At 39.5% G+C, this 115,343-nt stretch carries 114 protein-coding genes, 1 tRNA gene, 1 pseudogene, 1 riboswitch and 1 other annotated feature (1 of these 118 running past the window's edge); of the genes and pseudogenes, 100 read left to right on the top strand and 16 right to left on the bottom strand.

Going from position 1 to position 115,343, the window contains the following annotated elements; translation table 11 throughout:
- From P7D84_RS07210 to P7D84_RS07155, 12 genes are all read left to right on the top strand, one after another.
- On the top strand, positions 1 to 1,564 hold the 3' portion of the coding sequence (locus P7D84_RS07210; protein ID WP_311805750.1) for a glycerophosphodiester phosphodiesterase. The gene continues 236 nt to the left of window position 1, outside the view; the window shows 1,564 of its 1,800 coding nt (coding positions 237–1,800); its start codon lies off the left edge, out of view; it ends in the stop codon at positions 1,562 to 1,564.
- Positions 1,565 to 1,673: 109 nt separating this feature from the next.
- Complete coding sequence (locus P7D84_RS07205) at positions 1,674 to 2,180, top strand: dCTP deaminase/dUTPase family protein (RefSeq protein WP_311805748.1); 507 nt, start codon at positions 1,674 to 1,676, stop codon at positions 2,178 to 2,180.
- A 30-nt stretch (positions 2,181 to 2,210) separates the two neighbouring features.
- Positions 2,211 to 3,581, top strand: a complete 1,371-nt coding sequence (gene radA, locus P7D84_RS07200) for a DNA repair protein RadA (RefSeq protein WP_311805746.1) — start codon at positions 2,211 to 2,213, stop codon at positions 3,579 to 3,581.
- An 88-nt stretch (positions 3,582 to 3,669) separates the two neighbouring features.
- The gene (locus P7D84_RS07195; RefSeq protein WP_311805744.1) at positions 3,670 to 4,824 is read left to right on the top strand and encodes a PIN/TRAM domain-containing protein; all 1,155 of its coding nucleotides are present in this window, start codon (positions 3,670 to 3,672) and stop codon (positions 4,822 to 4,824) included.
- A gap of 97 nt (positions 4,825 to 4,921) precedes the next feature.
- Positions 4,922 to 6,379, top strand: coding sequence for a glutamate--tRNA ligase (gltX, locus tag P7D84_RS07190; RefSeq protein ID WP_137603597.1), 1,458 nt, complete (start codon positions 4,922 to 4,924; stop codon positions 6,377 to 6,379).
- Positions 6,376 to 6,573, top strand: a binding site (T-box leader). It overlaps the preceding gene by 4 nt.
- 240 nt (positions 6,574 to 6,813) lie before the next feature.
- A complete protein-coding gene (gene epsC / locus P7D84_RS07185) occupies positions 6,814 to 7,347 on the top strand; it encodes a serine O-acetyltransferase EpsC (RefSeq protein WP_311805743.1) in 534 nt (177 codons plus the stop codon).
- Positions 7,340 to 8,749 carry a cysteine--tRNA ligase gene (gene cysS / locus P7D84_RS07180; RefSeq protein ID WP_311805741.1) on the top strand — a complete coding sequence of 470 codons (1,410 nt, stop codon included), beginning with the start codon at positions 7,340 to 7,342 and terminating at the stop codon, positions 8,747 to 8,749. Before epsC ends, cysS begins: the two co-directional genes overlap by 8 nt.
- A complete protein-coding gene (locus P7D84_RS07175) occupies positions 8,749 to 9,147 on the top strand; it encodes a Mini-ribonuclease 3 (protein WP_311805739.1) in 399 nt (132 codons plus the stop codon). Before cysS ends, P7D84_RS07175 begins: the two co-directional genes overlap by 1 nt.
- Positions 9,137 to 9,970, top strand: coding sequence for a 23S rRNA (guanosine(2251)-2'-O)-methyltransferase RlmB (gene rlmB / locus P7D84_RS07170; RefSeq protein WP_311805737.1), 834 nt, complete (start codon positions 9,137 to 9,139; stop codon positions 9,968 to 9,970). The genes P7D84_RS07175 and rlmB overlap by 11 nt, the downstream gene beginning before the upstream one ends.
- Positions 9,970 to 10,497, top strand: a complete 528-nt coding sequence (locus tag P7D84_RS07165) for an NYN domain-containing protein (protein ID WP_137603592.1) — start codon at positions 9,970 to 9,972, stop codon at positions 10,495 to 10,497. Before rlmB ends, P7D84_RS07165 begins: the two co-directional genes overlap by 1 nt.
- A gap of 70 nt (positions 10,498 to 10,567) precedes the next feature.
- Positions 10,568 to 11,125, top strand: a complete 558-nt coding sequence (locus P7D84_RS07160; protein WP_311805735.1) for a sigma-70 family RNA polymerase sigma factor — start codon at positions 10,568 to 10,570, stop codon at positions 11,123 to 11,125.
- A gap of 111 nt (positions 11,126 to 11,236) precedes the next feature.
- A complete protein-coding gene (locus P7D84_RS07155) occupies positions 11,237 to 11,482 on the top strand; it encodes a Veg family protein (RefSeq protein WP_010782106.1) in 246 nt (81 codons plus the stop codon).
- A 28-nt stretch (positions 11,483 to 11,510) separates the two neighbouring features.
- Here the strand turns inward: P7D84_RS07155 and mscL are convergent, their stop codons facing one another.
- Positions 11,511 to 11,942 carry a large conductance mechanosensitive channel protein MscL gene (gene mscL / locus P7D84_RS07150; RefSeq protein ID WP_137603590.1) on the bottom strand — a complete coding sequence of 144 codons (432 nt, stop codon included), beginning with the start codon at positions 11,940 to 11,942 and terminating at the stop codon, positions 11,511 to 11,513.
- A gap of 196 nt (positions 11,943 to 12,138) precedes the next feature.
- On the opposite strand from mscL, the gene yfmF reads away from it, so the two are divergent.
- The 9 genes from yfmF (at position 12,139) to mprF (ending at position 24,279) form a co-directional block, all read left to right on the top strand.
- On the top strand, positions 12,139 to 13,392 hold the full coding sequence (gene yfmF / locus P7D84_RS07145) for an EF-P 5-aminopentanol modification-associated protein YfmF (RefSeq protein ID WP_311805733.1): 1,254 nt from the start codon (positions 12,139 to 12,141) through the stop codon (positions 13,390 to 13,392).
- Between the two features lies 1 nt (position 13,393).
- Entirely contained in the window at positions 13,394 to 14,704 is a 1,311-nt protein-coding gene (gene yfmH / locus P7D84_RS07140) for an EF-P 5-aminopentanol modification-associated protein YfmH (protein ID WP_311805731.1), read from the top strand.
- A gap of 58 nt (positions 14,705 to 14,762) precedes the next feature.
- Entirely contained in the window at positions 14,763 to 15,488 is a 726-nt protein-coding gene (gene ymfI / locus P7D84_RS07135; protein WP_137603700.1) for an elongation factor P 5-aminopentanone reductase, read from the top strand.
- 116 nt (positions 15,489 to 15,604) lie between these two features.
- Entirely contained in the window at positions 15,605 to 16,465 is an 861-nt protein-coding gene (locus P7D84_RS07130) for a RodZ domain-containing protein (protein WP_311805729.1), read from the top strand.
- Between the two features lie 98 nt (positions 16,466 to 16,563).
- Positions 16,564 to 17,145 (top strand): CDP-diacylglycerol--glycerol-3-phosphate 3-phosphatidyltransferase, encoded by a 582-nt coding sequence (pgsA, locus tag P7D84_RS07125; RefSeq protein WP_311805727.1) that lies wholly within the window; start codon positions 16,564 to 16,566, stop codon positions 17,143 to 17,145.
- A 96-nt stretch (positions 17,146 to 17,241) separates the two neighbouring features.
- A complete protein-coding gene (locus P7D84_RS07120) occupies positions 17,242 to 18,489 on the top strand; it encodes a competence/damage-inducible protein A (RefSeq protein ID WP_311805726.1) in 1,248 nt (415 codons plus the stop codon).
- A 226-nt stretch (positions 18,490 to 18,715) separates the two neighbouring features.
- Complete coding sequence (gene recA, locus P7D84_RS07115) at positions 18,716 to 19,765, top strand: recombinase RecA (RefSeq protein ID WP_137603584.1); 1,050 nt, start codon at positions 18,716 to 18,718, stop codon at positions 19,763 to 19,765.
- A gap of 244 nt (positions 19,766 to 20,009) precedes the next feature.
- A complete protein-coding gene (rny, locus tag P7D84_RS07110) occupies positions 20,010 to 21,566 on the top strand; it encodes a ribonuclease Y (RefSeq protein WP_311805724.1) in 1,557 nt (518 codons plus the stop codon).
- A 151-nt stretch (positions 21,567 to 21,717) separates the two neighbouring features.
- A complete protein-coding gene (gene mprF, locus P7D84_RS07105; RefSeq protein WP_311805722.1) occupies positions 21,718 to 24,279 on the top strand; it encodes a bifunctional lysylphosphatidylglycerol flippase/synthetase MprF in 2,562 nt (853 codons plus the stop codon).
- A gap of 30 nt (positions 24,280 to 24,309) precedes the next feature.
- Here the strand turns inward: mprF and P7D84_RS07100 are convergent, their stop codons facing one another.
- Positions 24,310 to 24,714 carry an Hsp20/alpha crystallin family protein gene (locus P7D84_RS07100; protein WP_311805720.1) on the bottom strand — a complete coding sequence of 135 codons (405 nt, stop codon included), beginning with the start codon at positions 24,712 to 24,714 and terminating at the stop codon, positions 24,310 to 24,312.
- Positions 24,715 to 24,929: 215 nt separating this feature from the next.
- Here P7D84_RS07100 and ispE point away from each other — a divergent pair, with 215 nt between their 5' ends.
- The 7 genes from ispE (at position 24,930) to P7D84_RS07065 (ending at position 32,266) form a co-directional block, all read left to right on the top strand.
- Complete coding sequence (gene ispE, locus P7D84_RS07095) at positions 24,930 to 25,781, top strand: 4-(cytidine 5'-diphospho)-2-C-methyl-D-erythritol kinase (RefSeq protein ID WP_170999771.1); 852 nt, start codon at positions 24,930 to 24,932, stop codon at positions 25,779 to 25,781.
- Positions 25,782 to 26,071: 290 nt separating this feature from the next.
- A complete protein-coding gene (locus P7D84_RS07090) occupies positions 26,072 to 27,025 on the top strand; it encodes a metal ABC transporter substrate-binding protein (RefSeq protein ID WP_311805719.1) in 954 nt (317 codons plus the stop codon).
- 21 nt (positions 27,026 to 27,046) lie between these two features.
- Complete coding sequence (locus tag P7D84_RS07085; protein WP_137603580.1) at positions 27,047 to 27,727, top strand: metal ABC transporter ATP-binding protein; 681 nt, start codon at positions 27,047 to 27,049, stop codon at positions 27,725 to 27,727.
- The gene (locus tag P7D84_RS07080; protein ID WP_137603579.1) at positions 27,700 to 28,530 is read left to right on the top strand and encodes a metal ABC transporter permease; all 831 of its coding nucleotides are present in this window, start codon (positions 27,700 to 27,702) and stop codon (positions 28,528 to 28,530) included. The genes P7D84_RS07085 and P7D84_RS07080 overlap by 28 nt, the downstream gene beginning before the upstream one ends.
- A 240-nt stretch (positions 28,531 to 28,770) precedes the next feature.
- On the top strand, positions 28,771 to 29,589 hold the full coding sequence (gene purR, locus P7D84_RS07075; RefSeq protein WP_137603578.1) for a pur operon repressor: 819 nt from the start codon (positions 28,771 to 28,773) through the stop codon (positions 29,587 to 29,589).
- A 240-nt stretch (positions 29,590 to 29,829) separates the two neighbouring features.
- A complete protein-coding gene (gene glmU, locus P7D84_RS07070; protein WP_137603577.1) occupies positions 29,830 to 31,197 on the top strand; it encodes a bifunctional UDP-N-acetylglucosamine diphosphorylase/glucosamine-1-phosphate N-acetyltransferase GlmU in 1,368 nt (455 codons plus the stop codon).
- A 97-nt stretch (positions 31,198 to 31,294) separates the two neighbouring features.
- Positions 31,295 to 32,266: a ribose-phosphate diphosphokinase gene (locus P7D84_RS07065; RefSeq protein ID WP_137603576.1), complete on the top strand. Its 972-nt coding sequence runs from the start codon at positions 31,295 to 31,297 to the stop codon at positions 32,264 to 32,266.
- Between the two features lie 708 nt (positions 32,267 to 32,974).
- Here the strand turns inward: P7D84_RS07065 and P7D84_RS07060 are convergent.
- The 3 genes from P7D84_RS07060 to P7D84_RS07050 form a co-directional block, all read right to left on the bottom strand.
- Positions 32,975 to 34,477: a helix-turn-helix domain-containing protein gene (locus tag P7D84_RS07060; RefSeq protein WP_311805718.1), complete on the bottom strand. Its 1,503-nt coding sequence runs from the start codon at positions 34,475 to 34,477 to the stop codon at positions 32,975 to 32,977.
- Between the two features lie 256 nt (positions 34,478 to 34,733).
- Positions 34,734 to 35,477: an amino acid ABC transporter ATP-binding protein gene (locus tag P7D84_RS07055; RefSeq protein ID WP_137603791.1), complete on the bottom strand. Its 744-nt coding sequence runs from the start codon at positions 35,475 to 35,477 to the stop codon at positions 34,734 to 34,736.
- 65 nt (positions 35,478 to 35,542) lie between these two features.
- Positions 35,543 to 37,138, bottom strand: a complete 1,596-nt coding sequence (locus P7D84_RS07050) for an ABC transporter permease subunit (RefSeq protein WP_311805716.1) — start codon at positions 37,136 to 37,138, stop codon at positions 35,543 to 35,545.
- A 122-nt stretch (positions 37,139 to 37,260) separates the two neighbouring features.
- Positions 37,261 to 37,434: riboswitch (Lysine riboswitch) on the bottom strand.
- Between the two features lie 338 nt (positions 37,435 to 37,772).
- On the opposite strand from P7D84_RS07050, the gene P7D84_RS07045 reads away from it, so the two are divergent.
- The 8 genes from P7D84_RS07045 (at position 37,773) to P7D84_RS07010 (ending at position 45,481) form a co-directional block, all read left to right on the top strand.
- Positions 37,773 to 39,806, top strand: coding sequence for a BglG family transcription antiterminator (locus P7D84_RS07045; protein ID WP_311805714.1), 2,034 nt, complete (start codon positions 37,773 to 37,775; stop codon positions 39,804 to 39,806).
- Positions 39,806 to 40,087: a PTS sugar transporter subunit IIB gene (locus P7D84_RS07040; protein WP_311805712.1), complete on the top strand. Its 282-nt coding sequence runs from the start codon at positions 39,806 to 39,808 to the stop codon at positions 40,085 to 40,087. Before P7D84_RS07045 ends, P7D84_RS07040 begins: the two co-directional genes overlap by 1 nt.
- 20 nt (positions 40,088 to 40,107) lie before the next feature.
- Entirely contained in the window at positions 40,108 to 41,472 is a 1,365-nt protein-coding gene (gene ulaA, locus P7D84_RS07035) for a PTS ascorbate transporter subunit IIC (RefSeq protein ID WP_311805710.1), read from the top strand.
- 14 nt (positions 41,473 to 41,486) lie between these two features.
- On the top strand, positions 41,487 to 42,332 hold the full coding sequence (locus P7D84_RS07030) for a transketolase (protein ID WP_311805709.1): 846 nt from the start codon (positions 41,487 to 41,489) through the stop codon (positions 42,330 to 42,332).
- Positions 42,332 to 43,282 (top strand): transketolase family protein, encoded by a 951-nt coding sequence (locus P7D84_RS07025; protein ID WP_311805707.1) that lies wholly within the window; start codon positions 42,332 to 42,334, stop codon positions 43,280 to 43,282. Before P7D84_RS07030 ends, P7D84_RS07025 begins: the two co-directional genes overlap by 1 nt.
- Positions 43,283 to 43,363: 81 nt before the next feature.
- On the top strand, positions 43,364 to 44,062 hold the full coding sequence (locus P7D84_RS07020) for an NAD-dependent protein deacylase (RefSeq protein ID WP_311805705.1): 699 nt from the start codon (positions 43,364 to 43,366) through the stop codon (positions 44,060 to 44,062).
- Positions 44,063 to 44,118: 56 nt separating this feature from the next.
- Positions 44,119 to 44,961, top strand: coding sequence for a chorismate mutase (locus tag P7D84_RS07015; RefSeq protein WP_137603788.1), 843 nt, complete (start codon positions 44,119 to 44,121; stop codon positions 44,959 to 44,961).
- On the top strand, positions 44,954 to 45,481 hold the full coding sequence (locus tag P7D84_RS07010) for a transcription repressor NadR (protein ID WP_311805703.1): 528 nt from the start codon (positions 44,954 to 44,956) through the stop codon (positions 45,479 to 45,481). The genes P7D84_RS07015 and P7D84_RS07010 overlap by 8 nt, the downstream gene beginning before the upstream one ends.
- 16 nt (positions 45,482 to 45,497) lie before the next feature.
- On the opposite strand, the gene def is transcribed toward P7D84_RS07010, so the two are convergent.
- Complete coding sequence (gene def / locus P7D84_RS07005; protein ID WP_137603786.1) at positions 45,498 to 46,061, bottom strand: peptide deformylase; 564 nt, start codon at positions 46,059 to 46,061, stop codon at positions 45,498 to 45,500.
- Positions 46,062 to 46,326: 265 nt separating this feature from the next.
- Between def and rpsO the strand changes: the two genes are divergently transcribed.
- The 3 genes from rpsO (at position 46,327) to P7D84_RS06990 (ending at position 51,403) form a co-directional block, all read left to right on the top strand.
- Positions 46,327 to 46,596: a 30S ribosomal protein S15 gene (gene rpsO, locus P7D84_RS07000; RefSeq protein ID WP_088934178.1), complete on the top strand. Its 270-nt coding sequence runs from the start codon at positions 46,327 to 46,329 to the stop codon at positions 46,594 to 46,596.
- A 362-nt stretch (positions 46,597 to 46,958) separates the two neighbouring features.
- Positions 46,959 to 49,088, top strand: coding sequence for a polyribonucleotide nucleotidyltransferase (gene pnp / locus P7D84_RS06995; protein WP_137603785.1), 2,130 nt, complete (start codon positions 46,959 to 46,961; stop codon positions 49,086 to 49,088).
- 320 nt (positions 49,089 to 49,408) lie between these two features.
- Positions 49,409 to 51,403, top strand: coding sequence for a KUP/HAK/KT family potassium transporter (locus P7D84_RS06990; RefSeq protein WP_311805701.1), 1,995 nt, complete (start codon positions 49,409 to 49,411; stop codon positions 51,401 to 51,403).
- 34 nt (positions 51,404 to 51,437) lie between these two features.
- Here P7D84_RS06990 and P7D84_RS06985 read toward each other — a convergent pair whose 3' ends face one another.
- From P7D84_RS06985 to P7D84_RS06975, 3 genes are all read right to left on the bottom strand, one after another.
- Positions 51,438 to 52,790 (bottom strand): MATE family efflux transporter, encoded by a 1,353-nt coding sequence (locus P7D84_RS06985; RefSeq protein ID WP_311805700.1) that lies wholly within the window; start codon positions 52,788 to 52,790, stop codon positions 51,438 to 51,440.
- Between the two features lie 110 nt (positions 52,791 to 52,900).
- Complete coding sequence (locus tag P7D84_RS06980) at positions 52,901 to 53,224, bottom strand: DUF960 domain-containing protein (protein WP_137603782.1); 324 nt, start codon at positions 53,222 to 53,224, stop codon at positions 52,901 to 52,903.
- 245 nt (positions 53,225 to 53,469) lie between these two features.
- The gene (locus tag P7D84_RS06975; RefSeq protein ID WP_137603781.1) at positions 53,470 to 54,084 is read right to left on the bottom strand and encodes a 50S ribosomal protein L25/general stress protein Ctc; all 615 of its coding nucleotides are present in this window, start codon (positions 54,082 to 54,084) and stop codon (positions 53,470 to 53,472) included.
- 410 nt (positions 54,085 to 54,494) lie between these two features.
- Here P7D84_RS06975 and P7D84_RS06970 point away from each other — a divergent pair, with 410 nt between their 5' ends.
- From P7D84_RS06970 to udk, 3 genes are all read left to right on the top strand, one after another.
- On the top strand, positions 54,495 to 55,211 hold the full coding sequence (locus P7D84_RS06970; protein ID WP_137603780.1) for a pseudouridine synthase: 717 nt from the start codon (positions 54,495 to 54,497) through the stop codon (positions 55,209 to 55,211).
- Between the two features lie 11 nt (positions 55,212 to 55,222).
- The gene (locus tag P7D84_RS06965) at positions 55,223 to 55,909 is read left to right on the top strand and encodes a YjjG family noncanonical pyrimidine nucleotidase (RefSeq protein ID WP_311805698.1); all 687 of its coding nucleotides are present in this window, start codon (positions 55,223 to 55,225) and stop codon (positions 55,907 to 55,909) included.
- A 70-nt stretch (positions 55,910 to 55,979) separates the two neighbouring features.
- Complete coding sequence (udk, locus tag P7D84_RS06960; RefSeq protein ID WP_137603778.1) at positions 55,980 to 56,606, top strand: uridine kinase; 627 nt, start codon at positions 55,980 to 55,982, stop codon at positions 56,604 to 56,606.
- A gap of 194 nt (positions 56,607 to 56,800) precedes the next feature.
- Here udk and P7D84_RS06955 read toward each other — a convergent pair.
- From P7D84_RS06955 to rpiA, 3 genes are all read right to left on the bottom strand, one after another.
- Positions 56,801 to 56,884 (bottom strand) — tRNA-Leu (locus P7D84_RS06955).
- A 97-nt stretch (positions 56,885 to 56,981) separates the two neighbouring features.
- Entirely contained in the window at positions 56,982 to 57,668 is a 687-nt protein-coding gene (gpmA, locus tag P7D84_RS06950; RefSeq protein ID WP_137603777.1) for a 2,3-diphosphoglycerate-dependent phosphoglycerate mutase, read from the bottom strand.
- A 129-nt stretch (positions 57,669 to 57,797) separates the two neighbouring features.
- On the bottom strand, positions 57,798 to 58,478 hold the full coding sequence (gene rpiA, locus P7D84_RS06945) for a ribose-5-phosphate isomerase RpiA (protein ID WP_137603776.1): 681 nt from the start codon (positions 58,476 to 58,478) through the stop codon (positions 57,798 to 57,800).
- Positions 58,479 to 58,887: 409 nt separating this feature from the next.
- Here rpiA and rpsL point away from each other — a divergent pair, with 409 nt between their 5' ends.
- From rpsL to truA, 37 genes are all read left to right on the top strand, one after another.
- On the top strand, positions 58,888 to 59,301 hold the full coding sequence (rpsL, locus tag P7D84_RS06940; protein WP_010742744.1) for a 30S ribosomal protein S12: 414 nt from the start codon (positions 58,888 to 58,890) through the stop codon (positions 59,299 to 59,301).
- A 44-nt stretch (positions 59,302 to 59,345) separates the two neighbouring features.
- A complete protein-coding gene (gene rpsG / locus P7D84_RS06935) occupies positions 59,346 to 59,816 on the top strand; it encodes a 30S ribosomal protein S7 (RefSeq protein ID WP_137603775.1) in 471 nt (156 codons plus the stop codon).
- Positions 59,817 to 59,896: 80 nt separating this feature from the next.
- Positions 59,897 to 61,981, top strand: a complete 2,085-nt coding sequence (fusA, locus tag P7D84_RS06930; RefSeq protein WP_137603774.1) for an elongation factor G — start codon at positions 59,897 to 59,899, stop codon at positions 61,979 to 61,981.
- A 161-nt stretch (positions 61,982 to 62,142) separates the two neighbouring features.
- A complete protein-coding gene (gene tuf, locus P7D84_RS06925) occupies positions 62,143 to 63,330 on the top strand; it encodes an elongation factor Tu (protein WP_137603773.1) in 1,188 nt (395 codons plus the stop codon).
- A gap of 463 nt (positions 63,331 to 63,793) precedes the next feature.
- Complete coding sequence (gene rpsJ / locus P7D84_RS06920; protein ID WP_010756438.1) at positions 63,794 to 64,102, top strand: 30S ribosomal protein S10; 309 nt, start codon at positions 63,794 to 63,796, stop codon at positions 64,100 to 64,102.
- A gap of 21 nt (positions 64,103 to 64,123) precedes the next feature.
- Positions 64,124 to 64,753 carry a 50S ribosomal protein L3 gene (gene rplC / locus P7D84_RS06915; RefSeq protein WP_137603772.1) on the top strand — a complete coding sequence of 210 codons (630 nt, stop codon included), beginning with the start codon at positions 64,124 to 64,126 and terminating at the stop codon, positions 64,751 to 64,753.
- Positions 64,754 to 64,781: 28 nt separating this feature from the next.
- The gene (rplD, locus tag P7D84_RS06910; protein WP_311805696.1) at positions 64,782 to 65,405 is read left to right on the top strand and encodes a 50S ribosomal protein L4; all 624 of its coding nucleotides are present in this window, start codon (positions 64,782 to 64,784) and stop codon (positions 65,403 to 65,405) included.
- On the top strand, positions 65,405 to 65,692 hold the full coding sequence (rplW, locus tag P7D84_RS06905) for a 50S ribosomal protein L23 (protein WP_311805693.1): 288 nt from the start codon (positions 65,405 to 65,407) through the stop codon (positions 65,690 to 65,692). The genes rplD and rplW overlap by 1 nt, the downstream gene beginning before the upstream one ends.
- A 39-nt stretch (positions 65,693 to 65,731) precedes the next feature.
- Positions 65,732 to 66,565, top strand: coding sequence for a 50S ribosomal protein L2 (gene rplB, locus P7D84_RS06900; protein ID WP_137603769.1), 834 nt, complete (start codon positions 65,732 to 65,734; stop codon positions 66,563 to 66,565).
- 42 nt (positions 66,566 to 66,607) lie between these two features.
- Positions 66,608 to 66,886 (top strand): 30S ribosomal protein S19, encoded by a 279-nt coding sequence (rpsS, locus tag P7D84_RS06895; RefSeq protein ID WP_071857885.1) that lies wholly within the window; start codon positions 66,608 to 66,610, stop codon positions 66,884 to 66,886.
- A 21-nt stretch (positions 66,887 to 66,907) separates the two neighbouring features.
- Positions 66,908 to 67,255 (top strand): 50S ribosomal protein L22, encoded by a 348-nt coding sequence (gene rplV, locus P7D84_RS06890; RefSeq protein ID WP_137603768.1) that lies wholly within the window; start codon positions 66,908 to 66,910, stop codon positions 67,253 to 67,255.
- 13 nt (positions 67,256 to 67,268) lie between these two features.
- Positions 67,269 to 67,925: a 30S ribosomal protein S3 gene (gene rpsC / locus P7D84_RS06885; protein ID WP_010747212.1), complete on the top strand. Its 657-nt coding sequence runs from the start codon at positions 67,269 to 67,271 to the stop codon at positions 67,923 to 67,925.
- A 2-nt stretch (positions 67,926 to 67,927) separates the two neighbouring features.
- Positions 67,928 to 68,362 (top strand): 50S ribosomal protein L16, encoded by a 435-nt coding sequence (gene rplP / locus P7D84_RS06880; RefSeq protein WP_137603767.1) that lies wholly within the window; start codon positions 67,928 to 67,930, stop codon positions 68,360 to 68,362.
- On the top strand, positions 68,352 to 68,543 hold the full coding sequence (gene rpmC / locus P7D84_RS06875; protein ID WP_010747210.1) for a 50S ribosomal protein L29: 192 nt from the start codon (positions 68,352 to 68,354) through the stop codon (positions 68,541 to 68,543). Before rplP ends, rpmC begins: the two co-directional genes overlap by 11 nt.
- Positions 68,544 to 68,564: 21 nt before the next feature.
- Positions 68,565 to 68,831 (top strand): 30S ribosomal protein S17, encoded by a 267-nt coding sequence (rpsQ, locus tag P7D84_RS06870; protein ID WP_010782055.1) that lies wholly within the window; start codon positions 68,565 to 68,567, stop codon positions 68,829 to 68,831.
- A gap of 55 nt (positions 68,832 to 68,886) precedes the next feature.
- Positions 68,887 to 69,255, top strand: a complete 369-nt coding sequence (gene rplN, locus P7D84_RS06865) for a 50S ribosomal protein L14 (RefSeq protein ID WP_137603766.1) — start codon at positions 68,887 to 68,889, stop codon at positions 69,253 to 69,255.
- A gap of 35 nt (positions 69,256 to 69,290) precedes the next feature.
- Entirely contained in the window at positions 69,291 to 69,602 is a 312-nt protein-coding gene (rplX, locus tag P7D84_RS06860) for a 50S ribosomal protein L24 (protein WP_067621751.1), read from the top strand.
- 26 nt (positions 69,603 to 69,628) lie between these two features.
- A complete protein-coding gene (gene rplE / locus P7D84_RS06855) occupies positions 69,629 to 70,168 on the top strand; it encodes a 50S ribosomal protein L5 (RefSeq protein ID WP_137603765.1) in 540 nt (179 codons plus the stop codon).
- A 17-nt stretch (positions 70,169 to 70,185) separates the two neighbouring features.
- On the top strand, positions 70,186 to 70,371 hold the full coding sequence (locus P7D84_RS06850) for a type Z 30S ribosomal protein S14 (protein ID WP_028020384.1): 186 nt from the start codon (positions 70,186 to 70,188) through the stop codon (positions 70,369 to 70,371).
- A 32-nt stretch (positions 70,372 to 70,403) separates the two neighbouring features.
- Positions 70,404 to 70,802, top strand: coding sequence for a 30S ribosomal protein S8 (rpsH, locus tag P7D84_RS06845; RefSeq protein WP_137603764.1), 399 nt, complete (start codon positions 70,404 to 70,406; stop codon positions 70,800 to 70,802).
- A gap of 31 nt (positions 70,803 to 70,833) precedes the next feature.
- Positions 70,834 to 71,370 carry a 50S ribosomal protein L6 gene (gene rplF / locus P7D84_RS06840; protein ID WP_010782051.1) on the top strand — a complete coding sequence of 179 codons (537 nt, stop codon included), beginning with the start codon at positions 70,834 to 70,836 and terminating at the stop codon, positions 71,368 to 71,370.
- 151 nt (positions 71,371 to 71,521) lie between these two features.
- Positions 71,522 to 71,878, top strand: a complete 357-nt coding sequence (gene rplR / locus P7D84_RS06835) for a 50S ribosomal protein L18 (RefSeq protein WP_137603763.1) — start codon at positions 71,522 to 71,524, stop codon at positions 71,876 to 71,878.
- Between the two features lie 20 nt (positions 71,879 to 71,898).
- On the top strand, positions 71,899 to 72,399 hold the full coding sequence (rpsE, locus tag P7D84_RS06830) for a 30S ribosomal protein S5 (protein ID WP_137608901.1): 501 nt from the start codon (positions 71,899 to 71,901) through the stop codon (positions 72,397 to 72,399).
- Positions 72,400 to 72,413: 14 nt separating this feature from the next.
- A complete protein-coding gene (gene rpmD, locus P7D84_RS06825; protein WP_137603761.1) occupies positions 72,414 to 72,593 on the top strand; it encodes a 50S ribosomal protein L30 in 180 nt (59 codons plus the stop codon).
- Positions 72,594 to 72,632: 39 nt separating this feature from the next.
- Positions 72,633 to 73,073, top strand: a complete 441-nt coding sequence (gene rplO, locus P7D84_RS06820) for a 50S ribosomal protein L15 (RefSeq protein ID WP_137603760.1) — start codon at positions 72,633 to 72,635, stop codon at positions 73,071 to 73,073.
- Entirely contained in the window at positions 73,073 to 74,374 is a 1,302-nt protein-coding gene (gene secY / locus P7D84_RS06815; RefSeq protein ID WP_137603759.1) for a preprotein translocase subunit SecY, read from the top strand. Before rplO ends, secY begins: the two co-directional genes overlap by 1 nt.
- A gap of 148 nt (positions 74,375 to 74,522) precedes the next feature.
- Positions 74,523 to 75,170 (top strand): adenylate kinase, encoded by a 648-nt coding sequence (locus P7D84_RS06810; protein WP_137603758.1) that lies wholly within the window; start codon positions 74,523 to 74,525, stop codon positions 75,168 to 75,170.
- Positions 75,171 to 75,343: 173 nt separating this feature from the next.
- Entirely contained in the window at positions 75,344 to 75,562 is a 219-nt protein-coding gene (gene infA, locus P7D84_RS06805) for a translation initiation factor IF-1 (protein WP_010742771.1), read from the top strand.
- Between the two features lie 33 nt (positions 75,563 to 75,595).
- Positions 75,596 to 75,712, top strand: a complete 117-nt coding sequence (gene rpmJ / locus P7D84_RS06800) for a 50S ribosomal protein L36 (RefSeq protein ID WP_010742772.1) — start codon at positions 75,596 to 75,598, stop codon at positions 75,710 to 75,712.
- A gap of 18 nt (positions 75,713 to 75,730) precedes the next feature.
- A complete protein-coding gene (gene rpsM, locus P7D84_RS06795) occupies positions 75,731 to 76,096 on the top strand; it encodes a 30S ribosomal protein S13 (RefSeq protein ID WP_010747198.1) in 366 nt (121 codons plus the stop codon).
- A gap of 24 nt (positions 76,097 to 76,120) precedes the next feature.
- Positions 76,121 to 76,510 (top strand): 30S ribosomal protein S11, encoded by a 390-nt coding sequence (gene rpsK / locus P7D84_RS06790; RefSeq protein WP_016179483.1) that lies wholly within the window; start codon positions 76,121 to 76,123, stop codon positions 76,508 to 76,510.
- 79 nt (positions 76,511 to 76,589) lie between these two features.
- Positions 76,590 to 77,528 carry a DNA-directed RNA polymerase subunit alpha gene (locus tag P7D84_RS06785; RefSeq protein ID WP_010742775.1) on the top strand — a complete coding sequence of 313 codons (939 nt, stop codon included), beginning with the start codon at positions 76,590 to 76,592 and terminating at the stop codon, positions 77,526 to 77,528.
- Between the two features lie 27 nt (positions 77,529 to 77,555).
- Complete coding sequence (gene rplQ, locus P7D84_RS06780) at positions 77,556 to 77,936, top strand: 50S ribosomal protein L17 (RefSeq protein ID WP_137603757.1); 381 nt, start codon at positions 77,556 to 77,558, stop codon at positions 77,934 to 77,936.
- Between the two features lie 253 nt (positions 77,937 to 78,189).
- Positions 78,190 to 79,026, top strand: coding sequence for an energy-coupling factor ABC transporter ATP-binding protein (locus P7D84_RS06775; protein WP_311805692.1), 837 nt, complete (start codon positions 78,190 to 78,192; stop codon positions 79,024 to 79,026).
- A complete protein-coding gene (locus P7D84_RS06770) occupies positions 79,002 to 79,871 on the top strand; it encodes an energy-coupling factor ABC transporter ATP-binding protein (RefSeq protein ID WP_311805690.1) in 870 nt (289 codons plus the stop codon). The genes P7D84_RS06775 and P7D84_RS06770 overlap by 25 nt, the downstream gene beginning before the upstream one ends.
- Positions 79,861 to 80,658, top strand: a complete 798-nt coding sequence (locus P7D84_RS06765) for an energy-coupling factor transporter transmembrane component T family protein (RefSeq protein ID WP_137603754.1) — start codon at positions 79,861 to 79,863, stop codon at positions 80,656 to 80,658. Before P7D84_RS06770 ends, P7D84_RS06765 begins: the two co-directional genes overlap by 11 nt.
- A gap of 178 nt (positions 80,659 to 80,836) precedes the next feature.
- On the top strand, positions 80,837 to 81,583 hold the full coding sequence (gene truA / locus P7D84_RS06760; protein ID WP_311805688.1) for a tRNA pseudouridine(38-40) synthase TruA: 747 nt from the start codon (positions 80,837 to 80,839) through the stop codon (positions 81,581 to 81,583).
- A gap of 94 nt (positions 81,584 to 81,677) precedes the next feature.
- On the opposite strand, the gene P7D84_RS06755 is transcribed toward truA, so the two are convergent.
- Both P7D84_RS06755 and rpmB read right to left on the bottom strand, forming a co-directional pair.
- Positions 81,678 to 84,272 (bottom strand): YfhO family protein, encoded by a 2,595-nt coding sequence (locus P7D84_RS06755; RefSeq protein ID WP_311805686.1) that lies wholly within the window; start codon positions 84,270 to 84,272, stop codon positions 81,678 to 81,680.
- 373 nt (positions 84,273 to 84,645) lie between these two features.
- On the bottom strand, positions 84,646 to 84,834 hold the full coding sequence (gene rpmB / locus P7D84_RS06750) for a 50S ribosomal protein L28 (RefSeq protein ID WP_010747188.1): 189 nt from the start codon (positions 84,832 to 84,834) through the stop codon (positions 84,646 to 84,648).
- A gap of 322 nt (positions 84,835 to 85,156) precedes the next feature.
- Between rpmB and P7D84_RS06745 the strand changes: the two genes are divergently transcribed.
- From P7D84_RS06745 to gshAB, 10 genes are all read left to right on the top strand, one after another.
- Complete coding sequence (locus P7D84_RS06745; protein WP_137603751.1) at positions 85,157 to 85,519, top strand: Asp23/Gls24 family envelope stress response protein; 363 nt, start codon at positions 85,157 to 85,159, stop codon at positions 85,517 to 85,519.
- 29 nt (positions 85,520 to 85,548) lie between these two features.
- Positions 85,549 to 87,231, top strand: coding sequence for a fatty acid kinase ATP-binding subunit FakA (locus tag P7D84_RS06740; RefSeq protein WP_311805684.1), 1,683 nt, complete (start codon positions 85,549 to 85,551; stop codon positions 87,229 to 87,231).
- 106 nt (positions 87,232 to 87,337) lie between these two features.
- A complete protein-coding gene (gene recG, locus P7D84_RS06735) occupies positions 87,338 to 89,371 on the top strand; it encodes an ATP-dependent DNA helicase RecG (protein ID WP_311805682.1) in 2,034 nt (677 codons plus the stop codon).
- 86 nt (positions 89,372 to 89,457) lie between these two features.
- On the top strand, positions 89,458 to 90,459 hold the full coding sequence (gene plsX, locus P7D84_RS06730) for a phosphate acyltransferase PlsX (RefSeq protein WP_311805681.1): 1,002 nt from the start codon (positions 89,458 to 89,460) through the stop codon (positions 90,457 to 90,459).
- Between the two features lie 117 nt (positions 90,460 to 90,576).
- Entirely contained in the window at positions 90,577 to 90,822 is a 246-nt protein-coding gene (gene acpP, locus P7D84_RS06725; protein ID WP_137603798.1) for an acyl carrier protein, read from the top strand.
- A 216-nt stretch (positions 90,823 to 91,038) separates the two neighbouring features.
- Complete coding sequence (gene rnc, locus P7D84_RS06720; RefSeq protein ID WP_137603747.1) at positions 91,039 to 91,734, top strand: ribonuclease III; 696 nt, start codon at positions 91,039 to 91,041, stop codon at positions 91,732 to 91,734.
- 144 nt (positions 91,735 to 91,878) lie between these two features.
- Positions 91,879 to 95,472 carry a chromosome segregation protein SMC gene (gene smc, locus P7D84_RS06715; RefSeq protein WP_311805680.1) on the top strand — a complete coding sequence of 1,198 codons (3,594 nt, stop codon included), beginning with the start codon at positions 91,879 to 91,881 and terminating at the stop codon, positions 95,470 to 95,472.
- A complete protein-coding gene (locus P7D84_RS06710; protein WP_311805679.1) occupies positions 95,469 to 96,305 on the top strand; it encodes a Cof-type HAD-IIB family hydrolase in 837 nt (278 codons plus the stop codon). Before smc ends, P7D84_RS06710 begins: the two co-directional genes overlap by 4 nt.
- The gene (gene ftsY / locus P7D84_RS06705; RefSeq protein ID WP_311805677.1) at positions 96,306 to 97,670 is read left to right on the top strand and encodes a signal recognition particle-docking protein FtsY; all 1,365 of its coding nucleotides are present in this window, start codon (positions 96,306 to 96,308) and stop codon (positions 97,668 to 97,670) included.
- A 215-nt stretch (positions 97,671 to 97,885) separates the two neighbouring features.
- Positions 97,886 to 100,147, top strand: coding sequence for a bifunctional glutamate--cysteine ligase GshA/glutathione synthetase GshB (gshAB, locus tag P7D84_RS06700; RefSeq protein ID WP_311805675.1), 2,262 nt, complete (start codon positions 97,886 to 97,888; stop codon positions 100,145 to 100,147).
- 104 nt (positions 100,148 to 100,251) lie between these two features.
- Here the strand turns inward: gshAB and P7D84_RS06695 are convergent, their stop codons facing one another.
- Both P7D84_RS06695 and P7D84_RS06690 read right to left on the bottom strand, forming a co-directional pair.
- Positions 100,252 to 100,803, bottom strand: a complete 552-nt coding sequence (locus P7D84_RS06695) for an LOG family protein (protein ID WP_311805673.1) — start codon at positions 100,801 to 100,803, stop codon at positions 100,252 to 100,254.
- Between the two features lie 75 nt (positions 100,804 to 100,878).
- On the bottom strand, positions 100,879 to 101,277 hold the full coding sequence (locus P7D84_RS06690) for a hypothetical protein (protein WP_137603741.1): 399 nt from the start codon (positions 101,275 to 101,277) through the stop codon (positions 100,879 to 100,881).
- A 126-nt stretch (positions 101,278 to 101,403) separates the two neighbouring features.
- Between P7D84_RS06690 and P7D84_RS06685 the strand changes: the two genes are divergently transcribed.
- From P7D84_RS06685 to P7D84_RS06630, 11 genes and pseudogenes are all read left to right on the top strand, one after another.
- Complete coding sequence (locus P7D84_RS06685; RefSeq protein WP_137603740.1) at positions 101,404 to 102,303, top strand: putative phosphoesterase; 900 nt, start codon at positions 101,404 to 101,406, stop codon at positions 102,301 to 102,303.
- 165 nt (positions 102,304 to 102,468) lie between these two features.
- Positions 102,469 to 102,918, top strand: coding sequence for a YaiI/YqxD family protein (locus P7D84_RS06680; protein WP_137603739.1), 450 nt, complete (start codon positions 102,469 to 102,471; stop codon positions 102,916 to 102,918).
- A gap of 100 nt (positions 102,919 to 103,018) precedes the next feature.
- Positions 103,019 to 104,083, top strand: a complete 1,065-nt coding sequence (locus P7D84_RS06675) for a D-alanine--D-alanine ligase (RefSeq protein ID WP_311805671.1) — start codon at positions 103,019 to 103,021, stop codon at positions 104,081 to 104,083.
- 159 nt (positions 104,084 to 104,242) lie between these two features.
- Entirely contained in the window at positions 104,243 to 105,598 is a 1,356-nt protein-coding gene (locus P7D84_RS06670; RefSeq protein ID WP_137603737.1) for a UDP-N-acetylmuramoyl-tripeptide--D-alanyl-D-alanine ligase, read from the top strand.
- A gap of 331 nt (positions 105,599 to 105,929) precedes the next feature.
- Positions 105,930 to 107,501, top strand: a complete 1,572-nt coding sequence (gene cshA, locus P7D84_RS06665; protein WP_137603736.1) for a degradosome RNA helicase CshA — start codon at positions 105,930 to 105,932, stop codon at positions 107,499 to 107,501.
- Between the two features lie 140 nt (positions 107,502 to 107,641).
- Entirely contained in the window at positions 107,642 to 107,992 is a 351-nt protein-coding gene (acpS, locus tag P7D84_RS06660; protein ID WP_137603735.1) for a holo-ACP synthase, read from the top strand.
- Positions 107,993 to 108,011: 19 nt separating this feature from the next.
- Complete coding sequence (alr, locus tag P7D84_RS06655) at positions 108,012 to 109,139, top strand: alanine racemase (RefSeq protein ID WP_311805669.1); 1,128 nt, start codon at positions 108,012 to 108,014, stop codon at positions 109,137 to 109,139.
- Positions 109,140 to 109,172: 33 nt separating this feature from the next.
- Positions 109,173 to 109,544 (top strand): type II toxin-antitoxin system PemK/MazF family toxin, encoded by a 372-nt coding sequence (locus tag P7D84_RS06650; RefSeq protein ID WP_311805667.1) that lies wholly within the window; start codon positions 109,173 to 109,175, stop codon positions 109,542 to 109,544.
- A 271-nt stretch (positions 109,545 to 109,815) separates the two neighbouring features.
- Positions 109,816 to 111,275, top strand: a pseudogene (locus P7D84_RS13915) (AcpB/EbpR/MafR family transcriptional regulator).
- Positions 111,276 to 111,489: 214 nt separating this feature from the next.
- Complete coding sequence (locus P7D84_RS06635) at positions 111,490 to 113,229, top strand: ABC transporter ATP-binding protein (protein ID WP_311805754.1); 1,740 nt, start codon at positions 111,490 to 111,492, stop codon at positions 113,227 to 113,229.
- Positions 113,219 to 115,099, top strand: a complete 1,881-nt coding sequence (locus P7D84_RS06630) for an ABC transporter ATP-binding protein (protein ID WP_311805752.1) — start codon at positions 113,219 to 113,221, stop codon at positions 115,097 to 115,099. The genes P7D84_RS06635 and P7D84_RS06630 overlap by 11 nt, the downstream gene beginning before the upstream one ends.
- Positions 115,100 to 115,343: the final 244 nt, after the last annotated feature.

Here is a 115,343-nt window from a genome sequence, read left to right as displayed (position 1 = left end):
AGCCTTAGTGTTGACACTGATTTTTTTGCAATTCACGTTTCAATTGTTTGGGATCAAAAGTATTCAAACGAAAGAAGATCGTTCGTTGTGGGAGCTTTTTAAGCAGTCTTTGTATCACATGCGGCACTTACGTCCTGGAACGTTCTTTTTCTTTCTATTTTATTTTTTATTGATCCTGCCGTTTGCTAATGCAATCTTTCGCACACCATTGCTGAGTAAAGTCACAATTCCGGTCTTTATTTTAGACTATCTAAGTGAGAATCTATTGTTTCTGCTATTGTTATTGTTTGCGTCATTAGTAGTCACCTATATCGGGATTCGACTATTATTTGTCCTCCCCTTGATGATTTTTTCTGATCAATCTCCTAAACAAGCGGTCGCTAAAAGTTTGGCACTGACGTATCATCGTTTTTGGCATTATGCTTGGCGGATCTTTATCTTAACGATCTTTTTAACCGTAGTTTCTTATATAGGTTATGGGGTAAGTTTTGTATTACAAGCTGTTTTGGATCTGCTGCCTCGTCCGTTTCCTGCAGTCGGTGCAATGGTAACACTGACGGGTATCCAATTTTTTAGTCAATTGACGCTAGCTTGGGCGACGGTGTTGTATTTTAGTATCTTAGTTCAAAAATTTTATCCTCTAGTAATTAGTGGCGAGCGTCCGTTACAAATGATTCGCCCTAGTTTATGGACACGAATAGCCGCGGTCATTTTGTGTATTTTCTTTGGTGGTTCGTTGCTGTTTAACAATGTTCTTTATTTATCTGGATTAAATGATTCCATCCCGCTAACTATTTCTCATCGCGGTGTGGACAATGGTAATGGTGTACAAAATACGATTCCTGCAATGGCTGCAACGATCCAAGAAAAACCTGATTATATCGAAATGGATGTTCAAGAAACCAAAGATCATCAATTTGTTGTTTTTCACGATGAGAACTTAAAAAAATTAACAGGAGAAGATAAAACTACTCATGATCTGACATTAAGTCAGCTGCAATCGATTCAAGCAGTTGAAAATGGACATGTTGCGCCGATTGCAAGTTTTGATGATTATTTGGCTTTTGCCAATAAACACCAACAAAAGTTATTGATCGAGATTAAAACAACTTCTGCCGATTCTAAGCAGATGTTGGATCGATTTATCAAGAAGTACCAGCAAACTATCTTGACTCATCATCATCGGATTCACTCGTTGGATTATGAAGTTGTGACTGGATTAAAACAAAAAGCACCTAAATTGTATGTCAGCTATATCTTGCCGTATAATTTAGTCTTCCCCCAAACATCGGCCAATGGATATACGATGGAAGAGACAACTTTGACAGGAGATTTTGTCCAACGCGCCCATCAGGGGAAAAAAGATGTCTATGCTTGGACAGTCAACAATGCAGATGCGATGGATCGAATGGTATCGCTGAATGTCAACGGCATCGTGACGGATGATCTTAAAACGTTGCAAAAACAAATCAGAACATATAAGGATAATCCTTCTTATGCCAAACGAATCGATATTTATATCAATCGTTTACCGTCACTGGATGAACGAATCAGTGAGAAATAATTTTACCCGCAGAAAATTCATTAAATTTCCATAGAGTTTTCGTAAAAGATTTTCGAAGTGCTGCTTGCTCTATGGTAGAATAGCAATATATTTCACAAAGGAGTTTAAGATGAAAAAACGAGGTTTTGAAGTAATTACAGCTTATCAAGATAAGGCAATCCATTTGCCAAAAAGAGCAACGAAAAATGCGGCAGGTTATGATTTTGAAGCTGCAGAAGATATCGTAATTCCAGCAGTTTGGAAACAAATCATCCAACATTTTTCAAAAAATTCAGCAGTGGCTGAAAAAATCGTCAAACCGGTTTTAGTTCCTACAGGAATTAAAGCGTATATGGGTCAGGAGGAATACTTGCAGCTAGCCAATCGTTCAAGCAATCCGCTGAAGCGTTTTTTGACCTTGAGTAATGGTGTAGGTGTGATTGATAGCGATTATTATAATAATGCGGATAATGAAGGCCACATCATGTTTCAATTTTCAAACTTTGGTTTGACCGATATTCAAATCAAAAAAGGCGAACGGATCGGTCAAGGGGTCTTTTTGCCGTTTTTAAAAGCCGATAACGATGAAGCCGTGATTGAGCGAACTGGTGGCTTTGGTTCTTCAGATAAGCAATAAAAAATTATTCAAACAAGTGAGGCGAATGTTTTGGCTAAAAAAACCAAGACACAATTTATCTGCCAAGAATGCGGTTATGTTTCGCCTAAGTATTTAGGCCGATGCCCTAACTGTGGCAATTGGAATACAATGGTGGAAGAAGTTGAACAAAATACAGAAGATCGGCGGAATCGGGTTAGTTTGACTGGTGAACGGGCACAGCCGACTAAATTAAAAGATGTCGTCTTTAAAAAAGAAACACGTGTTCAAACGGAACTGGTCGAATTAAATCGAGTTTTAGGCGGCGGTGTAGTTCCAGGTTCATTGGTACTGATCGGCGGCGATCCTGGTATCGGAAAATCTACGCTGTTGTTGCAAGTATCCCATCAATTAGCCGCAACTGGCGGTACAGTTTTATATGTTTCCGGGGAAGAAAGTGCTCAGCAAATAAAATTGCGAGCAGAGCGGTTAGGTTCTAGTGAGACTGATTTTTATTTATACGCAGAAACAGATATGGGTGAAATCAGTCGGACAATCGAAAATCTAAAGCCAGATTATGTGATTATTGATTCAATCCAAACGATGACGCAGCCGGATATTTCTAGTGTTGCTGGTTCGGTCAGCCAAGTTCGGGAAACGACTGCAGAATTATTGAAGCTGGCAAAAACGAATGGTATCGCAATTTTCATTGTCGGTCATGTAACAAAAGAAGGAAATATCGCTGGACCGCGTATGCTAGAACATATGGTTGATACTGTTTTATATTTTGAAGGAGAAAAACACCACAGTTTTCGAATTTTACGGGCTGTAAAAAACCGTTTTGGTTCTACGAATGAGTTAGGCATCTTCGAAATGCGCGAACAGGGGTTAGTCGAAGTCGCCAATCCTTCGCAAGTTTTTTTAGAAGAACGTTTAGAAGGAGCGACAGGATCGGCCATCGTCGTAGCGATGGAAGGCAGTCGGCCGATTTTAGTTGAGGTGCAAGCTTTGGTGACACCGACTGTTTTTGGTAATGCCAAACGAACGACGACAGGACTAGATTTCAATCGGGTATCTTTGATTATGGCAGTCTTAGAAAAACGTGCGGGTTTATTGCTCCAAAATCAAGATGCCTACTTAAAAGCTGCCGGTGGTGTAAAGCTGAATGAACCAGCTATCGATTTAGCTGTTGCAGTGGCGATTGCTTCTAGTTACAAAGAAAAAGGGACTGAAGCGACTGAATGCTTTATTGGTGAAATTGGTCTAACGGGTGAGATTCGCCGAGTCAGCAGTGTCGAACAACGAATCAAAGAAGCAGCTAAGTTAGGTTTTAAAAAAATCTATCTATCTAGGAACAATATGGGCGATTGGAAACCACCTAAAGGAATCGAATTGATCCCGGTGGCGACTTTAGCAGAAACATTAAGAAAAGTCTTTCGTTAATAAATTGAGTGGTGCCAGAATGGATTTCTGGCACATCGATTCAAAACAATTTATTATGAAAATATCAATAGAATTTAGGAGGGATGGCATGCAAAAACGTGTGTTGACAGTAATGGTTTTACTGGTTGGAGTTAGTTTGGGAATCACATTCTTACCAGCAGCATGGACAGCGATTGGCTATGCAGACAACATATGGCTGAATAATTCACTTACAGATGGCCTAATTGGTGCAATTATTTTTTATTTTATTTCTTTGGCGATCGTAGAACCAATCTCGGTTGGAGTGAAAAGAATTGAAAAACGATTAAATGAATTCAGCTTAACTTATATCTTATTTGGAGTGGTCGGTGCAATCTTAGGATTGACTTTAGGATTGGTCGGGACGACCCCTTTGTATCAGATTCCGATTCCATTCATCAATAACGCATTACCGATTTTAATCATGTTATTGTTAGGGTATCTAGGTTTTCGAATGGGAACGACTCGGATTGATGAATTGAAGAAATTTTTCAGCAGTCGAAACAAAAAAGCCGAGACAAATGAAGGGGAAGTGCTTGAACGCAAAGCCGATGATCACTTTCATAAATACAAAATCTTAGATACGAGTGTCATTATTGATGGTCGGATCTATGATATTGCAAAGACCGGATTTTTAGAAGGAGTATTGATGATTCCTAATTTTGTGTTGTATGAATTGCAATACATCGCCGATTCAGGTGACAGCTTGAAACGTGTCCGAGGCCGTCGCGGATTAGACATTTTGAACGCATTGCAAAAAGAAGAAGGAATCGCTGTTGAAATGTACGATGGTGATTTTGAAGACATCAGCGAAGTAGATAGCAAGTTAATCAAATTAGCTAAATTATTGGATGGTGTAATCGTAACGAACGATTACAACTTAAACAAAGTTTCTGAATTCCAAAATGTCGCTGTTTTAAATATCAATGCGTTAGCAAATGCAGTGAAGCCAGTTGTGATCCCTGGTGAAAATATGAATGTTTTAGTTGTAAAAGCCGGGACTGAACGGCAACAAGGGGTTGCTTATCTAGATGATGGTACGATGGTCGTCGTAGAAGATGGCCAGCATTACATGAATGAGCGAATCGAAGTTGTGGTAACAAGTGCCTTACAAACGGCTGCTGGACGGATGATTTTTGCTAAACCAGCGCATTCAAGCCGTAACATCAAGGATGAATCGCCAGAAAAAAAATTAGATTACACCAATGAAAAAGCGGCAAAATAGCAGTGCAGCTTTACTAAACAGTCGATTGATTGTACAATTTGTGTTGAGTAGTAAATGATTTTGATTTGCTAAATAAGCGGGAAAGAGGAACTAAAATATGTCGAAAATTCGTGTGCGTTACGCACCCAGTCCAACCGGACACTTACACATCGGAAATGCACGAACTGCGTTGTTCAATTACTTATTTGCGCGCCACAATGATGGAGATTTCATTATTCGAATCGAGGATACGGATTTAAAAAGAAATATCGAAGGCGGCGAGAAAAGCCAATTAGAAAATTTAGCTTGGCTGGGAATCAATTGGGATGAATCGCCAGAAAATCCTGGTGAATATGGTCCATATCGTCAATCTGAACGACGTGAGATTTATCAACCATTAATCGATCAATTACTAGCTAGCAATTTAGCTTACAAATGCTACTGTACATCTGAAGAGTTAGAAGAAGAACGCGAAGCGCAACGTGCCCGCGGCGAGATGCCTCACTATTCAGGAAAATGTGCACATTTGACACCAGAAGAACAAGCCGAAAAAGAAGCAGAAGGCTTAGAAGCAGTAATCCGTTTTCGTGTTCCTCGCAACACTAGCTTTGCTTTTGAAGATATGGTCAAAGGTGAGATTAGTTTTGAATCTGACAACATCGGCGGCGACTTTATCATCCAAAAACGTGATGGGATGCCAACATATAACTTTGCGGTAGCGGTAGATGATCATTTGATGAAAATCACTCATGTTTTGCGTGGTGACGATCATATTGCCAATACGCCAAAACAATTGATGATCTATGATGCTTTTGGTTGGCCGCGTCCAACATTTGGTCATATGACATTAATCATCAATACCGAGACTGGTAAAAAATTAAGTAAACGCGATGAAAGCATTTTACAATTTATTGAACAGTATCGTGAATTGGGCTATTTGCCAGAAGCAATGTTCAACTTTATCACGCTTTTGGGCTGGTCACCAGTTGGAGAAGACGAGATTTTCTCACAAGAAGAATTGATCAAGCTTTTTGATACAAAACGATTAAGCAAATCTCCTGCTGCATTTGATCAGAAAAAATTAGAATGGGTCAACAACCATTACATTAAAGCACTTGACTTGGATAAATTAACTGAATTATGCTTGCCTTATTTAATCAAGGCTGGTAAAGTCGAAGAAAATCCGACACCAGAACGCAAAGCTTGGGTGAAACGCGTAGTCAGCTTATACCAACCACAAATGAGTTACACTGCTGAGATTACCGAAATTTCTAGTTTGTTTTTCCAAGATCAGCTTGAACTAGATGAGGCTGCTAAAGAAGTTTTAGCAGGTGAGGATGTTTCGACCGTATTGAATGCGTTCAAAGCACAATTAGAAGCATTGGAAACAGTGGATGCACCAAGCGTTTTAGCAGCAATCAAAGCTGTACAAAAAGAGACGGGTGTAAAAGGGAAAAATCTTTGGATGCCGATTCGAGTAGCAGTTAGCGGAATGGTACATGGTCCTGAATTGCCAGAAACGGTTGAATTATTAGGTAAAGAAAAAGCTTTAGCACATTTAAATCAAGTACTCTAAACATAATGAAGAGAAGAAGTAGCAAACAACGATTTTTCAGAGAGACCACGGCTGGTGAGAGTGATCAAATCAATGTTTGCGAAATGCATCTCGGAGTGGTCTTAGCGATATGTAGCTAAGGACGGTTCACAGACGTTACCTGTTTCAAGGCATAACTGCAAACAAAAGTGGAACCACGTAAAAGCGTCTTTTGAGGAAACTCAAAGGACGTTTTTTTTATTCACTAAGATACATAACAACGCAATGTTGAGTGAAAACAACGACTCTCAGTAAAGAAATATTTTTTACGTGAGAACATAACTAATTGAACAATATAGAACGTATTACAGAAAATAATTGCCTTAAATGTCAGTAAATTTATTTTGTTGGACGACAGCAGATTCATAAAATGGGATTTTTTAGAAAAAACAAATGAACACGAGGAGTTGAAGTAAATGGGGTGGTGGCAAGAAGCAATCACAGCAGCAAAAAAAAATGATCCGGCAGTCAAGTCGGGGTTGGAAGTGGTTCTCACTTATCCGGGAGTCCATGCATTATTTTTTCATAGATTTTCACATCTTCTTTATCGGCATCGACGCTTTCTATTGGCACGAATCCATTCGCAAATTTGGCGTTTTTGGACAGGAATCGAAATCCATCCTGGTGCACAGATTGCCCCTGGAGTTTTTATTGACCATGGAATGAGTGTGGTAATCGGTGAAACAGCTGAAATCGAACGAGATGTAGTTTTGTTTCATGGAGTGACATTAGGCGGAACAGGAAAAGATACCGGAAAACGTCATCCAACTGTACGTCAAGGAGCGTTTATTTCGGCCAATGTCCAGATCTTAGGTCCGGTTGAAATTGGGGCAAATGCTAAAATTGGTGCAGGTGCTGTCGTTTTAAAAAGTATACCAGCGGATACAACTGCTGTAGGGGTACCGGCAAAAGTAGTAAAAATAAAAGGAAAGAGGGTTCAACATGATTAAAATACACAATACGTTGACACGAGAAAAAGAACTTTTTAAACCCATCGAAGAAAATAAAGTCCGAATGTATATCTGCGGACCGACTGTTTATAACTATATCCATATCGGAAATGCTCGTAGTACAATCGCTTTTGACGTGATACGACGATATTTTGAATATCGCGGCTATGAAGTGAACTATGTATCGAATTTTACTGATGTAGACGATAAAATCATCAAAGCAGCAAAGGAATTAGCAATCACCGCTCCTGAAGTTGCTGATCGTTTTATTGCGGCTTTTGAAAAAGACACTGCGGCATTGAACGTCAAACCTGCGACTTTGCATCCGCGAGTAATCAATCACATTCCAGATATCATTGCATTTATCGAGATATTGATTGAGAAAGGCTATGCTTATGAAGCGCAAGGAGACATTTATTATCGGACACGTAAATTTGCCCACTATGGTGAATTAAGTGATCAATCGATCGATGAATTAGAAGTTGGTGCTAGTCAACGTACTGGTGCAGAACAAGCGATCAAAGAAGATCCTTTAGACTTTGCTTTATGGAAAAGCGCAAAACCCGACGAGATCTCTTGGACGTCTCCTTGGGGTGAAGGTCGTCCTGGTTGGCACATCGAGTGTTCTGTGATGGCGACAAAACACTTAGGTGATACAATCGACATTCATGGTGGCGGACAAGATTTAGAATTTCCCCATCACGAAAATGAGATTGCTCAAAGTGAAGCAAAGACCGGTAAACGATTTGCCAATTATTGGATGCATAATGGGTATGTAACAATCGGTGAAGATGATGTGAAAATGAGCAAATCACTTGGCAATTTTGTGACTGTTCATGACTTAGTTAAAGAAATCGATCCGCAAGTGTTGCGTTTCTTTATGGCAACGACACAGTATCGTCGTCCGATTCGTTACAGTCAGGCAACAATAAAAGATGCTCAAGCCAATCTGCAAAAATTACGGACGACTTTTGAAAATGCAACGTTCCGACAAACGACAGCAGAAGTCTCTTTGTCAGATGATCAAGAAAAGTTAGTTGAATTGCAGGAATTGAAAGGTCGCTTCATCGAAGAGATGGATGATGATTTTAATGCAGCAAATGGGATTACAGTTGTTTATGAAGTAGCAAAATGGTTGAACCATTACAGTGAACAAAAACAAGTATCAACAGCTATTCTATCAGCGGCATTGGATGAATTTTTACAAATGTTGACCGTTTTTGGTATCGAATTTCAAGCAGCCGGATTATTAGATGCAGAAATTGATCAATTGATCGAAGAACGGAATCAAGCAAGAAAAGATAAAAATTTTGCTCGCAGTGATGAGATCCGCGATCAATTAAAAGAACAAGGAATTATTTTAGAAGACACGCCACAAGGTGTCCGTTGGAGACGAGCATAATGACAGATTATAAACAATTGAATGCACTAGCACTGGCGTATGTAGGCGATGCAATCTATGAAACATATGTCCGAGACCATCTTGTGCAAAATGGCCAGCCCCGTCCTAATAAACTACACCATTTAGCGACACATTATGTTTCGGCTAAAGCTCAAGCAATGTTGATTCAAAAAATGTTGGATGAAGATATGTTGTCAGAAGAAGAACAGGGAATCTATCGCCGAGGACGAAATGCCAAAAGTTATACTTCCGCCAAAAATACTACGATCATGACTTATCGTATGTCCACAGGTTTTGAAGCATTGATGGGATATCTACATTTATTGAAACGGCAAGAACGATTAGAAGAATTAATCACATGGTGTTTAGAGAAAGCAGGTGAAGCAAATGAAGGATAAAAAACAATACCGAGGAAATGACCGACGCACTCAGCAAAAAAATGACCGCTCTAAGAGACAGCGTAAAGAACAAGTTGAGGTAGCAGAGTCAGAAGAAAATAATTTTGCCTTTGGCCATCATGCCAGCGTAGAAGCATTACAAGCTGGTCGAGGGAATAAATTATTTTTACAAGAAGATGCTCACGGAGACAAGATTGATCTATTAAAAAAACTAGCTAAAGAACAAGCAGTCCCGGTAAAATGGGTACCAAAACAAAAATTAGATACATTAAGTGATGGTGGTGTTCATCAAGGAGTCGTTTTAGGGATTACTCCGTATGAATATTTAACGTTAGAAGATTTATTGACAAAGGTTTCCTCAGAGGAAGCCCCTTTTCTACTTATTTTAGATAGTTTAGAAGATCCTCATAATTTTGGATCGATTTTACGAACAGTTGATGCCAGCGGCGTATCTGGAGTGATCATTCCAAAACATCGCTCCGTTGGGATTACACCAGTTGTGACCAAAGCATCGACAGGTGCGGTAGAATACGTGCCGATTGCACGAGTAACGAACCTGTCACAAAGTATCAAGCAATTAAAAGAAGCTGGTTATTGGATTTTTGGAACTGATATGGACGGGACTGATTATCGTCAATGGAAAGTTGCTGGACCGATTGCTTTGATTATCGGCAATGAAGGCAAAGGGATGAGTGCTGGTTTGAAAAAGGAAGTCGACGAGATGCTGACGATTCCGATGACTGGGCATGTTCAAAGTTTGAATGCAGGAGTTGCTGCGGGGCTATTGATGTACGAAGTCTTCCGAAAGCGAAGTGAATCGTAATGAAAAAACAATTACTGATCGTTGACGGATATAATATGATCGGGGCTTGGCCTGAATTGACTGCCTTGAAAAATCAAGATCGATTAGAAGAAGCGCGAGAGGCACTATTATTTCGTCTTTCTAACTTCGCGAAATATCAAGGATTGGAAACAATCGTTGTTTTTGATGCGCAATTTGTTCCAGGAATTACACAAAGTTATAAAAAATATCAGCTGACAGTAGTTTTTACAAAAGAAGACGAAACCGCCGATAGTTACATCGAACGGATCGCCGGCGAGTTGAATGATCGGTTGACACAAGTGACCGTAGCAACGAGTGATTTGGCTGAACAATGGACGATTTTTTCACAAGGGGCTCTTCGGACATCTGCACGAGAATTGTATAAAACGCTGCAACAAACTGAGGCGTTGATCACAGGTGATACTGAAGATACGCATTTTAAAAATTTTCGTCGTAATTCTCCATGGAATAATGAACAATTACAAAAATTGTCACAAAAATTGGACGAATTGAGCCAAAAAAAATAAATCGATGAACAATCCCTCCCTCTTCTTTACTCAACGTGTATGCTTGAAGTGGTTGAGAGGAGTGGAGAAAATGGAAGAAACAACGCATTTGGAAACAATCGATGGTGCTGCTTTTGAAAAAATGTTCAGTCAGTATTTGCCAATCGTATACAGTATGCAGTCACGGTACCTCATTCGTGATTTCGATTACGATGATTGGCTGCAAGAAGGACGAATCGCGTTAAATGATGCCTTGCAAAGTTATCGCTTGGGACGTGGGACGACGTTTGGCCTTTATTACAAGATGATTTTTGAAAATCGCATCCGTTCTCTTTTGCGGCGGCAGCAGGCCCAAAACCGCTTCGCACAACAACAAGCTGTGTCGATTGAAAAAGTTGGATTAGAGGCCTTCAGCGAACAATTTCATTACCATGAGTGTATGGAAGAGAATATCTATATCAGTGAAATGTTATTAGCTGGAGAAGTGACACTTTCTTCTTTAGAAAATTGTTCATTGTACTATTATTTAAAAGGAGAAGACCCAGCTATGATCGCACAGCGCTTGGATGAATCTGAAAAAGCGATTCATAATGCACTGAACCGTGCGAAAAATAAAATAAAAAAGAAACTAACTACTATAAAAATATAATGGAAACCAATGATTTTCTGATGGACAGATAGAAAGTTGCAAATCTTTTTATCTTATGATAACATTGTAAAGTTTTGGATTTGTGCTATAATGTATATTGAGGTGAACTGTATGCCAACAACTTTAGCGTCTATCAAGAAAAATTTGGAAGATCGTATTGGTGCGCCAATCATGCTCGTAGCTCAAACCGGGCGCAAGCGTCAAACGCAACGCAAAGGGATCTTAACTGAGACATACCCTTCCGTGTTTGTAGTAGATTTGGACCCAGAGGAAAATTCTTTCGAACGTGTTTCATACAGCTATTCCGATGTATTGACTCGCACAGTAGAAATCGAATTTCTAACAGAAGCAATTTAAAAACCATGGAGCGATTGCTCCATGGTTTTTATTTGTCCTTAGTTGAGGCTTTTTTTTGTTCAACTAAAAGATCACGAATATCTGCTAAGTAATCTTCGGCTGTTGGAATTTGAACTTCAGGAACGACAGCTTCTTTTTTAGCAGCAGTGTCACGAGCTTTGTTTGCGGCTTTAACGATTAAGAACAATACAAAACCAGTAATAACAAATGTGATCAAAGCACTAACGACATCGCCAAAAGCAAAAGTCACCCCTTTGACAGGTGTCCAATCTAAGACAGACATGGCTTCGTTTAGATCTTTTCCTTTAGTAAATAATGAAACAATCAATCCGACTAGCGGTGTGATCAATCCATTGACGACATTCGTGACGATCGCGGTAAAAGCAGTCCCGATTACCACACCAACGGCAAGGTCGATGACGTTGCCGCGCATCAAAAATTCTTTAAATTCTTTAAACATTTTGTCACTCCTCTTTTTCTTTTCATTTTCAGTATAACGAAAGAAGAAAAAATTTGAAATAAAAGTGATTGCCAGCCAATGCCAGACTCGGTTCTTCGCTTATGCCTGTGCTATAATTGACCTTAATGAAAAAACAAAAATGAGAAGGAACAACCAGATTTTTTTATCAAAAATATAGTTAATAAGGAGCTTTGTAATGATCGAATTAAAAAAAGGCGTGCGCCTACATGTCATCACAACCAAAAAATATAAAACGATTCAAGTCTATGGACGTTTTACTACTCGTTTAACGAAAGAAATTATGACGAAACGAGCATTGTTAGCGAATTTATTGGAGACCAACTCTTTGCATTATCCTGACCAAACCAAATTAAGCGGCCGATTAGCAGAATTATACGGTGCTAGTTTTGGATTGAATGTCGGACGTAAAGGCAATCTGCATTGGCTGGATGTTGGTTTAGGTGTCGTTAACGGAAAGTATGTCGATGATCCAAAGCTTTTATCTGAAGCAGTAGATTTTTTACAAGAAGTACTGTTTTATCCTAATATTCATAATGGAAAATTTGATGAACAGACGTTCCAATTAGAAAAGGAAAACTTGCAAAGCTATATCGAAACGTTACAAGAAGATAAACAAACGTTGGCTTCTTTGAAAATCAAGGAAACGTACTTTACGGATGAAGCCCAAAAATTACCAAGCTTTGGTACAGTAGCTGATTTAGCAAATGAAACCAGTGAGTCATTAGCGGCGTATTATCATACGATGATTACTAAAGATCAAGTAGATTTGTTTGTTATAGGTGATATAGAGGAAAAAGAAGTTGCAGAGCTGTTCCAGCAATTGCCTTTTGCAGAACGAGAAGAAGATTTTCCAGCAATCTATTACTATCAGACCAAGGATAATGTGATTCGTGAGCAACAAGTGCAAGAAGCTGTGGTCCAAGGGAAATTGAATCTAGCTTATGCGACAGATGTGTATTATGAAGATAGTGATCGTTTTGCATTACTAGTTTTTAACGGATTATTTGGTGGATTCCCTCATTCAAAATTATTCATGAATGTACGAGAGAAAGCGAGTTTGGCGTATTATGCTTCAAGTTCATTTGATACTTTTCGTGGATATTTACAAGTCCAGACAGGGATCAACAGTGCTAACCGAGAAAAAGTGCTGCATTTGATCAATGAACAATTGATTGAATTACAAGCCGGTGATTTTACAGAATTGGCGTTCCAACAAACAAAGGCGATGTTGAAAAATCATTATTTGTTGGGGCTGGACAGTATGCAAAATACAATCGAGACAACGTATTTGGCACAATGGTTGCCAAAAAGTAAACTGACAGACGAGGAATGGTTGAGACGCTTGGCAGCTGTGACACCAGAAGATGTTCAACATGTCGCAAAAAAAATCCGTCTGCAAGCAATCTTCTTTTTAGATGGAGGACAATAAAATGGATAAAGTGACTTATCAAAAAATCAATGAAACCTTGTATAAAGAGATTTTGCCTAATGGCTTGACAGTCTATTTATTGCCTAAAGCGGGGTATCATAAGACGTATGGATTATTTAGTACTAATTACGGTTCAATCGATAACGAGTTCATTCCACGGGGTGGGACAGACTATGTCAAGGTCCCTGATGGCATCGCTCATTTTTTAGAGCATAAAATGTTTGAAAAAGAAGACGGTGATGTTTTTCAAAAATTTGGTGAACAAGGAGCTTCTGCTAATGCATTCACCAGTTTCACTCGAACTAGTTATTTATTTTCTACTACAGATCAATTGGAATTGAATCTAGCAACATTAATCGATTTTGTTCAAGCACCGTATTTTACGGAAGAATCTGTTCAAAAAGAACAAGGCATCATCGGTCAAGAAATCCAAATGTATCAAGATGATCCAAGTTGGCAACAATTTTTTGCTATTTTGAAAAATATGTATCCTAAACATCCGCTGCACATCGATATTGCTGGTACGATTGATTCGATTGCAGATATCACTGCCGAAGATCTGTATACTTGTTACAATACTTTCTATCATCCTAGTAATATGACATTATTTGTTGTAGGGAAATTGGAACCAGAAACTTTGATGGCATTCATTCGTGAAAATCAAGCAGCCAAAACGTTTGATATGCCTGAACCAATCCAACGACGTTTTCCAGAAGAGACGTCGGATGAGATCGTCAAATTCAGCAAAGAACAAATGTCGATTACAGTACCCAAAGCAATCGTTGGTATCAAAGGGCTGGCAGAATTGCCCCAAGATGATAAACAGCGGTTGATCTTCAAAATCTCAATGGATCTGCTATTCCAATTATTGCTCGGGCCAACTTCGAAAAATTATTTGCATATGTACAATGAAGGATTATTAGATGACAGTTTTGGTTTTGAATTTTCACTAGATCGTAGTTTTTATTTTGCAGATTTTGGCGGAGACAGTGAAAAACCAGAAAAATTAGCAGAGCGGTTAACAGAGATCTTGTTACAGTTTGCCAACGATCCTGAAGTGAACGAAAAAAATCTAGCCTTATTAAAGAAAAAAATGTTAGGAAAATATTTCCAATCATTGAACTCGCTAGAATATGTCGCCAATCAATTTACTCAATCTCTGTTTGGCGAGTGGACATTGTTTGATATGCCGGAAATCATTCAAGAAATCAAATTGACCGATATCTTAGCCGCCGGTGAATTATTCATTCATGAAGAAGCATTCACACGATTTTATATGGAAAAAGACACGCATACTGCCGCTTCTAATTAGTATTCAGTAGTTAAAAATGAAATATTTACAGGCTAGGAAAAAATGAAGGGGATGCATGATGCCTTACGCGTTAGTAATGGGAGCTAGCGGTGATATCGGACAGGCCGTTTGCGAAAAATTAGCTGAACAAGGCTGGTCTTTGTATTGCCACTATAATCAACAAAAAGAAAAAGTTTTAAATTTCGTTTCAGACTTACAGAAACGTTATCCTCAGCAAGATTTTTTTATGGTATCCTTAGACATGTTAAAAGAAGCGGAAATCCCTAGTTTTTTAGCACAATTATTCCAAGTTGATGGGATCGTTTTTGCCTCAGGATTTACTTTCTATGAATTACTGCCTGAGACAAAAGCAGACCAAATGGAGGCCTTATGGCAGGTCCATTTGAAGACGCCGTTACTTTTGTTACAAGAATTGCAAGGAAAGTTAGCTAAAAATAGTAATGGACGTGTCGTTTTTATTGGTTCAGTCTATGGTCATCGTGGAAGCAGCATGGAAACTGTTTATAGTGCTGTTAAAGGAGCCCAAGAAGCTTTTGTAAAAGCCTATGCGAAAGAAGTCGCAACTTTAGGAATCACCGTTAATGTCGTAGCTCCTGGAGCAGTACAAACGAGGATGAATGACAATTGGGATTTACAAGAGTTGGTTGATTTAAAATCAGCGATTCCCTTAGGACGCTTAGCAAAACCAAGCGAAATCGCTGCGGCTTGCAGTTATCTGTTTTCCCAAGAAGCCAGTTATACTACCGGGATTATTTTGCCGGTCGCTGGTGGCTGGATGACGTAGCAACTGACCGAAGCTCTTTTTCAAAGTTTGAGAAATGAGCAAGTATGTACTAAAAAGCGGAAATAATTTTTCCTTAAAAAATAGTTCATTATTACGAAATAGGAGTAGAAAATCAAGTGGCTAGTATAAATATTGGAGAAACGTTACGCAAAGCCCGTATCGATAAAAAAATAAGTTTAGATGAGTTACAGCAGCGCACAAAAATTCAAAAGCGCTATTTGTTGGCAATCGAAGAAAATGATTTTCAAGCATTGCCTAGCGAGTATTATTTGCGGACGTTTATTCGACAATATGCTGATGAGGTAAAACTTGACGGTGATTATTTGATCGATGTATTAGACGGCAAGGATCGACCGTTGCCAACATATCCTGAGTTGGAAACAGTTGATGGACTGAGAAAAAATAAACACGCAGAAAATCCTACACATGCGCGATTTAAAGCAACGTTGCCGATGATCTCTTTAGGACTTGTAGCATTGGCCATTATCGCGGTAGTGGGTTATGTGACTTGGCTGGATCATCAAGAAACAGCAATCATTCCGGAAAATAGTTCTGTCCAAGTGGAACGTTCAGGGGTCTCTTCAGCAGAAAAAATTTCCTCCTCTCAACCGGAACAAGCGACAGAATCGTCCAAAAAACCAGAAAAACCTCAAATGGCAGTTGCGATGGAAGCAAACACACCAAACGCAGCAACGATGAAAATCGAACATGCGGAAAAGCCGTTAAAAATCACATTCACTGGCAAACAGCGGGTGTGGGTCGGTGTACAGATTAATGGGGCATTGACGTATCAGTACACGTTGCAGGTGGGAGAATCACAAACAACCGAACTGCCTGCTGATGCAGCACAAGCGGTGATCACTGTGGGTATGGCAAAGTATGCAGAGATCAAAGTCAATGATCAAGCATTGGATTTTCAACCAGGTGAATCATTGTCACAAAAAAATGTGACGTTAAATATCGCTTATGCGGCTTAATAACGACTGCTTCACGAGCAATGTGTTAAACTAAAGAATTAGTTTGGCGCATATGTTTTTGTTGAAAAGTAAATCAGTAGAAATTAGGAGGAAGTACCATGAATTTACCCAATAAATTGACCGTCATACGAATCTTTATGATTCCATTGTTTATGGTCATTGTTTTAGCCCCATGGGGTTGGGGGACACTGCAAGTTGGAGATACGAGCCTCGCGGTAACACAATTAGTAGGCGCGATTATTTTTGCAATCGCTAGTTATACGGATCATTTAGATGGTAAAATTGCGCGTGCCCGCGGATTAGTTACTAATTTCGGAAAATTTGCTGATCCATTGGCAGATAAAATGTTGGTGATGACTGCCTTTATTATTTTAGTGGAACAAGGAAGAGCTCCTTCATGGGTGATCGCGATTATTGTTTGTCGAGAATTAGCAGTAACGGGTCTACGTTTATTGATTGTAGAACAAGGCGGCGGCGTCATGGCAGCAGCGATGCCTGGTAAAATCAAAACGGCGACACAAATGGTTGGAATCGTGTTGCTTTATTTAAACAATGTTCCATTTAATTTTATCGGTATCCCGATGGATCAAATCATGTTGTACATCTGTTTATTCTTTACAGTCTATTCAGGTTATGATTATTTTGCTAAAAATACAGCTCTTTTCAAAGGCTCAATGTAAGAAAAACGATCAGTACGATGTGAAAATCTATCGTTCTGATCGTTTTTTCTGTTATAGTTGAGGAAAAATGGCGTATCTTAGAAAGAAGAGAAATAAATGAGAGCGGAAATTATTGCAGTAGGTACAGAACTTTTATTAGGACAAGTCGTGAATACGAATGCCACATTTTTATCAGAAAAATTGGCAGATATGGGGATTGAGGTATATTTTCATACAGTGGTAGGAGACAATCCTAAGCGCTTGGAAGAGTTGCTTCAATTGGCAGATACACGCAGTGAATTAATTGTTTTGTGTGGCGGCTTAGGACCGACAGATGACGATTTAACAAAAAATGTTTTAGCAGATCATGTTGGTGTGCCGCTAGTCCAAAATCAAGAAGGATTAGTAGCATTGAAGGCTTTTTTTGAACAACGTCAAAGTACGATGACGCCGAATAATCTGCGACAAATTGAGACCTTACAAGGCGGTCTTCCATTACCAAATCGGACAGGTTTGGCCATTGGTTGTTTATATAAAAACGAAAAGAATAATTATCTATTATTACCTGGACCCCCAAGTGAATTAAAACCAATGTTCCTAGAACAAGCTCGTCCATTATTGGAAAAAGAGTTTCCAACAACGGAAAGACTGACATCACGGGTTTTACGCTTCTTCGGGATTGGCGAATCAAGATTGGTGACCGAACTAGCAGAAATGATCGAACAACAGTCTAACCCAACGATTGCTCCTTATGCAAAACCGAATGAAGTAACTTTACGGATCACAGCAAAAACAGAAGACGAGATCTCAGCCAATGCCTTATTGGATCAAACTGAAGCAGAGATCATGGCAAAAGTTGGCGAGTTTTTCTATGGATACGGCGAAGAGAATAGTTTAGTTGAAGTAGTAGTTAGCCTGTTAAAAGAAAATCAATTGAGTATCACTGCTGCAGAAAGTTTGACAGCCGGTGAATTCCAAGCCACTTTAGGGACAGTCCCAGGAGTTTCTGAAGTTTTTCCAGGAGGTTTTGTCACGTATTCAGCTGCTACTAAGGCGAATTTTTTAGGGATTGATTCAACACTATTTGATCATGTCGGGGTAGTCAGCGAGGAATGTGCGAAATTAATGGCAGAAGCAGCGTTACAACGTGCAGAGACAGATTACGCTGTATCTTTTACCGGTGTAGCAGGTCCAGATAAATTAGAAGACAAGGCAAAAGGAACGGTTTATATCGGATTAGCTCAAAAAGGAAAAGCAACAATTGTCACTGAAAACCACTTTACTCGCGACCGTTCATATATTCGTCATAGCGCAGTAATGAAAGGGCTAGATATGGTGCGGCGATCAATTCTAAATAAAAACTAAAAAAGCGAATGTTTGTTCGTTTTTTGCTTGATTTTTTAATTTTAAACCGATAAACTAAGGATATTGAAAAAGTACGAATGATGTGAAAGCACAATTATTATAGAAGTCAGCAGCTGCGTTCTTTTTACTTTTTATGGCACAGAAGGCACGTATGCAGCAAGAACATCAAAATTATTTTTTCCGATAGAAAAAATAACTACATTAATAAAAATAGGAGGATCAGCTATTGGCTAATGATCGTAAAGCGGCTTTAGATGCTGCAATGAAAAAGATTGAAAAGAATTACGGAAAAGGCTCGATCATGAAATTAGGGGAAAAGGTCGATCAACAAATTTCAACAATCCCAAGCGGCTCTTTGGCATTGGATGTTGCGCTAGGTGTAGGCGGCTATCCACGCGGACGGATCATTGAAGTATATGGTCCAGAAAGTTCTGGTAAAACGACCGTAGCGCTGCATGCTATTGCGGAAGTGCAAAAACACGGCGGAACTGCAGCTTTTATTGATGCTGAACATGCTTTAGATCCACAATATGCACAACGTCTAGGTGTGAATATTGATGATCTATTGCTGTCACAACCAGATACAGGGGAACAAGGGTTGGAAATTGCGGATGCCTTAGTTTCTAGTGGGGCTATCGATATCATCGTTATTGACTCTGTAGCAGCATTGGTACCACGTGCTGAGATTGATGGTGAAATGGGTGACTCACACGTTGGTTTGCAAGCCCGATTAATGTCACAAGCATTGCGTAAATTATCTGGTTCAATCAATAAAACAAAGACGATTGCAGTCTTTATCAACCAAATTCGTGAAAAAGTCGGTGTCATGTTTGGTAATCCAGAGATTACACCGGGTGGACGAGCATTGAAGTTTTATGCAACGGTTCGCTTAGAAGTGCGTCGTGCTGAACAATTGAAAAACGGGACAGACATCGTTGGGAACCGTACTAAGATCAAAGTTGTAAAAAATAAAGTAGCACCGCCGTTCAAAGTTGCAGAAGTCGATATTATGTATGGACTAGGAATCTCACAAGAAGGTGAGTTATTAGACATGGCTGTTGAGCAAGACATTATCGATAAAAGTGGTGCTTGGTACGGCTATAAAGAAGATCGAATCGGCCAAGGTCGTGAGAATGCGAAGAAATATTTGGCAGATCACCCAGAAATGATGGCAGAAGTGGCAACGCGTGTACGAGCAGCTTATGGTATCGGTGATGATTTGGCACCAAATGAGACAGAAGATGCTGGTCAGGAAGAATTACCTTTAGAAGAATAAAAAATGGCACTAATGACTCAGTGTATACCACGGTCATTAGTGTTTTTTTTATGAATAGCACCAAATGAAAGCGATAACGACACGATAGACGGCAAAAGAGAAATAAAGTTGACACGCTATCAGACAAACATTAGAATAAACTTGTGTGATAAACACACATATGCAAGTAGGCATATTGATAATTTGACATTCGTTTATCAAAAAACTACAGATAGGTAAATAAGATAGTACGGAGGTGGATTTAATGTTAGTTCCTATTCTCCTCGCTATCATCGGTTTAATTGTCGGTCTTGGTTTGGGTTTCGTGGCAGCAAAAGCACGTCATGAAAAGGAAATTGATGGGGCACAAAACACAGCTAGAGGAATCATTACGCATGCAAATAAAGAAGCGGAGACCTTGAAGAAAGAAGCTTTGTTGGAAGCCAAAGAAGAAAACCAGCAGTATCGCGCACAAGTTGAAAGTGAGTTGAAAGAAAGCAGACAAGAATTAAAATCACAAGAAAGTCGCTTGCTTCAAAGAGAACAGACTTTAGATCGTAAAGACGACTCTCTCGAGAAGCGTGAGCACTCACTGGAAGAAAAAGAAACAAAAATCAGTGCTAGACAGCAATTAATTGACGAGCGAGAAAAAGATGTAGAACAACTAATTGAAGAACAACAAACAAAATTGGAACAAGTCGCTGCTTTAACAAAAGATGAAGCAAAAGAAGTTATCATGAAGACGACGGAAGAGGAATTGAACCATGAGTTAACAGTTATGGTCAAGGAATCTGAACAACGCGCTAAAGAAGAGGCAGATCGTAAAGCGAAAAACCTTTTGGCAATGGCAATCCAACGTTGTGGTGCGGATGCTGTTTCTGAGACGACGGTTTCGGTAGTCACTTTGCCAAATGATGAGATGAAAGGTCGCATCATTGGTCGTGAAGGCCGTAATATTCGGACATTAGAAACACTGACAGGAATCGATTTGATTATCGATGACACACCAGAAGCAGTTGTTTTATCCGGTTTTGATCCAATCAGACGGGAAATCGCCCGTATGACATTGGAAAAATTAATCCAAGATGGTCGGATTCATCCGGCTCGGATTGAAGAAATGGTTGAAAAATCTCGCAAAGAAATGGATGAACGTATTCGTGAATACGGGGAACAAGCAGCCTTTGAAGTAGGCGCCCACACTTTACATCCAGATTTGATTAAGATTTTGGGTCGATTGCATTTCCGTACCAGCTATGGTCAAAATGTATTGAATCATTCAGTAGAAGTTGCGAAATTAACGGGTGTCTTAGCCGCAGAATTAGGAGAAGATGTTCAATTAGCGCAACGTGCCGGATTGCTTCATGACATTGGGAAAGCATTAGATCATGAAATCGAAGGTTCTCACGTTGAGATTGGCGCTGAACTTGCCGCAAAATATCGTGAAAATCCAGTTGTAATCAATGCGATCGCCTCTCACCATGGAGATACAGAGGCAACGTCAGTTATCTCTGTTTTAGTAGCCGCTGCAGATGCAGTCTCTGCTGCTAGACCAGGTGCACGGAGTGAATCGCTAGAAAACTATATCCGTCGTTTAGAGAACTTAGAAAATATTTCAAATAGTTTTGATGGAGTAGACTCAAGTTTCGCTGTTCAAGCAGGTCGTGAAGTTCGTGTCATGGTAAAACCAGAAGAGATTTCTGATTTGGATGCGGTTCGTTTAGTTCGTGACATTCGTCGAAGAATCGAAGATGAATTAGATTACCCAGGACATATCAAAGTGGTCGTTATTCGGGAGACACGAGCAACGGATTATGCTAAATAAACAATGATTCATTTGTAGTTGAAAGGCTGTGACAAATTGAAGTCACAGCCTTTTTTTGCTATCTTTGAGCTGTTATCAATTAAAAGAATAGCTTCAAAATCAAAATTCATTTAGAATAGACTATAAGAAAAGAAAGAATAGGAGTAGAAGGATGACGACTATCAGTCGCTGGTTTAAACGTTATGCCACCTTGCTCAAAATTATATTCTTCGGAATTGTCTTATTTTTCGTTGCCAATCAAGTGAAAAATATTGCCCATGGAATGAGCTGGCAGACAGTTTGGCAAACAATCAAACAACAAGATCAAGTAACACTTCTAAGCATGTTTGGAATTGGGCTGTGCGGTGTTTTGCCGATGCTTTTATATGATCATGTAGCAATCACCATACTTGAATCAGCGGGACGACCGCGGATGGATCGAAAAGAGTGGTTCGTTTCTGCTTGGACTACAAATACTATCAATAATTTAGCTGGATTTGGTGGTGTAGTTGGTGTAAGTTTGCGTTCAAGTTTTTATGGTAAAGGAATGGAAAAGAAAAAGGTGTTGGCTGTAATTTCCAAGATTGCTCTGTTCATGTTGGCAGGACTTTCAATCATGGCATTTATTACCTCTTTAGATCTGCTATTTTTTCGAACGGAGAATTCATTTGTTCGTTATCGATTTTGGCTATTAGCTGGCGGAGCCTTTGCACCGTTATTATTTTGTTTAGTTTACGGACGCCGCCGCACGATTTTTAAAGAATTTCGATTGAAACAAATCTTTGAATTGTATTTAGCCTCATTGGGTCAATGGTTAGGTGCATTGACTGTCTTTTTGATTGTCGGTTATCTAATGGGCGTGAAACTAACTATCGGAGAAGTTTATCCGATGTTTGTCATCGCGACTGGATTAGGGATGCTGACGATGGTCCCAGGAGGTGCGGGGACTTTTGATGTCATGATGATTTTAGGATTAGGACATCTCGGTTTAGATCAAAGTACGGCTGTGGTCTGGATCTTGTTCTATCGAATCTTTTACTATCTGATTCCCTTTGTCACTGGAATCGTAATCTTTTTGACAAATACTAGTGTGAAAATGAATCGTTATTTTGATAACTTACCGCGAGTGCTTTCGCAAAAAGTTGCTCATGTGATTATGGTCAGTGCAGTTTATTTTGCCGGAATCATGATGATCTTGTTGTCCACATTGACTAATTTGTCGAATATCAGCCGCTTGTTCCAAGTATTATTGCCCTTTTCATTTGACTTCTTGGATCAGACACTGAATTTATTGATCGGTTTTTTATTGCTGGGATTTGCACGAGGGATTTCACAAAAAGTGAAGCGGGCATTTTGGCCGACCATTGTATTATTGATTTTCGGGATTGTTAATACGGTAGCCAGAACAGCTTCGATTCGTTTGATTGTTGTTTACTTAGTGATTTTGTTGATCGTTTGGCTGTCACGGCGAGAATTTTATCGGGAACGTTTTGTTTATTCTTGGGGAGCGTTAGTTTTTGATGGAATCTTGTTTGGCTTACTCTTTATTTTCTACGCAGTAGCCGGGTATCACAGTGGTCAGATTTGGAGCACCGAACGCTTATCAACAAGATACTTTGCTTTTCCTTCAGGTGAGATTTGGTTCTCAGGTTTAGTTGGGTTGATTTTATCGATTTTGTGTTTGGCAATTCTGTATCAATACTTGACCCAAAGTGAGAGCAAAATCGGTATTGCTTGGGATGAGAAACGATTCAACTATTTGATTAATCGTTATGGCGGGGCACCAGCCAGTCATTATTTGCGTGTCTCAGGCTATCATTATTTTTATTATCAGGAAAACGGGAACGATCAAATTGTTTTTGGCTTCCAGACACGGGCAAATAAGTGTTTTGTATTAGGTGATCCCGTGGGAAATCCAGAAAAATGGCAGGAAGCTACGTTTGCTTTTATGGAGTATGCAGATAAACTAGGCTATCAGCTGGCATTTTATAAAATATCAGAAAAGTATGTCTTGCTTTTACATGATCTGGGCTTTCATTTTGATAAGATCGGTGAGACTGGTGTTACTGATTTCACACGACATGAGCACGATGTTTTTTCAGATCGATTCGAATTCAAACGATTGACCAATGAAGGCTACCAATTTATCTATTTTGAAAAATTACCAGAAGAGGTTTTTGAAGAATTGGAAGAGATTTCCGATGAATGGCTGAATGGTGAAAAAGAAAAATGCTTTTCCGTAGGACGTTTTGATCGAGCTTATATTGAAACGAGTAATATTGGGATTGCACGTGATCCGCAAAATCGAATCGTTGGTTTTATTACTGAACAGCCGATCAATCAAGAAAAAGCATCATTTGATCTTTTGCGTTTTCGCAGCGAGGTCCCTAATGAATTGCCGACATTTTTGAAACTGCATTTGATGGATGAGCTGAAAGACCAAGGATATCATGAAGTTTATCAAGGAATGGCACCACTAGCTAAAGTTGGTGAGACTTCTTTTGCGTTCTTAGGGGAGCGGATCATGAATTTGATTTATAAATATGGTCATTCGATCTATGCTTTTCAGCAAGTTACCGAAGAAAAAACGATGTATGTTGACCGCTGGCGGCCGAGATACTTTGCTTATATGAAAGACAGTAGTTTCTTGTTCTCTGCGTTGCAATTGTTGTTGCTAATCGGTCGAGGAAAAAATAAAGGCGTAACAATTTCTGAAGAAATGATCGAAGTTTAAAAAAGACGAGCCGTAATTGGCTCGTCTTTTTTAATCAATCGTAATCGCTTTGCTTTTTTTCTCTTCATCATCAGCTTTAGGCAGTTGCAGCGTAAGAACGCCGTTTTCGAATTTCGCACTGATTTTTTCTTCAATAATATTTTTTACGACAAATTGTCGACGATAGGCACTACTAGAACGTTCTCTACGGACAAAACGGCCATCGTCTTTGACCTCATTTTCAGCTGTGTGTTCAGCATCGATTGAAAGAAGGTCATTGCTGTAATGAACAGAAATCTCTTCTTTCTCAAATCCCGGCAGATCCGCTTTTACTTCGTAGTAATCATCTAAGTCTCGAATATCGACACTCATTTTCCGATCATCCCAAAAGGTATTCATCAATTTTCCAACTAAATCTTCGCCATCTAGCCACTCATTTTTTGGTAATAGATTCATACATCATTCCTCCTAAATTATAATTGTTTTCCGACTTACTAAAACGACAACAAAAAAGGATATGGAACATAGAGAAAGAACTCATATTTTAATAGTAAAATCTTCGGTAAAAATATTCAACTTATTTGCAGTCGGCTATGCTAAAATGAATTATCTATACATTTATTATGGGCTATGTTAGAATCGTCTAGTGAAAAATTTGAACGGGTGAGAAAATGGAAATTATGGAAAAAGCCCCAGCGAAAATTAATTTAGGCCTTGATATTTTAGGCAAGCGACCGGATGGTTTGCATGAGTTGGCGATGGTCATGGCGAGCATCGATCTAGCAGATCGTTTGTACTTAGAAGAGATTCCTGAAGATAAAATTATCATTGAGACGAACAAGGCTTTTTTGCCCACGGATAAAAAAAATCACGTCTATGAAGCGTTGGAATTAATCAAAGAACGCTTTGATATAAAAAAAGGCCTACAAGTCAAAATCCATAAAGAGATTCCAGTCGCAGCCGGCTTAGGCGGAGGCTCGACGGATTCAGCAGCAGCTTTGCGAGCGGTTAACCGCTTGTGGAACTTAGGATTATCTTTAGAAGAATTGGCTCGACTTGGTGCAGAAATTGGTTCGGATGTTCCTTATTGTGTCTATGGACAGACTTCTTTAGTGGAAGGATTTGGCGAAAAGGTAACACCAATCGCACCGATGCCTCAGTGTTGGGTTGTCGTAGTCAAGCCCCGTATGAGTGTATCGACACGAACGATTTTTGCTAAAATCGTGATGGAAGAGTTGTACCATCCTGATATTGCGGCGCTTGTCTCTGCTATTGAAGAAAATGATTACCAAAAGATGACGGCGAACTTAGGCAATTCTATGGAAGTCGTAACAATCAAGAAACATCCGATTATCCAGCAATTAAAAGATCGCATGTTGAAATACGGTGCAGATGCTGCGATGATGAGTGGCAGCGGTCCGACGGTCTATGCTTTGTGTCACAAATATTCGCGAGCCAAGCATGTATTTAATGCGTTGAAAGGCTTTTGTGAGGAAGTCTATCTTGTTCGTACGTTGAAGTAGATCCTGCGGGGTCTACTTTTTTAATACTGCTTGCCAAGAACAAATAATCGAGAGACTATTCGTTGGGAAACGTTGGTTATTTTTTGTTCTGCTAATTATTAAATAACATAAACAAAATAATGAAGCGCATACAGGTTCCGTTTTACATATGAATAGAATGTCATTTATTTTACGGTTTATCACGATTATTTGAATGTAAATCGTAAATTTTACGCTTTGTGTTGACGGATAGAAAAACATCTGTTAAATTAAATCTTGTCTTAAAAAGAGAAGAGAAGGTGTTTAGATAAATGAAAATGCAAAAAGGACTACTTTTATTTGGAACTGTGGTACTATCAATTTTACTGACTGCTTGCGGCGGTCAAGAAAAAGAAGAAGCTTCTTCTAACGATGCAATCCAAGTGATGACGACATTTTATCCAATGTATGAATTCACTAAACAAGTAATAGGTGATACTGGAACTGTGGAATTGTTGATTCCGGCAGGGACTGAACCGCATGATTTTGAACCTTCTGCCAAAGATTTGGCAAAAATTTCGGATTCTGATGTTTTTGTTTACAATAGTCCAGAACTGGAGACATGGACGGAAAATCTGACGGATACGATTGATACGAAAAAGACAATGATTATTCAAGCTTCAAAAGAAATCCAATTAATGGATGGCGAAGCCCACGAGCATGAGGACGCACATGAATATGACGAAGAACATGCTCACGATCATGAATTGGACCCCCATGTCTGGCTAGACCCCGTTTTGGCGATTACTGAAGTCGAGACCATCCGAGATCAGTTGATAAAAAAATACCCAGATTATCAAGCACAATTTGAAAAAAATGCTGCAAGTTATATCTCAGAATTAAAAACGTTAGATGCTGATTACCAAACAGCTTTTAAAGACGCGAAGAACAAAGCCTTCGTGACGCAACATGCCGCTTTTGGTTATTTAGCGAAACAATATGGATTGACGCAAGAAGCGATTGCTGGAATCTCACCAGATCAAGAACCTTCACCAAGTCGCTTGAGCGAATTGAAACATTATGTGGATGATCATCAAGTAGAGGTGATTTATTTTGAAGAAAATGCGTCATCAAAAGTTGCTGAAACCCTCTCTAAAGAAACGGGTGTGGAATTGGCCGTATTGAATCCACTAGAGAGTCTGACAAAAAAACAGATCGAAGATGGGGAGGATTACTTGACTGTTATGCGTGAAAACTTGACAGCATTGAAGAAAGTTATTCATTAGTAGGAAAAAGGAGAGACGAAAATGTCGTATATCGAGGTGGAAGACCTCTCGTTTTATTATGACAACGAACCGGTTTTAGAAAATGTATCCTATCATGTGGACCCGGGGGAATTTGTCATTTTGACTGGAGAAAACGGTGCCGCAAAATCGACATTGATCAAAGCGACATTAGGTTTATTGAAACCAAGCAGTGGAAAAGTAACAATCGCTAAGAAAAACAATCAAGGAAAAAAATTGAGTATCGGCTACATTCCACAACAAGTCGCCTCATTCAATGCTGGATTTCCCAGCACTGTTTTGGAATTAGTGGAATCTGGACGCTATCCTCAAGGAAAATGGTTTAAAAAATTATCTCCGCGAGACCATGAACATGTTCAAAAAGCCTTGGAGTCAGTAGACATGTGGAACATGCGCCATAAAAAAGTTGGAGAACTATCTGGTGGGCAAAAACAGCGGATTAGTTTGGCTCGATTGTTTGCCAAAGATCCAGATCTATTGATTCTAGATGAACCAACGACTGGAATGGATGAAAAATCGCGAAATGATTTTTATGAGTTGCTGCGACATAGTGCGCATGCTCATGATAAAAGTATTTTAATGATCACACACGATCATGAAGATACCAAAAAATATATCGATCGTCATATTCGATTGGTGCGAAAGGAGAATTCTAAATGGCGTTGCTTTCATATGAGTTCATGAGACGAGCCTTTCTAGCGGCGATTTTTATTGCCGGTATCGCACCGATGTTAGGGGTCTTTCTAGTTATTCGTCGGCAATCTTTGATGGCCGATACTCTGTCTCATGTCTCGTTAGCTGGAGTTGCATTAGGCTTTTTCTTGAATTTGAATCCTACCGGAACCACGCTGCTAGTCGTTGTGATTGCAGCAATCATCATGGAATATTTGCAAAATATGTATAGTTCTTATTCTGAGATTTCCATAGCAATTTTGATGGCGGCTGGTTTAGCTGTAGCGTTGGTACTGATGAGCTTAGCACCAGGAAGTTCTGCTGTCAGCATCCAATCTTATTTATTTGGTTCGATTGTAACAATCACATGGCAACAAGTCGTCTTTTTAGGAATCTTATTTGTTTTAGTCGGTATTTTATTTTTCTTATTTAAACGTCCAATGTATGTATTAACTTTTGACGAAGATATCGCAGCTGTTGATGGTTTGCCTATTCGCATGATGTCGATGATTTTCAATGTCGTGACAGGGATCGCAATCGCGATTATGATCCCAATCGCAGGAGCATTATTAATCTCAGCAATTATGGTGTTGCCTGCAGCCATCGGGATGCGGGTAGGAAAAAGTTTTAATATCGTGATTTTGATCAGTGTTCTAGTAGGCTTTGTCGGAATGATCGGTGGTTTGACGAGCTCTTATTATTTAGATACACCGCCAGGAGCGACAATTACACTTGGATTTATCTTATTGTTTTTACTTCTCAATGGAATTCGGCAATTACGGATAAGGATTCAACGAAAACAAGCACAAAAATAGAGGAAAGCGAAAGCTTTTCCTCTTTTTTTGTAGAATAATTAATAAATTCCGAACTTTTCAACTTTAAAATGAGAAAATGCTCGAATTTTATCAACTAAACCCTTATAATGGGAAACGATCAATCAGAATGTGCTGTCCGTGACTTAGTTGTGTGTTGAGCTGAGCCAGACATCCGATGAAAATCAAAATTATTTTTCGTGTGGAAAATAGTTAGACTAAAATGAAATAGGAGTGAATTACGTGAAAGTGCGTCGAAGTGAACGATTAATCGACATGACACAATATTTGTTGGATCATCCCCATGATTTGATCCCATTGACCTTTTTTGCAGCCAGATATGATTCGGCAAAATCTTCAATCAGTGAAGACTTAGCCATTGTTAAGAAAACATTTAAAGAGCGTGGGACAGGTATTTTAGAAACAATCCCTGGTGCTGCTGGCGGTGTTGTCTTTACACCGAGTATCACTGATGAAGAGGCACGAGAATATATCGAATCTTTAGCTGAACGTCTATCAGAAGAAGATCGATTATTGCCAGGTGGGTATGTGTACTTATCTGATATGTTGGGACAACCCGATTTATTACGCAAAGTGGGTCGAATTATTGCAGCACAGTATTTAGATAAAAAAGTTGATGCAGTCATGACGGTTGCAACGAAAGGCGTGCCGATCGCTCAAGCCGTTTCATATTACTTAAACGCACCCTTTGTAATTGTTCGACGCGATTCTAAAATTACAGAAGGTTCTACTGTTAGTGTGAATTATGTTTCTGGTTCCTCTGAACGAATCGAAAAAATGGAATTATCAAAACGCAGTTTGAAACGCGGTTCAAAAGTCTTGATCGTGGATGACTTCATGAAAGGCGGCGGGACCGTCAACGGCATGAAGAGCCTGATCGAAGAATTTGAAGCAGAACTTGTCGGAATTACGGTCTTTGCGGAATCTAAGTTTAAAGGTGAGCGCGCGATCGATGACTACAATTCGTTATTGTTCGTACAAGATGTCGATACGAGTACAAAAACGATTACAGTCGTACCGGGGAACTGTTTTGATAAATAACTGAAAATGCTAAGCTAGTTAGGCTCTCTATTTAACGAGAGTCTGATAGGCTAGCCTTTTTTGCGTCCAGCTAGTAAAATGGTAAGGGAGCGAAAATAAATAATTTTGTGAATCTAAATCAAGCTGATCGTTTTCTTGAATAAATGAAACGTCACGTTTGCTTTAATTTGTGAGTAGAAAAAATATGAGAATTGCGATTTTTTAGCAATCGCATCAATTTGAATCGAGGAGTGACTTCTTTTGGAAAATCGTTATGCGATTATTTTAGCAGCGGGGAAAGGAACCCGTATGAAATCAAAGTTATATAAAGTCTTGCATCCAGTTGCAGGTAAACCGATGGTAGAACACATCATTGAGCGAGTAGTAGAGACGCAACCGACTGAGATTGTAACAATCGTTGGCCACGGCGCAGAAATGGTCAAAGGACAATTAGGCGAGCGTAGTAAATATGCGTTGCAAGCAGAACAATTAGGGACCGGTCATGCAGTCATGCAAGCGGCTGAATTTTTAAAAGGAAAAAAAGGAACCACTTTAGTTATCAGTGGCGACACTCCATTACTGACCACGCAGACCTTGAATAATTTATTTGATTATCACCAAGGGAAAAAAGCAAGTGCAACAATCTTGACTGCTCACGCCGAAGATCCAACTGGTTACGGCCGAATCTTACGGGATCATGTTGGTATCGTAGAAAAAATTGTCGAACAAAAAGATGCGACACCAGAAGAAGCGCGAACACAAGAAATCAATACCGGAACTTATTGTTTTGACAATGAGCAATTATTTGCAGCCTTAGAAAAAATCGGGACGAATAATGCTCAAGGAGAGTATTATTTAACGGATATCGTTGAGATTTTGAAAAATGAAGGACAGACAGTCGCAGCCTATCAAACCGAGGATTTTGAAGAATCATTAGGAGTTAATGATCGAATCGCTTTAGCGAATGCGAATGAAAGCATGCGTCGTCGTATCAATCGGCAACACATGATCAATGGCGTGACCTTCATTGATCCAGCAACGACTTATATCGATGCAGGTGTTGTGATTGGCTCAGACACAGTAATCGAACCGGGAGTGCAAATCCAAGGCCGTACAGTGATTGGTTCAGATTGTATCATCGGTGCACATTCAAAAATCGTCGACAGTACGATTGAAGAGAATGTTGAGATTAAGTCTTCTGTTTTAGAAGAATGTGTCGTGCGCAAGTATGCAGACGTTGGTCCGAATGCACATTTGCGTCCACAAGCAGAGATTGGCGAACATGCCCATATCGGCAATTATGTAGAAATCAAAAAAGCAACGATTGGTGAAAATACCAAAGTAGGTCACTTGACGTATGTTGGAGATGCGACGCTAGGAAAAGATAATAATATCGGTTGCGGCGTAGTATTTGTCAATTATGATGGGAAAAATAAACATCATACTACCGTAGGGGATCATGTTTTCATTGGTTCAGGTACCAATATTATTGCACCAGTTGTAATCGCCGATAATAGTGTCACAGCAGCAGGCTCAACAATCACCGAAGATATTGATGCAGGTGATATGGGGATCGCTCGTGCGCGGCAAATTAATAAGGCCGGTTACGCAAGCCGTTTGCCGTTTTAAGGGAAATCTCTTGATTTCTTAAATGGAAATGACTAGTATTTTATTTGAAATGGTATATAATCGATAACGTATGTTTAAAAAGAAAGTGGAGGTCCCCATGTCGAAACATTATTTTGATCCAAGATTGAAAATTTTTGCTTTGAATTCTAATCGTCACTTAGCTGAAAAAATCGCTGAAGAGGTTGGTGTTGAGCTAGGAAAAAGTTCAGTTAACCAATTTAGTGATGGTGAAATTCAAGTAAACATTGAAGAAAGTATTCGTGGCTGTCATGTCTATGTGGTTCAGTCAACAAGTAGTCCAGTAAATGATAATCTAATGGAACTTTTGATTATGATTGATGCCTTAAAACGGGCGAGTGCCAAAACAATCAACGTTGTGATGCCTTACTACGGGTATGCCCGTCAGGATCGCAAAGCACGTGCACGGGAACCAATTACCGCTAAACTTGTTGCCAACATGATTGAAAAAGCTGGCGCAACACGTCTATTGACTTTAGATCTACATGCTTCTCAAATCCAAGGATTTTTTGATATCCCGGTGGATCATTTAATGGGTGCCCCATTAATTGCTAATTATTTCTTGGAAAAAGGAATCCACGGCGATGATGTTGTTGTCGTATCTCCTGACCATGGTGGCGTAACACGCGCACGTAAATTGGCAGAATTTTTGAAAGCTCCGATTGCGATTATCGACAAACGTCGTCCAAAAGCAAATGTGGCTGAAGTAATGAATATTATCGGAAAAGTCGACGGCAAAACATGTGTCATTATCGATGATATGATCGATACAGCAGGGACAATTACCTTAGCTGCAAATGCTTTGAAAGAAGCCGGTGCGAAACAAGTCTATGCTTCATGTACACATCCTGTTTTATCTGGTCCAGCAATGCAACGGATTCAAGATTCAGCAATCGAACATCTAGTTGTGACTGATTCAATCTATTTATCTGACGAACGCAAAATTGATAAGATTGATGAAATCAGTGTGGGTGAATTAATGGGAGATGCAATCAAACGTATCCATGAAAATAAACCTGTCAGCCCATTGTTTGAAACACCTAAAAAATAGTTTTATCTACTAGGTACTCTATCTATAGAGTACCTAGTTTTTTGTCTTTTAACTATCCTCGTCAAAAATATAAAACCGATTTCTTAATGATTGCCTTCTGATATGCTAATAAAGAGAAACTATTACTGGGGAGGGTATCATGCAAAAAAGAATGGACCAGCTTGGCTATGGGATTTTATAGATCGCTCTATTTTTTAAACTGATGGTGGGAAAAATCAGCGGTTTAGTTTGATCGGTGTTTGAATCAGCAGTTTAATGAATGGGGATTTTCATTATTCCATCAATAGCGCAGATCGTTGAAAAAATGTTAGAAGTGTAACGAAAAAAAGAGCTCATCGGTGGGTGGCCGATGAGCAAAGGAGTTAAAAAATGAAAAAGTGTTAGGGTTGTTTGTTGGTATGCTTATATAATAGCAGTGAGATGTGAATTATTTGTGAATGAAGTTTAGCAAAAAAGTAAAAAAAAATTAAAGGAAATGAAAATTAATGTGCTAAAAAAAGAGCTCATCGGTGGGTGGCCGATGAGCAAAGGAGTTAAAAAATGAAAAAGTGTTAGGGTTGTTTGTTGGTATGTTTATACAATAGCAACGAGTTATGAATAAAATGTGATGAAAGACTAGCGAAACTATTAATTTTAAAAAAATGAGAGCAGTTAAAAATAAACTTAAAACAAATGCTAAAAACTCAGGAGCGATACGCTCCTGAGTTTTTATTCGTAGACTCGATTTTTCTTGTCGTAAATGTTTCGCAATTCCAAATATAAAGGAATGAGTTCATTCTTCGTATAAGGAAAATCGAGTTGATATAAGTGAATATTTGGTCTTTCTTTTTTCAATAATGAAGAGGAGCTGATGATCAAATCATAATCGTCTTTCAAAGAGACGTCATAGGGTTCAGCATCGATAAAACGTAAGTCCTCTAAGAAGCGATACAATTCGCGGACAAAGATTGCATTATGTTCCAACGCGATTCCGATTTTTAGATTATGTGCATAAGGGAACTGATCGAAATAAGGCAATAACAAACGTTTAAAGGCTCGCGTAATCAGTGGATGAGCAGAGTTGATAAAGCTGTAAGAGGGATTATCTTTGGCCATCTGCATAAAATTTTGGATATTTTGGAATAAAATATATTCACCGCGAGTTTGTTTCTCATTTGGGTCCATTACTAAATCAACGATGTTAGGAAACGGCTGCCGAAAAATAAAGTAGCCGAAAGTGATATTCAACATATTTGCAACGACTAAAGGATCATCCATTATTTCTGTTCGATCAGGGAATAAGGCTTTTTTGGCAAAATTGCGAAATTCTGTAACAAAATCGTTGACTGGATTTGGGCGTGCATCAAAATCATAAAGCGTCTGTTTTAAACTTTGGTCGTCACGAATCGTGTAAAACGGCGAATAATGCGCCAAGAAATAAATGAAACTAGATTCCCCTTTTAACTGGCGCGTCGTCATTGAGACATCGATCAACTCACGCAATGAAGTAAAGTCGTAATACGGATTGTCTTTCATCAAGAAATTGTACCGTGGATCGTATTTAACAAACTTCTTATTATTGATACGAATCAGACTAATTGACGTGAACAATCTGATTTCTTGTGTTCCAAAATAAGTTCGTGACAATGGGAAGTAATCTTTGTAAGTATCGACTAAACGATTCAATTGATGCGGCTCAACATTCAGTGGGCATTCGATGCCACGAGTTCCCAGCCACAAAAGATCGAATAAAGCTAAGCGAATCAAGCGTTCGTCTCCCGACATACCCGCTTCTGTATAGGTGAAGCGAATGTTGAAACGTTTCAAGTATTTTTTCAATTTATCGATTTTACGAGAAACAGTGGAGCGACTGACAAAATAGCTTTCACAAAATTGTTCAATGGTCGGTTCTTGTTCATTTAAAAAGTATAAAATAAATTGGAACGGTACGGCTTGCTGTAACAAGTGGTAGCGGTACTCGTCAATGGAAGCATTCAAATTTTCCAGATTCACTTTGCCCGCGCGCATCATGATCGTCTCATGGTTTGGACGGATCTCTGCCAATTCTTGGTCGATCTCATTTAATTCGATGACACTTTGTTGATAATTTAAATCTAAATCTTCTGACAATTGGCTGATCGCCAGGATTTTTTTCGTAGATTGGTTTAAGTATTTAAAGATATTAAAACGTAAGAGGAGCGACGTGTCAAACATAAGTTCCTCATATAACATCTGTTTTCCTCCTTTATTAAATTAGGTTATTAATCTGAATTTTTTTAAGCATATTCCTCTATATTGTACTGTATTTACATAAACCTGTCAGTTAATAACTGATAAATAGTGAGTAAAATTGGATAGAATGAACTAATTTCATCGCATTTTAAGAAAGAACAGAATAAATGTTCATCTTGTCCTTGAAAGGTGAGACAAACAACCAAAATAACAAAAATGCGCAACAGAAGATTTATCCTTCTGCTGCGCGTTTTTATTACGATCTTGGATGCAAGACGCGATGTAAGAATTCTTTGGTTCGAGCCTCTTTCGGGTGAACAAAAATATCTTCTGAGCTGCCTTCTTCAGCGATGACACCTTTGTCCATAAAGATTACTCGGTCAGATACTTCTTTAGCAAAATCCATTTCATGTGTGACAACGACCATCGTCAGTCCACTTTCTGCCAATTTGTTCATGATCTGCAATACATCGCCTACCATCTCTGGATCTAGTGCAGAGGTCGGTTCGTCAAACAACATCACTTCTGGGTTCATGGATAGTGCGCGTGCAATCGCTACCCGTTGTTTTTGTCCGCCGGAAAGTTGAGCAGGCTTCGCGTCGATAAAACGATCCATACCAACTTTTTCCAAATTTTCCAATGCAATCTTTTTGGCTTCGTCTTCTTTTCGACCTAAAACAGTAATTTGACCACTTGTACAATTTTGCAAAACATTCATATTATTGAAAAGGTTAAATGATTGAAAGACCATGCCAAGATGTGTCCGATATTTTGGCAAACTATAGCCAGGAGCTAAGACGTTTTCTCCTTGGTACATGATTTTGCCATCAGTTGGTGTTTCTAATAGATTGATGCAGCGCAACAATGTTGATTTCCCTGAACCTGATGCACCGATGATCGAGACAACTTCTCCTTTGTTGACCTTCATACTGATATCTTTTAAGACGAGATTGTCGCCGAAACTTTTTTTCAAATGTTCGATTTCAATGATACTGCTCATAATGATCCTCCTTATTCATTCCAATCAGGAACAACGCAATTAATAGGTAAAAATGAAAGTTAAAACTATTTTTCTTCACTGACTGCTGTATCTGTGTCATCCAAACGAGCATAAGCTGAAGGACCATCCATTTTCTTTTCGACTACTCGCAAGATACGGGTAGCTGTGAAGGTCAAGATAAAGTAGATCACACAAATGATGAAATAAGTCTGGAAGAACATGTAGTTTGTTCCTGCCGCTGATTTCCCTTGGAAGAATAATTCAGAAACAGAGATGATACTCAATACGGAAGTATCTTTGATGTTGATGACCAATTCATTCCCAGTTGCCGGCAAAATATTACGCAAGACTTGCGGTAAGATGACTTTCCGCATGGTTTGGCTGTGAGTCATCCCAATGGCATGAGCTGCTTCAAATTGACCTGGATCAACAGCGAAGATCCCGCCGCGGACGATTTCAGACATATACGCCCCTGTATTGATAGAAACGATGAACAAAGCGGCTATCGTTCGATTCAAATCAATTCCAAAAGCCATCGCGATCCCATAGTAGATAACAGCTGCTTGAACAATCATTGGTGTTCCGCGGAAAATTTCGATATAGGCATTCAATAGCCAACCAAAAACTTTTTGTAAACTTCGTTTGGCACGATTACTTGACTCAGGAATTGCCCGAAAGACACCGACTAATAGACCAATCAATGTCCCAACAGTCGTCCCAACAATGGCCAGCAGCAAAGTGATGCCAGTTCCACGTAAGAACATCGAACCGTTTTGTTTCAAAATACGAATGAAGACATTCTCTTTTTTACCAGTAGCATTTTGTGTCTCATCAGACGCTGGTTGATCTTTGATTGCTTGATCCATAACATTGACCCGGTCTGATTGTGGAATCTCGGCTAAGATTTGGTCCACTTGTGCCACATCAGAATCACCTTTACGCATTCCAACAGACACTTGTACATCTTCTGGATTGGTTTGGAAGCCGTTCGCTTCATCAAACTCTACCATTTTTAAATCTGGATTGACGCTTTCAGCAGTTACGCCTTCAGGCCGTTCACTAACATAGCCATCGATGGTCCCAGACTCTAAAGCAACCCGCATCGCTGGGAAATTATCCATGGCCCCTTGTTTTTTCACATCCGGGATTTGAGGAATAACATCATAATGGAACGTACTTAATTGAGCAGTAATTTTTGCACCAGCAAAATCCTTGATAGAAGTTGCTTTTGCATAATTCGTATCTTTACGTGTGACAATGACTAGTTGTGATTCGTAATACGGATCAGAAAAGTCGATCTCTTTACGGCGTTCAGCAGTAGGAGACATTCCGGCAATAATAGCATCGATCTTGCCTGACTGCAAAGCCGGCAACAAGCCATCCCATTCTGTTTTGACAACGACCAATTTCCGATTCATTTTGTCAGCGATCTTTTTCGCCATTTGCACGTCGTATCCGCCAGCATAAGCTTTGTCGCCTTGAATCGGCACAGCGCCATTTCGATCATCTTTTTGAGTCCAGTTGAAAGGGGCGTAGCCAGCCTCCATCCCAACTCGTAATTCTCCTTCAGGTGTTTTTTCGTCAGCTCGCGTGAGTGGTGCGCCTAAAAAGGTAATAAATAATGCGACAAGTGCGATAACTGAAAATTTTCTTCTGTTCATAATTTCTCCCTTTCTTGAAATAACGAGATTGGGTGGATGTCTTTAAAAATCTGCAACAAAAAAAGCCGCCGATTCGTGTACAAGGCCGCCTGCAGATGATAAGAAGATGGTGTTCCCTCTTACAAAAACATAGCGCAACTTAGCATCACTGCTAAGACAGTCCGCAAGTTATTTGCTTGCGTCCCAACATACAAAACAAAGAGAATTATGTATATTTCGGCGAAACTTCCTAGATCTATTTCAACGTGTCTCTACACTCCATAGGGTTAATAAGGTTCGCGACCTCTACCTCATTGTACTGAGGCATCTCGTATTCAGTTATTATGATTCACAGTCTAAAGGTTGGAAATGAAAAAGTCAATGGAAAGCATCTGAAACAAGCAAAAAAATGTTCTATTTTATTAAATAAAATAAATTTATTTTGTTAAAAAGACGAAAAAATTGATTTTTATATTTTTTGATAGAACAAAGCTGTTAGAATTGATAATTAAACTAGTATGTTTATCCATTGTAATACATATACAAAAAATAGTTTTGGTACAATTAAATGATTTTTTTAAATGAAGATTGTACTGAAGAATAGTCGATATTAAAACGTTTACAACCTATACTTTAGACAGGAGGTGAGGAGAAAGTGAATTACAAAATAAGCTATCTCCTATCCAACAATTTTAATAGTTACGTAACATTAAAAAATGCGACACAACAAACGGGTCTCTCTGCTAAAGAGCTCGCGACTCAGTTGGCAGAATTAGATTTGACCGTAGAAACGATTACTGATACTGAAGAACAACGAATATTCATTGCTCCGATAACAACGGAGAAGTGGACAAAAAAACTTGTAAATGAAACACAAGAGTACTTTGTATACTCTGAAGAACAGCGACAGGCACTAATTTATTTGCTGAGTTACTCTACTTTTGAGGAATTGTCACTTTTTCACTTTCAAGATTTTCTAGAGATCTCGAAAGGAACTGCAATCACTGATGTCAAGAAACTTCGTAAATATTTAGCTAAACAAAACATTGAACTAGTTTATTCTCGAAAAAAGGGATTTTTTCTGACTGGAGATGAACTGGAAATCCGTCGTATTGCTCAAAATTTTGTTGCTCGTTTAGTACAAGAAACTGATGGTAAATTTGGATTGTTTTACTGGTTAAATCAATTTGATTTAACGCTATATGCAAAGATTCGTGATGTGATTCAGCAGCAAACAAGTTTATTGGGGTTGACCATTGTACCGAGTCGAATTGATGAAGTTAGTTTATTGATTGGCTTAACTTCTAAACGGTTTTATAAACAACGTTTAGTCAGCCTAACTGGGTTAGATGTTTTACAGTCATTGACTGTTTATCAAGCTGGTGAGAACTTTTTGCAAATCTTTTTCAATAAAGTAACTGCTGACGAACTAGGTTACATGACAATTGTCCTCATGACCATCGTTCAAGGAGAAATTCGTGATTTACAGTTAGATTTTTTATTGAGTTGTTCTGCTGAAATAATTCATCAGATGGAAAACTATTCAGCAATTCAATTTTCAAACTTTCGTGAATTGCTAATGAATTTGTTCTATCATCTTGTTCCAGCATATTTTCGTATCCGTTTTGGTTTTTATTTACCCAATGTTCTGATTGAAAATATCCAGATGGATTATCCAGAGATTTTCGATTTTACGAAAAAATCCTTAAAACCATTAGAAAAAGTTGTAGGTCAAAAAATCCCAATTGAAGAAGTTGGTTTTTTCTCAATTTTATTTGGTGGAGCAATCACGAATCAGCAAGCTGAATCAGCAGTAAAAGAAGTACGGGCCTTGATTGTGTGCCCGAGTGGAATTAGTTCTTCATTGATTTTGCAAACAGAATTAAAAAAAATGTTTTCAACAATCCATTTTCAAGAAGCTAGTTCAGTAAATCAGCTGCAGAGTGTTTCTGAAGAAGACTATGATGTAGTTTTTTCGACGATACCCTTGGATGATAGTAAGAAACGTGTCTATCTTGTCAAACCGTTGATGTCGCAATTAGAAAAAAATCAATTAATCAACCAAGTTCAGGAAGAATTACTTGTACCCGGTTTTTCAATGCCTAGTGCTGAAGAGATCATCAAAGCATTGAATCCTTATATTGATTTAAAAAAAGGCGTGACAAAAGAAAAACTGTACAAAGTATTAAATAAAAAAATGAACCGATTGATTGAACAAAAGGAGGACAATCGTCCAATGTTAACAGAACTTATTACTCCAGAAATGATTCAAATCAGCGATGAAGTTGCTGATTGGGAGTCGGCGATTCGTTTAGCGGCACAGCCTTTGGTAGATAGCCAGAAAATTGAGAGCCGCTATTCAGAAGCTATGATTGAAAAAGTAAAACAGTATGGACCATTTATCCATATTGGAAAAGGAATCGCTTTACCTCATGCGCGACCTGAGGACGGCGTAAAAGCGATAGGGATGTCTTTGTTAAAAGTAGAAAAACCAGTTTTATTATTAGATGATGAAAAACATGATATACAATTGTTCGTTTGTCTAGCAGCAATCGATAATGAAGCTCATTTACGAGCTTTGTCAAGTTTAACCAAGTTATTATCTAATCGAGAAAATTTAGAGGATTTATTGTCCGCAACAACAAAAGAAGAAATTATAACTATTTTAGGTAGAGGAGAGAATGAATAATGAAATTTGCAGCAGTATGTGGATCAGGATTGGGATCAAGTTTTATGGTGGAAATGAATATTAATAGCGTTTTAAAAGAATTAGGAGTAAATGATGTAGAAGTTGCACATTATGATATGGGAAGCGCAACACCAGATTTAGCAGATGTTTTTTTTGTTGGATCAGATTTGGCGGATAGTGCGCATCATCTAGGTGAAGTCGTCGTCTTAGATAGTATTATCGATATGGATGAACTAAAAACCAAAGTTCAAGCAGTTTGTGAAGAAAAGGGCTTACTCTAATTTAAGTGGGAGGAATACAAATGAACGGAATTTTAGATATATTAATTGATATTGCTAGTACACCAGCATTGTTGGTTGCGTTAATTGCAATTTTGGGAAATGTTTTACAGAAGAAAGACACTGCATCGATTGTTAAGGGTGGAATCAAGACTTTTGTTGGCTTCTTAGTTGTGACTGCTGGAGCTGGGGTAGTTGAAGGTTCGCTAGCCCCTTTTGGAGAAATGTTTCAAGCAGCCTTTAATATGCAAGGCGTTGTGCCTAACAACGAAGCGATTGTTGCATTAGCCTTAACCAAATATGGTACCTATACAGCACTTATTATGTTAGTTGGAATGGCATTTAATATTCTAATTGCTCGTTTCACTCGTTTTAAATACATTTATTTAACAGGTCACGCTACTTTGTATATGTCTTGTATGATTGCTGTAATTTTGAGTGTGACAAAAATGGGAACAGTTCCTCTAATATTTTTTGGAGGATTGGCGCTAGGGATAGCTAACACCATTTTCCCTGCAATTGCTCAGCCATTTACAAAACAAATTACTAAAAACAATACAGTTGCTCTAGGACATACAGGAAACTTTGGATATGCACTCAGTGGGTTAATTGGAAAATATGTAGGCAATAAAGAAAAATCAACTGAAGATATCAATTTTCCGAAGGGACTGTCTTTCTTACGTGATTCAACGGTCAGCATTACTATAACAATGGCAGTCGTCTATGTAATTGTTGCACTATTTGCTGGGAACGATTTTATCACAAAAAATTTGAGTGATGGCACGAACTATATTATTTACTCACTGCAACAAGCAGGGTCATTTGCAGCTGGAGTATTTGTCATTTTAGCAGGTGTTCGTTTGATATTAGCAGAAATTGTACCGGCATTTAAAGGGATTTCAGAAAAATTGGTTCCAAATTCTGTTCCAGCGCTAGATTGTCCGATTGTTTTTCCTTATGCTCCAAATGCTGTATTGATTGGATTTTTAACTAGTTTTGTTGGTGGGATTTTCAGTTTAATTATCATGGTTCTTACGGGGACTACCGTTATTATTCCAGGTGTTGTTCCTCATTTCTTCTGTGGTGCAACGGCAGGTGTATATGGTAACGCAACTGGTGGTTTGCGTGGTGCGGTAATTGGATCTTTTGTACACGGAGTTATTATTAGTTTCATGCCAATTCTTTTGATGCCGGTTATGGGTGACTTAGGTTTCCAAGGTTCAACTTTCTCAGATACTGATTATGGAGTTGTAGGAATCTTCCTAGGAAACTTAGCGAATGCTGGAGGACAAATTGCTGTTATTTCCGGTATTATCGCTGTATTAGCTGTATTGATAGGTCTAACTGTTTTCTTTAAAAATAAAAATGTAGATACTGTTTCAGAATAAGAGGAGAAAAGTGAATGGAGAAAGAGTTGATTACAAAATTAGAAGATTTGGCAGCTAAAATCCGAATTAATAGTATTGAGGCAATTCGTAAAGTTGGTTCAGGGCATATCGGCGGTTCACTTTCTATTGCGGATTTATTAGCAGTACTTTACGGAAAACAAATGGTGTACGATCCTAAAAATCCTCAATGGGAAAAACGCGATCGATTGGTATTGTCAAAAGGACATGCTGGTCCTGCTTTATACAGCACATTATCAGCAGTAGGCTTTTTCCCAGAAGAATGGTTATGGACCTTGAATGAAGGCGGAACCAACTTGCCATCACATCCTGATCGAATAAAAACGCCTGGTATTGATGCTACTACAGGTTCTTTGGGACAGGGGACGTCATTAGCAGCTGGGATTGCTACTGGATTAAAAATGCAAGGTAGTGAGAATTATGTTTATCTAATCGTTGGTGATGGTGAGCTAAATGAAGGGCAGTGCTGGGAGGCCTTCCAATATATTGCACATTTTAAATTGAATCATTGTATCGTGATTATTGATGAAAATAAAAAACAATTAGATGGGACTACAAAAGAGATTTTAAATCCTTTTGATATAGCAGAAAAGATGGATGCTTTTGGGTTTGCTACACAAAAGGTTAAGGGAGACGATTTGATTGCAATTGATCAAGCAATTGAAGATTGTAAAAAAATTAAAGATCAAGCTGTTTGTATCGTCTTAGATACCATCAAAGGGCAAGGGGTAAAATTCTTTGAAGAAATGGATGCGAACCATTCAGTTAAATTTAATAGTGCAGCAGTACAAGAAGCCACTGAAGAAGCCCTAAAGGAACTAAGAAAGGGGCGTGTTTTATAATGTTTACATTGGCAGACAATCATGAAATTGGGAAAGAACTACGAGTAACGGTAGTTGACGCCCTAAAAGACATGATAGAAAATAATGAAAGAATCGTTACACTTGATGCTGATCTTGGTGGTGCTAGTAAATGGACAGATATTGCAAAAAAATCGCCAGAACAGTTTATTAATGTTGGAATTGCAGAATCCAATATGGTGGGAGTTGCAGCTGGATTGAGTTTAACTGGATATATTCCATTTATTCATACTTTTGGGCCGTTTGCGACACGGAGAGTATTGGATCAAATCTATCTTTCTGGTGCATATGCTGAGAATACACTTAATATTTATGGTTCCGATCCCGGTTTTACCGCAGGACACAACGGTGGTACGCACACAACTTGGGAAGATATTGCATTGTTGCGATCAATCCCGGAAGTAGTTATTTGTGATGCAGCGGATGAAGTGCAAATGGATTGGATTATCAAAGAATTTGCAAAATTAAAAGGAATTCATTATGTTCGTGGAAATCGAAAAGGTGTAAAAAATATTTATGCGCCGGGTGCGACTTTTAAAATTGGTAAAGGCAACCTGTTACGGGAAGGTCAAGATTATTTGATTGTTGCTGCGGGGCAACTCGTAGCAGAGGCGTTAGAAGTTGCAGAAGCACTAGAAGAAAGTGGCATTTCCACTGAGGTAATCGATATGTTCACCATTAAACCGTTAGATAAAACATTATTAAATGAACGTTTTATTGGAAAGAAAGCTGTTATAACAATTGAAAATCATTCGATTACAGGAGGGCTAGGCAGCGCGGTAGCAGAAGTTTTAGCAGACAATGGATTAGCAATACCATTAACACGAATTGGTGTTGACGAGCGATTTGGCCAAGTGGGAACACCAAGTTTCTTACAAGAGGAGTTCGGTTTAACTACCCCAAAAATTTTAGAACGACTAAAAAGTTTATAAAAAAATCCCTTCAGTCATCTTTGGCTGAAGGGATTTTTTTAACTGTTCATTTATACTATACTGGTTCTTGAGGTGATAAAAATGGAAATCACAATTGATCAAGCGGTAGAAATGATCCAACAGAGTAACGCAATCACATTTTTAACTGGAGCAGGAGTCTCGACGCCTTCAGGAGTGCCGGATTATCGTTCGTTGCAAGGTGTGTATCACGGACTTGAAGCTCCGGAATATTTATTGAGCAGTGAATGTTTACTGAGAGAACCAGAAAAATTCTATCAATTTGTTAAACATTTATATCATAAAGAAGCGCGACCAAATATTATTCATCAGAAAATGGCCCAACTAGAAAAATCTAAAAAAACATGGATAGTGTCACAGAATATCGATGGATTGCATGAAATTGCTGGAAGTCAGCAGCTAGTAAACTTTCATGGATCGCTTTATGATTGTTATTGTCAAAAGTGTCAGCAAGCGGTGGATTGGCACGACTATTTAATGAACGATCGCCACAAAAATTGCGGGGGGCAAATTCGGCCAAATATTGTTTTATATGGTGAAGGATTTGAAGAAGGCGTCATCCAGCAGGCAATTGCTGCAGTTAAAGCGGCAGAGTTGATAGTAATTGTTGGAACGAGCTTCCAAGTTCATCCATTTTGTGATTTAATTTATGAAAAACGCAGTGATGCAAAAGTCTTAGTGATCAATCAAACACCGATTCAATTAGCTGGTACGTATAATTTTGTACAAGCAAATGGTGTGGCAGTATTTGAACAAATATAAGAATATCAGTCGTATTAGTTACTGACAAGATGAAAGTGCGGACTAGGAGGAACGTAATGGAGCTGACTGAAAAAGAAAAAATGATCGCTGGAAAATTATATTTTGCCGGTGATCCTGAATTAATAGCTGATCGCAAAGAAGCTCGCAGAAAGTTACAGGCGATCAATCAAGAACACGACAAGAACAAGCGCGAAGAATATGTGAAGGCGGCTTTCGGCGGAACAAAAAAACACGTTTACGTGGAACCTTCGATTTCTTTTGATTATGGCTATAATATTTTTGTAGGGGAACATTTTTATTGCAATTTCCACAATATCTTTTTGGATACCTGCCCGATTACGATTGGTGATAATTGTATGTTTGGTCCCAATGTCCAGCTGTACACAGCAAGTCATCCAATCGAACCGGCAAAACGCAACAGCGGTCTAGAATTAGGAAAACCAATTAAAATTGGTGATAATGTTTGGATTGGCGGCTCAGCAGTGATTGTTCCTGGCGTCACTTTAGGCGATAACGTAGTCGTAGCAGCTGGTGCAGTGGTGACGAAATCATTTCCAAATAATGTCGTAGTGGGAGGAAATCCCGCACAGATTATCCAGACGATCGAGGAAGAAAATGAAAAGGATGCTTTGGCACAAGCACGAGGAAAGATTGATCAAATTGATCGAGAAATTGTGAGATTATTAGAAAAGCGGATGTCGGCAGTCAGTGAAGTCACTGCTTACAAAGCCCAGACAAAAAAAGCGGTGTTAGATACAAGTCGTGAAGAAGCTGTTTTAGCGAATGTGGCGCATTTAGTGAAAGATGAAGAATATCGTGAGACCATCGTTGAGACGTTCAAAGATATCATGAAACAGTCGCGAAATTATCAAGGAGGGCGGTTGCGATCAAATGATTGATGGAGAGAAACGAAAAACGGATATTTTAGCTGCTTTGCAGCAAGCAGAAAAACCGATTAGCGCAACGAGTTTTGCGAAAAAATTTGGTGTGAGTCGGCAAATTGTCGTTGGGGACGTTGCGTTGTTACGTGCGTCTGGTGAGCGAATCATCGCAACGGCACGAGGGTATTTGTTAGAACGTGAATCTGAAAAGTTGATTAGCAAGCTCGCGGTTCAACACACGCCCGAGCAGACAGCTGAAGAATTGCATACGATTATCGAACATGGCGGTGAAGTGATCGATGTAGTAGTGGAACATCCGTTGTATGGAGAATTAGTCGGAGGATTGCATTTAGTAACCGCCCAAGACGTAGATACTTTTGTAAAAGAAGCAGAGCACCTGAATGTGACACTTTTATCGGAATTGACAGCAGGCATCCATCTTCACACGATTGCCTATGAGTCATTAGCTGATCTAACAAAAATCAAACAAGCACTTTCTGAAAAAGGGATTTTATATGAAGAAAAACACCATTCCTAGCGAATGGTGTTTTTCGTTACTCGATGACTAGCACGCCGTCTTTTAAGTGCAGCGGATTTTTTTCATCGATATGATCGTAGAACATAATCCCGTTGATATGATCAATTTCATGTTGGACTACGATGGCTTCATAGTTTTTCAAACGAATCTTATGTTTTTCACCCGTTTCATCAAAATAAGAAACAGTGATTCGTGCAGCCCTTACAACGTAACCAGGTACTTCACGATCGACGGACAAACAGCCTTCTCCTTCTCCTAGGCAAGCTTCTTGGACGGAATGACTCAAGACTTTTGGATTATACATCACAGTGCTGATGCCGTTTTCTGGTTTTTCTGGATCAACGCTTGGGACATGGACTGCGATGATTCGTTTTGAAATATCTAGTTGGGGAGCCGCTAGACCGACACCGCCGCGTAAATGCAATTCTTCTGCTTTTACAGGATCTTGACTATTTTTAAGAAACTGCAGCATTTCCTTTCCAAGTTCTACTTCTTCAGCAGTTGGAGGAAGCGGGACTTCTTTAGCAACTGCCCGCAAGGTTGGATGGCCTTCCCGAATAATATCATCCATTGTAATCATTAAAAAGTCTCCTCTCAGACATGATTTCATCACGTTAGTTTAACACAAAAAGTAAGTAAGGTAAAAAAACTATTTTTGCTGACTAGCTTCTTTAAAAAAAATATAATGATTATAAAAAACAGGCTTAAATTGGTGTACAACTTGATTTTTTAGAACAAATCAAGTAAAGTGTTAGAGTGTGCATAGCGCACCGCCTATCACTTGGTTGAGCGATTCACCAACGCTTTACTCAGTCATAGGAAGAAAAAAGGAAGAGGTGAAAACCATGGCATTATCAAAAGAACGTAAAAACGAAATCATCAATGAATTTGCTCGCCATGAAGGAGATACTGGTTCTCCAGAAGTACAAATCGCTGTATTGACGGAAGAAATCAATCAACTAAATGAGCATGCACGTGTCCACAAAAAAGACCACCATTCATATCGCGGTCTAATGAAAAAAGTTGGTCATCGTCGTAACTTGTTGGCTTACTTACGTAAGAACGAAGTACAACGTTACCGTGAATTAATCCAACGTCTAGGACTACGTCGTTAATTCGTACCGTTATGAAAGTGAGGTTCCTAGGAATCTCACTTTTTTTGCCAATTAGGCTTTTCGCAGCCAGTAATAGCTGCAAGTTATTTATGGATTTTCAACGTTATAGATCACAGATTATTTCGCATGATATAGGTGTACAAACATCGTTTGGATTTTTTATATTCGTCCATGCTTGACCAATGAGCGGCTAGATTGTGGATGTATATGTTGAATATAAAGATTCTGAGTCAGGCTCAGAAAAAATAAGAAAACCTTTGATTAGCGTGTGGTCACTCTACTAACCAAATGCAAGAAGCGAAAATTTCGCTGTTTCCATTTGTTTAGTAGCGTCACACTGGTCAAAGGGAAGAGGAGAAATTATGTCAGAAAAACAAGTTTTTAAAACCACTTGGGGCGGACGCCCTCTGCAAGTTGAGATCGGTCAACTTGCTAAACAAGCCAATGGCGCAGTATTAGTTCGTTATGGGGATACAGTTGTATTAAGTGCGGCAGTTGCTTCTAAAGAAGCGAAAGATACCGACTTTTTCCCATTAACTATCAACTATGAAGAAAAAATGTACGCAGTAGGTAAAATTCCTGGCGGCTTTATCAAACGTGAAGGTCGTCCAAGTACAGAAGCGACATTGACTGCTCGTTTGATTGACCGCCCAATTCGTCCGATGTTTGCTGATGGATTTCGTAATGAAGTACAAGTAACCAATGTTGTAATGAGTGTGGAACAAGATTGTTCTCCTTCTATGGCAGCGATGTTTGGTTCTTCATTGGCGCTATCTATCTCAGATATCCCGTTTGATGGACCAATCGCAGGTGTCGATGTTGGTCGTGTAAATGGCGAATATGTGTTGAATCCAACTGTGGAACAACATGCAGACTCAGATATTGACTTGACTGTTGCCGGAACAAAACAAGCAATCAACATGGTTGAATCTGGTGCGAAAGAAGTTTCTGAAGAAGATATGTTAGGCGCTTTATTATTTGGTTTCGATGCAATCAAAGAATTGGTCGCTTTTCAAGAAGAAATCGTTGCGGCAGTCGGCAAAGAAAAAATGTCAGTTGCTTTATTGCAAGTCAATCCTGAATTAAAACAAGAAATCTTCGACGGGTATTATCAAACGATGAAGACTGCTGTTATGACTATGGATAAATTGGCGCGTGAAGATGAAATCGAAAAAGTCAAAGAAACGGTCAAAGAGGTGTACGCTGAAAAATTTGCGAACGTTGAGACCGAAGACTTAGTTCAAATCACAAAAGAAGTTAAACAAATCGCTGAAGATCTTGAAAAAGATGTGGTTCGCGAATTGATCACAATTGATAAAATCCGTCCAGATGGTCGTAAATTAGATGAGATTCGTCCGCTAGCGGCTGAAACAGGTTTGTTGCCGCGTGTTCATGGTTCAGGACTGTTCACTCGAGGACAAACGCAAGCTTTATCTGCTTGTACCTTGGCTCCTTTAGGGGAACATCAAATCATCGATGGCTTAGGATCTGTTGAAAGCAAACGATTCATCCATCATTATAATTTCCCGCAATTTTCTGTTGGTTCAACTGGTCGGGCAGGATCACCGGGTCGTCGTGAGATTGGTCATGGTGCATTAGGCGAACGAGCTTTAGCGCAGATTATTCCAAGTGAAGAAGATTTTCCTTATACAATCCGTTTAGTAGCAGAAGTATTGGAATCAAATGGTTCTTCTTCTCAAGCAAGTATTTGTGCCGGAACTTTGGCATTGATGGATGCAGGTGTGCCGATTAAAGCGCCTGTTGCTGGGATTGCAATGGGACTTGTTTCTGATGGTGAAAATTACACTATCTTAACAGATATCCAAGGATTGGAAGATCATCTAGGCGATATGGACTTTAAAGTTGCCGGAACAAAAGAAGGTATTACTGCCTTGCAAATGGATATCAAGATTCAAGGAATCACTGAACAAATCTTAACTGAAGCATTGACGCAAGCGAAAAAAGCTCGGATGGAGATCCTTGAAGTATTGACAGATACATTAGCAGCACCAAGAGAAGAATTAAGCCAATATGCACCGAAGATCGAAATGATTAAAATTGATCCAGATAAAATCAAGACGGTTATTGGTAAAGGCGGCGACACTATCAATGGCATCATTGAAGAAACTGGCGTGAAAATCGATATCGATCAAGACGGCAATGTCAGCATCGCGTCTTCTGATGCAGATATGATCAAAAAAGCAATCAAGATCATTGAAGAATTGACTAAAGAAGTTAAAGTCGGCGAAGTTTATTTAGGTAAAGTCGTTCGGATTGAAAAATTTGGAGCGTTTGTTAACTTAATTAAAGGCAAAGACGCATTGGTTCACATTTCACAACTTGCAAACGAACGAGTGAACAAAGTGGAAGATGTAGTCAAACTAGGCGACGAAGTCCTAGTCAAAGTGACAGAGATCGATCGTCAAGGCCGTGTAAATGCTTCCCGCAAAGCATTGCTAAAAGATGAAGAAAGCAAAAAAGAAGAAAAATAATCTGATTTCTGAGGATATTCTTTGACAATTCCCCCGATAAACTGGATAATACGAATAAGTTTTAGGGGAGTAGCAACATAGAAGATTTCTATGCTTTTAGATCAACAACTAGTGTGAGACACTGGTCTAAGAGATAATTTGCAAGACCTAAACAATAGTGAGAGCTGTTGTTTAGGTCTTTTTTTAGGTTGATTTGCCGCAATAAGATACTAGCAATTCATTAGAAGAAGCATGAACGAAAAGCATGCGAATGTGTTTACAACTTAAAACTTAGTATGGAATAAAAACGCGGTTCAGTATTTAACTTAGGAGTGTGTGTAATGGAAAAGAAAAAAAGTCATACTAAACTTTCGGCGGCGGGGTTGTTAATCACGTTAGGTGTTGTGTACGGTGATATTGGAACAAGCCCTTTGTACGTGATGAAGGCGATTTTAGAAGAAAATGGTGGGATAACCACCGTTACGCAGAATTTTGTTTTGGGGGCAGTCTCGTTAGTTTTTTGGACGGTGATGCTTTTAACCACAGTCAAATATGTTCTGATTGCTTTAAAAGCGGATAATCACGGTGAAGGGGGAATCTTCTCTTTATATACATTGGTGCGTAAAGGTGGAAAATATTTGATTATCCCAGCAATGATCGGTGGAGCCGCCTTGTTAGCTGATGGAGTGTTGACGCCCGCAGTAACGGTAACAACAGCAATCGAAGGATTACGAGGAATTCCTGATTTTTATCAACGATTTGGGAATGATCAGAATATTATTGTGATTGTCACATTAGTGATTTTACTTTTTTTATTTTTGATTCAACGATTTGGAACAGATTTTGTTGGTAAGGCTTTTGGCCCAATCATGTTTTTATGGTTCACTTTTTTAGGTTTAATGGGGCTGATAAACATCCCTTATGATTTTGGGGTAATTAAAGCGCTGAATCCTTATTATGCGATTCATCTATTGTTTGATCCTACTAATAAAATGGGGATTTTTATTTTAGGAGGTATTTTCTTGGCGACGACTGGGGCTGAAGCTTTGTATTCTGATATGGGTCATGTAGGTAAAAAGAATATTCATTTCAGTTGGCCTTATGTATTGTTTTGTTTGATGTTGAATTATGCTGGACAAGCCGCGTGGATTTTACACTCAAAGGGTGACCCTACAATCGAGGGAATCGAGAACTTGAATCCATTTTTCCAAATTCTGCCAGATGGTTGGATGATTTTCGGCGTTGTTTTTGCAACGATTGCAGCGGTTATCGCTTCACAAGCATTGATTTCCGGCTCGTTCACTTTGGTCTCAGAGGCGATTAAATTAAAATTATTGCCAAGAATGCGCATCATCTATCCAGGAAAAAGTATCGGACAAATGTATATCCCGATAGTGAATTTGATTTTATGGGCAGCTTGTTCGTTGATTGTATTAACATTTCGAACATCAAGTCATATGGAAGCGGCATATGGACTATCCATTACTGTCACGATGTTGATGACGACCTTCTTGTTGTATCACTATTTGCTGCAAAAGAAGACGCCGCGAATATTAGCAAGTTTAATGCTGGTCTTCTTCGGTACGCTGGAAGGATTCTTCTTTGTCTCAAGTGTCACGAAATTTTTCCATGGCGGTTTTGTAGCAGTAGCGATGGCTTTATTGATATTAGGAATCATGTATATTTGGCATCGTAGCAATCGAGTACAAGAAGATGCTAGTCAAGACGTCGATTTCAAAGATTACTTGCCGCAATTACGAGAATTGCATGAAGATGACACGATTCCTTATTATCAAACCAATGTGGTCTTTTTAGTCCCGCGGTTAGAAGGGGATAGAATCCCACAACAATTTATTTATTCGATTTTGGATAAACGATTAAAGCGAGCAAAAGCGTATTGGTTTGTGAATGTAGAAGTCACGGACGAGCCTTACACTGAAGAATATAGCGTGGATATGATGGGAACGGATTTTATCGTAAAAGTAAAACTGTATTTAGGATTTCGGATTGCTCAAGAAGTGAATGTTTACTTGCGCCAGATCATTCATGATCTTATGAAGCAAGGGCGTTTACCTGAACAACCGCAGCACTACTCTTTGACGCCAGGTCGACAAGTCGGTGATTTTCGTTTTGTGATGATTCAAGAAGAATTAACCAATATGACTCGTATGGATAAATGGGATCGACAAGTCATGCAAGCACGGCTAGCGATCAAACATCATGCAGTGGCACCGGAACGTTGGTTTGGGATTGAATACAGTGAAGTTACTTATGAGACCGTACCATTGATCGTAGGCGAAACAAGAAAAACATGGCTTAAAGAGCGGAAAATATAAATTGTTTAAATAAGCGAGGCGCAGCCTCGCTTATTTATTTTAGTTGAAGTTGTTTTTGATCTAAGTTTTTTAAGTTGTGCATCGCTTTGAAATAAGAAGTCAGTAATACAGCAGTCGAACCTATCCAAGCCAAAGGAGAAGCAAAGGCCGCTCCGGTAAAACCAAAGGCGTTAGTTAAGATGATAGCCGCAAAAGAACGCATGACCAATTCCATAATTCCAGCGATCGTTGGGATCTTTGCTTGTCCTAATCCTTGCAATGTGTAGCGTAAAATAAATAGAATAGCTAAGACCCAATACAACGAGCCGTTGATAGTGAAATAAGTCTGTGCTAGCTCAAAAACACGAGTCTCACTGCTATTGACAAAAAGCGCAACAAAATAATGCCCGCAAGTCGTGACTAAAATGCCGGCGAGAATACTAAAAGCTCCACTCATCAATAAACACTGTTTCACTCCTTTTAAAATACGTCCATATTCTTTTGCCCCTAAATTTTGTGCAGTAAAAGTCGCCATTGTGATACCAAATGACATCATCGGTAGAATCGCGAATTGATCGATTCGACTTGCTGTTGTTTGAGCAGCTACTACATCTGTTCCTAAAGTGTTGAGGGCTGCTTGTAAGATAACGGCACCAATTGCGATAATCGAAGATTGAAATCCCATGGGTAAAGCGGCGTTTAAGTGAACTCTAAAATCATTTTTTTCAAAAGTAAAATGTTTACGGCTGATTTGTAACATCGGGATTTTTCGTCGAATAAACCAGATACACATGAGACTGGATAAAATTTGTGCGATAACAGTTGCAAAACCGGCGCCAGCTACGCCCATATGAAAACGAGTGATGAAGATCAAATCTAAGATTACATTGATTAAGACGGCAAAGGCCAAGAAAAAGAGAGGTGTCCGACTATCCCCTAACGCTCGGACCATATTGGATAATAAATTGAAGCTCATCGAAGCGAAGATCCCGCCAAGAATAACTGAAATAAATTCCTGAGCCTGGTCCAGAAGTTCAGGCGGTGTTTGCATCAAAAGTAATAGCGGACGCAAAAAGACTAAACTCAAAGTCGTTAAAACAATCGTTACACCAAATCCAATGATAATGGATGTTGCAAAACTTTGTCGAACACCTTGGATATCTTTGGCACCAAATCGTTGGGCAGTTATAATCGACAAACCAGCGGTCAATCCTTGAGCGAAGCCGATGATCAAAAAGCTGACGCTGCTAGTAGCACCTACAGCCGCTAACGCTTCTTTTCCTAATGTTTGACCGACGACGACCATGTCTACCATACTGTAAAATTGTTGGAAAACATTTCCTACAAACAGCGGCAAAGCAAATAAAATAATCAGTTTTGCCGGATTCCCATGAGTTAATTCTTTCATCTTTTTCCCGCTTTCTAATAAAATTTCTTGATTGATCGTACCATAAAAATGACTGAAAAAACTCTTTCAGTTAAAAAAAGACAACCTTAGAAAAAAGGCTGTCTGATAAATTAGCGTTGGCGAATTTCATTTGGTAATAAGATGGTTTGACGACTACCATCATCATAAGCATAGACTTCTTGCGGGAAATCGTAGGAATAACCAAAGGGTAGATCAATTCCCATCTCAACTTCACTGCCTTCTTGAGAAAAGTGCATCGTGACGTGACCGTCGTTGTTAATCAAGTCAAAACTTAAGATATTGTCTAAGGGAATCAATCCCTTCAAATCCAAGTCAATGATATACCAGATACTATCAATCAGCTCGCCTGGCAAGCTGGATACCACACCGACAGAGGCATAACGGCTTTTTTTCGAATCGAATGTTTCAAACATAGATGTTTCCTCCTTTAGTTGGGATCACTTACTTAAAGTACAAATAAGCTTTGTAGTGCCTTATTGTAATTCTTTTTTACAAAAAAAACCACTCATTGCGCTTGATTAGTAATAAAAAAATAATCTTTTTAGAAAAAGTGTCAGAGGATAAGTAATGGATCAAAAGCTTGTCATATCAGACGTATGGCTATCAACATATGTAAAAAAGACGCACCGAAAGAAATTCGGTACGCCTGCCTAAATTCTTATTCTTCAGTTGCTTGACCAATAACTTCTGGTTCTGCGCCTTCAGTTGCTTCTTCTTCAGAAAGTTCTTGTGCTTCTTGGATGGCCACGATTTGTTCTTCGGCATCTGTAACGATCGTGTAATCAGTGTTCTTAGGTAGATCGCTGATAGCAAGAGCTTGACCAATTTCCAATCCAGAAATATCTACATCGATACCTTCTGGTAATTTTTCTGGTGTTGCAGAAACAGTTACTGTATAAAGTGTTTGAGTTAATACGCCGCCTGCTTTCACACCAGCTGCTTCACCAACTAAGTTGATTTCTGTTTCAGCTTCGGTTTCTTCTGATAGGTTGACGGATACTAATTCAACATGGGTTAAGTGACGAGTGAAGGTATCCAATTGTGATTCACGTAATAACGTATTTACCTTTTTTCCACCGATTTCAATGGCAAAAACTGTGTTTGCACCATTTTCACGTAATAGTCTTGAAAATTCACGTTCGTCAATTGAGATAGGTGTACTTTCTACTTGATATCCATTAACGATTGCTGGAACTTTTCCTTCGTGACGTAATTTATTACGAATGGAACGGGGACGAGTTGCTCTTTCTTCTACTTTTAATGATACTGCCATAACCAAATTCCTCCTTAAAATGTGACTGTCTGTGGTTGTTCAGACAGATTTTATTTAAGTGATGGGTTATTCTCAGCACAATGGCTTTGCGAAAAAAACGCAAAAAGACAGCTGTCTACACAACTGTCCAAAAAAGTCTAAGTTCAACTTTCTCTACCAGGTCATAACGCTGTGTATGAGAAACCTTTGACACCGGAGTGTCGATTCACTTAATATACGAATCTCTGACTCGTATAGTTTAAGTGTAGGACTCCTTTGACTAAAATGCAAGGATAACCCCTTTTTGATTTAAGCAAAAATTATAAAAAAAATTTATCCAAATGAATTTTACTGTTTTTGCTTGCTTTGGGCAGTTGGTCTTTTATTGAAAGTTCGGTATAATAGGGCCAATATATTTGGAGGAATTTGGCATGCGGTTAGACAAAGTGATCGAACAAAATTTGCAGACGACGCGTAAGGAAATGAAACGCTTATTTCTGATGAAAAAAGTATTCGTTGATGGAGCGGTCGAATATGATCCGCAACGCAACGTTGATAGTCAGCTGCATAAAATCACTGTCGATGGGAAAAATTTATTGACGAATCACGTGTATTATCTGCTGAATAAACCAGCTGGGGTCGTGACGGCTAAAAAAGATTCTCAGTTTCAAACCGTAACGGAGCTAGTAGCGAAAGCGCAACGTCCGGCAGGATTGTATCCGGTGGGGCGTTTGGATCGCGACACGACGGGTCTGTTGTTATTAACGGATAATGGGCAATTAGGCTACGATCTTTTACAACCTTATTCGCAAGTCACAAAAACATATCACGCTGTAATTAATGAGCAAGTAACACTTGAAGATAAAAAAGCGTTTGAAACAGGCATTGTTTTTCATGGTGGGATTCGTTGTCAGCCGGCACAATTAAACATTTTACGTGCAGAGTCAGGATATTCCGAAGTTTTATTGACAATTAGTGAAGGAAAATTTCACCAAGTCAAAAAAATGTTTTTGGCTTGCGGCAAAAAAGTTACGAGTTTGACTCGTTTAGCGATGGGACCCTTGCGGCTGCCTGAAGAGCTGGCTGAAGGAGATTATCGGGCTTTGACGCTTGAGGAATTACAGCGATTAAAAACATATTTTAGATAGAAGGTTTGAAGATGGGTTACGAGACGATTTTATTTGACATTGATGACACCTTATTAGATTTCAAAGCGGCAGAAGAGCAAGCTTTAAGTTGGTTACTTCAAGAGATGGGGATAGAACCAACACTGTCAGTAAAAAATGAGTATAAAAAGATGAATCAAGGGTTTTGGCGAGAGCATGAAGCAGGCGTATTGTCACGACAAGAATTGTTAGACAATCGCTTTCGTTTATTTTTTGCACAATATGACCATGAAGTAGATGGTCCAAAGACAGAAGCGCAATACCGGCGATATTTGAATCAAGGATATCAGCTGACGGATGATAGTTTAGAAGTCGTTGCGAAGTTAAGTCAGAAAAAAGAACTCTACGTAGTGACCAATGGTGTTTCAGCAACACAGCATCAACGGTTGACCAAATCGGGTTTGGCGCCTTACTTTAAGAAACTATTTATTTCTGAGGAAATGGGTGTCCATAAACCAATGAAAGAATTTTTTGATATAGTTTTTGCTGAGATCCCTCATTTGGAAAAAGAAAAGACTGTGATTGTTGGGGATTCTTTGACTTCGGATATTCAAGGCGGGCAAACTCCCGGAATCGATACAATCTGGATGAACCCACAAGAAAAGGAAGCGACAACTATCAAACCGACCTTCCAGATTGGAAAATTAACCGACCTTTATCAGATTTTAGAAGAATTTTAAGTTTTCGATAGCAATTTGTCAGTGTTTCGCTATAATAGGACTAATGAAAAACGAAAGAGGTTTTATTTACATGAAAAACAAGCCGATCATTATTGGTGTAACGGGCGGTTCCGGAAGTGGAAAAACAAGTGTCAGCCGCGCAATCTACAATCGGTTTCCCGATCATTCCATCATGATGCTGGAACACGATTCTTATTATAAGGACCAAAGCGGTATCAGCTTCGAAGAACGGTTAAAAACAAATTACGATCATCCCTTTGCCTTTGACACGGATCTATTGATCGAGCATTTGAAGGAATTGACCCACTATCAATCAGTGGAAGTTCCAATCTATGATTATGTCGCTCATACGCGTAGTGAAGAAGTTTATGTGCAAGCCCCTAAGGAAGTCATTATCCTAGAAGGAATCTTGATCTTAGAAGATGAACGCTTGCGCGATATGATGGACATCAAGATTTACGTAGATACGGATGATGACATTCGGATTATTCGGCGAATCAACCGCGACATGAATGAACGCGGCCGAACATTAGAATCAGTTATCGGTCAATATTTATCTGTAGTAAAACCGATGTATCATCAATTTATTGAACCGACAAAACGTTATGCAGACATCATCGTGCCAGAAGGCGGCGAAAATCATGTTGCCATCGACTTGATTGCAACGAAGGTCGCTAGTTTTTTGAATCATGATTAAAAATAAATAGTTGATCTATTGCCAGATTGGCTTGAATGAATACGTCTTATGACAAGAAAAATATCCGAATGATCGAAGTATTACGCCTGTGGTCCGGTGGGGCCTTATCGCAAAGTTGCGATAAACAGTCGTTTTACATTGGATCGTTCGGATATTTTTCTTGTATTTAACCGATGTGGCGATTAATTGATTTATGCGGCCGAGAAGACTCGAACTTCCACGGTATTGCTACCACTAGCGCCTGAAGCTAGCGCGTCTGCCAATTCCGCCACGACCGCAAGAAATATATACTTTATTCTAGCACAAAAAAATTATTCTGACAGAACAGAAAATATTATTTAAAAAACCCGACTCACTCATGAGCCGGGAAAATTCTTATAAGTAGTATTTTTTAGCGACTGTTAAATCATCATTTAGATCATAAACAAGTGGTTGACCTGTTGGGATCTCTAAATCCATGATGTCTTCGTCAGAAATACCTTCGATGTGTTTAGCTAGTGCACGTAATGAGTTACCATGTGCAGCGACTAATACAGTTTTACCATCTTTTAAAGCAGGAGCGATTTCGTCTTGCCAGAAAGGTAATGCACGTTCCAAAGTAACTTTTAAGTTTTCTCCACCAGGAATATCGCGAGGATCTAACATAGCGTAACGACGGTCTTGTGCTGCAGAACCTTCGTCAGTTGCTTCCATCAATGGAGGCAATACATCGTAAGAACGACGCCAGATATGAACTTGTTCGTCACCATATTTTTCAGCAGTTTCTTTTTTGTTCAATCCTTGTAATTTACCGTAGTGACGTTCGTTCAAGCGCCAAGATTTGAAAGTTGGTACCCAAAGTTGATCAGAATATTCTAAGATCAAGTCACAAGTTTTGATTGCACGAGTTAAAACTGATGTATAAGCCACATCAAATTCAATTCCTGCTTCTTTAATTTTACGGCCGCCTTCTTTTGCTTCTTCGACACCTTCTGGAGCCAAATCAACGTCTGCCCAGCCTGTGAATTGGTTTAATTTGTTCCATTCGCTCAAGCCGTGACGAGAAAAAACTAATTTTGGCATATCATTCTCTCCTTTTGAAATTTCTGAAATTTTCAATTTCTGATTCATTGTACAATGTTTCAACTATGATTTCCATTAAATTGAGTCGATTTTTGTCAAATCAGACGCTTTAAGGAGGCATTTACTCAATTATTTTGCCGGAACTTCTAAAATTTTTGGTCCTTCCGGTGTACCTACGATCGCACGGGAAATCATATCGATGAATAGTCCGTGTTCAACAACACCGACATAATCGTCCAATTCTTTTGCCAAAGCGCGAGGATCTTCAATCACTTCTAAGTGCAGATCGATGATGTAGTGACCGCCATCGGTTGTCAATAATTCATCAGCTTCTGTTTTACGCCAAGTTGGTCGGTAGCCTTTTGCTTCGAATAAACGGAAGAGGTTATGTCCGCCGAAAGGGACTACTTCAACTGGCAAAGGAAATTTTCCTAGTTTATCGACCATTTTGCTTTCGTCGACAATCCAAATACAATCTTTTGAATAAGTTGCTACTACTTTTTCAAAAAGTAAAGCTGCGCCGCCGCCTTTGATTCCTTGGAAATCGGCACTGATTTCATCGGCGCCATCGATCGTAAGGTCAACGGAATCTACTTCATCAATGGCTTTTAAAGGAATTCCTAGTTCTTTTGCCTGTTCTTCAGTTTTTGAAGAAGTTACGACACCAGTAATTTTTAAACCTTCTTCATTTACGCGACGTCCTAATTCCTTTACTAAATAATATGCTGTTGAACCAGTTCCTAATCCTACGGTCATCCCATCTTTGACAAACTTGGCCGCCTCGATCCCAACTAACTCTTTCAAATTCATTGAAATATCCCACCTTTTATTAAGTTGCTTCTATTGTAATCGGAAAAAAAGAAAAAAGATAGCTTTTTAAGTAGAAAAGACCAAAAAGGAAAAGTCGATTAATCAGCGACCCTTCAATAAATTATTTATTTTTTTCGTTAGAATAAGATTTTTCTTATTTGATCATTCGTGATAAAAAATAATTTTTAATGAAAGCGTGAAAAAACTCTAAGATAGTTTATTGACAGCTAAAACTAATCGTGGTATGCTATCAAAGGTGCTTTGTGAACAGGTCTCTCACATGAGACGTGCTGACTGTGTCGAAGTACACTTGATAGAGAATGCAGGGATGCATTATTTTTTATCGCTAAAAAAGAACCACCAGGATGTGTGGTACTAGAAAGCGAATCGAGGAAGGAGGAAACAAGGAATGCCTACAATTAACCAATTAGTACGTAAACCTCGTAAATCAAAGGTGGAAAAATCAAATTCACCAGCATTGAACAAAGGATATAACAGCTTTAAGAAAGCTCAAACAAACGTGAACTCACCACAAAAACGTGGAGTTTGTACACGTGTGGGGACTATGACACCTAAGAAACCTAACTCAGCATTACGTAAATATGCTCGTGTTCGTTTGTCAAACTTAATCGAAGTAACAGCTTATATTCCAGGTATCGGCCATAACCTACAAGAACATAGTGTTGTTCTATTACGTGGTGGACGTGTAAAAGATTTACCAGGGGTACGTTACCATATCGTTCGTGGCGCGCTAGATACTGCCGGCGTTAACGATCGTAAACAAAGCCGTTCTAAATACGGTACTAAAAAACCTAAAGCTTAATCAAACGAATAGATAAGACATATTTTCGGAAGGAGGAGTTACGTATGACTCGTAAAGGAATTATTGCAAAACGTGATGTTTTGCCAGATCCTATGTATAACTCTAAGTTAGTAACTCGTTTAATCAACCGTGTAATGGTTGACGGCAAACGCGGTACTGCTTCAAACATCGTATACAATGCTTTTAGCACAATCAAAGAATCAACAGGAAATGATCCGTTGGAAGTTTTCGAACAAGCAATGGAAAACATCATGCCTGTATTAGAAGTTAAAGCTCGCCGTGTTGGGGGTTCTAACTATCAAGTTCCCGTTGAAGTACGCCCAGAACGTCGTACTACTTTGGGATTGCGTTGGGTTGTAAACTTCGCACGTTTACGTGGCGAACATACAATGGAAGAACGCTTAGCAAAAGAAATTATGGATGCAGCTAACAACACTGGTGCTTCTGTGAAAAAACGCGAAGATACACACAAAATGGCGGAAGCCAACCGTGCATTTGCTCATTATCGTTGGTAAGATTTTTTCAGTTGGTCAAGGCCGACAGAAAAATGATTTAACAATGCTGAATTTAATTTAAGAGAGGAGCAAACAAAGAAATGGCAAGAGAATTTTCTCTAGACAATACTCGTAATATCGGGATCATGGCCCACGTTGATGCAGGTAAAACTACAGCAACTGAGCGTATCTTGTATTACACTGGTAAAATCCATAAAATTGGTGAAACCCACGAAGGCGCTTCTCAAATGGACTGGATGGAACAAGAACAAGAACGTGGAATCACGATCACTTCTGCCGCTACAACAGCCCAATGGAAGGGTCACCGCGTAAATATCATCGATACTCCAGGACACGTGGACTTCACAATCGAAGTGCAACGTTCATTGCGTGTTCTTGACGGTGCAGTAACTGTATTGGACTCACAATCAGGTGTAGAACCACAAACAGAAACTGTTTGGCGTCAAGCAACAGAATACTCTGTTCCACGGATCGTATTCTGTAACAAAATGGATAAAATCGGTGCTGACTTCCTTTACTCAGTAAGCACATTACATGATCGTTTACAAGCGAATGCTCATCCAATCCAATTACCAATTGGTGCAGAAGATGACTTCACTGGTATCATCGATCTAGTTAAAATGAAAGCTGAGATCTACACAAATGATTTAGGAACTGAAATCCAAGAGACTGAAATTCCTGATGAATACAAAGAACAAGCTGAAGAATGGCGCGAAAAATTAATAGAAGCTGTTGCTGATACTGATGAAGACCTAATGATGAAATTCTTGGAAGGTGAAGAAATCACTGAAGAAGAATTGAAAGCTGGTATTCGTAACGCTACTTTAGCTGTAGATTTCTTCCCAGTTCTATGTGGATCAGCCTTCAAAAATAAAGGTGTTCAATTGATGCTAGATGCAGTCATCGACTATCTTCCAGCACCAACTGACGTAAAAGCAATCCAAGGATTTAACCCTAAAACTGACGAAGAAACAGAACGCCCAGCAGATGATTCAGCTCCATTCTCATCACTAGCGTTTAAAGTTATGACTGACCCATTCGTAGGTCGTCTAACATTCTTCCGTGTGTATTCAGGTGTTCTAAATTCTGGTTCATACGTCTTGAACGCATCAAAAGGGAAACGCGAACGTATCGGACGTATCCTACAAATGCACGCGAATACTCGTAAAGAAATCGAAACGGTTTACTCAGGCGATATCGCTGCAGCTGTTGGTTTGAAAGATACAACGACTGGGGATACTTTGTGTGACGAAAAAGCACCAGTTATCCTAGAATCAATCGAATTCCCTGATCCAGTTATCGAAGTTGCGGTTGAACCTAAATCAAAAGCTGACCAAGATAAAATGGGTGTGGCTTTACAAAAACTTGCTGAAGAAGATCCTTCATTCCGTGTTGAAACAAATGTTGAAACAGGCGAAACTGTTATCGCTGGTATGGGTGAACTTCACTTGGACGTTTTAGTTGACCGTATGCGTCGTGAATTTAAAGTGGACGCTAACGTCGGTGCGCCACAAGTATCTTATCGTGAAACTTTCCGTGCTGCGACAAATGCAGAAGGTAAGTTTGTACGTCAGTCTGGTGGTAAAGGTCAATACGGTCACGTATGGATCGAATTTACTCCAAACGAAGAAGGTGCTGGCTTCGAATTCGAAAACGCAATTGTCGGTGGTGTGGTTCCTCGTGAATACATCCCAGCGGTTGAAAAAGGATTAGAAGACGCAATGGCAAATGGTGTGTTAGCTGGTTATCCATTAGTTGATATCAAAGCAAAACTTTATGATGGTTCATACCATGATGTCGATTCAAATGAAACAGCCTTCCGTGTAGCTGCTTCAATGGCGCTACGTGCGGCTGCGAAAAAAGCTAGTCCAGCAATCCTTGAACCAATGATGAAAGTTACGATTACTGTTCCAGAAGATTACTTAGGTGATGTAATGGGTCACGTAACTGCACGTCGTGGTCGTGTTGAAGGTATGGAAGCACATGGTAATTCACAAATCGTTAACGCGATCGTACCATTGGCTGAAATGTTTGGCTATGCAACAACACTTCGTTCTTCTACTCAAGGACGCGGAACATTCATGATGGTCTTTGACCACTATGAAGATGTACCAAAATCAGTTCAAGAAGAAATCATTAAGAAAAATGGCGGCAAAGCTGACTAATTCTTAAAAGTCAATTGAATTTTGATTGATTTCTGCCAAAAGAACTGTATTTTTAACGGTATTTCATGTAATATTATTAACTGATGATATGGGCTCGTGCTGCTTTTGCAGTACGTACCTATCAAAAAAACTAATCTCATTTACTAGGAGGAACATTTTAAATGGCTAAAGAAAAATTTGACCGTTCAAAACCCCATGTTAACATTGGTACTATCGGACACGTTGACCATGGTAAAACAACTTTAACAGCTGCAATTACAACTGTACTTGCTAAACAAGGTGGAGCGCAAGCAATGGACTACGCTTCAATCGATGGCGCTCCTGAAGAACGCGAACGCGGAATCACAATCAATACTTCACACGTTGAGTATGAAACTGAAAACCGTCACTACGCTCACGTTGACTGCCCAGGACACGCGGACTACGTTAAAAACATGATCACTGGTGCTGCTCAAATGGACGGAGCTATCTTAGTAGTATCTGCTGCTGATGGCCCTATGCCTCAAACACGTGAACACATCTTGTTATCACGTAATGTTGGTGTTCCTTACATCGTTGTATTCTTAAACAAAATGGATATGGTTGATGATGAAGAATTACTAGAATTAGTTGAAATGGAAGTTCGTGATCTATTAACAGAATACGATTTCCCAGGCGACGACACTCCAGTTATCGCAGGTTCAGCTTTGAAAGCCCTAGAAGGCGACGCTTCATACGAAGAAAAAATCTTAGAATTAATGGCTGCTGTTGACGAATATATCCCAACACCAGTTCGTGATACTGACAAACCATTCATGATGCCAGTCGAAGACGTATTCTCAATCACTGGTCGTGGTACTGTTGCAACTGGACGTGTTGAACGTGGACAAGTTCGTGTTGGTGACGAAGTTGAAATCGTTGGTATCGCTGAAGATACTGCTAAAACAACTGTTACAGGTGTTGAAATGTTCCGTAAATTGTTAGACTACGCTGAAGCTGGCGATAACATCGGTGCATTATTACGTGGTGTTGCACGTGAAGACATCCAACGTGGACAAGTATTGGCTAAACCAGCTTCAATCACTCCACATACAAAATTCTCTGCAGAAGTTTACGTTTTAACTAAAGAAGAAGGCGGACGTCATACTCCATTCTTCACTAACTACCGTCCTCAGTTCTACTTCCGTACAACTGACGTAACTGGTGTAGTTGATCTACCAGAAGGTACTGAAATGGTAATGCCTGGTGATAACGTAACTATGGAAGTTGAATTAATCCACCCAATCGCTATCGAAGACGGAACTCGTTTCTCAATTCGTGAAGGCGGACGTACTGTTGGTTCAGGCGTTGTAACAGCAATCAAAGCTTAATCAAGCTTTACATTTAAAAACTTATGCTCGGACGTAAAGAGCCGCCAGAATCTGGCGGCTCTTTTTTTGATGAAATTGATTTAAGAAAAAGCAAGTATTTAAAATATTCTTTGTCGAATTATTTGTAATGATGGATAAAAAAACTTAAAACAATATGGATTTAAAAAATATCTTTATTATATAGAAGAAAAAAATTAATCATTGTTAAATCTGAATCATTTTCTGAAAATGTACTAGAAAATCCAAAAAGACTGAGAAAATCCTTGCAATCGTTAACCTCATGTAATATAATCATAAAGGTGCTGTTTGCAGAAGTGCAAATGAACACTGGGGGTTCAAAAAAGAATCCACCGGCTTTGAAACGAGAGGTTGCGACACGCCCGGACGCTTTGCCACGAACGAGCGTGACGGAGATTTTCGTGGAGCTATGTCTACTTTTAAAATAGGCGAAGGAGGGAACAAGATGGCAAAACAAAAAATTCGTATCCGTTTAAAAGCGTATGAACATGGTATTTTAGATCAATCTGCGGATAAAATCGTAGAAACTGCAAAAAGAACTGGAGCTAGCGTGTCTGGTCCAATTCCATTACCAACTGAACGCAGTCTTTACACAGTAATCCGTGCGACTCATAAATACAAAGATTCACGCGAACAATTCGAAATGCGTACTCACAAACGTCTGATTGACATTGTGAACCCAACACCGAAAACAGTTGATGCTTTAATGAAGCTTGACTTACCATCAGGTGTGAACATTGAAATCAAATTATAATAAGAAAATGGAGGTGTAATCATGACCAAAGGAATCTTAGGGAAAAAAGTGGGAATGACTCAAATCTTCACAGAATCTGGCGAACTTATTCCAGTTACTGTTATCGAAGCTACTCCAAACGTTGTTTTACAAGTGAAAACAATGGAAAACGATGGCTACGAAGCTGTTCAATTAGGTTACCAAGATATGCGTGAAGTTTTGTCTAACAAACCTGCGAAAGGTCATGTTGCAAAAGCAAACACGGCTCCTAAGCGCTTCATTCGAGAATTCAAAGATGTTGAGCTAGGAGACTATGAAGTAGGTAAAGAAGTGAAAGTTGATACTTTCCAAGCTGGAGACATCATTGATGTTACCGGAACGACTAAAGGTAAAGGATTCCAAGGCGTTATCAAACGTTACGGACAAAGCCGCGGCCCAATGGCTCACGGTTCTCGTTACCACCGTCGTCCTGGATCTATGGGTCCTGTTGCACCAAACCGTGTATTTAAAAATAAACGTTTAGCTGGCCGTATGGGTGGCAACCGTGTGACAATTCAAAATCTTGAAGTTGTTCGCGTTGACGCTGACCGCAACGTTATCTTAGTTAAAGGAAATGTTCCTGGCGCTAAAAAATCTTTAATCACTATCAAATCAGCTGTGAAAGCTAAATAATTAGTTATAGGAAAGGAGGAACTAAGGAATGCCAACTGTAGCATTATTCAAACAAGATGGAACTAAAAACGGTGACATCACTTTAAATGAAGAAATCTTCGGAATCGAACCAAATGAAAGTGTTGTTTACGATGCAATCGTTATGCAACGCGCTTCATTGAGACAAGGAACACACGCTGTGAAAAATCGTAGCGCAGTTCGTGGCGGTGGCCGCAAACCATGGCGTCAAAAAGGAACTGGACGTGCTCGTCAAGGTTCTATCCGTTCACCACAATGGCGTGGAGGTGGTATTGTCTTCGGACCTACACCACGTTCATACAGCTACAAACTTCCTAAAAAAGTTCGTCGCTTAGCAATCAAATCTGTATTGTCAGAGAAAGTTGCTGAAAATAACTTAGTTGCTGTTGACGCTTTAAGCTTTGACGCTCCTAAAACAAAAGAATTCAAACAAGTATTATCTAACTTGTCTATCGATTCAAAAGTATTGGTTGTTTTAGAAACAGAAAACGAAGTTGCAGGCCTTGCTGCTCGTAACTTATCAAACGTAACTGTAACTACTTCAAACAACGTTACTGTATTAGATGTAGTCGCTAATGATAAAATCTTAGCAACGCAAACCGCTCTTACTCAAATTGAGGAGGTGCTTGCATAATGAACTTACTAGACGTAATCAAACGCCCAGTGATCACTGAAAAATCTATGTTAGACATGGACGAAAAGAAATATACTTTCGAAGTGGACACTCGCGCAAATAAAACTTTAGTGAAACAAGCGGTTGAATCTGCTTTTGACGTTAAAGTTAAAAATGTAAACATTATGAATGCTAAACCAAAAGCAAAACGTATGGGTAAATACCAAGGCTTCACAAAAAAACGTCGCAAAGCTGTTGTGACTTTATCTGAAGAATCAAAAGAAATCCAACTTTTCGACGCTGAATAAGCGTTAGAAAATCACTAGTAAATAGGAGGGAAACTAGACGTGGCGATTAAAAAGTACAAACCTACCTCAAATGGTCGTCGTAATATGACAAGTTCTGATTTCGCTGAAATCACTACTTCAACGCCTGAAAAGACGTTATTACAACCATTGAAAAACAACGCCGGTCGTAACAACAACGGTCGCATCACTGTACGTCATCAAGGTGGCGGACATAAACGTCAATACCGTGTTATCGACTTCAAACGTAATAAAGATAACGTGGTTGCTACAGTACAAACGATCGAATACGATCCAAACCGCTCAGCAAACATTGCATTAGTTCATTATACAGACGGAGTGAAAGCTTACATTTTAGCCCCTAAAGGCTTAGAAGTTGGCATGACGGTCGTATCTGGATCAGATGCTGATATCAAAATTGGGAACACATTACCATTGGAAAATATTCCAGTTGGTACAGTTATCCATAACATTGAAATGAAACCTGGCAAAGGCGGACAATTGATCCGTTCAGCTGGTACAAGTGCTCAAGTACTTGGTAAAGAAGGAAAATACGTATTAGTTCGTTTGAATTCTGGCGAAGTTCGTATGATCTTAGCTACTTGCCGTGCTACTATCGGTTCTGTTGGTAATGAACAACATGAATTGATCAACATTGGTAAAGCTGGTCGTTCTCGTTGGATGCGTAAACGTCCAACTGTACGTGGTAGCGTAATGAACCCTAACGATCACCCACACGGTGGTGGTGAAGGTAAAGCTCCAGTCGGACGCAAAGCTCCAGTATCTCCTTGGGGACAACCTGCATTGGGTTACAAAACACGTAATAAGAAAGCTGCATCAGACAAGCTTATCGTACGTCGTCGCAAGACTAAATAAAACCATTGACTATGTGTCGCATATTTTGAGAGGAGGTACACCATGGGTCGTAGTTTGAAAAAAGGACCTTTCGTCGATGATCATTTGATGAAAAAGGTTGAAGCGCAACAAGGTGTTGAAAAGAAAAAAGTTATTAAAACTTGGTCTCGTCGTTCAACAATTTTCCCTAGTTTTGTAGGATTTACAATTGCTGTTTATGACGGACGCAAACATGTGCCAGTTTACATCCAAGAAGACATGGTAGGACATAAATTAGGTGAATTTGCACCATCAAGAACTTATCGTGGACATGCCGCCGACGATAAGAAAACAAAACGTTAATTTTGAGGGGAGGATATTAACATGGCAGAACAAATTACATCAGCTAAGGCAACTGCGAGAACAGTTCGCACTTCTCCTCGTAAAGCACGTTTAGTAATCGATCTTATCAGAGGAAAAAGCGTAGCAGAAGCAATTTCAATCTTGAAATTCACACCAAATAAATCTGCAGGAATCATCGAAAAAGTTATGATGTCAGCAGTTGCTAACGCAGAAAACAACTTTGACTTAGATGTTGAAAATTTGGTAGTTTCTGAAGCATTTGTTAACGAAGGACCAACAATGAAACGTTTCCGTCCGCGTGCAAAAGGTTCAGCTTCACCAATTAACAAACGTACAAGTCATATTACCGTTGTGGTATCAGAAAAATAAGGAGGGATAATCAGTGGGTCAAAAAGTAAATCCTATTGGAATGCGTGTAGGCATTATCCGTGAGTGGGATGCTAAATGGTATGCCGAAAAAGAGTATGCTGAATTTCTACACGAAGATTTGAGAATCCGTAAGTTCATCGCAACTAAACTTGCTGATGCCGCTGTGTCAACGGTTGAAATCGAACGCGCTGCAAATCGTGTAAACATTTCAATTCACACAGCCAAACCTGGTATGGTTATCGGTAAAGGCGGATCTGAAGTTGAAAGCCTAAGAAAAGAATTAAATAAATTAACTGGTAAACGAGTTCACATCAACATCGTTGAAATCAAAAAACCAGATTTAGATGCAAAATTAGTTGGAGAAGGAATCGCGCGTCAATTAGAAAACCGTGTTGCTTTCCGTCGTGCACAAAAACAAGCGATCCAACGCACAATGCGTTCAGGCGCTAAAGGAATCAAAACTCAAGTATCTGGTCGTTTGAATGGTGCGGATATCGCTCGTTCAGAAGGATACTCTGAAGGAACAGTTCCTCTTCATACATTACGTGCCGACATCGATTATGCATGGGAAGAAGCAGATACAACATACGGAAAACTAGGAGTTAAAGTGTGGATTTATCGTGGAGAAATTCTTCCTACAAAGAAAAACACTGAGAAAGGAGGGAAATAATCATGTTAGTACCTAAACGTGTAAAACACCGTCGTGAATTCCGCGGTAAAATGCGTGGGGAAGCTAAGGGTGGTAAAGAAATCGCATTTGGAGAATTCGGCTTACAAGCTGTAGATTCACATTGGATTACTAACCGCCAAATCGAAGCTGCCCGTATTGCAATGACTCGTTACATGAAACGTGGTGGGAAAGTATGGATTAAAATTTTCCCTCACAAATCTTATACTGCCAAAGCAATTGGTGTACGTATGGGATCTGGTAAAGGTGCTCCTGAAGGCTGGGTTTCACCAGTTAAACGCGGCAAGATCATGTTTGAAATCGCCGGCGTCCCTGAAGAAGTTGCTCGTGAAGCATTACGTCTTGCTTCTCACAAATTACCAATGAAAACTAAGATCGTAAAACGTGAGGAAATGGGTGGTGAATCGAATGAAGGTTAAAGAAATCAGAGAATTAACCACTGCCGAAATGCTAGATCAAGAAAAACAATTAAAAGAAGAATTGTTCAATCTTAGATTCCAATTAGCAACAGGTCAATTAGAAAACACTGCACGTATTAAAGAAGTACGTAAATCGATTGCACGCATCAAAACTGTGTTGCGTGAACAAGCTGACAAATAGTGGAAGGAGGCCATTTCCAGTATGACTGAAGAAAGAAATCAACGTAAAGTTTATCAAGGACGCGTGGTATCTGACAAAATGGACAAAACGATCACTGTTGTCGTTGAAACCCAAAAGAATCATCCAATCTACGGTAAACGCATGAAATATTCTAAAAAATACAAAGCTCACGATGAAAACAATGAAGCAAAAATTGGCGATATCGTGAAAATCATGGAAACTCGTCCGTTATCAGCTACCAAACGTTTCCGTCTGGTTGAAATCGTTGAAAAAGCAGTGATTATCTAATCATACGAGATTTTCCTATATAGATGTTCTTTAAATCTGAAAGGAGGATACACAAGTGATCCAAGCAGAAAGCCGTTTAAAAATCGCGGACAACTCAGGCGCCCGTGAAATTTTAACTATTAAAGTTCTTGGCGGATCTGGTCGCAAAACTGCAAATATCGGTGATGTGATTGTTGCTACGGTTAAACAAGCAACGCCAGGTGGTGTTGTCAAAAAAGGTGACGTCGTTAAAGCCGTTATCGTTCGAACTAAATCAGGCGCTCGTCGTTCTGACGGTTCTTATATCAAATTTGATGAAAATGCAGCTGTTATCATTCGTGATGACAAGAGCCCAAGAGGAACACGTATCTTCGGACCTGTCGCTCGTGAACTACGCGAAGGCAACTTCATGAAGATCGTTTCATTGGCACCGGAAGTATTATAATCGAAAGATTCAACCAAAGGAGGTGCGCAACAGTAATGTTCGTTAAAAAAGGCGATAAAGTAAAAGTTATCTCTGGTAAAGACAGAAATAAAGAAGGCGTTGTATTAGAAGCCCTTCCTAAACAAGACAAAGTCGTTGTCGAAGGCGTCAATATCGTGAAAAAACATAAAAAAGCCTCTCAAGAAGCCCCTCAAGGCGGAATCGTTGAGGTAGAAGCACCAATTCACGCTTCTAATGTTATGGTGATTGACCCTTCAAATGGAGAAGCGACACGCGTTGGCTATAAAGTGGTTGACGGTAAAAAAGTCCGCGTTTCTAAAAAAACCGGCGAAGCTCTAGATAAATAATTAAACAAGGAAGGAGGATCTTATAGATGAACCGCCTAAAAGAAAAATTTGTAAGTGAAATTACACCATCTTTGATGGAAAAATTTAACTATAATTCAGTTATGGAAGTTCCTAAAGTTGAGAAAATCGTCATCAACATGGGTGTTGGTGATGCGGTATCAAACGCAAAAAACCTTGATAAAGCTGTTGAAGAATTGGCTTTGATTTCTGGTCAAAAACCAATCATCACAAAAGCTAAAAAATCAATCGCTGGTTTCCGTTTACGTGAAGGAATGCCTATCGGTGCGAAAGTAACACTACGTGGAGAAAGAATGTATGAATTCTTAGATAAATTAGTGACTGTGTCACTTCCCCGTGTACGTGACTTCCACGGAGTAAGCAAAAAATCCTTTGACGGCCGTGGTAACTTTACTTTAGGTGTTAAAGAACAATTGATCTTCCCTGAAGTAGATTATGATTTAGTTGATAAAGTCCGCGGTATGGATATCGTTGTTGTTACAACTGCTAAAACTGACGAAGAATCTCGCGAATTATTAACACAACTTGGAATGCCATTCCAAAAATAATCAAGGAGGCGAAAAAATTGGCTAAAAAATCAATGATTGCTAAAAACAAACGCCCTGCAAAACATTCAACGCAAGAGTATACTCGCTGCGAACGTTGCGGACGTCCACATTCAGTTTATCGTAAATTTCATCTTTGCCGTATTTGCTTCCGCGAACTTGCCTACAAAGGTCAAATTCCCGGCGTGAAGAAAGCTAGCTGGTAAAATAAACTCGCATAAAGGAGGTAAATAGTTCAATGGTCATGACAGATCCAATTGCAGATTTTCTAACTCGTATTCGTAATGCCAACATGGTAAAGCACGATACAGTAGAAGTGCCTGCTTCAAAAATCAAACGTGACATCGCGGAAATCCTTAAACGTGAAGGTTTCGTCCGTGATGTTGAATATATCGAAGATGACAAACAAGGCATGATCCGTGTTTTCCTTAAATACGGTAAAAATGACGAACGTGTTATCACGAACTTAAAACGTATTTCTAAACCAGGCTTGCGTGCTTATGTCAAAGCTGACGAAGTGCCAAAAGTATTAAACGGTTTAGGTATCGCAATCATTTCTACTTCTGAAGGTTTAGTAACTGACAAAGAAGCAAGAAGTAAAAACGTCGGCGGCGAAGTGCTAGCTTACGTTTGGTAAGATCATACAATCCATGAGGAGGTGTCTTTAAGTGAGCCGTATTGGTAATAAATTAGTCGTTTTACCTGCAGGAGTTGAAGTAACTCAAAACGGAAACGACGTTACTGTTAAAGGACCTAAAGGTGAATTAACTCGTACTTTTTCTTCTGATATCAAAATGAGTATCGAAGGAAACGAAGTAACATTTACTCGTCCAAACGACAGCAAAGAAATGAAAACAATCCACGGAACAACTCGTGCAAACTTCAATAACATGGTTGTTGGTGTTTCAGAAGGGTTCCAAAAAGCATTAGAATTAATCGGGGTTGGGTACCGTGCACAATTACAAGGATCAAAACTTGTATTGAACGTTGGTTATTCACATCCAGTTGAGATCGTAGCTCCAGAAGGCGTTACAATCGAAGTTCCTGCTAACACTCAAGTAGTCGTTAAAGGATCAAACAAAGAAGTAGTAGGCGAATTAGCTGCGAAAATCCGCGGAACTCGTCCTCCAGAACCTTATAAAGGCAAAGGTATCCGCTATGTTGGCGAATACGTACGTCGTAAAGAAGGTAAAACTGGTAAATAGTCATTTTGACCAAAGTCCGATCAGACCAATTATAATATATTTGTTTCGAGGCCCGATTAGGACCATAAAAACAAATTTTACAGTTGGAAAGACACGGACTTATGAAAAATGACACGCGGCTTAGGCCAGCTTAATTAAAGAGGTGACAATTGTGATTACAAAACCAGACAAGAATAAAACACGCCAAAAACGCCATATGCGCGTTCGCGGAAAAATTTCTGGTACTGCTGAGTGCCCACGCTTGAACGTTTTCCGTTCTAACAAAAACATCTACGCGCAAGTAATTGATGACGTAGCGGGTGTGACGCTAGCAAGTGCCTCTGCCTTGGATAAAGAAATTTCAGGTGGAACAAAAACTGAACAAGCACAAGCTGTTGGGAAATTAGTGGCAGAACGTGCATCAGAAAAAGGTATTAAGAAAGTAGTCTTTGACCGTGGTGGATACCTTTACCATGGCCGTGTAGCAGCTTTAGCTGAAGCAGCTCGCGAAAATGGACTAGAATTTTAGGAGAAGGAGGAACACCATTCATGGTTTATATCGATCCAAAACATTTGGAATTAGAAGACCGCGTTGTAGCGATCAACCGTGTTACTAAAGTTGTTAAAGGTGGACGTCGTCTACGCTTTGCTGCCCTAGTTGTTGTCGGTGACAAAAACGGTCATGTAGGCTTTGGTACCGGTAAAGCGCAAGAAGTACCTGAAGCAATTCGTAAAGCAATCGAAGACGCTAAGAAAAACCTAGTCGAAGTACCAATGGTAGGAACTACACTTCCTCACGAAGTTATTGGTGTATTCGGCGGCGGACGTATCTTAATGAAACCAGCCGTTGAAGGTTCTGGAGTTGCCGCTGGTGGACCAGTTCGTGCCGTCTTGGAATTAGCTGGGGTTGCCGATGTAACTTCTAAATCTTTAGGTTCAAACACACCAATCAACGTTGTTCGTGCAACTGTTGAAGGTTTAACTCAATTGAAAAAAGCAGAAGATGTAGCTGCATTACGTGGCATCTCTGTTGAAAACTTAGCTAATTAAGGAGGACGAATGAAATGGCTGAATTAAAAATTACTTTAAAACGCAGTATTATCGGACGTCCTCAAAACCAACGTGATACTGTTAAAGCGTTGGGTCTTAAAAAAATGAACAGCACAGTAGTTAAACCTGCTAATGAAGCAATCAAAGGTATGGTTAACACAGTGTCTCATTTAGTGGACGTAGAAGAAGTTTAATCAACTTGCTAATTTAAATCTAAGGAGGTGCCCAATATAATGAAACTTCATGAATTACAACCTGCTGAAGGTTCACGTAAAGTTCGCAACCGCGTTGGACGTGGTACTTCATCAGGTAACGGAAAAACAGCTGGACGTGGTCAAAAAGGACAAAAAGCTCGTTCAGGCGGTGGTGTGCGTTTAGGTTTTGAAGGTGGTCAAACTCCTTTGTTCCGTCGTTTACCAAAACGTGGATTTACTAACGTGAATCGCAAAGAATATGCTGTAATTAATTTAGATGTCTTAAATCGTTTTGAAGATGGGTCAGAAGTAACACCTGTTGCTTTAGTTGAAGCTGGAATCGTGAAAAACGAAAAAGCTGGAATCAAAGTTCTAGGAAACGGATCATTAGATAAAAAATTAAACGTTAAAGCAGCAAAATTCTCTAAACATGCTCAAGAAACAATTGAAGCTGCCGGTGGTTCAATCGAGGTGATCTAATGTTCAAACTTTTAAAAGATGCATTCAAAGTTAAGAACATCCGATCACGGATTTTATTTACCGTTTTAGTCTTATTAGTTTTTCGGTTAGGTGCTCAGATCACCGTACCGGGAGTAGATGCACGTGGGTTGCAAGGATTGAGCGAAATGCCATTTTTCAGAATGCTGAATATGGTGAGCGGCTCAGCTATGCAAAACTTTTCGGTCTTCTCAATGGGGGTTTCTCCATATATCACTGCTTCAATTGTTATTCAGTTGTTGCAGATGGATATCGTTCCTAAATTTGTCGAATGGTCAAAACAAGGGGAAGTCGGTCGTAAAAAGTTAAATCAAGCAACGCGCTATTTAACTTTAGTCTTGGCTTTCATTCAGTCGGTGAGTATCACTGCTGGATTTGACTATTTCGCTCAATTTGGTTTCGTGCCAAACCGTAATGTTCAAACGTTCGTCACAATCGGTCTCATTCTTACAGCTGGTACAATGTTTGTGACTTGGCTGGGAGAACAGATTACTGAAAAAGGAATCGGAAATGGAGTATCGATGATTATCTTTGCGGGGATCGTTTCACGATTGCCACAAAGTATCAAAGATGTCTATGATGATTATTTTGTGAACATTGATCCTAGTGATCTTTGGAAATCAATTATTTTTGTTGTAATTTTACTTGTCGCTATTGTGTTGATTATCTTTTTTGTTACGTATTTTCAACAAGCGGAAAGAAAAATTCCGATTCAATATACAAAACAAGTCGTGGGCGCTCCAACAAGCAGTTATCTACCATTAAAGGTCAATGCTGCCGGAGTAATTCCAGTTATCTTTGCCAGCTCATTTATTGCAACACCAAATGCGGTGCTGCAAGCATTAGCTAGTAAATATAGTGCGGAAGGCTGGTATGATGTTTTAACGAAATTATTTAGTTACAACACGATTCCAGGTGCTGCGATTTATACGGTTCTGATTGTTGCATTTACCTTTTTCTATGCCTTTGTTCAGGTTAATCCTGAAAAATTGGCAGAGAACTTACAAAAACAAGGAAGTTATATTCTGCGTGTAAGACCGGGTAAAGGAACAGAAGAATATGTTTCTGCAATTTTAATGCGTTTGAGTGTGGTGGGCGCTATTTTCTTAGGTCTAATCGCTTTGATCCCGATTATCGCGCAGATGGTTTGGAACTTGCCTCAATCAATTGGTTTAGGTGGTACAAGTCTACTGATCGTAGTAGGGGTTGCGCTTGAAACGGCAAAACAATTAGAAGGACTCATGTTGAAACGACGTTATGTCGGATTCATGGATGGAGAGTAGATTCGTGTGTTGAGGGATTTCCTCAACGCCGTTCTCACTTTTTAAATGAATTGAATATCGGTTTCAACTTGATTAAGTTATAAAGAATGAAAATGGAAATTATTTTTAAACAAATGATTTCTTTGGTAATAATCTAGGAGGGAAAGCAATGAACCTGATCTTAATGGGACTGCCAGGGGCAGGAAAAGGAACACAAGCAGAAAGAATTGTTGCAACGTACAATATTCCACATATCAGCACGGGGGATATGTTCCGAGAAGCAATCAAAAACGAGACAACACTCGGATTGAAAGCAAAATCTTATATGGATGCAGGGGATTTGGTCCCAGATGAAGTTACTAACGGTATCGTGAAGGAACGCTTAGCCCAAAAAGACACTGACAAAGGGTTCTTATTGGACGGATTCCCTCGTACTTTGGATCAAGCCAAAGCATTAGCTGAAATGCTGACGGACTTGAACAAAAAGATTGATGCTGTGATTGACATTCAAGTAGCAGAAGAAGTATTAGTTGAACGTTTGGCAGGACGTTTCATGTGCCGCAATTGTGGTGCGACTTATCATAAAATCTTCAACCCTACGAAAGTAGAAGGAACTTGTGATCGCTGCGGGGGTCATGAGTTTTACCAACGCGAAGATGATAAGCCAGAAACTGTTAAAAATCGTTTATCTGTTAATGTTAAAAATAGTGAACCTATTTTAGCTTATTATGATGAAGAAGGTCTGTTGTATCCAGTGGATGGAGATCGTGAAATTGATGCCGTATTTGCGGATGTAGAAAAAATTATCGAAAAATAATTTGCCTACCGACTTGAGATGCAGTTTATCTTGCCAAGTTCGATGTTTTATGATAGAATTTGTCAGTCTGACTTCTAGCTTTTTGGAAGTTAACTTTAGAATTAGGGTGGGAACTGCAGTTTCCGCCATTTTATCGTGTGAAAATGCGAAACAACTACAAGGAGGTACTCTGCGTGGCAAAAGAAGATATGATTGAAATCGAAGGAACAGTCGTCGAAACTTTGCCGAATGCAATGTTTAAAGTCGAATTGGAAAACGGACACGAAGTTCTTGCGCACGTATCTGGTAAAATCCGGATGTATTATATTCGAATCTTACCTGGAGACAAGGTTACAGTTGAACTTTCTCCATATGATTTGAGCCGTGGTCGTATTACCTATCGCTTTAAGTAAGTTGTACTCCGTAAAACTTCAGGAGGTATAATCATGAAAGTAAGACCATCAGTAAAACCAATGTGTGAACATTGTAAAGTAATTCGTCGTAATGGACGTGTTATGGTGATTTGCCCAGCAAACCCAAAACATAAACAACGTCAAGGATAATTGGAGGTGTAATTAAGTATGGCTCGTATTGCAGGAGTAGATATTCCTCGTGATAAACGCGTGGTAATTTCACTTACTTATATTTACGGTATTGGAAATACTACAGCGAAACAAATTTTAGCCGATGCAGGTGTTTCTGAAGATGTTCGTGTACGTGACTTAACGAACGAACAAACAGACGCTATCCGTGCTGAAGTTGATAAATTAAAAGTTGAAGGCGATCTTCGTCGTGAAACTAACTTAAACATCAAACGTTTGATGGAAATCGGTTCTTACCGTGGAATCCGTCATCGTCGTGGCTTGCCTACACGTGGACAAAACACTAAGAACAACGCTCGTACACGTAAAGGTCCAGCTCGCGCTATTGCCGGCAAGAAAAAATAATTAGTGAAGGAGGTTTAAATCTTCATGGTAGCAAAGAAAGTCAATCGTAAACGTCGTGTGAAGAAGAATATCGAAACAGGTATCGCTCATATTCATTCGACTTTTAATAATACAATCGTCATGATTACTGATGCAAGCGGTAATGCCGTAGCATGGTCATCTGCAGGTTCGTTAGGGTTCAAAGGTAGTAAAAAATCAACTCCTTTCGCTGCTCAAATGGCTGCTGAAACTGCAACAAAAGCTGCAATGGAACATGGATTGAAAAGTGTTGAAGTAACTGTTAAAGGACCTGGTTCTGGTCGTGAAGCAGCGATTCGTTCATTGCAAGCAACTGGTTTAGAAGTAACTGCAATTCGTGACGTGACTCCAGTACCTCATAATGGATGCCGCCCTCCAAAACGCCGTCGTGTTTAATGAGTGCCCAACTCTATGAGTTTTACAGGAACGTCATTGAACAAGACACTTTTCGTTTTGAAAGGGGTAAAAAACAAGAATGATTGAATTCGAAAAACCAAGAATCACAAAAATTGATGAAGACAGAGATTATGGCAAGTTCGTTGTTGAACCTCTGGAAAGAGGTTATGGAACTACTTTAGGTAATTCTCTACGTCGTATTCTACTTTCTTCTTTACCGGGCGCTGCCATTACAAATATTCAAATCGATGGGGTGCTACACGAATTTTCAACCATCAAAGGTGTAAGAGAAGACGTTGTACAAATCATTTTGAATATTAAAGGTTTAGCGTTGAAATTATTCGCTGAAGAAGAAAAAACCCTTGAGATCGATATTACTGGACCAGCTACGGTAACTGCCGGCGATATTATCGTTGACAGTGACGTTGAAATCTTAAATAAAGATATGTACATTTGTACTGTTTCTGAAGGTGCGACATTCCATGCCCGCCTAACAGTAAAACCTGGTCGCGGCTATGTTCAAGCAGACGAAAATAAAAAGGAAGATATGCCAATCGGTGTCCTTCCAGTTGATTCTATCTATACACCAGTTCGTAAAGTAAACTATCAAGTTGAAAATACGCGGGTTGGTCGTCGTGATGATTTCGACAAATTAACGATGGAGATTTGGACTGATGGATCGATCATTGCTCAAGAAGCATTGAGTCTTGCAGCGAAAATTTTAACCGAACATTTAGATATTTTTGTAAATCTTACTGATGAAGCGAAAAACGCTGAAATCATGGTTGAAAAAGAAGAAACACAAAAAGAAAAAATGTTAGAGATGACCATCGAAGAACTAGACTTGTCTGTACGTTCGTATAATTGTTTGAAACGTGCCGGAATTAATACGGTTCAAGAATTGACGAATAAGTCTGAACCTGAAATGATCAAAGTACGTAATCTAGGCCGTAAATCACTTGAAGAAGTGAAAGCCAAATTACATGATCTTGGGTTAGGACTACGTAAAGACGATTAATATTGTTGACAAAGGAGGGAAACCTACGTGAGTTATCGTAAATTAGGACGCACATCTAGCCAACGTAAAGCAATGTTGCGTGACTTAACAACTGACTTAATTATCAACGAACGTATCGTAACGACAGAAGCTCGTGCGAAAGAAGTTCGTTCAACTACTGAAAAGATGATTACCTTAGGAAAACGCGGGGATCTTCATGCACGTCGCCAAGCTGCAAGCTTTGTACGTAATGAAGTCGCTGATGTTCGCGAAGAAAACGAAGCAATCGTTGTTGAATCTGCATTACAAAAATTATTCAATGACATCGCTCCTCGTTACGCTGAACGCCAAGGTGGATACACTCGTATCTTAAAAACTGAACCTCGTCGTGGCGACAACGCCCCTATGGTTGTTTTGGAACTTGTATAATAATCACTCTTCACTTTATAGATGATTCTTTTAGAGTGTTATGATGTTGGAGATTTTCTCCGAGTCTAGCTCAGCGCCGCTTCCCAGATTGACTGGGAAGCTGGCACTCATCATAAAGTGTTTTTTTATACCCAAAAATACTGTCAAGACAGATAGGTATACAAAAGCATTTTATTGAGTAACAAGGATTGATAAAACGTGGCTTTTTTGCTAGTCTTAGTACATATTTGCAAAGAAGTGGAAAGGTGTAACCATGGAGCCAATTATTGAGATCAATCAAATTGAATTTAGTTATCAAGAAGAAGCGGCACCTGCATTAAAAGATGTCAGCTTTTCAATAAACAAAGGTGAATGGATTGCGATTGTGGGGCATAACGGCTCAGGAAAATCGACCTTAGCCAAGACAATCAATGGCCTTCATTTACCACAAAAAGGAACAGTAACAGTTGGTGGGATGAAACTATCTGAAGAATCTGTTTGGGATATTCGCCGAATGGTAGGGATGGTTTTTCAAAATCCTGATAATCAATTCGTTGGTGCAACGGTGGAAGACGATGTAGCTTTTGGTTTGGAAAACCAAGGAATCGAGCGAAGTGAAATGCAGCATCGGGTTCAAGATGCATTAGAAAAAGTCAAGATGCAGGATTTTGCGACCCGAGAACCGGCACGTTTATCTGGTGGGCAAAAACAACGGGTAGCAATCGCAGGTGTAGTAGCTTTACGCCCAGATATTATTATTTTAGATGAAGCGACAAGTATGCTAGATCCCGAAGGACGCGATGATGTTATCTCGACGATTCGAAAAATCAAAGAAGAGAGTGAATTGACTGTTATTTCGATTACTCATGATATTGATGAAGCAGCTAGTGCTAATCGGATTTTTGTGATGAGAGAAGGCGAGCTGTATCAAGAAGGGACACCGGATGAGATTTTTTCTGCTGGTCCGAAACTAGTCTCGCTAGGATTAGATCTCCCGTTTCCCGAGAAATTGAAAGCGGCATTAAAAGCTCGTGGAGTAACTGTACCAGCGGATTATTTAGATGAGGAAGGGATGATGGACTGGTTATGGACATCCGTTTTGAAAAAGTAAGCTACGTTTATCAACCGAATACCCCTTTTGAACAGCGTGCTCTTTACGATATTGACCTAAATATTCGCGAAGGATCTTATACAGCTCTAGTGGGGCATACAGGTAGTGGAAAATCGACTCTTTTGCAACATTTGAATGCGTTATTAAAACCAACGGATGGACAAGTACTCATTGGAGATAGAAAAATTACACCAACGACAGACAATAAGAATTTAAAACCCGTTCGTAAAAAAGTTGGTATCGTTTTTCAATTTCCTGAGGCGCAGTTGTTTGAAGAGACAGTCGCAAAAGATATCGCGTTTGGTCCAAAAAATTTTGGTGTTAGTGATGAAGCTGCACAAGCCTTGGCAAAAGAGAATTTAGAATTGGTAGGTTTGTCGGAAGAATATCTTGAGCGTTCGCCTTTTGAGCTTTCTGGAGGCCAGATGCGACGTGTCGCAATTGCTGGTGTATTAGCAATGGAACCGGAAGTTTTAGTCTTAGACGAGCCAACAGCAGGCTTAGATCCCTTAGGTCGTAAAGAAATGATGGAAATGTTTTGGCGTTTGCATCAAGAAAAAAAGATGACAATCGTTTTAGTTACCCATTTAATGGATGATGTGGCAAATTTTGCTGATTATGTCTATGTTTTGGAAAAGGGCTATGTAGTGAAAAACGGCGATCCTCAATCAGTGTTTGCTGACGTTTCTTGGTTAAAAGAAAAACAATTAGGAGTTCCTCAAGCCAGTGCATTCGCAGAAAAAATGCAAGCACGAGGGGCAAATTTTTCTAAATTACCGCTAACCGAAAATGAATTAGCTGATTGGATCGTAAAAGTCGCAGGAGGTCCTGCTCATGATGAATAAATTGATTTTTGGCCGTTTTATTCCAGGAGATTCACTGATTCATCGATTAGATCCACGAGCGAAATTGGTTGCCAGTTTCTACTTTATTGGAATCATCTTTTTGGCAAATAATTGGCAGAGTTATTTATTTTTAGCAGTATTCACTATGATCGCCGTTTTTCTATCAAAGATAAATTTAAACTTTTTTCTAAAGGGTGTCCGGCCGTTGATTTGGCTGATCATTTTTACAGTTGCCTTGCAGGTACTATTTACTCGTGGCGGAACGCTGTATTGGTCGTGGGGCGTCTTTAGCCTTTCTTCCTATGGAATCCAAAACGGATTGTTCATTTTTTGTCGCTTTGTTTTGATTATTTTCATGTCGACACTATTGACATTAACAACTCCCCCATTATCGATGTCTGATGCCATTGAATCACTGCTGAATCCGTTAAAAAGAATTCATTTGCCAGTTCATGAGATCGCACTGATGCTATCGATTGCTTTGCGCTTTGTACCGACATTGATGGATGAAACGGAAAAAATTATGAATGCTCAGCGGGCACGTGGGGTTGATTTTAATGATGGCAATCTAGTTCAAAAAGTTAAAGCGATTGTACCATTACTGATTCCACTGTTTGTCAGCAGTTTTAATCGAGCAGAAGATCTAGCTACTGCCATGGAAGCCCGCGGGTATCGTGGTGGTGAAGGACGCAGCAAATATCGAAAATTACAGTGGTCTTCACGTGATACAAGTATCATCGTCGTTTTTGGGTTAGCCACAGTCGTGTTGATTTTTTTACGTAGTTAAGCTTGGAGTGATCCAGGCTTTTTTTGTTTAATCGTCTTGAATGGACATAAAAATAAAAATTTCTCAGCAGCTGTGCCTATTGAAGTTAGATGAGGATCCAGCACAGCGCGTTGGATTCTAGTCAAAAAGCTGTTATAATGACTCCGGCAGAATTAATTTTTGGTTTAAGGAGAAAAAAATGGTTAGATACAAAGCAGTGGTTGCTTATGATGGTACACGGTTTAATGGATTTCAACGCCAACCGAATGGTCGAACAGTCCAAGAGGAAGTTGAAAAAACGTTGCAAAAAATGAACAATAATCAACCAATCACTATTTTTGGTTCAGGACGGACTGACGCGGGAGTTCATGCAATTGGGCAAGTGATCCATTTTGATTATCCGCAGGAACGGCCATTAGAACGAATGCGTTTTGCTTTAGATACACAGACACCAGAAGATATCGCGGTCTCATCCGTGGAGATTGCTCCAGATGATTTCCATGCCCGCTATCACGTGGTAGAGAAGACGTATCATTTCAAAGTGCAAATTACTAAACCACGGAGCCCGTTTCGTCGCTACTATGCGGCATATTATCCTTATCCGTTAGATATCACGTTGATTCGTCAAGCATTGCCTGATTTATTAGGGACTCATGATTTTACTTCTTTTTGTGCAAGTGGTGGTTCGATTGAAGATAAAGTTCGGACAATCTATCAGGCAGAAGTGGAACTGGATGAATCGGGAACGGAATTGACTTTTATTTTTCGGGGGAATGGTTTTTTGTACAAAATGATTCGAATTTTGGTGGGGACGTTATTAAAAATCGGGAACGGTCGTATCCCGGCTGATAGTATCCCGGAAATCATTGCGGCAAAAGATCGAAATCTGGCTGGACCGACAGCACACCCAGAAGGTCTTTATTTAGTAGAAGTAAAATATGAATAAAAAGTGAAGGGTCGTTTGTAAAAGAAAACTCTCGCTGTAAAAGAATCCAAAGCAAAAGAAGAAGAAAATCGATCATCGATTTTCTTCTTCTTTTTTAATGGCGATGGGTTTTTTTAGGTTTGATTATTCTTAGGTAGAGGATGAATAATCCGATGGATAGAATAAACGAGATTCCACCAATGATAAAACCTTTCGGCAAATAACTAAAGGTCACCTTGTGTTTGCCTTTTGGTAAATGGATGCTGACAAAGGCATCTTGAAAGGCTTTGGTATCTACTTTTTTGCCATCAATCTTGGCTGTCCATCCTTTATCGTAAGGGATGGTCGTAATGAGTGTCTGCGCTTTTTTAGCAGTCACTGTCCCTTCTGCACTGCGTTTACCAATCTTCATATCGACACCATTAGCTTTGATTTTTTCGATGGCTAAATGATAGGCGACAGTATCTAACGCTAGCACTTGCGGATTTTGGAAGCTGATTGAGCTAGTTCCATAGAAACTAGCAGTAAAAGTAACAATCGTGGCTTTTTGATAATAGCCTAGATCATAATACTGTCCATTGATACCGATTTGTGCTTGACGCGTTTGTCCATTGGCTGTAACCGTTGCGGTTGAACTTTCTAGCTCTGAGAAATTATAAGGATAAAGACTCAAATACGCTTGTGTATTTGCTGGAACTTGGACTTTCCAAGTGACATCTTTTGAAACATTGTTTTGTTTTTCCGTAATAGTCGTGATCATCCCAGAGTTAGTGACAGTAGCATTTTTCGTAGCTGTTTGTGTCATTGGCAAAAATTGAAAATAACGGAACTGTTCTTGTGACAAAGCATTGAACAACTGTGTCTGGGTTCCGAGATTATCATTTGGCAGAGCAGGCAATTTATCGATACTTTTTGGAGCCATAAATGCTAATGGCAGGGCATAATTATTTTCAAACAGATTGTATCCACCAGCGCTAGCGGTTTTAGTGAAGCCGTATTTATTTAGGTTCTTCGTTTTAGCGAGGTTGTATTTGATTCCAGTAAAAGCATCTGCTAACAATGTATTGTTTTGGTAACGGATGTTTAGACTCGTTCCTCTCGAACGAAACCCTAACTGATCCATATAGCCAGAAGAATGGCGGTTGCGAATCGAAGAAAACATGCTGATACCGCTGTATCCGTAATTGAATGAATCGTTTGCTGAGACTGGATCGAGATTTTCTAGACGATAAAAATGGTCGTTTTCCGCTTTGGTTTTATCGACTAAGGTTTTAATCGATGGATAAGGCTCGGTATAAAGACTACGAGAGGCGTAATTCCAATCTTTCAAAATCCCGTGTACCATAAAATCACTATTGATTGTTGCTTCCGCAGACATCGCGACTAAAAGCAGCAGGCTGAGTGTTTTCACAGGGAATTTATTGAAGTGATAACCGGTCAAAAGAATCGCATAACCTGCTAAAAAACCAATTGTGATATAAAGGGAACTGTTTTTTAGATAAGAATAATCCTTTCCTTTCATCCCCCAAAAAATCGCAAAAGAGGCGATCAGCAACAGACATGCGGCTACTAGTTGCAGCACATTTTCACGAGTTAGTTTTTCCCAGCCCCAGGCAGCTAGTGTAATCACTAAAAATGAAAGCAGGTAGGCATAGCGAAACAAGAACATATTGGGAGCATGCATACCGTGCCAGAATAAGTTCAGTGGCTGGATATAAAAACTAGCAAGTAAAATCGCTGCAATCATTCCATAAAGAAGTTTGTTTTTCCAAGGAATCTTCTTACAAATAAAGAAAAACAAGCATAAGACTAATGGGAAAAGTCCAATGTAAATAAAGGGAATCGAGCCGTATTTTGTTGTATCGTATGAACCAATCAGATTTTTTGCAATAAAATCCCACCAATTCGTTGCTTCGGTTTTAAAAGTCGTGATTTTAGTCAATTCTTCCCCGTTTGCTCGCAGATCCAATAGTGACGGTAAAATCATAATCATTGAAGCAAAACCAGCTAACAACGAGGTGATTCCATAAGGAAGGATACTTTTTTTATATGTTCGCCAATTTGTTAATAAACGTGCGACAAAATAGAGTACCGAAAAAACACCAATCATAAATCCCATATAAAAACTTGTCAAAAACAACATTAAATAGGAAACAAATAGTACAGTTGGTTTTTTCATGTCCATCACGCGATTAATCCCTAAGATGACCAAAGGCAAATAGACGAAGGCATCTAGCCACATGATAATCTCTGAATGAGCGATGGTAAAGGACATCAACGCGTAAGCGACACTCAGTGCCACTTGTGACCAATTCGGCAATTTGAAACTGCCCTTAGCATAAAACCAAAATGCTAATCCGGCTGAACCGATTTTCAACAGGGTTAAAAAATATAAGGCATCAGGCATCAATTGATTTGGAAAGAAAATGACTAACGGGGTGAAGAAGCCGCCGAGATAATACGAGATTAACGACAGATAATTGAGCCCCATTGAAGCATTCCAACTATAGAAAAGTCCTTGCTTACCTAACAGCATATTTCGAAAACTAGCATGGAAATTCGAAAATTGTGAAAAGGCATCACTGGCCAAAATACTGCGACTAGATCCGGGATAAACACCGATAGTCAAATATACGAGAGCCATCAGTATAAGAGGCAAAAAAAAGCTCGCCAATATATACCAACGGTTTTTTTTAAGATAGTTTTTCATATAAAAATCACCAAACTTCTTTCAACAGACTATCCAAATTTTACCATAGAAAGAATAAAATATTGTGAAAGAGCTATGAAACGCAAACGAATATTTAAAAATCAAAAATGAGTATGGCAGTAATCAAAAAAAGTGATGACGTTTATTTGTGTTATTTATAAAATAATCGGCAGGAAACTAGCATAAAACAGCAAAAAAATAGCTGGGAATCTCCTAGCTTATTTTTTATATTGCTAACATGTATCAGTTGATTTCTCAGCAAAAAATATTCATAAGAAAATTGTTTGAAAAGAAGCGTGATCAGCATGTGTAGTTGTTTTGGGTGCACAAAAAAACCGCTCGTAATCGAACGGTTTGACTTGATTGGATAATATTAAACGCGCTCAACTTTTCCAGATTTCAAAGCACGAGTTGAGACCCAAACTTTTTTAGGTTTTCCGTCCACTAAAACGCGAACTTTTTGTAAATTAGGTTTTACAGTACGTTTTGTAGCGTTCATAGCGTGAGAACGGTTATTTGCACTTCTTGTTTTACGACCAGTAAAATAGCAAACTTTTGCCATATGATGTTTCCTCCTTTTGCCTTGATATTGGAGCGCTTCTTTGGCTCATACTAAAATAATTTAGCATAGATTAACAAGTTTAGCAAGTGAATTTTTTTAGAAAGATTGACATTCAAAGGATTTGCGGGTAAATTATATTCTGTTAGCGTAAAAATTTTTAATAAAAGTTTTGATGCAGGGAAGTTGGCGGGAATTTGCGGCAAGCAGGGAGTGCCCTATCAGCAAATCGCAACGGAACTTTCTTTTATTTGTCATAGGGCTATGATAAACTATTATAGTAGAAAAAATGGGCGAATACGCCTATTTAAGGAGGCTAACAACTATGGCTGTGAAAATCAATACACAGGCTGGTATGATCGAAATTTCAAACGACGTCATCGCGACGGTTGTCGGCGGTGCAGTTACTGACGTGTTTGGTATCGTCGGTATGGCTAGCAAAAATCAAATCAAAGACAATATTACAGAGATTTTAAGAAAAGAAAATTATTCACGTGGCGTTGTTGTGCGTCAAGAAGAAAATGGGATTGCAGTAGATGTTTACACAATCATCAGCTATGGCACGAAGATCTCAGAAGTATCACGCAATGTTCAAGAAAAAGTGAAATACAATTTAGAAACGATGCTTGGTGTTACAGCCAACTCAGTGAATGTCTATGTTCAAGGTGTGCGTGTTCTGCCTGACTAAAGGCAGCGTTCTTAAGGAGGACTAAGTAAGTGAAGGTAACAGAAATCAGCGCGAGTCAATTCCAAGAAATGGTAGAGGCTGGCGCTAAACGTCTGCAAGTCAATGCAGAATATGTCAATTCATTAAATGTATTTCCAGTACCAGATGGTGACACTGGAACGAATATGAACTTATCCATGACCAGCGGCGCGACTGCTGTTGTCAACTCTGCTTCAGAAAAAGTCGGAGAATTAGCCAATGTTTTAGCTAAAGGATTACTGATGGGTGCACGAGGAAACTCTGGCGTTATCTTGTCACAATTGTTCCGCGGTTTTTCTAAAGCAATCTTAGAAGTCGAGACTTTGAACGCAGAAGATTTAGCAAAAGCGTTCGTTCACGGAGTAGAAACTGCCTATAAAGCAGTTATGAAACCGGTAGAAGGAACAATTTTAACTGTGGCACGTGAATCAGCAAAAGCTGGAGAGCGCAAAGCAAAACAGACAGATGACGTGATCGAAGTGATGACGGCAGTTGTTCAATTTGGGAAAAAAGCATTGGATAAAACACCAGACATGCTGCCAGTTTTGAAAGAAGTTGGCGTGGTCGATAGTGGAGGTCAAGGGTTGTTGTTCATTTATGAAGGCTTTTTAAGTGCATTAAATGGTGAATTCCAAGCAGATGATACTTATGAACCAAGTCCAGCTGAAATGGACGAAATGGTCAATGCCGAACATCACCGCAGTATCCAAGGCCAATTAGCGACAGAAGACATCAAATTTGGTTATTGTACAGAGATTATGGTCCGTTTAGGTGAAGGTCCCACGGTGGACAGTCAATTCGACTATGATACTTTCCGAAACTATTTAGATGGTATCGGTGATTCATTATTAGTCGTCAATGACGACGAAATCGTTAAAGTACATGTTCACACGGAACATCCAGGCGAAGTCATGAACTATGGCCAAAAATTCGGTGCATTGATCAAAGTGAAAGTCGATAATATGCGTCTGCAACATGAAACAATCTTGGAACATGACGAAAAAGCGACAGCAGTAGAACAAGTACCTGTTCAACGCAAACCGCAAGCAGTCATTGCAATCGCAGCTGGTGAAGGCGTGCAAGAATTGTTCAAGAGCCTTGGAGCTGATTTTGTTATCAGCGGAGGTCAGACGATGAATCCAAGTACAGAAGATATTTTAGAAGCAATCAAAGAAGTACATGCGGATCAAGTGATCGTTTTGCCGAATAACAAAAATATCTTTATGGCTGCCGATCAAGCAGCAGAAGTTGCAGATATTCCTGTCGTAGTTGTGCCAAGTAAAACAGTCTCTCAAGGAATGACAGCGATGTTGGCGTTCCATGGTGATCAAAACTTGGAAGACAACAAAATAGCAATGACTGAAATGTTAGAATCAGTCGTTAGTGGACAAATCACTAATGCAATCCGAGATACAGCAATCGACGGGGTAGAGATCCACGAAGGCGATTACTTAGGCATGATCGATGGAAAAATCGTTCTTTCAGAGGCAGATAAATATCAAGCGACCTTTGATACTTTGAAAAAAATGATCAACGACGATATCGAGATTATTACGATCATTGTCGGTGAAGAAGGCACGCAAGCAGAAGCTGAAAAATTAAGTGAAGCAATCGAGGCGAGCTATCCTGACCTAGAAGTTGAGATTCACGAAGGAAATCAACCAGTCTATCCATACTTGCTCTCAGCAGAATAGTCTTATAAAGTCGAAGTCGGGAATCTTTTCCCGGCTTTTTTTGCCAGTTCATTATGAATAAGTTTTTTGATACTTAAATTGATGTTAAAAAGGAGGCTAGCAATCAATGGCAATCCAAGAATCTGTATCTGTTCTTTCCGGTGTCGGACCCAAACGAGTACAAACATTGGCTGAATTGGGAATTGTAACGATTGAAGATCTGATGAGTTATTACCCGTTTCGTTATGAAGACATTCAAGAAAAAAATCTATTAGAAATCAATGATCAAGAAAAAGTCACGTTGAAAGGTGTGATCGTCTCAGCACCTGTCATCAGCCGTTTTGGCTATAAAAAAAGTCGATTACAATTCCGGATGATGCAAGATCATGCCGTTTTTATGGTTTCCTTTTTCAATCAACCTTATTTGAAAGATAAAATTGAAGTGGGAGAAGAATTAGCAGTTTATGGAAAGTGGGATGCAAAACGCAAGGCATTGACCGGGATGAAGATTTTAGGCGGTAAACAGACGGAAGAATATGCCCCCATTTACCATGTGACTAAAGCAATCCGCCAAAGTACATTGGTTGATTTAATCAAAGGAGCATTTGATAAATTTGGCGAACAGGTGACAGAAAACTTGCCAGAGTATTTATTAGAAAAATATCGGTTGATGCCGCGAAAACAAGCGATGCGAGCGATGCATTTCCCTAAAAATCCTCACGAGAGTCAGCAGGCTAAACGACGAGTGGTTTTTGAAGAATTTTTTCTGTTTCAAATGCAAATGCAAGGGCTGAAGAAAAAAGAACACAGTGAAAAAAATGGCCTGGCGATTCGTTATGATGTAGCACGTTTAAAACAATTCACCCAAAAACTGCCCTTTGAATTGACAGACGCGCAAAAACGAGTGACCAATGAAATTTGTTATGACTTACGTAGTAAAAAACATATGCAGCGCTTGTTACAAGGAGACGTAGGAAGCGGAAAAACAGTGGTGGCAGCAATCGCCTTATATGCTGCGATGACGGCAGGGTTTCAAGGTGCACTGATGGTGCCGACAGAAATTTTGGCGCAACAGCATTTAGCCAGTTTGAATCAATTATTTGATCCTTTAGAAGTAACGACTGCGTTGTTGACGGGTTCAACGAAAATGAAAGAACGACGAGCAATTTTGACCGGGTTAAAAAATGGGGAGATCGATGTAGTAATCGGGACTCATGCACTAATCCAAGACGAGGTTCAATTTGCCAATTTAGGTCTGGTCATTACGGATGAGCAACATCGTTTCGGGGTGAACCAACGAAAAGTCTTGCGTGAGAAAGGACTTCATCCAGATGTTTTATTCATGACAGCGACCCCGATTCCGCGGACTTTAGCAATTACAGCTTACGGCGAGATGGATGTGTCAATCATTGATCAAATGCCCGCTGGTCGGATACCAGTCAAAACTAGTTGGATTAAACCCAAACAGTTAGAACATACGCTAGATTGGGCCAAACAAGAATTACAGATGGGTCATCAATTATATGTAATCTGTCCATTGATTGAAGAATCTGAAGCCTTAGATGTAAAAAATGCGACTGAAATCTACAATCATTTAAAAGAATACTATGCTCCAACGTACCAAGTCAGTCTTTTGCATGGGAAAATGAAGAATACTGAGAAAGAGTTGATCATGGAAGAATTCAAAGAGAATCAAAGTCAGATTCTTGTTTCCACCACGGTGATCGAAGTCGGTGTCAACGTTCCTAATGCAACGGTGATGTTTATCATGGACGCGGATCGTTTTGGTTTGGCTCAGCTCCATCAATTACGTGGACGTGTTGGACGAGGTTCAGCGGCTTCTTATTGTATCTTAGTTGCTAGTCCTAAAAATGAATTAGGCAAAGAACGTATGAAAATCATGACTGAGACCAATAATGGATTTGTCTTGAGTGAAAAAGATTTGGAACTGCGAGGACCAGGGGAAGTATTTGGTTTCCGGCAATCAGGATTGCCGCAATTTTTGATTGCTGATCTAGTCAACGATGCCAATGTATTAGAAGTGGCACGGGATGAAGCAGATCAGATTTGGCAGATGGATGATTGGCAGAAACAACCTGCTTTTGCCCCGTTAGCTCAGGCGTTGCAACCAACTAAAAGCGGTGAAACATATTTTGATTAGTGTGCTATACTGTAGAAAATTAAACGATGAATAGTTTTGAAAGATAGAGTGAATTCATTGAAAAGGAAAAAGGAGAGAATTTTTTCATGAGAATTGCTGTAGACGCAATGGGTGGAGATTTTGCCCCAAAAGCGATTGTTGAAGGTGTAATGCTGGCCCAAAAAAATCACCCAGACATTGAGTTTCAATTGTACGGAAAAGAAGAGGCGATCCGCCAATACCTTACCAACGAAGAAAATATTAAAATCATCCATACAGATGAGAAAATCAACAGTGAGGATGAACCTGTCAAAGCGATCCGTCGTAAAAAAACTGCGTCGATGGTTCTAGCCGCTCAAGCGGTCAAAGAAGGCAAAGCTGATGCGGTTTTTTCAGCTGGTAATACAGGAGCGCTATTAGCAGCCGGCTTATTTGTCGTTGGTCGAATCAAAGGAATCGAACGTCCAGGCTTGATGTCGACGTTGCCAGTTTTAACTGGTGATAGCGGATTTGATATGTTGGATCTAGGTGCTAATGCTGAAAATAAAGCGGAACATCTCCAACAATATGCGATCTTAGGTTCATTTTATGCAAAACATGTTCGTGGGATAAAAAATCCCCGCGTTGGTTTGTTGAATAATGGAACGGAAGAAACTAAGGGCAGCGAGTTGACTAAAGAAGCTTTCAAATTATTACAAGCAGAAGAAAGTATCAATTTTATCGGAAATGTGGAAGCGCGTGAACTATTAAACGGCGCTGCTGATGTTGTCGTGACAGATGGATTTACTGGAAATGCAGTATTGAAAACAATCGAAGGAACAGCGATGGGGCTGATGAATTTGATTAAAGGAAGTATCAATGAAGCTGGCGTCAAAGGTAAATTTGGAGCATTGATGCTAAAAGATACTTTATATGGCTTGAAAGATAAATTGGACTATTCTGCTCATGGAGGAGCAGTATTGTTTGGATTGAAAGCACCTGTGATCAAAACCCACGGATCAACTGGTCCGGAAGCAGTTGCTAATACGATTGACCAAATCCATACGATGTTGGATACGAATGTCGTAGGGCAATTGGTCCAGTTTTTTGAGACACCAAAAGACGAATAAGCCTCCGATCATTTTACTGAAAAAGGTAGACAAAGAGGTCAAACACCAGTAAAATGAGTGATGACCTTCTGGTAAGACATAGACGAATATTAGTTGATCAGGTGGAGGTGAATGTTGTTGACTCGTGAAGAAGTATTTAGCCAAGTTGCTGAAATCATTTCAAATCACTTTGAAATCGATAAAGATAAGGTAACACTAGAATTGAGTATCAAAGACGACTTAAATGCAGATTCAATCAGTATCATGGAATTTGTTTTAGAATTAGAAGATGAATTCGGAACAGAGATTTCTGATGAAGATGCTGAACAAATTGAAACAGTTGGAGCGGCAGTTGATTACATTATGAAAAACAACCAAGCTTAACATAAAGTACACCAGCTAAAGCTGGTGTACTTTTTTGTTTCATATCGGCGGATTTCAATAATTCTCGTCTAAAGATACATCAGAGTTCATAATCTCTTCTGAAAAAAAGCCAACGATTCTTTGAAAATTTCTTACTATCACGACTTCTGATTTAAAATTTATGGAAAAAACAGTATAATAAGGCGTGATGGAAATCTCAAAAAAAGGAATGAGCCCATGGATACACAGTTAGTCAATGAATTGAAAGTAAATTACGGCATTGTTTTTCACGATGTCAACTTATTGGAACAGGCGTTTACCCACTCGTCATACGTGAATGAACACCGTAACATGAACATTTCGGATAATGAACGGTTAGAATTTTTAGGGGACGCTGTCTTAGAAATTCAAGTATCGGACTATTTGTATCATCATTACCCAAACTTACCGGAAGGCCGTTTGACGCGTCTGCGTTCAGCGATTGTCCGGGAAGAAAGTTTATCAAAATTTGCAAAAGAATGTCATTTTGATCATTATATTCTACTAGGAAAAGGCGAAGAAAACTCCGGTGGGCGTGATCGTGCAGCACTTTTATGTGATTTATTCGAAGCTTTTTTAGGCGCGTTGTATTTGGATCAAGGCTATGATACGGCATTACACTTCATTCAAACCGTTGTTTTTCCTAAAATCGAAGCCGGTGTCTTTACGCGAGAAATGGACCATAAGACTCGGCTGCAAGAAGTCTTGCAAAAAGGCGGCGATGTGTCGATTGATTATCGTTTAGTGAATGAAGAAGGACCGGCTCACGATCGGATCTTCACGATCGAAGTATCGGCGGACAATCAAGTGATTGGTTCAGGTCAAGGGAAATCTAAGAAATTAGCCGAACAAGATGCTGCAGAAAAAGCTCTGACAAAAATTGCTGCAAAGTAGTCTTTCCTAGATAGAAGGAAATGAAGTATAAGAAGAAATTCTTTATCTGCCTGGCGAAACGAATGGCTCTGCTTTGAATGGACTAGCTGTCAGCAAAGCGTGGCGATTCGTGACGCCTTTTTATGAAATTTTAGGAGGAACATTTTGTACTTAAAGAGAATTGAGATTGCAGGCTTCAAGTCTTTTGCTGAACGGACGAAAATCGAGTTCGAGCAAGGTGTGACAGCGGTGATTGGACCAAACGGCAGCGGAAAAAGTAATATCACAGAAGCGATCCGCTGGGTTTTAGGAGAGCAGTCGGCCAAAAGCTTACGTGGAGGAAAGATGCCAGATATTATTTTTGCTGGTTCTGAATCACGAAAACCATTGAACATTGCAGAAGTAACGGTGGTGTTGGATAATACCGACCATTATTTGCCACTAGCTTTTAGTGAAGTGAGCGTTACACGACGCTATCGTCGATCTGGTGAAAGTGACTTTTTTATTAACAAAAAAGCTTGCCGTTTAAAAGATATCCAAGACTTATTTATGGATTCTGGCTTGGGAAAAGAGTCTTTTTCGATCATCTCCCAAGGAAAAGTAGAAGCAATTTTTGCCAGTAAACCAGAAGATCGTCGAGGAATCTTTGAAGAAGCGGCTGGTGTTTTAAAATACAAACAACGCAAGCGCAAAGCAGAGCAGAAACTTTTTGAGACAGAAGATAATCTAAGTCGGGTTCAAGACATTGTTTATGAATTAGAAGATCAGCTGACTCCTTTAGCTGCGCAAAGTAAAGCAGCTAAGGAGTTTTTGACGCTTAAAAAGGAATTGACTGCCGCTGATGTCAGTTTGACTGTAACAAAAATCAAGCAGACCCGCACTAATTGGCAAACTGCCAAGTCTGATTTTGATGAATTAGCAAAAAGGGCTGAAGAAAAAGGGCGCTTCATCCAGCAAACGGAAAACCAATTAGGTGAATTGCGTGAAAAACGCAGTAAGCTAGATGAACAAGTGGAAACTGGACAGCAGCAATTATTGTATTTGGCAGAGGCGCTGAAACAAGCAGAAGGTCAAAAAGAATTATTGAAGGAACGTTCCAAAAATACGCAAAAATCTAGTGCTGAATACCAAACGACATTAGCTGAACAGCGTAAGAAAAAAACAGCAGTCCAACTAGACTTGCAAGACATCCAAGCTCAGCAGCTCAGTAAGCAAACGGAAAAGATTGAGTTGGAAGAAAAAATCCAACAGCTGACTGCCCAAGCAAAGAAATATCAAAAATCTCCCAAAGAATTAGTGGAAGATCTGCGAGGGACGTATGTAGAGCTGATGCAAGAATCAGCCAGCGTCAGTAATGAATTAAAATACTTGGAGCGACAATACACACAAGAAACAACGAAAAATCAGCGAAGCGTCACACGATACGAAGCATTGGGCGAACAGTTGGCACAATTAAATAGTCAACGACAAGCAGCAAAAGCTAAAACCCAGGCGCTTGAAAGTCAATTGAAAAAAGAACAAGAAATGTACCATCGTTTGGTTGAAGAAAAGGCAATAGCGCAGCAACGATTGCAAAAAGATCAGCAGCAGATGTATGATCTGATGAGTCAAGTGCAGCAAGCCCGTGCTCGACAAAAAAGTTTGCAGGAAATCCAAGAAAATTACAGTGGATTTTATCAAGGTGTTCGCAGCGTTTTACAACATAAAGATCAACTAAATGGGATTATCGGTGCAGTGGCAGAGTTGATTGAAGTACCCAAAGAGTACACATTAGCAATCGAAACAGCTTTAGGTGCCGCAGCACAGCATATTATCGTGGAAAGTGAAAAAGATGCTCAAAAAGGCATCACATTTTTGAAACAACAACGAAGCGGACGAGGGACATTCTTGCCGTTGACAACAATCAAACCACGAAGTCTAGGCACGCATCAGTATGAAGCAATCAAAGATGTACCAGGATTTGTCGGAATAGCTAGTGAGCTGGTTTCTTTTTCAGAAAAGATAGCCCCTGTTATGCAAAATTTGTTGGGGGCGATCGTGATTGCTCAAGATTTGACTAGTGCCAATCAGCTTGCTCGTCAATTACGTTATCAATTTCGAGTAGTCTCTTTAGAAGGCGACGTGATGAATGCAGGAGGTTCTATGACTGGCGGCGCGACCAAACAGGGTAATCGTGGCAATTTGTTTAATCAAAGCCATGAATTAGCAGAATGGACCAAACGCTCTCAAGAGATCAATCAGGCTTTGCAAATAAAAGAGCAAGAAGTTCGTACATTGCAAACAAAAGTTGCCGAACAGACCGAATCAATCGAAGGTTTACGAACAAAAGGTGAACAGACGCGATTGGCTTATCAAGAAGCACAAAGTACAGAAGAGCGTGTCCATACGGAATTAACTCATTTACAAAAAGAACAAGCAGTGTTCTCTTATGAAGTAAAAGAGTTGGAAAGTTTCTTGACTGATTATCACACGCAAAAAGAAGCGTTAGAGATTCAACAAACTGACTTACACGTCCAACAAGAAAAAATCAATCAAGAAATCCAGCAATTGAATGAAAAAAGTGATCAGTTAGAGGAAAAACGAACCAGCATCAATACCCAACTAGGTCGCTTACAAGCCGATTACGCGGTTTTAGATGAACGATTGTTATATTTAGAACGCCAAGCGGTGAGCTTCAAAGGACAAATCAATGAATTGACTAGTCAAATCACAAGTCTGGAAAATCAATTATTGGCACTTTCCAGTGATTCGACTGGACATGAAGAAACTGAAGAGAGTTTGAAGCAACGTCTAACGGAATTAAGCAGTGGACGAGAACAATTACAAGCTCAATTGACGCTCTGGAAAGAGACCCGGCAACAAGAACAGCAGCAAATTGATCAAGCTGATTACGCGCTGACTCAAGCTAATCGTGAACAGAAACAATTACTGGCTCGGCAGTCACAAGCCGATGTTCAAAAAAATCGATACGAATTAAAACTAGACAACGCGCTGACATATTTGCAAGAAGAATATAGTTTGACTTTTGAAGGTGCCGAAGCTCGTGCTGATCTTGAAATTGAACAAGACAGTGCAGAAGTAGAAGTCAACCGTTTAAAACAAGCGATTGAAAAACTAGGGCCGGTCAATTTGAATGCCATCGAACAATATAAACAAGTATCGGAAAGATATGAGTTTCTTACGACTCAACGAGATGACTTATTATCTGCAAAAGAACAATTGTTTGAAACGATGGGTGAGATGGATGATGAAGTGAAGACTCGTTTTTACAAGACATTCCAAGCGATTCGTGACCAGTTCAATGTAGTTTTCCCGAATATGTTCGGCGGAGGACGTGCTGAATTGGTATTGACTGATCCGGATGACTTGTTGAATACTGGGATTGAAATCGAAGCACAGCCACCAGGAAAAAAACTCCAAAGTTTATCACTGCTTTCTGGCGGAGAACGAGCGCTGACAGCCATCGCATTATTATTTTCGATTATCCAAGTACGACCAGTACCGTTTTGTGTCTTGGATGAAGTTGAAGCAGCACTTGATGAAGCCAATGTCACGCGGTTTGGGCGGTACCTAAGTTCTTTCCAAAACGATACGCAATTCATCGTCGTGACGCATCGTAAAGGAACGATGGAAGCTGCTGATGTACTTTATGGAGTAGCGATGCAAGAATCCGGTGTTTCCAAGATGATCTCAGTTCGTCTGGAAGAAGTAAAAGAAGATGGGAAATTCCAAGTAAAGAAAGGGGATTCTTTGGAATGATAAAATTAATTGCGATTGATCTAGATGGGACATTGCTGACAGATGCAAAGACCATCTCTGACACAAATAAAAAAATATTAGCAGCAGCAAAATCACGCGGTGTAAAGATTGTAATCTGTACAGGACGTCCGCTGATCGCGATCAAAGAGTATTTGGCAGAACTAAATCTGCTGGATGCAAATGATTATTCGATCACATTCAATGGTGGATTGATCCAAACCAATACCGGTGAGATTTTAGGTAAATCCGCAATGCCTTTGGAAGATGTGAAACACATTTATCAGTTGTTGATGAATCTTGAGCTGCCAACGGATGTCTTATCGGATGCGTTATGTTTCCAATTGGCAACAGCAGCGGAACATCCTTCTATTTATCCAAGATTGAATAAGGCATTGACGTTTGTTCCTAAAACGATTGACGCATTAACAGAAGATATGTTGTACAATAAAGTTGTTGCAGCAATTGACGTTGAATATTTGGATCAAAAGATCGCCTTGATTCCAGAAGAGGAATATGAACGATTTGAAATTTTTAAAACACGTCCCAATTTGTTAGAATTCATGCCAAAAGGGGTGACTAAAGCGTTTGGTCTGTCAGTCTTAGGAGAACATCTAGGAATCGCGACTCATGAAATGATGGCGCTAGGTGATGAAGCCAATGATCTTTCAATGATTACCTATGCAGGAATGGGTGTAGCGATGGAAAATGCTACTGATGGTGTAAAATCCGCTGCCAATTTTGTCACAAGAACCAATCAAGCAGATGGTGTTGCTCATGCCATTCAAAAATTTGTATTTGATGATTTGAAGGAATTGAATGAAGGGAGGATTTAGATGGGATTATTTGACCGTATAAAAAAAGCCTTTACTGGCGAAAAAGAAGCTGAAAAACCAGAAGAGGTCATTGAAGATCAAGAAAATTCTGAGGTAGATGCTGATAAAGGCGTAGAGACGATTGACACAGAACAAACGCCAGAAGCAGAGCAAGCGCCCGAAACAGAAAAGGAAGCATCTCCTAGCGAAAAAACAGAGAAAATGACTGATCTTGTTGAAGACACTGTTGAACAACAGCCAGAAGAGTCAACAGATTTGCCAGTGCAAGAAGTAGAATCAGAAAGTATTGAATCTGCTCAAACATCTGCTGAGTTAGAAGAGGCAGAACAGGCGACTGAATCGTTAGCTGAAGAAACAGAGCTGCCTGAAATTTCATCCTCAGAAGCTGCAATCTCACCTGAACCAGTTGAAGAACCGATTGAAGAAACCGTTCAGGAAAAATATGACAAAGGGTTAGAAAAAACTCGTAAATCATTTGGCGAACGAATGAATGAACTATTTGCTCGTTTCCGTCGAGTAGATGAGGATTTTTTTGAAGAATTAGAAGAAACATTGATCGGTGCAGATGTCGGCTTTGATACGGCGATTAAGTTGACGGATTCGCTGCGGCAAGAAGTCAAATTGAAAAATGCTAAAAAGCCGGCACAAATTCAAAATGTCATCATTGAGAAATTAGTAGACATTTATGAAGCAGAAGGCATCAATGAAAATAATGCAATCAATTTACAATCTGATGGCTTGAGTGTAATCTTATTTGTCGGCGTTAACGGAACAGGGAAAACTACCAGCATTGGAAAACTAGCCAAACAATACAAAGATGATGGCAAAAAAGTTCTATTAGCAGCAGCGGATACTTTCCGAGCGGGCGCAATCGACCAGTTAGTCGTCTGGGGTGAACGTTCAGGTGTGGAAGTTGTTCGTGGCAATGCTGGTGGAGATCCAGCAGCAGTAGTTTTTGATGCAGTAGATAAAGCTAAAAATGAAAACTACGATATCTTATTGATCGATACGGCTGGGCGTTTACAAAATAAAGTCAATTTGATGAATGAATTGGAAAAAATCAAACGAGTTATTCAACGTGAATTTCCAACAGCCCCCCATGAGGTTTTATTAGTAGTGGATGCGACGACCGGGCAAAATGCGTTAGTCCAAGCACGCCAATTCAAAGAAACAACTGATGTCACGGGATTGGTCTTGACGAAACTCGATGGAACGGCCAAAGGCGGAATTGTTTTAGCAATCCGTAATGAATTGCATCTGCCAGTGAAACTAGTTGGTCTAGGCGAAGGGATCAATGATTTGGAAGTATTTGATTCAAATGATTTTGCTGTAGGATTGTTCAAAGGATTGTTAAAAGAAGAATAAAAATTATCGCTGATTTATTTGAAAACTGCTGTTAGGCTGTGACATATGTCACAGCCTTTTTTGCGGAAGAACGAGAGACGTTTAATAAAAACGAGCTGGACTAAATCCAGGTTGTCGTATTTTTTTAATGTTCGTCTGTTTGTATTTTTTTCAAGCATTTCCGTTCTGTTTCTGGAGGTTCTTCTATATAATGTAGCATGGGAGGCTATGGACAAATGAATACAAAAGATATGATGATACAAGAAAAGGTCAAACCTTTTTTGCTGCAAGCACGTTATGGGATTGAAAAGGAAAGTCAAAGAGTCACGCTGGAAGGACATTTAGTACGGACCGATCATCCAACTTCTGTGGGAAGTCGAAGCTTCCATCCGTATATCCAGACCGATTTTTCTGAATCTCAAATAGAGTTGATCACACCAGTCACTGAATCTGTTGACGAGGTGTTAGCTAGTTTAGAAGCAATTCACGATGTGGCACAACGAAGTATGCCAGAAGATGAGATGTTGTGGCCTTTTTCAATGCCGCCAGCCCTTCCTGAAAAAGAGGAAGATATTCAGATTGCAAAATTGGAAAACCATGCAGACGTTTTGTATCGACGCTATTTAGCACGTGAGTATGGCAAACGAAAACAAATGGTGAGCGGTATTCATTTCAATTTTGAATATGGCTTAGATTTGGTTGAACAATTATTTTTAGCTCAAACGGAAGAAGTTTTGATGGAAAACTTTAAGACCCGTTTATATATGAAAATCGCCCGCAATTTTTTGCGTTATCGTTGGTTGATAACGTATTTATTTGGTGCGAGCCCGTTAAGTGAAGCTCGTTATTTTGATGGCGCAGATCGGCCCAAAGAACCTGTTCGCAGTATTCGGACGAGCCGTTATGGCTACGTAAATAAGCCCGATGTAAAAGTCTCTTATGAAACATTGGCTCGATACAGTGAAGAGCTGGGAGAAAATGTGGCACAAGGACGTTTATCAGAAGAAAAAGAATTCTACGCGCCTATTCGGATGCGCGGTGGTAAAAAAGTAGCGGATTTGTTCCATACAGGGATTCGTTACGTGGAATTACGAAATATTGATTTGAATCCTTTTGAACGTGTAGGAATCAGTTCAGATGAGATTGAATTTCTCCATTTATTCATGCTTTATTTATTGTGGACCGATGAAAAGTTACCAGCTGATGAATGGGTAGCAGAAGGAAATCGCATCAGTGATGCTGTTTCGTTAGAACACCCAGCAAAAACAACTGCGTATGTTGCCGAAGGGCATGCTATTTTTGCAGAGATGTTGCAAATGATTGATGAATTATCATTAGAAGGTGGCGATCTGCTGCAGAAATATCAAAGCTGGCTCAATCATCCAGCAGAGACGTTTGCAGCTAGGATTTTGGCTTTAGATGAAACAAAAGGACAAGCAGTAGTAGCAACTGAACTTGGCCTTCAGTTTTATAATCAAGCTTGGGCACATCCTTACCAGTTGGCGGGATTTCAAGAAATGGAATTATCAACGCAAAGTCTATTGTTTGATGCGATCCAAAAAGGAATCGAGACTGAAGTATTGGATCGACAAGATCAATTTGTAAAACTACAGCATAAAAATCATCAAGAATTAGTGAAAAATGGCAATATGACTAGCAAGGATACATATATTGCACCCTTGTTGATGGAAAACAAAACAGTGACTAAGATCGTATTAGAACGCGCTGGTTTTCATGTGCCTCATGGGGAGACGTTCGCATCAATAGCTGAAGCCAAAAAAGCCTATCCACGTTTTGCACAAAAAGCATTTGTTATCAAACCAAAGTCAACAAATTACGGTCTAGGTATCACGATTTTTAAAAATGAACCAGCAATCAACGACTTTAATGCCGGTTTAGCCCTTGCATTTGCTGAAGATGATGAAGTGATTATTGAAGAGTTCTTAGAGGGAACTGAATACCGATTCTTTGTGATTGACCATCAAGTAAAAGCAGTCTTGCTGCGGACGCCTGCCAATGTTATCGGTGACGGAAAACAAACGATTAAAGAACTTGTTGCAGCTAAAAATGCCGATCCATTACGAGGTACCAATCATCGAGCTCCTTTGGAAAAAATCCAACTTGGTGATTTGGAACAATTGATGTTAAAAGAGCAAGGTTTTCGTATAGACAGTATCCCTGACAAAGACCAACAAGTCTTCTTGCGAGAAAATTCAAATGTCTCAACAGGTGGAGATTCAATTGACGTGACAGATGAAATGGACGAGAGTTACAAACAGATAGCTGTCGATGCAGTGGAGGTCTTAGGCGCACGCATCAGCGGAATTGACTTAATCATTCCTGATAAAGAGAAGCCTTATGAAACTGCGAAAGACTATGGAATCATTGAAGCCAATTTCAATCCAATGATGCACATGCATATCTATCCGTATATTGGACAGAGTCGCCGCTTGACCATCGATGTATTACGCTTCTTATATCCTGAAATGGCTATTTAATCAAAGAAACTTGTGATAAAAGAAAATATCCGAACTATAGAGGTCTTGCTTCTGCGCGAAACAGTTGCTTTTCATCTTATAGTTCGGATATTTTTTATCTGGAATCATATGTTGTTTTGGTAATAATTGTGAATGAAGGTGTCAATCTCAAATAGAGACTCAGAAAATAAGACGAGCTGACGATCTTTTTGAGATAAAAAATCTTGTTTGACCATCTGATCAAAAAACGCTTGCAATAAATAATAATAATTTTTTACATCAAAGAAGATACAAGGATTATGTGTCTGCCCAACACGCATCCATGAATAAGCTTCGCTGATTTCTTCTAAGGTACCTACACCGCCAGGTAAAGCGAGACAAACATCTGCTTCTTGCATCATCATTTTTTTGCGTTCGTCTAAGTCAGCTACAGTGAGTATCTGGGTCAATCCAGGATGCACCCGCTCACGATCACTCAGAAATTTTGGCATGATCCCAATTGCTGTTCCGCCTTTATTTAAAACGCTGTCTGCAACTACGCCCATCAATCCTAATTTGCTGCCGCCGTAAATTAGTTCATGATCATGTGCAACGAGCCATTCACCTAATTCTTGAGCTGCTTTTTGATACGCTGGATCAGCGCCAAGATGTGCACCACAATATACAGCGATACGCATGTGATCGCCTCCCGTTCATTTCCATTGACTAGCTGGGGCTCAGCAGATCATTTAAATGATCCATTTAGTTATGGATCATTCGACTAACTCGATTGTTTGTTTGGTTTCTTCGACAGTCAGTCCTGTTTTTTCTTCCCACCAAGTTTTCATCTCTTTTTCGTAGCTGTCAGGAAAACGATTGACTGTATCGATTAAAGGCTTGCCTTGGATTTTAGCGTGGGGAAAACTCATCGCCAGATTAAATTTTAATTCCTTTAATAGACAATAGTATTGGAACATCATGTAGCGCATTTCCTCATCGTCGCTGCTAGCTAGGACCAAGGGCGCTCGATCAAGCATGAATCCTAAACTTCGCATCATAAATAAAAACCCCGGCAGTTCATCTTTTTCAATATCATCGACTTCTTTTAAAATATCAATGTGTAAATCAAGCGCTTGCAATAAATCGGTTTGTAAATTTTGATAAGTGATCATTACATTTCCCTCCTTTGATTTTCATTGATTTAAGTATAGCATATCTGTAAACTTCCTTGTGATCTGACTAGCATTTGATTCGCATTCTGAGATTAGTTTGTGTAAAGTAAAAAAGGAGGCGGTAAAATGGGGAAATTAGCTGTAATTACTGATTTACATGCAGATATCAATCACTTTGGTGATCATGAGCTAGCATTACTTTTTAGTGTATTAAAAGAACAAAAGGCAACACGGTTACACTTTGCTGGTGATACGGCCAATAGAATCGACCGAGCATTAGCAGTCAACCATTTTTTCCGGCATCACGGGCTGCCGACAACTTTTAATTTGGGAAATCATGAAATGGGTACTGTCAAAGGCGAGCAGATGATCGAACATTATCCTGACAGCCATTTTTTGAATCTTCGTTACCTCCCGCTTAATCAAAAGACAGTGTTATTAGGATTAAATGGCTGGTATGATTATAGTTTTTCTGAGTCAAATGATCCGCAGAAAAATCGCTCGATTAAAAATATTTATTGGTTTGATCGAGTGATCGAACGCTTTGCAGATGATCCTACTGTCATGCAAGAAATTTTGCGGCAATTACAGGATGTCTTAGATGAATTAGCTCGTAAAAACTATCAAGTGATACTAGTGACGCATTTTGTCCCTAAAACAGAATTCATCGTTCGTCTAAACGGTGACTACAAAATTTGGAACAAATTAAATGCTTTTTTAGGGTCACAATCCTTAGGGAATTTATTAGATCGGTATGATAACATTCGACAAGTAGTCTTCGGTCATACGCATCGCCGTTTTGACGATCAAACCTTTTATGGGACGATTTACAGTTGTCGACCATTGGGGTATTACTATGAGTGGAAGATTACTCGAGATTTTGTTTTAGATAATCAATTGGCAGAGATCTATCTCCCTATGAAAATGCGAAGCTTATTGAAAAAACATCAAGCAGCATTTACTGAATATAAAAAAATTCACTTAATCGAAGAATTTCAGCAAGCAATTACCTGGATTTCTTATTAGAATTGATTTTAACAATTAGCAAGTATTTTTTGTTCGTTAAAAAAGCCGTGGATTTTTGAGCGGTTTTTACTCAACACGCTTGCATCTAGTTGTAATCCTTGTAACAATAGGTATGATAAAAAATGACTTACTTAATGAGTCTTGGTAATTGGGAAGGTTGATAACATGCGTTTGATCATTGATGGTGATGGATCGCCAGTAAAAGACACGACGATTTTAGTCGCTGAAAAATATGGAATACCAGTAGTGATCGTAACAAGTATCGATCATTATTCAAAAAAAGAATACCCTGATTTTGTAAGGTTCATCTATGTCGATCGTGGATCAGATTCGGCGGATTTCAAGATCGTCTCAGTGATTAAGCCAACAGATATTTTAATCACTCAAGACTACGGGCTTGCTTCGTTAACATTGGCAAAAGCAGCCCATGTCTTACATCAGACCGGAATGGAATATACTCAGATGAATATCGATGCTTTATTGACACAACGTTTCATCGGCAGCAAGATGCGCCAAGCAAAACAACGGACAAAAGGCCCTAAGCCTTTCACAAACGTTGAACGGGAACAGTTTAAAGAAGTTCTAGAAAGCTTGATTCAACAGTCTTTAGTGTAATCAAAATGATAAGCTTTGTCATACTTGTAAAATTTCTTTTTGGGGATTTTGATTTTTGTGCTAAAATATTAGGGATCAGAAAGTAATGGAGGATATTCATTTGAAAATTATTTTACTTTATGGTGGGAAAAGTCCAGAACATGATGTTGCGATTTTGTCGGCCTTTTCAGTTATTTCTGCGGTTTATTTTGATTATTATCAAGTACAACTTATTTATATCGATAAAACCGGTCAATGGGTCAAAGGTCCATTATTAACGGAAGCACCAGAAACAGACGAAACATTGCGTTTGACTTGGGATACAGCAGGTCATGAAGTTGAAGGATTCAGCGGAAAAGTAATTGATCCTGGTGATATCAAAGAAGAAAACGCGATCGTTTTTCCCGTCTTGCATGGACCAAATGGTGAAGACGGAACGATCCAAGGCTTCTTAGAAACATTGAACATGCCTTATGTTGGGGCGGGCGTAATGGCCAGTGCCTGTGCCATGGATAAAATCATGACTAAGTATATCTTGCAAGCTGCCGGAATCCCTCAAGTACCGTATGTACCTGTGTTAAAGAACCAATGGAAAGAAAATCCAAAACAAATTTTTGAAAAATGTGAAGGAACACTGTTGTATCCAATGTTCGTTAAACCAGCTAACATGGGTTCAAGTGTCGGGATCACGCGTGCAGAAAATCGAGAAGAACTACAAAATGCGCTGCAAGAAGCGTATCGGTATGATTCTCGGGCATTGGTTGAACAAGGAATCGATGCGCGCGAGATTGAAGTTGCCGTTTTAGGTAATGATGATGTGCGGACGACACTGCCTGGAGAAGTCGTAAAAGAGGTTGCGTTTTATGATTACAATGCTAAATATATCGACAACACAATCAAAATGGCGATACCAGCAGAAGTACCTGAAGATGTGATGCAAAAAGCCCGTGAATTTGCCAAACTAGCTTATACGATGTTAGACGGTTCAGGACTTAGTCGCTGTGACTTTTTCTTGACCAACAAAAATGAATTATTCTTAAATGAATTAAATACAATGCCCGGCTTTACAGAATTCAGTATGTATCCATTATTATGGGAAAACATGGGACTGAAATACGGCGACTTGATTGAAGAGTTGATTCAATTAGGATTGAAACGCTACGAACAGCAAGCCGCTTTTGAATAATCAGACAGACTGCTTAATCACAACAGGACTTGAGACATGATTCTGTATGAATGATGCCTCAAGTTCCTTTTAATGTTTTACCAACCGAGTTGGCTTAAATCGAATCAACGTATTTGCGGAATCGTTTAAAGTCAGAAACCAAAAAATGGGAGGAACACCATGAATTTTACAACGACAATCATCAGCAAGGCCGTTCAAGGTGAAGTATTGACGGAAAATGAGGTGACCGTTACTGGTGTCGAATTCGATTCACGAAAAATTGAAGCAGGCGATTTGTTCATCCCGTTACAGGGGACGAATGATGGTCACGAGTTTGTAGCCAAAGCGATTGAAAATGGTGCAACAGCGACATTATGGAGTCAAGATCCTGCAACAGCTCCTGAAGAGATCGCAGTTATTTTGGTCAAAGATACTTTGCTAGCTTTTCAAGCGTTAGCAAGCTACTATTTACTGGAAGAAAATCCTGATGTGATTGCGATTACAGGTTCAAATGGCAAAACAACGACCAAAGATATGACCGAAGCGGTACTCAATCAAAAATTTCGAACATATAAAACACAAGGAAATTATAACAATGACATCGGACTGCCTTACACGATCTTGCATATGCCAGAAGGAACTGAAAAACTGATCTTGGAAATGGGCATGGACCATGCAGGAGAGATTAGTGTTTTATCAGAACTAGCTGAACCAGATGTTGCGGCAATCACGATTATTGGCGAAGCCCATATTGAAAATTTAGGCTCGCGAGAAAAGATTGCGGATGCAAAAATGGAGATCACTACGGGACTAGCAGCAGATGGATTATTGGTTATCCCAGCAGATGAGCCATTACTGACCGAGCGCACGCGTTCGTTATCACAAACGATAGAAACCGTCGGCATTCAAGCAGGAGATCTATCAGCGACGATTTTGAATGAGAACAAAGGTGCTACTGTTTTTTCTGTGGAAGACAATGGGTATCAAATTCCTTTACCAGGTAGTTACAATGTTCAAAATGCGTTGATTGCTATAGCAATCGGTCGTTGGTTTGGGCTGAATAACGACGAGATTTTTCAAGGCTTAGCTTACGTACAAGTTACACAAAATCGAACGCAGTGGTTGAAAGCTGCAAATGGTGCAGATATTTTGAGTGATGTGTATAATGCCAACCCAACAGCGATGGGGCTAGTTTTAGATACTTTTGCTAAACTGCCTACAGAAGGTCGTCGTCTGGCAGTCTTGGCAGATATGTTAGAGCTAGGCGATAAATCTTTCTCACTGCATACGAGCATGGTAAAACATATCAATGATCAAGATTTTCAAGAAATCTTTTTATATGGTGAAGACATGAAAGGTTTGAAAGTAGCTTTAGCGGATCGTTACCCGACATTAGCTGTACATTATTTCAATAGGGAAGAAAAACAGCAAATGATGGAAACTGTTAAAAATAATTTACAAGCAAATGACAATATTGTTTTAAAAGGTAGTAATGGAATGGGCTTGCTTGAAGTTGTCGAATTTTTGCAGGCGTAGTGAAAAGTTGCAGAAAATGAAATGATGTGCTAGAATGAGCCATTGCCGAGAAATGAAGTAATGATTGAATGAGTCATCCAATAAATTAAAGATTCGCTAGTGAATAGATCGCTGGCTTACCAATTATTTTTGAGAAGCGGTTGGGGCATTTTTCAATTGAACGATGTCGCAACCACTTTTTGTGAGAGATGATCCTTCCGCCTGACTTCGCGGAGCGGTTTTTCGGTAGTATCGCCAAGGACGGCAACTAAAGGGACAGTTGCAGACTAAACGCAGATACCAAACCATACGCTCTAAATGATAAGGTCAACAGACATTAGGAGGATATCATTTGAAATTCAAAGAACTAAAATTATCACCAGAACTATTGCTCGCGGTTGAACGCGCAGGTTTTGAAGAAGCAACACCGATCCAAGCACAAACGATTCCATTAGCTTTAAACGGAAGAGATGTTATTGGACAAGCACAAACTGGTACTGGTAAAACCGCTGCTTTTGGTTTACCTATGCTGGATAAAATTGATACAACGAACAATGCTTTACAAGGATTAGTCATTTCACCAACCCGTGAATTAGCAATTCAAACACAAGAAGAGTTGTATCGTCTAGGCCGCGACAAAAAAATTCGCGTTCAAGCTGTCTACGGTGGTGCAGACATCGGTCGTCAAATTCGTGGATTGAAAGATCGTCCGCATATCGTTGTTGGTACACCTGGTCGTATGCTCGATCATATTAACCGTCACACATTAAAACTAGAAACAGTTGAGACATTGGTCTTAGATGAAGCAGACGAAATGTTGAACATGGGCTTTCTAGAAGATATCGAAAAAATTATCAGTAAAGTCCCTGCCGAACGTCAAACTTTGTTGTTCTCAGCTACAATGCCAGATGCAATCAAAAAAATCGGCGTTAAATTTATGAGAGATCCTGAACATGTGAAAATCAAAGCCAAAGAAATGACTGCTGATTTGATCGATCAATATTATGTTCGTGGAAAAGATTATGAAAAATTCGATATCATGACTCGTTTGTTTGATGTTCAAACACCAGATTTAGCAATCGTCTTTGGACGGACTAAACGTCGTGTAGATGAATTGGCTCGCGGTCTAGAAGCTCGTGGCTACAAAGCTGAAGGAATCCATGGTGATTTGTCACAACAAAAACGGATGAGTGTTTTACGTTCGTTTAAGCGTGGCGATCTTGATATTTTAGTAGCGACAGACGTTGCTGCTCGTGGCTTGGATATCTCTGGCGTTACCCATGTTTACAACTACGATATTCCACAAGATCCAGAAAGTTATGTTCACCGGATTGGCCGTACAGGTCGTGCAGGTAAGGGCGGTATGTCAGTAACGTTCGTTACACCAAACGAAATGGGTTACTTACATGTCATTGAAAACCTAACGAAAAAACGGATGAATCCATTGCGTCCACCGACCGAAAAAGAAGCATTCAAAGGTCAATTAGGTGCAGCGATGGAACAAATCCAAAGCCAAATGGAAGAAAATTCCGACAGCTTGGAAAAATACAATGAATCAGCAAAAGAATTACTGGCTGCTTATTCACCAGAGGAACTAGCTGCTTTATTGTTGAAGACAACAGCGAAAGATCCTGCTGATGCTGTACCAGTAAAAATCACGCCGGAACGTCCATTGCCTTCAAATAAAAAAGGCGGGTTCAATCGTGGCGGCGGTAAACGTAGTGGCGGCAACAATCGCGGTGGTGGTAATAACCGTGGCGGCGGTCGCAGCAAAGACAACTACCGCAAAGATCGTGATCGTAATAGCAGCAACAATAAAAACAAAAACTATGGCGGAAGCAAACAACATAGCAACAATAAAAATACAAACCGCAGCAACGATAAAAAACGCGGCTTTGTGATCCGTTCAAATTCAAACGATTAATCTATCAGCAAAGCCATCGATCTTTTTGATTGATGGCTTTTTTGTTTAGTTAAAGAGATTTTAAAAGAATTCTTTGAAAAAAACATAGCATTTAAATAAGTCTTTGGTAAAATAAAGATGTTACTGAAAGGGTTGAGAGTATGATCAAAGGAATCGGGATCGATGCGACTGAGTTGGAACGAGTCGCAAAAATTATTGAACGTCGCCCGCATTTTGTCGAAAGAATATTAACTCCGGCAGAACAGACCCTTTTTGCTAGCCATTCTCCTCATCGTCAGGTAGAATTTTTAGCAGGCCGGTACGCATGTAAAGAAGCTTTTTCTAAAGCCTGGGGAACCGGTATTGGAAAAGTCAGCTTTCAAGATTTGGAAATTTTACGAAATGACAATGGTGCCCCCGCCTTTACAAAATCACCTCACCAGGGAAACGTTTTTGTCAGTTTGACCCATACAGAGGAACTAGCGATCGCACAAGTATTGCTGGAAGAATAGAAAGAAGGACACTTAGTTTATGGTTGTAACGTATCATCGACCTACGAGAGCTATCATACATAAGAAAGCATTGAGTGAAAATATTAAAAATGAAATAAAACGTTTGCCTGAATCAGTTGAGTTATTTGCAGTAGTAAAAGCTGACGGGTATGGACATGGCGCAGTAGCTACAGCACAGATTGCATTGTCGGCAGGTGCTACTGGTTTTTGTGTGGCCACTTTGGATGAAGCCATTGAATTGCGAGAAGCAGGTATTACGGAACCGATTTTAGTATTAAGTGTTGTTTTCCCAAGTTATTTGTCGTTAGTTGTAGACTATGACTTATCGATTACTGTAGCGACAAAAGAATGGTTGATTGAAGCTCAAGAAGTATTAAAAGATTTAGCAAAGACAACAACGCCAATAAAAATTCATATCAAGGCTGATACTGGAATGGGAAGGATTGGATTTTTAACACCTGATGCCGTCAAAGAAGCAGTGGAAATTATTGAAGCTTCGCCTAACTTGCTTTGGGAAGGATTATTTACTCATTTTGCTACAGCAGATGAACAAGATACTTCCTATTGGTACAAACAGGCAGCTCGCTTTAATGCAGTGATTGATGCGCTGGATCACTTGCCGCGGTATGTCCACTCTAGTAACAGTGCAACTGCCTTATGGCACGACAAAGAAATGCCGGGCAACATGATCCGTTATGGTGTGGGGATGTATGGATTGAATCCATCCGGCCATGAATTAGCCGAAACCTATCCGTTAAAACCAGCGATGGAATTACTCTCTGAACTGATCCAAGTTAAAGAATTACCAGCTGAGGAAGGTGTAGGTTATGGAAAAACATATGATACACCAAAAAAAGAATGGATCGGTACAGTTCCAATTGGTTATGCGGATGGCTGGTTGCGAAAGATGCAAGGTTTTTCGTTGTTGGTGGAAGGTGAGTTTTGTGAAACGATTGGGCGTGTCTGTATGGATCAATTAATGATCCGTTTGCCGCGGGAATTTAAAGTCGGTACTAAAGTCACTTTGATCGGCAAGAGCAAAGATCAAGAAATCACGATGCAAGACGTAGCGGATCATCTGGGAACGATTCATTATGAAGTTTGTTGTACGCTTTCAGAGCGTGTACCGCGAATTTATCAAAAATAAAAACAAGAAATTCTGAACTTTGGGAGGAGAATTATGATTAAGCGTGGTGATATCTATTTCGCAGATTTATCGCCAGTTATTGGTTCTGAACAAGGAGGGATTCGTCCGGTGTTGGTGATCCAAAATAATTTAGGAAATCATTTTAGTCCAACGATCATCATTGCCGCAATCACAGCGAAAATGGCGAAACCTAAATTACCAACACATATTGGAATCAAATCAAATGGTACGGGAATCGAACGAGACTCAGTGATTTTATTAGAGCAGATTCGCACGATTGATAAAACTCGTTTGAAAGAAAAAGTTTGCCATTTGGATGACTGTTTGATGGCAGAAGTAGATGCGGCTTTACGAATCAGTGTCGGGATTGAAACGATGTCTGTGGCTACGTCAAATCTTACATAAAAAGATCAACTCACTTTTGAAACAGTGAGGAAGAATACACTATGGTGTTCTTCCTCGCTGTTTTTGCTGCTCAATAAGCGATTTTATTTTTAAAACGAAAGAACAATAAGAATACTGAAAATAATCCTCATTAAGTAAATATATTATTTGTGATTTTTAAAGTGTTTCTAGTCGATACTTATGCGATTTATCGTGTCATCTTATGATATCATAACAAAAGAATAATGTAGAAAAAATGATTGTGGCACAATGACAATTGAGTTGGGAGGGAATGTTTGTGCGGAGATTACTTAAAAATACCACACAGCGACGTTTGGCCATCATAGGTGTTTTACGAGATCTGATTGGATGGCAGAATCCAGAAATGATTGCGGATCTATTAGATTGTTCTACCAAAACGGTGTTATCTGATGTAGAAGCGATCAATCAATTTTGGGGAGAGCATGTTGGTATCGAGTACTCTCGTACAAATGGCTTACGATTAAATGATGCGTTGCATAATAAGACGCGGCAATTGGCATGGAATTTAATGAATGAATCTGAAGCCTTTACTTTTTTAGAACGGATCTTTTTTCAACCAAATGAAGATACTGATTATTGGATTAACGAGCTGTTCATTAGTGAAGCGACTTTTTATCGAATGGTCAAACAACTGGATAAAGTCCTAGCTGAAAAAGGGCTGATCCTTGAACGCAAACCGTTTCGTGTCACTGCTAAAGAAGAACGGTGGGTCCGGATTTTTTATGTCCAATTGTTTTTAGAAAAATATGGATTGAACGAATGGCCCTTTGACTTAGAACGCGGGAAGATCATTAATTTTATTCGCAAGGCTAGTCGTGCCCTCGGGATTTTTTATAATGACCGTGAAATACTTGAAAGTAGTTATTACTGGCTGTGATTATTGTTCGAACTTCGCAAGGTTTTATCTTGTCAGAATGTGAAAAACTAGCCTTGAATCCGACAGTGATCACTAACGTTTTAACCTTGCGAACGATAGCAGATCAAATCGTGCAAGATTCAGAATATCATGTGACTGAGCGTTGGTATGATGAAGTGGCGAACAGTTTGTTTTGCAACTACTTTATTACTAAAGTGGACCCTTGCTGCCAAGTAAGTGCGAAGTATCTAGTTAATTTCTTAAAAGAAATAGAGTTGGTCTATGAAATCTCTTTACCAAAAGATCAGCGGGAGACCATCTTACAAAAATTAATGCAGATCCATGCGGCTTATCAAGTCTGTCCTTACCAACGATCCATTTTGTTTGATTCTGCGGCGTATTTTTCGCGGAATGCGAAACTGCAATACCCACATTTCACAAAATACATCCATCAGCTATTGTTAAAAATGGAGCGTGAAAGCGGTGATCCTTGGTTCAGTCAATTTTATTTCTCAGTTTTGACTGTCTTGTTCAAAGAATGGGAAGGGTTGGCTCGTTCATTAGATATCCACTCGGCGAAAGTGAAGATTTTTGTAGTGAGTGATTCAGGGGAAGGGCATGCAGCAATGATTGCTGAGCTGATCCGCAGTCATTTTTATTATCGGGTAGCAATTGAGGTTCATCGAGGCTCTGCTTTAGATTTTTCTTATGATGAAAGTTTCAAGAAGTATGATCTGGTCGTAGCAAATTATCCAATCAAAAATTATTCTTATGGCAATTTAAAGATTGTGGATGATTTTTTAACAGAGAGTGACCTTTCTTCTATTGGTTCATTTGTAAAAAATGTTCGATAAAAACAAGTCGACAGTTTACGTGAACTGTCAAAATGGATTCTTCATTTTTGACAAAATATTTAAGGGGATGACTCCCCTTTTTTTATTTTAGACTAGGTAGAATCAACGATCATTTTTGCTGCTGTTCTTACGGGGAAAGGTAGCATTTAATAGAGTTTTTAAGAAAAAGTCTCTATACTATAAGGAGTAATTATTAGTGAAAGGACGTGAGCATGTGTTAAAAAAATTACTGACAAATGTCGGTGAATATAAGAAACAGAGTTTGCAGACTCCGTTATTTACCATGGGAGAGGTCTTGATGGATGTAATTATGCCATTGATCATGGCTGGATTGATCGACCATGGCATTGAAAAAAGTGATTCCAATACGATCCTGCGTTATGGCGGGTTGTTGTTTTTATGTGCGTTGTTCGCATTAGCAACAGGTACATTAGGCGGTCGGACGGCAGCAATCGCCTCGGCTGGATTTGCTAAAAACTTGCGTCATAATTTGTTTGAACGAATCCAAAGTTTTTCCTTTTCAAACATTGATCGGTTTTCTAGCTCAAGTTTAATCACCCGTTTAACGACTGATGTGACGAATGTTCAAAATGCTTATCAAATGGTGATTCGAATCTTGGTCCGTTCACCATTAATTTTGATTTTCTCATTGGCGATGACGTTTCATATCAATCGGGAATTATCGATGATTTATTTAGTGATTGTCCCGATTATGGTCATAGGATTAGGCTTGATTATTCGCTTTGCCCATCCTTTATTTGAAAAAGTTTTTCGGACGTATGATCGATTGAACAGTGTGGTCCATGAGAATCTTCAAGGAATCCGGGTCGTGAAATCTTACGTAAGAGAAGAATATGAAGAAGAAAAATTCAGCCAAGTATCAAAAAAAGTCTTTGATAATTTCACGAAAGCGCAACGTATCGTGGCATTCAATATGCCGCTTTTGCAAGTAGCGGTCTATGCCTGCATGTTATTGCTCTCATGGTTAGGTGCTGAATTGATCGTGGACAAAGGAGATTTAACAACTGGTGAGTTGGTCAGTATGTTCAACTATACGATGCAGATTTTGATGAGTCTGATGATGATGTCGATGACGTTTGTTCAATTGATGATTGCTCGGACATCTGCTGAACGGATCACCGAAGTGCTAAGTGAAGAAAGTGACTTGAAAAACGGGGATGCGCCACTAACAGAAGTGCCTGATGGCTCAGTAGAATTTCAAGATGTTTGTTTTAGTTATAAAGACGATATGGACAAATTGGTTTTAGAAAATATTGATTTAACGATTGCATCTGGTGAAGTAATCGGGATTGTCGGCGGTACTGGCAGTTCAAAATCTAGTCTGGTACAATTGATCCCGCGTCTTTATGATGTGACACATGGAAAAGTCAAAGTCGGTGGTCACGATGTACGAGATTACGATCTAGAAGTACTGAGAGACCAAGTCGGGATGGTTTTGCAAAACAATGTCTTATTCAGTGGAACCATTACAGAAAATCTGCGTTGGGGCAACGCACATGCAACGGAAGAAGAAGTAAGACACGCTGCGATGATTGCACAGGCAGATCCCTTTATTCAAGAATTTCCAAACAACTATGACACGATGATTTCTGAAGGTGGGAACAATGTTTCCGGCGGGCAAAAACAGCGGCTAACAATCGCCCGGGCCTTATTGAAAAAACCTAAGATTTTAATTTTAGATGATTCCACCAGTGCAGTCGATACCAAAACGGATCGAGCGATTCGTGAAGGTCTAGCTAAAGAGATTCCTGGTACGACGACATTTATTATTTCTCAACGGATTAGTTCAATCCAAGATACTGATCGAATCATCGTGTTGGATGATGGAAAGATTAACGGGGTTGGGACTCATGAAGAATTATTAGCCACGAATGTAATCTATCAAGAAGTCTTTAGCTCTCAACAGAAGGGATTTGGTGAACATGATAAATAAAAAACTCGCAGCCAAATCTAGTCCGATAAGAACGATTAAACGACTGCTGAAAATCATGGCGAAAGAACACAAGGTCCAATTGATCATTGTCTTTTTTATGATCTTAATCAGTGCATTTGCCAATGTACGTGGATCGTTGTTTTTACAAGTCGTGATTGATGAGCATATCACACCGTTAATCGGTCAAGAGAATCCGAATTTTACTGGCTTATTAAAAGCGATTTTAACAATGGCCTTAATCTATATCGTTGGTGTTGTAGGAACTCTTTCCTATAATTTGATTATGGTGAAAGTATCGGAAGGAACACAGAAAAAAATTCGTGATCAAATGTTTAATCATCTGGAAACATTGCCGTTACGATATTTTGATTCAAACGCAGATGGCGATATCATGAGTCATTTTACTAATGATACCGACACGCTGCGTCAAATGATCTCACAAAGTATCCCCAATTTACTGATGGCATTGGTAACGTTTGTTTCTGTATTTATCGCGATGTTTTCATTGAGTGTTCCGTTAACATGTTTTGTCTTAGTTTCAGTTTCATTGATGTTTGTGACACTGCGCTTCATCACTAATCGCAGCGGACGCTATTTTGGCGAACAACAGCGCTCGCTTGGCAAAGTCAATGGTTATATTGAAGAGATGATGCATGGTCAGAAAGTGGTGAAAGTCTTCAATCATGAAAAGGCAGCAATCGCCAATTTTGATGTCATCAATAACCAGTTACAAGAAAGTGCAACAAAAGCCAACGGGATGGCTAACAGTCTGATGCCAATCATGATGAATCTCTTGAATATCCAATACGTCTTAGTTGCGATCATCGGCGGTTTGTTTGCTGTTTATGGTATCTCTGCTTTAACAGTAGGAATGATTGCGGCATTCTTGCAACTCAGTCGTTCGTTGAATGGCCCAATCAGCCAGATCTCTCAGCAAATCAATTTTGTGATTATGGTATTGGCTGGAGCAGACCGAATCTTCCAATTATTAGATGAAGAATCGGAAGTTGATGATGGGTATGTCACTCTTGTAAATGTCAAAGAAGTCGAAGGACAACTGATTGAAACCAACGAACGGACAGGTATCTGGGCATGGAAACATCCGCATGAAGATGGAACAACTTCTTATGTCCGTCTAACTGGAGATGTTCGCTTTGAAGACGTTAATTTTGGGTACAATGATGAACAATTGGTGTTGCATGACATCAATCTTTATGCCGAACCTGGACAAAAAGTCGCGTTTGTAGGAGCGACCGGAGCTGGTAAAACAACGATAACGAATTTGATTAATCGTTTTTATGATATTCAAGATGGTAAGATTCGTTATGATGGAGTCAATATCAAGAAGATCGAAAAAAATTCGTTGCGCATGTCTCTAGGAATCGTTTTGCAAGATACGCATTTGTTCACTGGTACGGTCAAAGAAAATATTCGTTATGGGAATCTGACTGCGACAGATGAAGAAGTTTATCAAGCCGCAAAATTATCAAATGCAGATACCTTCATCCAGCATTTGCCTGAGAAGTATGATACGGTAATCACAGGTGACGGAGAAGGATTGTCGCAAGGGCAACGTCAATTGCTGGCAATTGCAAGAGCAGCGATTGCTGATCCGCCGGTAATGATTATGGATGAAGCAACTTCTAGCATCGATACGCGAACAGAAAGTATCGTTCAGTCGGGTATGGATCGTTTGATGGAAGGGCGTACCGTGTTTGTGATTGCCCATCGTTTATCGACAATCCAGAATTCAGATGTCATCATGGTAATGGATCATGGTCGAATCATCGAACGCGGCGATCATGAGAGTTTGTTAGCAGAACGCGGAATGTATTATCAATTGTATACAGGAAAAGTAGAACTAGATTGATTATGGGGTGTGTCTTACGGAAGTGAGACACACCTTTTTGTTGGAACAAGGAGAGGATAATCGCTACAATGAGAACAAAGGTCGTTAAAAAAGAAAAACCGGGAAAATGCTGCACTGTTAGCGTAAAGATAAACGCCAAATGTTGTTTTTAACGAGTGATTTTATTAGAAAGACTAACTATATAGAGTCAAGTGAAAATTAGCTAAATCAAAAAAATATTTTATAACAGTTAAGTCCAAAAAAT

It is taken from the genome of Enterococcus dongliensis (genome assembly GCF_031927985.1).
GTDB classification, from domain to species: Bacteria; Bacillota; Bacilli; order Lactobacillales; family Enterococcaceae; genus Enterococcus_A; species Enterococcus_A dongliensis.
Note: the sequence above shows the minus strand (reverse complement) of the source record. Positions and strands in the feature narration are given on the sequence as shown.

Bases quoted from the DNA above. Each gene is read 5' to 3' on its own strand.
- P7D84_RS07205 (WP_311805748.1), top strand. From the start codon at position 1,674: ATGAAAAAACGAGGTTTTGAAGTAATTACAGCTTATCAAGATAAGGCA.
- P7D84_RS07195 (WP_311805744.1), top strand. From the start codon at position 3,670: ATGCAAAAACGTGTGTTGACAGTAATGGTTTTACTGGTTGGAGTTAGT.
- gltX (WP_137603597.1), top strand. From the start codon at position 4,922: ATGTCGAAAATTCGTGTGCGTTACGCACCCAGTCCAACCGGACACTTA.
- epsC (WP_311805743.1), top strand. From the start codon at position 6,814: ATGGGGTGGTGGCAAGAAGCAATCACAGCAGCAAAAAAAAATGATCCG.
- cysS (WP_311805741.1), top strand. From the start codon at position 7,340: ATGATTAAAATACACAATACGTTGACACGAGAAAAAGAACTTTTTAAA.
- P7D84_RS07175 (WP_311805739.1), top strand. From the start codon at position 8,749: ATGACAGATTATAAACAATTGAATGCACTAGCACTGGCGTATGTAGGC.
- rlmB (WP_311805737.1), top strand. From the start codon at position 9,137: ATGAAGGATAAAAAACAATACCGAGGAAATGACCGACGCACTCAGCAA.
- P7D84_RS07165 (WP_137603592.1), top strand. From the start codon at position 9,970: ATGAAAAAACAATTACTGATCGTTGACGGATATAATATGATCGGGGCT.
- P7D84_RS07160 (WP_311805735.1), top strand. From the start codon at position 10,568: ATGGAAGAAACAACGCATTTGGAAACAATCGATGGTGCTGCTTTTGAA.
- P7D84_RS07155 (WP_010782106.1), top strand. From the start codon at position 11,237: ATGCCAACAACTTTAGCGTCTATCAAGAAAAATTTGGAAGATCGTATT.
- mscL (WP_137603590.1), bottom strand. From the start codon at position 11,942: ATGTTTAAAGAATTTAAAGAATTTTTGATGCGCGGCAACGTCATCGAC.
- yfmF (WP_311805733.1), top strand. From the start codon at position 12,139: ATGATCGAATTAAAAAAAGGCGTGCGCCTACATGTCATCACAACCAAA.
- yfmH (WP_311805731.1), top strand. From the start codon at position 13,394: ATGGATAAAGTGACTTATCAAAAAATCAATGAAACCTTGTATAAAGAG.
- ymfI (WP_137603700.1), top strand. From the start codon at position 14,763: ATGCCTTACGCGTTAGTAATGGGAGCTAGCGGTGATATCGGACAGGCC.
- pgsA (WP_311805727.1), top strand. From the start codon at position 16,564: ATGAATTTACCCAATAAATTGACCGTCATACGAATCTTTATGATTCCA.
- P7D84_RS07120 (WP_311805726.1), top strand. From the start codon at position 17,242: ATGAGAGCGGAAATTATTGCAGTAGGTACAGAACTTTTATTAGGACAA.
- rny (WP_311805724.1), top strand. From the start codon at position 20,010: ATGTTAGTTCCTATTCTCCTCGCTATCATCGGTTTAATTGTCGGTCTT.
- mprF (WP_311805722.1), top strand. From the start codon at position 21,718: ATGACGACTATCAGTCGCTGGTTTAAACGTTATGCCACCTTGCTCAAA.
- P7D84_RS07100 (WP_311805720.1), bottom strand. From the start codon at position 24,714: ATGAATCTATTACCAAAAAATGAGTGGCTAGATGGCGAAGATTTAGTT.
- ispE (WP_170999771.1), top strand. From the start codon at position 24,930: ATGGAAATTATGGAAAAAGCCCCAGCGAAAATTAATTTAGGCCTTGAT.
- P7D84_RS07090 (WP_311805719.1), top strand. From the start codon at position 26,072: ATGAAAATGCAAAAAGGACTACTTTTATTTGGAACTGTGGTACTATCA.
- P7D84_RS07085 (WP_137603580.1), top strand. From the start codon at position 27,047: ATGTCGTATATCGAGGTGGAAGACCTCTCGTTTTATTATGACAACGAA.
- P7D84_RS07080 (WP_137603579.1), top strand. From the start codon at position 27,700: ATGGCGTTGCTTTCATATGAGTTCATGAGACGAGCCTTTCTAGCGGCG.
- P7D84_RS07065 (WP_137603576.1), top strand. From the start codon at position 31,295: ATGTCGAAACATTATTTTGATCCAAGATTGAAAATTTTTGCTTTGAAT.
- P7D84_RS07060 (WP_311805718.1), bottom strand. From the start codon at position 34,477: ATGTTATATGAGGAACTTATGTTTGACACGTCGCTCCTCTTACGTTTT.
- P7D84_RS07055 (WP_137603791.1), bottom strand. From the start codon at position 35,477: ATGAGCAGTATCATTGAAATCGAACATTTGAAAAAAAGTTTCGGCGAC.
- P7D84_RS07050 (WP_311805716.1), bottom strand. From the start codon at position 37,138: ATGAACAGAAGAAAATTTTCAGTTATCGCACTTGTCGCATTATTTATT.
- P7D84_RS07040 (WP_311805712.1), top strand. From the start codon at position 39,806: ATGAAATTTGCAGCAGTATGTGGATCAGGATTGGGATCAAGTTTTATG.
- ulaA (WP_311805710.1), top strand. From the start codon at position 40,108: ATGAACGGAATTTTAGATATATTAATTGATATTGCTAGTACACCAGCA.
- P7D84_RS07030 (WP_311805709.1), top strand. From the start codon at position 41,487: ATGGAGAAAGAGTTGATTACAAAATTAGAAGATTTGGCAGCTAAAATC.
- P7D84_RS07025 (WP_311805707.1), top strand. From the start codon at position 42,332: ATGTTTACATTGGCAGACAATCATGAAATTGGGAAAGAACTACGAGTA.
- P7D84_RS07020 (WP_311805705.1), top strand. From the start codon at position 43,364: ATGGAAATCACAATTGATCAAGCGGTAGAAATGATCCAACAGAGTAAC.
- P7D84_RS07015 (WP_137603788.1), top strand. From the start codon at position 44,119: ATGGAGCTGACTGAAAAAGAAAAAATGATCGCTGGAAAATTATATTTT.
- P7D84_RS07010 (WP_311805703.1), top strand. From the start codon at position 44,954: ATGATTGATGGAGAGAAACGAAAAACGGATATTTTAGCTGCTTTGCAG.
- def (WP_137603786.1), bottom strand. From the start codon at position 46,061: ATGATTACAATGGATGATATTATTCGGGAAGGCCATCCAACCTTGCGG.
- rpsO (WP_088934178.1), top strand. From the start codon at position 46,327: ATGGCATTATCAAAAGAACGTAAAAACGAAATCATCAATGAATTTGCT.
- pnp (WP_137603785.1), top strand. From the start codon at position 46,959: ATGTCAGAAAAACAAGTTTTTAAAACCACTTGGGGCGGACGCCCTCTG.
- P7D84_RS06990 (WP_311805701.1), top strand. From the start codon at position 49,409: ATGGAAAAGAAAAAAAGTCATACTAAACTTTCGGCGGCGGGGTTGTTA.
- P7D84_RS06985 (WP_311805700.1), bottom strand. From the start codon at position 52,790: ATGAAAGAATTAACTCATGGGAATCCGGCAAAACTGATTATTTTATTT.
- P7D84_RS06980 (WP_137603782.1), bottom strand. From the start codon at position 53,224: ATGTTTGAAACATTCGATTCGAAAAAAAGCCGTTATGCCTCTGTCGGT.
- P7D84_RS06975 (WP_137603781.1), bottom strand. From the start codon at position 54,084: ATGGCAGTATCATTAAAAGTAGAAGAAAGAGCAACTCGTCCCCGTTCC.
- P7D84_RS06970 (WP_137603780.1), top strand. From the start codon at position 54,495: ATGCGGTTAGACAAAGTGATCGAACAAAATTTGCAGACGACGCGTAAG.
- P7D84_RS06965 (WP_311805698.1), top strand. From the start codon at position 55,223: ATGGGTTACGAGACGATTTTATTTGACATTGATGACACCTTATTAGAT.
- udk (WP_137603778.1), top strand. From the start codon at position 55,980: ATGAAAAACAAGCCGATCATTATTGGTGTAACGGGCGGTTCCGGAAGT.
- gpmA (WP_137603777.1), bottom strand. From the start codon at position 57,668: ATGCCAAAATTAGTTTTTTCTCGTCACGGCTTGAGCGAATGGAACAAA.
- rpiA (WP_137603776.1), bottom strand. From the start codon at position 58,478: ATGAATTTGAAAGAGTTAGTTGGGATCGAGGCGGCCAAGTTTGTCAAA.
- rpsL (WP_010742744.1), top strand. From the start codon at position 58,888: ATGCCTACAATTAACCAATTAGTACGTAAACCTCGTAAATCAAAGGTG.
- rpsG (WP_137603775.1), top strand. From the start codon at position 59,346: ATGACTCGTAAAGGAATTATTGCAAAACGTGATGTTTTGCCAGATCCT.
- fusA (WP_137603774.1), top strand. From the start codon at position 59,897: ATGGCAAGAGAATTTTCTCTAGACAATACTCGTAATATCGGGATCATG.
- tuf (WP_137603773.1), top strand. From the start codon at position 62,143: ATGGCTAAAGAAAAATTTGACCGTTCAAAACCCCATGTTAACATTGGT.
- rpsJ (WP_010756438.1), top strand. From the start codon at position 63,794: ATGGCAAAACAAAAAATTCGTATCCGTTTAAAAGCGTATGAACATGGT.
- rplC (WP_137603772.1), top strand. From the start codon at position 64,124: ATGACCAAAGGAATCTTAGGGAAAAAAGTGGGAATGACTCAAATCTTC.
- rplD (WP_311805696.1), top strand. From the start codon at position 64,782: ATGCCAACTGTAGCATTATTCAAACAAGATGGAACTAAAAACGGTGAC.
- rplW (WP_311805693.1), top strand. From the start codon at position 65,405: ATGAACTTACTAGACGTAATCAAACGCCCAGTGATCACTGAAAAATCT.
- rpsS (WP_071857885.1), top strand. From the start codon at position 66,608: ATGGGTCGTAGTTTGAAAAAAGGACCTTTCGTCGATGATCATTTGATG.
- rplV (WP_137603768.1), top strand. From the start codon at position 66,908: ATGGCAGAACAAATTACATCAGCTAAGGCAACTGCGAGAACAGTTCGC.
- rplP (WP_137603767.1), top strand. From the start codon at position 67,928: ATGTTAGTACCTAAACGTGTAAAACACCGTCGTGAATTCCGCGGTAAA.
- rpmC (WP_010747210.1), top strand. From the start codon at position 68,352: ATGAAGGTTAAAGAAATCAGAGAATTAACCACTGCCGAAATGCTAGAT.
- rpsQ (WP_010782055.1), top strand. From the start codon at position 68,565: ATGACTGAAGAAAGAAATCAACGTAAAGTTTATCAAGGACGCGTGGTA.
- rplX (WP_067621751.1), top strand. From the start codon at position 69,291: ATGTTCGTTAAAAAAGGCGATAAAGTAAAAGTTATCTCTGGTAAAGAC.
- rplE (WP_137603765.1), top strand. From the start codon at position 69,629: ATGAACCGCCTAAAAGAAAAATTTGTAAGTGAAATTACACCATCTTTG.
- rpsH (WP_137603764.1), top strand. From the start codon at position 70,404: ATGGTCATGACAGATCCAATTGCAGATTTTCTAACTCGTATTCGTAAT.
- rpsE (WP_137608901.1), top strand. From the start codon at position 71,899: ATGGTTTATATCGATCCAAAACATTTGGAATTAGAAGACCGCGTTGTA.
- rpmD (WP_137603761.1), top strand. From the start codon at position 72,414: ATGGCTGAATTAAAAATTACTTTAAAACGCAGTATTATCGGACGTCCT.
- rplO (WP_137603760.1), top strand. From the start codon at position 72,633: ATGAAACTTCATGAATTACAACCTGCTGAAGGTTCACGTAAAGTTCGC.
- secY (WP_137603759.1), top strand. From the start codon at position 73,073: ATGTTCAAACTTTTAAAAGATGCATTCAAAGTTAAGAACATCCGATCA.
- P7D84_RS06810 (WP_137603758.1), top strand. From the start codon at position 74,523: ATGAACCTGATCTTAATGGGACTGCCAGGGGCAGGAAAAGGAACACAA.
- rpmJ (WP_010742772.1), top strand. From the start codon at position 75,596: ATGAAAGTAAGACCATCAGTAAAACCAATGTGTGAACATTGTAAAGTA.
- rpsM (WP_010747198.1), top strand. From the start codon at position 75,731: ATGGCTCGTATTGCAGGAGTAGATATTCCTCGTGATAAACGCGTGGTA.
- rpsK (WP_016179483.1), top strand. From the start codon at position 76,121: ATGGTAGCAAAGAAAGTCAATCGTAAACGTCGTGTGAAGAAGAATATC.
- P7D84_RS06785 (WP_010742775.1), top strand. From the start codon at position 76,590: ATGATTGAATTCGAAAAACCAAGAATCACAAAAATTGATGAAGACAGA.
- P7D84_RS06775 (WP_311805692.1), top strand. From the start codon at position 78,190: ATGGAGCCAATTATTGAGATCAATCAAATTGAATTTAGTTATCAAGAA.
- P7D84_RS06770 (WP_311805690.1), top strand. From the start codon at position 79,002: ATGGACATCCGTTTTGAAAAAGTAAGCTACGTTTATCAACCGAATACC.
- P7D84_RS06765 (WP_137603754.1), top strand. From the start codon at position 79,861: ATGATGAATAAATTGATTTTTGGCCGTTTTATTCCAGGAGATTCACTG.
- truA (WP_311805688.1), top strand. From the start codon at position 80,837: ATGGTTAGATACAAAGCAGTGGTTGCTTATGATGGTACACGGTTTAAT.
- P7D84_RS06755 (WP_311805686.1), bottom strand. From the start codon at position 84,272: ATGAAAAACTATCTTAAAAAAAACCGTTGGTATATATTGGCGAGCTTT.
- rpmB (WP_010747188.1), bottom strand. From the start codon at position 84,834: ATGGCAAAAGTTTGCTATTTTACTGGTCGTAAAACAAGAAGTGCAAAT.
- P7D84_RS06745 (WP_137603751.1), top strand. From the start codon at position 85,157: ATGGCTGTGAAAATCAATACACAGGCTGGTATGATCGAAATTTCAAAC.
- recG (WP_311805682.1), top strand. From the start codon at position 87,338: ATGGCAATCCAAGAATCTGTATCTGTTCTTTCCGGTGTCGGACCCAAA.
- plsX (WP_311805681.1), top strand. From the start codon at position 89,458: ATGAGAATTGCTGTAGACGCAATGGGTGGAGATTTTGCCCCAAAAGCG.
- rnc (WP_137603747.1), top strand. From the start codon at position 91,039: ATGGATACACAGTTAGTCAATGAATTGAAAGTAAATTACGGCATTGTT.
- P7D84_RS06710 (WP_311805679.1), top strand. From the start codon at position 95,469: ATGATAAAATTAATTGCGATTGATCTAGATGGGACATTGCTGACAGAT.
- ftsY (WP_311805677.1), top strand. From the start codon at position 96,306: ATGGGATTATTTGACCGTATAAAAAAAGCCTTTACTGGCGAAAAAGAA.
- gshAB (WP_311805675.1), top strand. From the start codon at position 97,886: ATGAATACAAAAGATATGATGATACAAGAAAAGGTCAAACCTTTTTTG.
- P7D84_RS06695 (WP_311805673.1), bottom strand. From the start codon at position 100,803: ATGCGTATCGCTGTATATTGTGGTGCACATCTTGGCGCTGATCCAGCG.
- P7D84_RS06690 (WP_137603741.1), bottom strand. From the start codon at position 101,277: ATGATCACTTATCAAAATTTACAAACCGATTTATTGCAAGCGCTTGAT.
- P7D84_RS06685 (WP_137603740.1), top strand. From the start codon at position 101,404: ATGGGGAAATTAGCTGTAATTACTGATTTACATGCAGATATCAATCAC.
- P7D84_RS06680 (WP_137603739.1), top strand. From the start codon at position 102,469: ATGCGTTTGATCATTGATGGTGATGGATCGCCAGTAAAAGACACGACG.
- P7D84_RS06670 (WP_137603737.1), top strand. From the start codon at position 104,243: ATGAATTTTACAACGACAATCATCAGCAAGGCCGTTCAAGGTGAAGTA.
- acpS (WP_137603735.1), top strand. From the start codon at position 107,642: ATGATCAAAGGAATCGGGATCGATGCGACTGAGTTGGAACGAGTCGCA.
- alr (WP_311805669.1), top strand. From the start codon at position 108,012: ATGGTTGTAACGTATCATCGACCTACGAGAGCTATCATACATAAGAAA.
- P7D84_RS06650 (WP_311805667.1), top strand. From the start codon at position 109,173: ATGATTAAGCGTGGTGATATCTATTTCGCAGATTTATCGCCAGTTATT.
- P7D84_RS06630 (WP_311805752.1), top strand. From the start codon at position 113,219: ATGATAAATAAAAAACTCGCAGCCAAATCTAGTCCGATAAGAACGATT.